Annotated in this window: 104 protein-coding genes (1 of these 104 running past the window's edge); 51 read left to right on the top strand and 53 right to left on the bottom strand. The window is 58.7% G+C overall.

Going from position 1 to position 115343, the window contains the following annotated elements; all coding sequences use genetic code 11:
- On the bottom strand, window positions 1-567 hold the 5' end (the start) of the coding sequence (locus tag K5R89_RS04090) for a glycoside-pentoside-hexuronide (GPH):cation symporter (RefSeq protein ID WP_017901173.1). The gene continues 840 nt to the left of window position 1, outside the view; the window shows 567 of its 1407 coding nt (coding positions 1-567); its start codon is at window positions 565-567; the stop codon falls past the left edge of the window.
- A gap of 183 nt (window positions 568-750) precedes the next feature.
- Window positions 751-2121, bottom strand: a complete 1371-nt coding sequence (gene aroP, locus K5R89_RS04085; RefSeq protein ID WP_023291995.1) for an aromatic amino acid transporter AroP — start codon at window positions 2119-2121, stop codon at window positions 751-753.
- 644 nt (window positions 2122-2765) lie between these two features.
- Here aroP and pdhR point away from each other — a divergent pair.
- The 5 genes from pdhR to K5R89_RS04060 all read left to right on the top strand — a co-directional run bounded on the left by pdhR (window position 2766) and on the right by K5R89_RS04060 (window position 10339).
- Window positions 2766-3545 carry a pyruvate dehydrogenase complex transcriptional repressor PdhR gene (gene pdhR / locus K5R89_RS04080; protein WP_002888699.1) on the top strand — a complete coding sequence of 260 codons (780 nt, stop codon included), beginning with the start codon at window positions 2766-2768 and terminating at the stop codon, window positions 3543-3545.
- A 137-nt stretch (window positions 3546-3682) separates the two neighbouring features.
- Window positions 3683-6346, top strand: coding sequence for a pyruvate dehydrogenase (acetyl-transferring), homodimeric type (aceE, locus tag K5R89_RS04075; RefSeq protein ID WP_023291996.1), 2664 nt, complete (start codon window positions 3683-3685; stop codon window positions 6344-6346).
- A 14-nt stretch (window positions 6347-6360) separates the two neighbouring features.
- Window positions 6361-8259 carry a pyruvate dehydrogenase complex dihydrolipoyllysine-residue acetyltransferase gene (gene aceF / locus K5R89_RS04070; protein WP_087827529.1) on the top strand — a complete coding sequence of 633 codons (1899 nt, stop codon included), beginning with the start codon at window positions 6361-6363 and terminating at the stop codon, window positions 8257-8259.
- A 206-nt stretch (window positions 8260-8465) separates the two neighbouring features.
- The gene (gene lpdA, locus K5R89_RS04065) at window positions 8466-9890 is read left to right on the top strand and encodes a dihydrolipoyl dehydrogenase (RefSeq protein ID WP_002888731.1); all 1425 of its coding nucleotides are present in this window, start codon (window positions 8466-8468) and stop codon (window positions 9888-9890) included.
- A 164-nt stretch (window positions 9891-10054) separates the two neighbouring features.
- The gene (locus K5R89_RS04060; protein ID WP_023291998.1) at window positions 10055-10339 is read left to right on the top strand and encodes a hypothetical protein; all 285 of its coding nucleotides are present in this window, start codon (window positions 10055-10057) and stop codon (window positions 10337-10339) included.
- A 44-nt stretch (window positions 10340-10383) separates the two neighbouring features.
- On the opposite strand, the gene K5R89_RS04055 is transcribed toward K5R89_RS04060, so the two are convergent.
- Complete coding sequence (locus tag K5R89_RS04055) at window positions 10384-11190, bottom strand: DUF2950 family protein (RefSeq protein WP_072414040.1); 807 nt, start codon at window positions 11188-11190, stop codon at window positions 10384-10386.
- 11 nt (window positions 11191-11201) lie between these two features.
- A complete protein-coding gene (locus K5R89_RS04050) occupies window positions 11202-12836 on the bottom strand; it encodes a DUF3300 domain-containing protein (RefSeq protein WP_087827527.1) in 1635 nt (544 codons plus the stop codon).
- Window positions 12837-13267: 431 nt separating this feature from the next.
- Between K5R89_RS04050 and acnB the strand changes: the two genes are divergently transcribed.
- Window positions 13268-15865: a bifunctional aconitate hydratase 2/2-methylisocitrate dehydratase gene (gene acnB, locus K5R89_RS04045; RefSeq protein ID WP_004204372.1), complete on the top strand. Its 2598-nt coding sequence runs from the start codon at window positions 13268-13270 to the stop codon at window positions 15863-15865.
- Between the two features lie 187 nt (window positions 15866-16052).
- Window positions 16053-16415, top strand: a complete 363-nt coding sequence (gene yacL / locus K5R89_RS04040; RefSeq protein ID WP_004204373.1) for a protein YacL — start codon at window positions 16053-16055, stop codon at window positions 16413-16415.
- A gap of 155 nt (window positions 16416-16570) precedes the next feature.
- On the opposite strand, the gene speD is transcribed toward yacL, so the two are convergent.
- The 5 genes from speD to K5R89_RS04015 form a co-directional block, all read right to left on the bottom strand.
- Window positions 16571-17365, bottom strand: coding sequence for an adenosylmethionine decarboxylase (gene speD / locus K5R89_RS04035; RefSeq protein ID WP_004204375.1), 795 nt, complete (start codon window positions 17363-17365; stop codon window positions 16571-16573).
- Between the two features lie 24 nt (window positions 17366-17389).
- Window positions 17390-18250, bottom strand: a complete 861-nt coding sequence (speE, locus tag K5R89_RS04030; RefSeq protein ID WP_004204376.1) for a polyamine aminopropyltransferase — start codon at window positions 18248-18250, stop codon at window positions 17390-17392.
- A gap of 147 nt (window positions 18251-18397) precedes the next feature.
- Window positions 18398-19588, bottom strand: a complete 1191-nt coding sequence (locus tag K5R89_RS04025; RefSeq protein ID WP_217259211.1) for an FKBP-type peptidyl-prolyl cis-trans isomerase N-terminal domain-containing protein — start codon at window positions 19586-19588, stop codon at window positions 18398-18400.
- Window positions 19589-20241: 653 nt separating this feature from the next.
- On the bottom strand, window positions 20242-20652 hold the full coding sequence (locus K5R89_RS04020) for a hypothetical protein (protein WP_023292003.1): 411 nt from the start codon (window positions 20650-20652) through the stop codon (window positions 20242-20244).
- Between the two features lie 245 nt (window positions 20653-20897).
- The gene (locus K5R89_RS04015) at window positions 20898-21245 is read right to left on the bottom strand and encodes a YacC family pilotin-like protein (protein ID WP_004204381.1); all 348 of its coding nucleotides are present in this window, start codon (window positions 21243-21245) and stop codon (window positions 20898-20900) included.
- Window positions 21246-21390: 145 nt separating this feature from the next.
- Here K5R89_RS04015 and cueO point away from each other — a divergent pair, with 145 nt between their 5' ends.
- Complete coding sequence (gene cueO / locus K5R89_RS04010) at window positions 21391-22992, top strand: multicopper oxidase CueO (RefSeq protein WP_065813034.1); 1602 nt, start codon at window positions 21391-21393, stop codon at window positions 22990-22992.
- Window positions 22993-23067: 75 nt separating this feature from the next.
- Here the strand turns inward: cueO and K5R89_RS04005 are convergent, their stop codons facing one another.
- Window positions 23068-25458 carry a glucose/quinate/shikimate family membrane-bound PQQ-dependent dehydrogenase gene (locus K5R89_RS04005; RefSeq protein ID WP_032455031.1) on the bottom strand — a complete coding sequence of 797 codons (2391 nt, stop codon included), beginning with the start codon at window positions 25456-25458 and terminating at the stop codon, window positions 23068-23070.
- 79 nt (window positions 25459-25537) lie between these two features.
- On the opposite strand from K5R89_RS04005, the gene K5R89_RS04000 reads away from it, so the two are divergent.
- Together K5R89_RS04000 and hpt are read left to right on the top strand one after the other, a co-directional pair.
- Window positions 25538-25657: a hypothetical protein gene (locus K5R89_RS04000; RefSeq protein ID WP_032426021.1), complete on the top strand. Its 120-nt coding sequence runs from the start codon at window positions 25538-25540 to the stop codon at window positions 25655-25657.
- A gap of 4 nt (window positions 25658-25661) precedes the next feature.
- Window positions 25662-26198, top strand: a complete 537-nt coding sequence (hpt, locus tag K5R89_RS03995) for a hypoxanthine phosphoribosyltransferase (RefSeq protein WP_004204384.1) — start codon at window positions 25662-25664, stop codon at window positions 26196-26198.
- A 48-nt stretch (window positions 26199-26246) separates the two neighbouring features.
- On the opposite strand, the gene can is transcribed toward hpt, so the two are convergent.
- Window positions 26247-26909: a carbonate dehydratase gene (can, locus tag K5R89_RS03990; protein ID WP_004204385.1), complete on the bottom strand. Its 663-nt coding sequence runs from the start codon at window positions 26907-26909 to the stop codon at window positions 26247-26249.
- Between the two features lie 178 nt (window positions 26910-27087).
- Between can and K5R89_RS03985 the strand changes: the two genes are divergently transcribed.
- From K5R89_RS03985 to K5R89_RS03970, 4 genes are all read left to right on the top strand, one after another.
- Window positions 27088-28014, top strand: a complete 927-nt coding sequence (locus K5R89_RS03985; protein WP_004204387.1) for an ABC transporter ATP-binding protein — start codon at window positions 27088-27090, stop codon at window positions 28012-28014.
- A complete protein-coding gene (locus K5R89_RS03980) occupies window positions 28011-28781 on the top strand; it encodes an ABC transporter permease (RefSeq protein WP_004204389.1) in 771 nt (256 codons plus the stop codon). Before K5R89_RS03985 ends, K5R89_RS03980 begins: the two co-directional genes overlap by 4 nt.
- Window positions 28782-28903: 122 nt before the next feature.
- Window positions 28904-29344, top strand: coding sequence for a PTS sugar transporter subunit IIA (locus tag K5R89_RS03975; RefSeq protein WP_023292007.1), 441 nt, complete (start codon window positions 28904-28906; stop codon window positions 29342-29344).
- A gap of 58 nt (window positions 29345-29402) precedes the next feature.
- Window positions 29403-30656: a polysaccharide deacetylase family protein gene (locus K5R89_RS03970; RefSeq protein WP_065804799.1), complete on the top strand. Its 1254-nt coding sequence runs from the start codon at window positions 29403-29405 to the stop codon at window positions 30654-30656.
- 36 nt (window positions 30657-30692) lie between these two features.
- Here the strand turns inward: K5R89_RS03970 and panD are convergent, their stop codons facing one another.
- The 9 genes from panD to thpR all read right to left on the bottom strand — a co-directional run bounded on the left by panD (window position 30693) and on the right by thpR (window position 37688).
- Window positions 30693-31073 (bottom strand): aspartate 1-decarboxylase, encoded by a 381-nt coding sequence (gene panD, locus K5R89_RS03965; RefSeq protein ID WP_004204397.1) that lies wholly within the window; start codon window positions 31071-31073, stop codon window positions 30693-30695.
- 93 nt (window positions 31074-31166) lie between these two features.
- Window positions 31167-32021, bottom strand: coding sequence for a pantoate--beta-alanine ligase (panC, locus tag K5R89_RS03960; protein WP_087827525.1), 855 nt, complete (start codon window positions 32019-32021; stop codon window positions 31167-31169).
- Between the two features lie 11 nt (window positions 32022-32032).
- A complete protein-coding gene (panB, locus tag K5R89_RS03955) occupies window positions 32033-32824 on the bottom strand; it encodes a 3-methyl-2-oxobutanoate hydroxymethyltransferase (protein WP_023292010.1) in 792 nt (263 codons plus the stop codon).
- A 119-nt stretch (window positions 32825-32943) separates the two neighbouring features.
- Window positions 32944-33423: a 2-amino-4-hydroxy-6-hydroxymethyldihydropteridine diphosphokinase gene (folK, locus tag K5R89_RS03950; RefSeq protein WP_048296707.1), complete on the bottom strand. Its 480-nt coding sequence runs from the start codon at window positions 33421-33423 to the stop codon at window positions 32944-32946.
- Window positions 33420-34814 carry a polynucleotide adenylyltransferase PcnB gene (gene pcnB, locus K5R89_RS03945; protein WP_071787251.1) on the bottom strand — a complete coding sequence of 465 codons (1395 nt, stop codon included), beginning with the start codon at window positions 34812-34814 and terminating at the stop codon, window positions 33420-33422. The genes folK and pcnB overlap by 4 nt, the downstream gene beginning before the upstream one ends.
- Window positions 34815-34876: 62 nt before the next feature.
- Entirely contained in the window at window positions 34877-35758 is an 882-nt protein-coding gene (gene gluQRS, locus K5R89_RS03940; RefSeq protein ID WP_023292013.1) for a tRNA glutamyl-Q(34) synthetase GluQRS, read from the bottom strand.
- 59 nt (window positions 35759-35817) lie between these two features.
- A complete protein-coding gene (gene dksA, locus K5R89_RS03935; RefSeq protein ID WP_002888845.1) occupies window positions 35818-36273 on the bottom strand; it encodes an RNA polymerase-binding protein DksA in 456 nt (151 codons plus the stop codon).
- 162 nt (window positions 36274-36435) lie between these two features.
- The gene (gene sfsA, locus K5R89_RS03930) at window positions 36436-37152 is read right to left on the bottom strand and encodes a DNA/RNA nuclease SfsA (RefSeq protein WP_023292014.1); all 717 of its coding nucleotides are present in this window, start codon (window positions 37150-37152) and stop codon (window positions 36436-36438) included.
- Complete coding sequence (gene thpR / locus K5R89_RS03925) at window positions 37152-37688, bottom strand: RNA 2',3'-cyclic phosphodiesterase (protein ID WP_023292015.1); 537 nt, start codon at window positions 37686-37688, stop codon at window positions 37152-37154. Before thpR ends, sfsA begins: the two co-directional genes overlap by 1 nt.
- 72 nt (window positions 37689-37760) lie before the next feature.
- Between thpR and hrpB the strand changes: the two genes are divergently transcribed.
- A complete protein-coding gene (gene hrpB, locus K5R89_RS03920; RefSeq protein ID WP_217259204.1) occupies window positions 37761-40190 on the top strand; it encodes an ATP-dependent helicase HrpB in 2430 nt (809 codons plus the stop codon).
- Between the two features lie 47 nt (window positions 40191-40237).
- Here the strand turns inward: hrpB and K5R89_RS03915 are convergent, their stop codons facing one another.
- Genes K5R89_RS03915 through K5R89_RS03850 form a run of 14 tightly spaced genes read right to left on the bottom strand, consistent with a single transcriptional unit; the run spans window position 40238 to window position 51981 of the window.
- A complete protein-coding gene (locus K5R89_RS03915) occupies window positions 40238-41038 on the bottom strand; it encodes an A24 family peptidase (protein WP_023292017.1) in 801 nt (266 codons plus the stop codon).
- 14 nt (window positions 41039-41052) lie between these two features.
- A complete protein-coding gene (locus K5R89_RS03910) occupies window positions 41053-41781 on the bottom strand; it encodes a type II secretion system protein N (protein ID WP_023292018.1) in 729 nt (242 codons plus the stop codon).
- Entirely contained in the window at window positions 41771-42256 is a 486-nt protein-coding gene (locus K5R89_RS03905; RefSeq protein WP_080901681.1) for a type II secretion system protein M, read from the bottom strand. Before K5R89_RS03905 ends, K5R89_RS03910 begins: the two co-directional genes overlap by 11 nt.
- Window positions 42249-43445, bottom strand: a complete 1197-nt coding sequence (gene gspL / locus K5R89_RS03900) for a type II secretion system protein GspL (RefSeq protein WP_023292020.1) — start codon at window positions 43443-43445, stop codon at window positions 42249-42251. Before gspL ends, K5R89_RS03905 begins: the two co-directional genes overlap by 8 nt.
- Complete coding sequence (gene gspK, locus K5R89_RS03895) at window positions 43438-44418, bottom strand: type II secretion system minor pseudopilin GspK (protein WP_077259115.1); 981 nt, start codon at window positions 44416-44418, stop codon at window positions 43438-43440. The genes gspL and gspK overlap by 8 nt, the downstream gene beginning before the upstream one ends.
- On the bottom strand, window positions 44415-45011 hold the full coding sequence (gspJ, locus tag K5R89_RS03890; protein WP_217259205.1) for a type II secretion system minor pseudopilin GspJ: 597 nt from the start codon (window positions 45009-45011) through the stop codon (window positions 44415-44417). The genes gspK and gspJ overlap by 4 nt, the downstream gene beginning before the upstream one ends.
- A complete protein-coding gene (gene gspI / locus K5R89_RS03885) occupies window positions 45008-45373 on the bottom strand; it encodes a type II secretion system minor pseudopilin GspI (RefSeq protein WP_032452553.1) in 366 nt (121 codons plus the stop codon). Before gspI ends, gspJ begins: the two co-directional genes overlap by 4 nt.
- Window positions 45370-45885 (bottom strand): type II secretion system minor pseudopilin GspH, encoded by a 516-nt coding sequence (gene gspH, locus K5R89_RS03880; RefSeq protein ID WP_217219893.1) that lies wholly within the window; start codon window positions 45883-45885, stop codon window positions 45370-45372. The genes gspI and gspH overlap by 4 nt, the downstream gene beginning before the upstream one ends.
- Window positions 45885-46307: a type II secretion system major pseudopilin GspG gene (gene gspG, locus K5R89_RS03875; RefSeq protein ID WP_002889054.1), complete on the bottom strand. Its 423-nt coding sequence runs from the start codon at window positions 46305-46307 to the stop codon at window positions 45885-45887. The genes gspH and gspG overlap by 1 nt, the downstream gene beginning before the upstream one ends.
- A gap of 20 nt (window positions 46308-46327) precedes the next feature.
- Window positions 46328-47542, bottom strand: coding sequence for a type II secretion system inner membrane protein GspF (gene gspF, locus K5R89_RS03870; protein WP_023292025.1), 1215 nt, complete (start codon window positions 47540-47542; stop codon window positions 46328-46330).
- A 1-nt stretch (window position 47543) separates the two neighbouring features.
- Window positions 47544-49037 carry a type II secretion system ATPase GspE gene (gspE, locus tag K5R89_RS03865; protein ID WP_217259206.1) on the bottom strand — a complete coding sequence of 498 codons (1494 nt, stop codon included), beginning with the start codon at window positions 49035-49037 and terminating at the stop codon, window positions 47544-47546.
- A complete protein-coding gene (gene pulD / locus K5R89_RS03860) occupies window positions 49034-51007 on the bottom strand; it encodes a GspD family T2SS secretin variant PulD (RefSeq protein WP_023292027.1) in 1974 nt (657 codons plus the stop codon). Before pulD ends, gspE begins: the two co-directional genes overlap by 4 nt.
- 9 nt (window positions 51008-51016) lie before the next feature.
- Window positions 51017-51859: a type II secretion system protein GspC gene (gene gspC, locus K5R89_RS03855; protein ID WP_048296720.1), complete on the bottom strand. Its 843-nt coding sequence runs from the start codon at window positions 51857-51859 to the stop codon at window positions 51017-51019.
- Window positions 51844-51981 (bottom strand): hypothetical protein, encoded by a 138-nt coding sequence (locus K5R89_RS03850; protein ID WP_032429281.1) that lies wholly within the window; start codon window positions 51979-51981, stop codon window positions 51844-51846. The genes gspC and K5R89_RS03850 overlap by 16 nt, the downstream gene beginning before the upstream one ends.
- Before the next feature lie 184 nt (window positions 51982-52165).
- On the opposite strand from K5R89_RS03850, the gene pulA reads away from it, so the two are divergent.
- Together pulA and gspB are read left to right on the top strand one after the other, a co-directional pair.
- Complete coding sequence (gene pulA / locus K5R89_RS03845; protein WP_217259207.1) at window positions 52166-55456, top strand: pullulanase-type alpha-1,6-glucosidase; 3291 nt, start codon at window positions 52166-52168, stop codon at window positions 55454-55456.
- Window positions 55457-55711: 255 nt separating this feature from the next.
- Window positions 55712-56266: a type II secretion system assembly factor GspB gene (gene gspB, locus K5R89_RS03840; RefSeq protein ID WP_217219890.1), complete on the top strand. Its 555-nt coding sequence runs from the start codon at window positions 55712-55714 to the stop codon at window positions 56264-56266.
- A 42-nt stretch (window positions 56267-56308) separates the two neighbouring features.
- On the opposite strand, the gene gspS is transcribed toward gspB, so the two are convergent.
- Both gspS and K5R89_RS03830 read right to left on the bottom strand, forming a co-directional pair.
- On the bottom strand, window positions 56309-56683 hold the full coding sequence (gene gspS / locus K5R89_RS03835) for a type II secretion system pilot lipoprotein GspS (RefSeq protein WP_023292031.1): 375 nt from the start codon (window positions 56681-56683) through the stop codon (window positions 56309-56311).
- Between the two features lie 62 nt (window positions 56684-56745).
- Complete coding sequence (locus tag K5R89_RS03830; RefSeq protein ID WP_072096638.1) at window positions 56746-56907, bottom strand: hypothetical protein; 162 nt, start codon at window positions 56905-56907, stop codon at window positions 56746-56748.
- A 363-nt stretch (window positions 56908-57270) separates the two neighbouring features.
- Here K5R89_RS03830 and mrcB point away from each other — a divergent pair, with 363 nt between their 5' ends.
- The 5 genes from mrcB to fhuB all read left to right on the top strand — a co-directional run bounded on the left by mrcB (window position 57271) and on the right by fhuB (window position 65983).
- Window positions 57271-59829, top strand: coding sequence for a bifunctional glycosyl transferase/transpeptidase (gene mrcB / locus K5R89_RS03825; RefSeq protein ID WP_023292032.1), 2559 nt, complete (start codon window positions 57271-57273; stop codon window positions 59827-59829).
- A gap of 234 nt (window positions 59830-60063) precedes the next feature.
- The gene (fhuA, locus tag K5R89_RS03820) at window positions 60064-62271 is read left to right on the top strand and encodes a ferrichrome porin FhuA (RefSeq protein ID WP_048296727.1); all 2208 of its coding nucleotides are present in this window, start codon (window positions 60064-60066) and stop codon (window positions 62269-62271) included.
- A 45-nt stretch (window positions 62272-62316) separates the two neighbouring features.
- Window positions 62317-63114: a Fe3+-hydroxamate ABC transporter ATP-binding protein FhuC gene (fhuC, locus tag K5R89_RS03815; protein WP_004204431.1), complete on the top strand. Its 798-nt coding sequence runs from the start codon at window positions 62317-62319 to the stop codon at window positions 63112-63114.
- Window positions 63114-64004 carry a Fe(3+)-hydroxamate ABC transporter substrate-binding protein FhuD gene (fhuD, locus tag K5R89_RS03810; protein ID WP_023292035.1) on the top strand — a complete coding sequence of 297 codons (891 nt, stop codon included), beginning with the start codon at window positions 63114-63116 and terminating at the stop codon, window positions 64002-64004. Before fhuC ends, fhuD begins: the two co-directional genes overlap by 1 nt.
- Window positions 64001-65983 (top strand): Fe(3+)-hydroxamate ABC transporter permease FhuB, encoded by a 1983-nt coding sequence (gene fhuB / locus K5R89_RS03805; RefSeq protein WP_180263709.1) that lies wholly within the window; start codon window positions 64001-64003, stop codon window positions 65981-65983. The genes fhuD and fhuB overlap by 4 nt, the downstream gene beginning before the upstream one ends.
- A gap of 222 nt (window positions 65984-66205) precedes the next feature.
- Here the strand turns inward: fhuB and hemL are convergent, their stop codons facing one another.
- Window positions 66206-67486 carry a glutamate-1-semialdehyde 2,1-aminomutase gene (hemL, locus tag K5R89_RS03800; protein WP_217259208.1) on the bottom strand — a complete coding sequence of 427 codons (1281 nt, stop codon included), beginning with the start codon at window positions 67484-67486 and terminating at the stop codon, window positions 66206-66208.
- A gap of 180 nt (window positions 67487-67666) precedes the next feature.
- Here hemL and clcA point away from each other — a divergent pair, with 180 nt between their 5' ends.
- Complete coding sequence (clcA, locus tag K5R89_RS03795; RefSeq protein WP_217219888.1) at window positions 67667-69085, top strand: H(+)/Cl(-) exchange transporter ClcA; 1419 nt, start codon at window positions 67667-67669, stop codon at window positions 69083-69085.
- 81 nt (window positions 69086-69166) lie between these two features.
- On the top strand, window positions 69167-69511 hold the full coding sequence (gene erpA / locus K5R89_RS03790; protein WP_002889275.1) for an iron-sulfur cluster insertion protein ErpA: 345 nt from the start codon (window positions 69167-69169) through the stop codon (window positions 69509-69511).
- An 82-nt stretch (window positions 69512-69593) separates the two neighbouring features.
- On the opposite strand, the gene K5R89_RS03785 is transcribed toward erpA, so the two are convergent.
- The 3 genes from K5R89_RS03785 to mtnN are packed head-to-tail and all read right to left on the bottom strand — an operon-like array spanning window position 69594 to window position 71748.
- Window positions 69594-70220, bottom strand: a complete 627-nt coding sequence (locus K5R89_RS03785; protein ID WP_023292038.1) for a TRIC cation channel family protein — start codon at window positions 70218-70220, stop codon at window positions 69594-69596.
- A 36-nt stretch (window positions 70221-70256) separates the two neighbouring features.
- Window positions 70257-71057, bottom strand: a complete 801-nt coding sequence (gene btuF, locus K5R89_RS03780; protein ID WP_217219886.1) for a vitamin B12 ABC transporter substrate-binding protein BtuF — start codon at window positions 71055-71057, stop codon at window positions 70257-70259.
- A complete protein-coding gene (gene mtnN, locus K5R89_RS03775) occupies window positions 71050-71748 on the bottom strand; it encodes a 5'-methylthioadenosine/S-adenosylhomocysteine nucleosidase (protein ID WP_023292040.1) in 699 nt (232 codons plus the stop codon). Before mtnN ends, btuF begins: the two co-directional genes overlap by 8 nt.
- An 83-nt stretch (window positions 71749-71831) precedes the next feature.
- Here mtnN and dgt point away from each other — a divergent pair, with 83 nt between their 5' ends.
- From dgt to cdaR, 3 genes are all read left to right on the top strand, one after another.
- The gene (dgt, locus tag K5R89_RS03770; protein WP_023292041.1) at window positions 71832-73346 is read left to right on the top strand and encodes a dGTPase; all 1515 of its coding nucleotides are present in this window, start codon (window positions 71832-71834) and stop codon (window positions 73344-73346) included.
- Between the two features lie 134 nt (window positions 73347-73480).
- On the top strand, window positions 73481-74914 hold the full coding sequence (degP, locus tag K5R89_RS03765; protein WP_023292042.1) for a serine endoprotease DegP: 1434 nt from the start codon (window positions 73481-73483) through the stop codon (window positions 74912-74914).
- A 166-nt stretch (window positions 74915-75080) separates the two neighbouring features.
- The gene (cdaR, locus tag K5R89_RS03760; protein ID WP_023292043.1) at window positions 75081-76238 is read left to right on the top strand and encodes a DNA-binding transcriptional regulator CdaR; all 1158 of its coding nucleotides are present in this window, start codon (window positions 75081-75083) and stop codon (window positions 76236-76238) included.
- A 119-nt stretch (window positions 76239-76357) separates the two neighbouring features.
- On the opposite strand, the gene K5R89_RS03755 is transcribed toward cdaR, so the two are convergent.
- The 4 genes from K5R89_RS03755 to map all read right to left on the bottom strand — a co-directional run bounded on the left by K5R89_RS03755 (window position 76358) and on the right by map (window position 81222).
- Window positions 76358-76744 carry a DUF3461 family protein gene (locus K5R89_RS03755; protein WP_002889292.1) on the bottom strand — a complete coding sequence of 129 codons (387 nt, stop codon included), beginning with the start codon at window positions 76742-76744 and terminating at the stop codon, window positions 76358-76360.
- A gap of 107 nt (window positions 76745-76851) precedes the next feature.
- Window positions 76852-77676 (bottom strand): 2,3,4,5-tetrahydropyridine-2,6-dicarboxylate N-succinyltransferase, encoded by an 825-nt coding sequence (gene dapD, locus K5R89_RS03750; RefSeq protein ID WP_002889295.1) that lies wholly within the window; start codon window positions 77674-77676, stop codon window positions 76852-76854.
- Between the two features lie 30 nt (window positions 77677-77706).
- Window positions 77707-80370, bottom strand: a complete 2664-nt coding sequence (glnD, locus tag K5R89_RS03745; protein ID WP_023292044.1) for a bifunctional uridylyltransferase/uridylyl-removing protein GlnD — start codon at window positions 80368-80370, stop codon at window positions 77707-77709.
- A gap of 57 nt (window positions 80371-80427) precedes the next feature.
- On the bottom strand, window positions 80428-81222 hold the full coding sequence (map, locus tag K5R89_RS03740) for a type I methionyl aminopeptidase (protein WP_004204446.1): 795 nt from the start codon (window positions 81220-81222) through the stop codon (window positions 80428-80430).
- A gap of 323 nt (window positions 81223-81545) precedes the next feature.
- Here map and rpsB point away from each other — a divergent pair, with 323 nt between their 5' ends.
- From rpsB to tilS, 20 genes are all read left to right on the top strand, one after another.
- On the top strand, window positions 81546-82271 hold the full coding sequence (rpsB, locus tag K5R89_RS03735) for a 30S ribosomal protein S2 (protein WP_004204447.1): 726 nt from the start codon (window positions 81546-81548) through the stop codon (window positions 82269-82271).
- Window positions 82272-82390: 119 nt separating this feature from the next.
- Window positions 82391-83242 (top strand): translation elongation factor Ts, encoded by an 852-nt coding sequence (gene tsf / locus K5R89_RS03730; RefSeq protein ID WP_004151930.1) that lies wholly within the window; start codon window positions 82391-82393, stop codon window positions 83240-83242.
- Between the two features lie 147 nt (window positions 83243-83389).
- Window positions 83390-84115, top strand: a complete 726-nt coding sequence (gene pyrH / locus K5R89_RS03725) for a UMP kinase (protein ID WP_002889306.1) — start codon at window positions 83390-83392, stop codon at window positions 84113-84115.
- A 150-nt stretch (window positions 84116-84265) separates the two neighbouring features.
- The gene (gene frr / locus K5R89_RS03720; RefSeq protein ID WP_002889308.1) at window positions 84266-84823 is read left to right on the top strand and encodes a ribosome recycling factor; all 558 of its coding nucleotides are present in this window, start codon (window positions 84266-84268) and stop codon (window positions 84821-84823) included.
- A gap of 228 nt (window positions 84824-85051) precedes the next feature.
- Window positions 85052-86254 (top strand): 1-deoxy-D-xylulose-5-phosphate reductoisomerase, encoded by a 1203-nt coding sequence (ispC, locus tag K5R89_RS03715; RefSeq protein ID WP_044521082.1) that lies wholly within the window; start codon window positions 85052-85054, stop codon window positions 86252-86254.
- A gap of 237 nt (window positions 86255-86491) precedes the next feature.
- Window positions 86492-87250 carry a (2E,6E)-farnesyl-diphosphate-specific ditrans,polycis-undecaprenyl-diphosphate synthase gene (gene ispU, locus K5R89_RS03710; RefSeq protein ID WP_032429282.1) on the top strand — a complete coding sequence of 253 codons (759 nt, stop codon included), beginning with the start codon at window positions 86492-86494 and terminating at the stop codon, window positions 87248-87250.
- Between the two features lie 12 nt (window positions 87251-87262).
- A complete protein-coding gene (gene cdsA, locus K5R89_RS03705) occupies window positions 87263-88120 on the top strand; it encodes a phosphatidate cytidylyltransferase (RefSeq protein ID WP_023292047.1) in 858 nt (285 codons plus the stop codon).
- A gap of 11 nt (window positions 88121-88131) precedes the next feature.
- Complete coding sequence (gene rseP, locus K5R89_RS03700; protein WP_004204451.1) at window positions 88132-89484, top strand: sigma E protease regulator RseP; 1353 nt, start codon at window positions 88132-88134, stop codon at window positions 89482-89484.
- 31 nt (window positions 89485-89515) lie between these two features.
- A complete protein-coding gene (gene bamA / locus K5R89_RS03695) occupies window positions 89516-91945 on the top strand; it encodes an outer membrane protein assembly factor BamA (RefSeq protein ID WP_023292048.1) in 2430 nt (809 codons plus the stop codon).
- 121 nt (window positions 91946-92066) lie between these two features.
- The gene (gene skp / locus K5R89_RS03690; protein ID WP_002889325.1) at window positions 92067-92552 is read left to right on the top strand and encodes a molecular chaperone Skp; all 486 of its coding nucleotides are present in this window, start codon (window positions 92067-92069) and stop codon (window positions 92550-92552) included.
- Window positions 92553-92555: 3 nt separating this feature from the next.
- Window positions 92556-93581 (top strand): UDP-3-O-(3-hydroxymyristoyl)glucosamine N-acyltransferase, encoded by a 1026-nt coding sequence (gene lpxD / locus K5R89_RS03685; protein WP_032452898.1) that lies wholly within the window; start codon window positions 92556-92558, stop codon window positions 93579-93581.
- A 105-nt stretch (window positions 93582-93686) separates the two neighbouring features.
- Window positions 93687-94142, top strand: coding sequence for a 3-hydroxyacyl-ACP dehydratase FabZ (gene fabZ / locus K5R89_RS03680; protein ID WP_004145858.1), 456 nt, complete (start codon window positions 93687-93689; stop codon window positions 94140-94142).
- Window positions 94143-94145: 3 nt separating this feature from the next.
- Entirely contained in the window at window positions 94146-94934 is a 789-nt protein-coding gene (gene lpxA, locus K5R89_RS03675; RefSeq protein ID WP_004204455.1) for an acyl-ACP--UDP-N-acetylglucosamine O-acyltransferase, read from the top strand.
- Window positions 94934-96085 carry a lipid-A-disaccharide synthase gene (lpxB, locus tag K5R89_RS03670; RefSeq protein WP_023292050.1) on the top strand — a complete coding sequence of 384 codons (1152 nt, stop codon included), beginning with the start codon at window positions 94934-94936 and terminating at the stop codon, window positions 96083-96085. The genes lpxA and lpxB overlap by 1 nt, the downstream gene beginning before the upstream one ends.
- Window positions 96082-96681, top strand: a complete 600-nt coding sequence (gene rnhB, locus K5R89_RS03665) for a ribonuclease HII (RefSeq protein WP_004204458.1) — start codon at window positions 96082-96084, stop codon at window positions 96679-96681. Before lpxB ends, rnhB begins: the two co-directional genes overlap by 4 nt.
- 17 nt (window positions 96682-96698) lie before the next feature.
- Window positions 96699-100181, top strand: a complete 3483-nt coding sequence (dnaE, locus tag K5R89_RS03660; RefSeq protein WP_023292051.1) for a DNA polymerase III subunit alpha — start codon at window positions 96699-96701, stop codon at window positions 100179-100181.
- 12 nt (window positions 100182-100193) lie between these two features.
- A complete protein-coding gene (gene accA, locus K5R89_RS03655; protein ID WP_004145855.1) occupies window positions 100194-101153 on the top strand; it encodes an acetyl-CoA carboxylase carboxyl transferase subunit alpha in 960 nt (319 codons plus the stop codon).
- Window positions 101154-101266: 113 nt separating this feature from the next.
- Window positions 101267-103420: a lysine decarboxylase LdcC gene (locus K5R89_RS03650; RefSeq protein WP_087827580.1), complete on the top strand. Its 2154-nt coding sequence runs from the start codon at window positions 101267-101269 to the stop codon at window positions 103418-103420.
- A gap of 46 nt (window positions 103421-103466) precedes the next feature.
- Window positions 103467-103856 (top strand): VOC family protein, encoded by a 390-nt coding sequence (locus K5R89_RS03645; RefSeq protein WP_002889387.1) that lies wholly within the window; start codon window positions 103467-103469, stop codon window positions 103854-103856.
- Window positions 103857-103909: 53 nt separating this feature from the next.
- A complete protein-coding gene (gene tilS / locus K5R89_RS03640) occupies window positions 103910-105223 on the top strand; it encodes a tRNA lysidine(34) synthetase TilS (RefSeq protein ID WP_087827511.1) in 1314 nt (437 codons plus the stop codon).
- Between the two features lie 12 nt (window positions 105224-105235).
- Here tilS and rof read toward each other — a convergent pair whose 3' ends face one another.
- Both rof and K5R89_RS03630 read right to left on the bottom strand, forming a co-directional pair.
- Window positions 105236-105496: a Rho-binding antiterminator gene (gene rof / locus K5R89_RS03635; RefSeq protein ID WP_002889424.1), complete on the bottom strand. Its 261-nt coding sequence runs from the start codon at window positions 105494-105496 to the stop codon at window positions 105236-105238.
- Complete coding sequence (locus tag K5R89_RS03630) at window positions 105483-105683, bottom strand: YaeP family protein (protein ID WP_002889429.1); 201 nt, start codon at window positions 105681-105683, stop codon at window positions 105483-105485. Before K5R89_RS03630 ends, rof begins: the two co-directional genes overlap by 14 nt.
- Before the next feature lie 196 nt (window positions 105684-105879).
- Here K5R89_RS03630 and K5R89_RS03625 point away from each other — a divergent pair, with 196 nt between their 5' ends.
- Genes K5R89_RS03625 through nlpE form a run of 3 tightly spaced genes read left to right on the top strand, consistent with a single transcriptional unit; the run spans window position 105880 to window position 107576 of the window.
- On the top strand, window positions 105880-106425 hold the full coding sequence (locus tag K5R89_RS03625; protein ID WP_023292054.1) for a YaeQ family protein: 546 nt from the start codon (window positions 105880-105882) through the stop codon (window positions 106423-106425).
- Window positions 106422-106835, top strand: a complete 414-nt coding sequence (gene arfB / locus K5R89_RS03620) for an alternative ribosome rescue aminoacyl-tRNA hydrolase ArfB (protein WP_004204468.1) — start codon at window positions 106422-106424, stop codon at window positions 106833-106835. Before K5R89_RS03625 ends, arfB begins: the two co-directional genes overlap by 4 nt.
- Before the next feature lie 42 nt (window positions 106836-106877).
- Entirely contained in the window at window positions 106878-107576 is a 699-nt protein-coding gene (gene nlpE / locus K5R89_RS03615; protein ID WP_087827510.1) for an envelope stress response activation lipoprotein NlpE, read from the top strand.
- 157 nt (window positions 107577-107733) lie between these two features.
- On the opposite strand, the gene K5R89_RS03610 is transcribed toward nlpE, so the two are convergent.
- The 7 genes from K5R89_RS03610 to metN form a co-directional block, all read right to left on the bottom strand.
- Window positions 107734-108576, bottom strand: coding sequence for a YaeF family permuted papain-like enzyme (locus tag K5R89_RS03610; protein ID WP_217259209.1), 843 nt, complete (start codon window positions 108574-108576; stop codon window positions 107734-107736).
- 59 nt (window positions 108577-108635) lie between these two features.
- The gene (gene proS, locus K5R89_RS03605) at window positions 108636-110354 is read right to left on the bottom strand and encodes a proline--tRNA ligase (RefSeq protein ID WP_032452990.1); all 1719 of its coding nucleotides are present in this window, start codon (window positions 110352-110354) and stop codon (window positions 108636-108638) included.
- Window positions 110355-110466: 112 nt separating this feature from the next.
- A complete protein-coding gene (tsaA, locus tag K5R89_RS03600; protein ID WP_032452991.1) occupies window positions 110467-111174 on the bottom strand; it encodes a tRNA (N6-threonylcarbamoyladenosine(37)-N6)-methyltransferase TrmO in 708 nt (235 codons plus the stop codon).
- Window positions 111171-111578, bottom strand: coding sequence for an Rcs stress response system protein RcsF (gene rcsF / locus K5R89_RS03595; RefSeq protein ID WP_023292059.1), 408 nt, complete (start codon window positions 111576-111578; stop codon window positions 111171-111173). Before rcsF ends, tsaA begins: the two co-directional genes overlap by 4 nt.
- A gap of 107 nt (window positions 111579-111685) precedes the next feature.
- Window positions 111686-112501 (bottom strand): methionine ABC transporter substrate-binding lipoprotein MetQ, encoded by an 816-nt coding sequence (metQ, locus tag K5R89_RS03590; RefSeq protein WP_002889445.1) that lies wholly within the window; start codon window positions 112499-112501, stop codon window positions 111686-111688.
- Window positions 112502-112544: 43 nt separating this feature from the next.
- Window positions 112545-113198: a methionine ABC transporter permease MetI gene (locus K5R89_RS03585; protein ID WP_004204478.1), complete on the bottom strand. Its 654-nt coding sequence runs from the start codon at window positions 113196-113198 to the stop codon at window positions 112545-112547.
- Window positions 113191-114222 carry a methionine ABC transporter ATP-binding protein MetN gene (gene metN / locus K5R89_RS03580; RefSeq protein ID WP_002889450.1) on the bottom strand — a complete coding sequence of 344 codons (1032 nt, stop codon included), beginning with the start codon at window positions 114220-114222 and terminating at the stop codon, window positions 113191-113193. Before metN ends, K5R89_RS03585 begins: the two co-directional genes overlap by 8 nt.
- A gap of 188 nt (window positions 114223-114410) precedes the next feature.
- Here metN and gmhB point away from each other — a divergent pair, with 188 nt between their 5' ends.
- A complete protein-coding gene (gmhB, locus tag K5R89_RS03575) occupies window positions 114411-114977 on the top strand; it encodes a D-glycero-beta-D-manno-heptose 1,7-bisphosphate 7-phosphatase (RefSeq protein WP_023292060.1) in 567 nt (188 codons plus the stop codon).
- The last annotated feature ends 366 nt before the right edge of the window (window positions 114978-115343 follow it).

Genomic DNA, 115343 nt, shown 5'->3' with positions numbered 1-115343 from the left:
CAGCACGGTCATCGCCATCTGATAGCCTTTTGCTTTATCGGCGCCGCCGAACCAGTCGGCCATGGGCAGCAGCGTCAATGACAGCAGCAGCGTGGCGATACCCACCATCACGAAACGATAGGACTGGCAGGCAACACGCTCTTTCGGGTCGGCGGTCATCACCGTTCCCAGCGAGCAGTAGGGTATATTAATCGCGGTATAGGTAATCGACAGCAGAAAGTAGGTGACAAACGCATAGATGACTTTGCTGTTATAGGTCCACTCAGGAGTGGTGAACATCAGCACGCTGAACAGGGCGTAGGGGAAGGCAATCCACAGCAGCCATGGACGAAAGCGGCCATATTTACTGCGGGTGCGGTCGGCGAGGGCGCCCATGATCGGGTCGGTCACCGCATCGATGACGCGCACCGACAGCAGCAGTACGCCCACCAGCGCCGGCGCCAGGCCGAAGATATCGGTATAAAAATAGTTAACAAACAGCATGATGGCGCCAAAGATGATATTGCATCCGGCATCCCCCATCCCATAACCAATCTTTTCTTTTATTGAAAGTCTATTGTCTGCCATGTGCGGTCTCTCCGTTGCAGTATGGAGAGAATTATTGGCTGCTATCGAGAGAATTACGTTGCAGGAACGCGTTGACGATATGGATAAATAAGCTATGGAAGGGAAAGTGTGAAGCAGATAACAATGCTCTGCGCCCGTTATTAAGGGAGGGCGCAGAGCAAAGAGAATTATTGATGAGATGTATTATTGTGCCTTTACGGTGGCGGCGGCTTTCTGTTTAAACAGATAACCCACGCCCAGCACTGCGATCCATACCGGGATCAGCCAAACGGAAATCGCCATCCCCGGGGTCATCAGCATAATGATCAGCACCGCGGCCATAAACAGCAGGCACACCCAGTTACCCAGCGGGTAGAAGAGGGCGGGGAAGCGGGTGGTGACGCCCTGCTGCTGTTTGGCGCGACGGAATTTGATATGCGCGAGGCTGATCATCGCCCAGTTGATCACCAGGGCGGAGACCACCAGCGCCATCAGCAGGCCAAATGCGGATTCCGGCGCCAGGTAGTTGATCAGCACACACAGGGCGGTGACCACGGCGGAGACGAGAATGGTATTGACCGGCACGCCGCGTTTGTCGACGCTGAGCAGCGCTTTCGGCGCGTTCCCCTGCTGGGCAAGGCCGAACAGCATACGGCTGTTGCAGTAGACGCAGCTGTTATACACCGACAGGGCCGCCGTCAGCACCACCACGTTGAGGGCGTTTGCCACCAGCGTATCGCCAAGCTCATGGAAAATCAGGACGAACGGACTGGTGTCCGCGGTCACGCGCGTCCACGGCAGCAGCGAGAGCAGGACCGCCAGCGAACCAACATAGAAGATCAGGATACGGTAGATAACCTGGTTGGTGGCTTTCGGAATGCTTTGCTCCGGGTTATCCGCTTCCGCCGCGGTGATACCCACCAGCTCGAGACCGCCGAAGGAGAACATAATGATCGCCATCATCATCACCAGCCCGGTAAAGCCGTGCGGCAGGAACCCGCCTTGATCCCATAGGTTACGTACCGTCGCCTGCGGGCCGCCGTTGCCGCTGAACAGCAGCCAGCCGCCGAACAAAATCATCGCCACGACGGCGACCACTTTGATAATGGCAAACCAGAACTCCATTTCACCGAACACTTTCACGTTGGTCAGGTTAATGGCGTTGATGGCGATGAAGAAAACCGCCGCTGAGGCCCAGGTCGGGATTTCCGGCCACCAGAACTGGATATATTTGCCGACGGCGGTCAGTTCCGCCATGGCTACCAGGACATACAGCACCCAGTAGTTCCAGCCGGAGGCGAAGCCGGCAAAGCCGCCCCAGTATTTATAAGCAAAGTGGCTAAACGAACCGGCTACCGGCTCTTCCACCACCATTTCGCCCAGCTGACGCATGATCAGAAAGGCGATAAAACCGGCAATCGCATAACCAAGAATGATACCCGGGCCGGCGGACTGAATGACGGACGCGCTCCCCAGAAACAGGCCGGTGCCGATAGCCCCGCCCAGCGCGATGAGCTGGATATGGCGGTTTTTGAGGCCGCGCTTCAGCCGATCGCCGTGCTGTTGACCTTCCATATGAAACCTCGTGTGTGGTTATTTTTTGTGTACGTCATCCGTCAGGTTGCTGCTTCACTGCTGTCCCTGCCAGAAAGCATAGCCAGCGAAAATTTGGGCGAAGTGGCCCACTTTTTACCTGAGTGATGGCGCGCACATATTGTTGTGTTTGTGTATTTTTGGACTTCCGTTTCTGTATTGTTTTGTTTACGGAAGGCGGTGCAGTAATTCAGAAAAAGGCCTTTCGTCTCAGGGAGAATAGTGGTAAGCGCGCTTGAATGCACCTGCTTTATGAAGGGATGATGACCATGTGTTTAAAAAGACATCAATAGACACATTCAGTATTATTCCGACGCATTGTTCTCATTTGGTTATTTATTCGTATTTACTGCCTTGATATTCACTTATCAGGTCGTTGAATCGGTTCAGATAGCGTAATTTTTCGTTTCCATTAAGTTAATGCTACCTCTTTATGAGTAAACGTAACATTTGTGCAAGGTTACATTTCTGAAATGTTATTTCTGTAAGGTTGTTAAAATGTCCGTGGTTTACTGATTTCAATCAAAACCTGTATGGACAGAAGGTGAATACTTTGTTACTTTAGCGCTACGAACTTTAAATTGGTAAGACCAATTGACTCCGGGCTAATGGCAGAGACAGGGAATATGGCCTACAGCAAAATCCGCCAACCAAAATTATCCGATGTGATAGAGCAGCAGCTGGAGTTTCTGATCCTTGAGGGGACTTTGCGCCCCGGTGAAAAACTCCCGCCTGAACGCGAACTGGCCAAACAGTTCGACGTTTCCCGCCCCTCGCTGCGTGAGGCGATTCAACGCCTCGAAGCCAAGGGCCTGTTGCTTCGTCGTCAGGGAGGTGGAACGTTTGTACAGAGCCGCCTGTGGCAGAGCTTCAGCGATCCGCTGGTCGAGCTGCTGTCCGATCACCCTGAATCCCAATTCGATCTGCTTGAGACCCGTCACGCGCTGGAAGGCATTGCGGCTTATTACGCGGCGCTGCGCAGCAATGATGAAGATCGCGACCGTATCCGCGAGCTGCATCAGGCTATTGAGCGGGCTCAGCAGTCGGGCGATCTGGACGCCGAGTCCGGCGCCGTCGTCCAGTACCAAATCGCCGTCACCGAGGCGGCACACAATGTGGTTTTGCTCCATCTGCTAAGGTGTATGGAGCCGATGCTGGCGCAAAACGTGCGTCAGAACTTTGAATTGCTGTATGCCCGCCGGGAAATGCTCCCGTTGGTCAGCAACCATCGCACTCGCATTTTCGAGGCGATAATGGCCGGGGAGCCGGAGCAGGCGCGTGAGGCGTCGCACCGTCACCTGGCGTTCATTGAGGAAATTTTGCTGGACCGTAGCCGTGAGCAGAGTCGTAGAGAACGCTCGCTGCGTCGTTTACAGCAACGAAAGGACGAGAACTCCGGTTCTTAAGCGCCATTTTTAGAGCGCGGCAACTAAACGCAGAACCTGTCTTATTGAATTTTTGGTTGTTCAAAGGTGAAGAACGAAGAGTTCAATGGGACAGGTTCCAGATTAATCAACGATTAGATAGATAAGGAATACCCCCCATGTCAGAACGTTTACCAAATGACGTGGATCCGATCGAAACTCGCGACTGGCTACAGGCGATCGAATCGGTCATCCGTGAAGAAGGTGTTGAGCGCGCTCAGTATCTTATTGACCAACTCCTTTCTGAAGCCCGCAAAGGCGGGGTGAAAGTGGCTGCTGGCGCATCGACCGGCGGTTACGTAAACACTATTGCCGTTGAAGATGAACCGGAATATCCGGGTAATCTGGATCTGGAACGTCGTATCCGTTCTGCGATCCGCTGGAACGCCATCATGACCGTTCTGCGCGCATCGAAAAAAGATCTCGAACTGGGCGGCCACATGGCTTCTTTCCAGTCTTCCGCAACCTTCTACGAAGTGTGCTTCAACCACTTCTTCCGCGCACGCAATGAGCAGGATGGCGGCGACCTGGTGTACTTCCAGGGTCACATCTCTCCGGGCGTTTATGCGCGTGCTTTCCTGGAAGGTCGTCTGACTGAAGAGCAGATGAACAACTTCCGTCAGGAAGTTCACGGTAAAGGTCTGTCCTCTTATCCGCACCCGAAACTGATGCCGGAATTCTGGCAGTTCCCGACCGTTTCTATGGGCCTGGGCCCAATCGGGGCGATTTATCAGGCTAAATTCCTGAAATATCTGGAACACCGTGGTCTGAAAGACACCTCCAAACAAACCGTTTACGCGTTCCTGGGCGACGGTGAGATGGACGAGCCGGAATCTAAAGGCGCGATCACCATCGCGACCCGTGAGAAGCTGGACAACCTGGTCTTCGTTATCAACTGTAACCTGCAGCGTCTTGATGGTCCGGTCACCGGTAACGGCAAAATCATTAACGAACTGGAAGGCATCTTCGCGGGCGCTGGCTGGAACGTTATCAAGGTTATCTGGGGCGGTCGTTGGGATGAGCTGCTGCGTAAAGACACCAGCGGTAAGCTGATTCAGCTGATGGAAGAAACCGTTGACGGTGACTACCAGACCTTCAAATCCAAAGACGGCGCTTATGTGCGCGAGCACTTCTTCGGTAAATATCCGGAGACCGCCGCGCTGGTTGCCGACTGGACTGACGAGCAGATTTGGGCTCTGAACCGCGGCGGCCACGATCCGAAGAAAGTTTACGCTGCACTGAAGAAAGCGCAGGAAACCAAAGGCAAAGCGACCGTCATCCTCGCCCATACCATCAAAGGTTACGGCATGGGTGATACTGCTGAAGGTAAGAACATCGCTCACCAGGTTAAGAAAATGAACATGGACGGCGTTCGCTACGTCCGCGATCGTTTCAACGTGCCGGTTGCCGATGCCGATCTGGAAAAACTGCCGTACGTAACCTTCCCGGAAGGTTCCGAAGAGCACACCTATCTGCACGCTCAGCGTCAGAAACTGCACGGCTATCTGCCGAGCCGTCAGCCGAACTTCACTGAGAAGCTGGAGCTGCCGACGCTGGAAGATTTCCGCCCGCTGCTGGAAGAGCAGAATAAAGAGATCTCTACCACTATCGCGTTCGTTCGTGCCCTGAACGTGATGCTGAAGAACAAATCCATCAAAGACCGCCTCGTGCCGATCATCGCCGACGAAGCGCGTACTTTCGGTATGGAAGGTCTGTTCCGTCAGATCGGTATCTACAGCCCGAACGGTCAGCAGTACACCCCGCAGGACCGTGAGCAGGTTGCTTACTACAAAGAAGACGAAAAAGGCCAGATCCTGCAGGAAGGGATCAACGAGCTGGGCGCAGGCGCATCCTGGCTGGCTGCGGCGACCTCTTACAGCACCAACAACCTGCCGATGATCCCGTTCTACATCTACTACTCGATGTTCGGGTTCCAGCGTATCGGCGACCTGTGCTGGCAGGCAGGCGACCAGCAGGCTCGCGGCTTCCTGATCGGTGGTACTTCCGGTCGTACGACGCTGAACGGCGAAGGTCTGCAGCACGAAGATGGCCACAGCCATATTCAGTCTCTGACTATCCCGAACTGTATCTCTTACGATCCGTCCTACGCCTACGAAGTGGCGGTCATCATGCATGACGGCCTGGAGCGTATGTACGGTGAGAAACAAGAGAACGTTTACTACTACATCACGACCCTGAACGAAAACTACCACATGCCGGCGATGCCGGAAGGCGCCGAGGAAGGTATCCGTAAAGGTATCTACAAACTCGAAACCATCGAAGGTAGCAAAGGTAAAGTTCAGCTGCTGGGCTCCGGTTCTATCCTGCGTCACGTCCGTGAAGCAGCGCAGATCCTGGCGAAAGACTACGGCGTGGGCTCTGACGTGTACAGCGTCACCTCCTTCACCGAGCTGGCGCGTGATGGCCAGGATTGCGAACGCTGGAACATGCTGCACCCGCTGGAAACCCCGCGCGTGCCGTACATCGCTCAGGTGATGAACGACGCTCCGGCTGTGGCATCCACTGACTATATGAAACTGTTCGCCGAGCAGGTTCGTACCTACGTACCGGCTGACGATTACCGCGTACTGGGTACCGATGGCTTCGGTCGTTCCGACAGCCGTGAAAACCTGCGTCACCACTTCGAAGTTGATGCTTCCTATGTGGTCGTTGCAGCGCTGGGCGAACTGGCTAAACGTGGTGAAATCGATAAGAAAGTGGTCGCTGACGCGATCGCGAAATTCGACATCGATGCAGAAAAAGTTAACCCGCGTCTGGCGTAAGAGGTAAAAGAATAATGGCTATCGAAATCAAAGTACCGGACATCGGGGCTGATGAAGTTGAAATCACCGAGATCTTGGTCAAAGTTGGCGACAAAGTAGAAGCTGAACAGTCGCTGATCACCGTAGAAGGCGATAAAGCCTCTATGGAAGTCCCGTCTCCGCAGGCTGGCGTCGTGAAAGAGATTAAAGTCTCCGTCGGCGACAAAACCGAGACTGGCAAACTGATTATGATTTTCGATTCCGCCGAGGGTGCAGCAGCCGCTGCACCTGCGCAGGAAGAGAAGAAAGAAGCCGCTCCGGCCGCTGCTGCGCCAGCCGCCGCCGCGGCAGCGAAAGAAGTTCACGTCCCGGATATCGGCGGCGATGAAGTTGAAGTCACCGAGATCATGGTTAAAGTGGGCGACACCATCGCCGCTGAGCAATCCCTGATCACCGTAGAAGGCGATAAGGCTTCTATGGAAGTGCCGGCGCCGTTCGCGGGTACCGTGAAAGAGATCAAAATCAACACCGGCGATAAAGTGTCCACCGGCTCCCTGATCATGATCTTCGAAGTCGCGGGCGCTGCGCCTGCGGCCGCTCCGGCACAGGCTGCCGCTCCGGTTGCCGCGGCACCGGCTGCTGCTGCCGGCGCGAAAGACGTTAACGTCCCGGACATCGGCGGCGACGAAGTTGAAGTCACCGAAGTGATGGTGAAAGTCGGCGATAAAGTGGCTGCTGAGCAGTCCCTGATCACCGTCGAAGGCGACAAAGCGTCTATGGAAGTGCCGGCGCCGTTCGCGGGCACCGTCAAAGAGATCAAAATCAGCACCGGCGATAAAGTCAAAACCGGCTCCCTGATCATGGTCTTCGAAGTGGAAGGCGCTGCGCCTGCCGCCGCTCCGGCTCAGGCTGCTGCACCGGCACCGGCTGCTGCACCGGCTCAGGCTGCTAAGCCTGCCGCGGCGCCGGCTGCGAAAGCAGAAGGCAAAACCGAATTCGCTGAAAACGATGCTTACGTTCACGCGACTCCGCTGATTCGCCGCCTGGCGCGCGAGTTCGGCGTTAACCTGGCGAAAGTGAAAGGCACCGGCCGTAAAGGTCGTATCCTGCGCGAAGACGTTCAGGCCTACGTGAAAGAAGCCGTTAAACGCGCTGAATCCGCACCGGCGGCTGCCGCTGGCGGCGGTATCCCGGGCATGCTGCCATGGCCGAAGGTTGACTTCAGCAAGTTCGGCGAAATCGAAGAAGTGGAACTGGGCCGTATCCAGAAAATCTCTGGTGCTAACCTGAGCCGTAACTGGGTCATGATCCCCCACGTTACCCACTTCGATAAAACCGATATCACCGATCTGGAAGCGTTCCGTAAGCAGCAGAACGCCGAAGCTGAGAAGCGTAAACTGGACGTGAAATTCACCCCGGTTGTCTTCATCATGAAAGCCGTGGCCGCTGCGCTTGAGCAGATGCCGCGCTTCAACAGCTCGCTCTCCGAAGATGGTCAGCGCCTGACGCTGAAGAAATACATCAACATCGGTGTGGCGGTTGATACCCCGAACGGTCTGGTGGTTCCGGTCTTTAAAGACGTGAACAAGAAGAGCATCACCGAGCTGTCTCGCGAACTGACCACCATCTCGAAGAAAGCGCGCGATGGCAAACTGACGGCGGGCGAAATGCAGGGCGGTTGCTTCACCATCTCCAGCATCGGCGGCCTGGGTACGACCCACTTCGCGCCGATTGTTAACGCGCCGGAAGTGGCCATCCTCGGCGTGTCTAAGTCCGCGATGGAGCCGGTATGGAATGGTAAAGAGTTCGTGCCGCGTCTGATGCTGCCGATCTCTCTGTCCTTCGACCACCGCGTGATCGACGGTGCTGATGGTGCCCGCTTCATTACCATCATCAACAACACCCTGAGCGACATTCGCCGCCTGGTGATGTAATCGAAAAAGCCGGCCTGACGGCCGGCTTTTTTCTGATAACCTCAGGCTGTTTGGGATTATCAGCAACAAAGGACAAAATCGTTTGCCGTTTGTTGTTTAAAAATTGTTAACAATTTTGTAAAATACACGCGGATAGAACGTCCCGGTGGACTTGGGCGTAAGAATAATAGCGTCAGACCCGCCGGATATAAATTACAGAGGTCATGATGAGTACTGAAATCAAAACTCAGGTCGTGGTACTTGGGGCAGGTCCTGCAGGCTACTCTGCAGCTTTCCGTTGCGCTGATTTAGGTCTGGAAACCGTCATCGTAGAACGTTACAGCACCCTCGGTGGGGTGTGCCTGAACGTGGGTTGTATCCCTTCTAAAGCGCTGCTGCACGTGGCAAAAGTTATCGAAGAAGCGAAAGCGCTGGCCGAACACGGCATCGTTTTCGGCGAACCGAAAACTGATATTGACAAGATCCGCACCTGGAAAGAAAAAGTCATCACTCAGCTGACCGGTGGTCTGGCTGGCATGGCCAAAGGGCGTAAAGTGAAGGTGGTTAACGGTCTGGGTAAATTCACCGGCGCTAACACCCTGGAAGTGGAAGGCGAAAACGGCAAAACCGTGATCAACTTCGACAACGCCATCATCGCGGCGGGTTCCCGTCCGATTCAACTGCCATTTATCCCGCATGAAGATCCGCGCGTATGGGACTCCACCGACGCCCTGGAGCTGAAATCCGTACCGAAACGCATGCTGGTCATGGGCGGCGGTATCATCGGTCTGGAAATGGGTACCGTATACCATGCGCTGGGTTCAGAGATTGACGTGGTTGAAATGTTCGACCAGGTTATCCCGGCGGCCGATAAAGACGTGGTGAAAGTCTTCACTAAACGCATCAGCAAGAAATTCAACCTGATGCTGGAAACCAAAGTGACTGCCGTTGAAGCGAAAGAAGACGGTATTTACGTTTCCATGGAAGGCAAAAAAGCGCCAGCGGAAGCACAGCGTTACGACGCCGTACTGGTGGCTATCGGTCGCGTACCGAACGGCAAAAACCTCGACGCAGGCAAAGCGGGCGTGGAAGTGGACGATCGTGGCTTCATCCGCGTTGACAAACAAATGCGCACCAACGTGCCGCACATCTTTGCTATCGGCGATATCGTCGGTCAGCCGATGCTGGCGCACAAAGGCGTCCACGAAGGTCACGTTGCCGCTGAAGTTATCTCCGGCCTGAAACACTACTTCGATCCGAAAGTGATCCCGTCCATCGCCTACACCGAGCCAGAAGTGGCATGGGTCGGCCTGACGGAGAAAGAAGCGAAAGAGAAAGGCATCAGCTACGAAACCGCCACCTTCCCGTGGGCGGCTTCCGGCCGCGCTATCGCTTCCGACTGCGCAGACGGTATGACCAAACTGATCTTCGACAAAGAGACCCACCGGGTTATCGGCGGCGCGATTGTCGGCACCAACGGCGGCGAGCTGCTGGGTGAGATCGGCCTGGCTATCGAGATGGGCTGTGACGCTGAAGACATCGCGCTGACTATCCACGCTCACCCGACTCTGCACGAGTCTGTTGGCCTGGCGGCAGAAGTCTTCGAAGGCAGCATCACCGACCTGCCGAACGCCAAAGCGAAGAAAAAGTAACTTTTTCTTTCAGGCAAAAAGCATAAGCGGCTCCCGGAGCCGCTTTTTTTATGCCTGATGTTTAGAACTATGTCGCTATTCATAAACCGCTACACCTCATACATACTTTGTAAATAGTCACTCAGTAAACTTATAGTCAGTTAACGATATCGATGAGGTGTGTGATGAAACGCTTTTTAACCACTGCGCTGGTCGCAGCAACGTGCTTATCCGGTGTAGCCTGCGCGGCTGACGCCACGATTCCGTGGGCGGATAACAGCGGCGGCACGGAAACGACCCATATCGCGGCGATGGGCCAGGATCTGAATGCCCAGCATCAGCAGGTGACGAAGACCAGTGAAGGGGTATGGGCGGCGAATTCCGGCAGCATCAGCGCTGACGAAGCGGCATTGTCCAGTACGAAACCAGCCTTTGCCGGCGATCCGTCACTGATGCCCCACCAGGGCTAAGTGAATGAAAACGCCCGGTTGCGTATTCGTAACCGGGCGTTTTTTTATGGATTGACCACCTGCCAGCCGGCGTCAGCGTCGGGGGCAAAGCGCGTTATCGCCTGGGCCTTTGCCGCGCTCTCTTCACCGAGATTGGCCTGATAAACCGTATCGTGCTGATCGATCATAAAGCTCATCACGCCGGTTTCCCCCCACGCCACCGGCCACGCCAGCAAGGCGACGCTCTGCTCATCTCTACCGGTGATAATGCGGAAGCGGTAGCCATGGTAGCCGCTGCCGGGTACCGTCGGGCTAAAGGCGGGCCCAAGCGGGCTTGGCGCTTCGCCCGGCGAGGTGGGCCAGTACAGACCATCTTTTTTGCCTTCGCTACTGATGATTTTCTGCGCCCAGTGGTGGTTCAGTTGATAGTAATCCTGCTGGGCGTCAACGTAGGCGTGCATGGCGGCTATTGCCGACAGTTCATTACGGCCAATAGCGCGGGTAAGGATCTCCTCTTCGCCAGCGGCCATATCAAAGCGCCAGCCCTGGGATGATTTGACGATGGGGACGGGCAGGCGCCATGCTTCGCTACCAACGTCGAGCCAGGCGTTATCACCCTGCTGCACAATCACATGTTTCACCTGCCAGTCGCGCTGGAAGCGGTCGACGGCAGTGGGGTCGATCCCGTCGGGGGGTAAAAAATGCTGCCAGTTATCGCCAAGCACCTCGCTCAGCGCCGCGTCATTTTGCTGGCCGATCGCCTCGGCCAGCGCGCTCGCGGCCTGCTCGGGGGTGGCATATTGCTGCTGGGCGAAGGCGGCAAGCGGTGACAGCATTAACGTGAACAGGGCAATAGGTAATGGGTTTCTCATTCTGCTCATCCTCAGCGGCGGCGTAGTTCATGGTGTTCAGAAAGACGCTCTCTGGCGCCGTCGCGCTGCTCGCGGTTTACGCTGGAAAACTGACGACTCTGTCGTCCCCGTTCCTGCTGAGCTTGCCAGGAGGGGGAGCGGCTTTCGTTGCCGCTAAGGGCGCTGGCGCGCAGATGATTGACCGTCTGCTGGCGCTGGGCGGGCGTGGCGGAATGGAGCTGCTGCCGGCGCTGTTGCTGCTGCGGTGTAGCATTCTGCTCGTGGTTCTTAATGGTTTCCCTACGCTGCTGTTGCTGCGGCGTCGGGTTTTTCAACTGCGCTTTCGCCGCGTCTCGACGCTGCTGGGTTGATGTCGGCGCGCTGTCGTAACCGCGGTAGTTGCTGCGCTGGGTGGCTTGTTTCAACTGCGCCGAGGCCGCCTGACGCTGGGCATCGCGCGAGGGGGTGTTTGCCGCCAGGTTGCCTGCCGTGGCGGTCGACGCGCTGCGCTGCTGAAGCTGGGTCATTGCCGCCTGGCGCTGCGCCTCACGATCGACCGGCGCATGCTGGGTCGCGCTCAGTCCGCCGGATACGTTGGTCTGATGAAAGCGCTGGGCGACGGTATTATCGGGGTATGGCACGTGACCGCGATAGGCGGGATTGTGCTGCCAGTTTACGTGGTCGCCCGGCAGGTTTTGTCCGGTAATGCGGTTAAAATTATTCACATTGATATTGATGTTATCGCCATTATGCGAGTAATCCCCGCGGTGGTAGTCGTCATCGTGATGGTGGTAGTCATCATCATCATCCCAGTCGATGCTGCTGAACAGCGCCCAGGTGGTCGCCACGCCCAGGCTGTAACCGAAGCCTTTGACGAAGCTATCGGTAAACTGCTCCCCGGGAGGGGGCGGCAGATAGACCGGAGGATAGGCGCTGTTCGGCCAGGTACCATAGACGGTGGAGGGGTTGTAGTTGGGAACATAGACCACCTGCGGGTCGGTCGGTTCTATTTTTATGACCTGCGTCGGCGCAGGCGCCGCCGCGGTAGTGCTTGACGTTGATACGGTGCTGCTTTTCGAAGTGGTGGCCGGCACAGGCGCCGCTGCGGCGACAATCACTTTTTGCTGCGGCGTGGATTTCAGCGTCCCTGTCTCCTGGGCGATGGCACGCAGGCGCTGCACCGAGTCCATCACATCATGCGGCTGGGCCAAAAACGCATTACCCAGATTTTCCACCCAGGGCGGATTCTCGCCCATCATCGCCAGCAGGGCAGGGAAAGCGACAAGCGATTTGACGCTGGGATCCCACGGCTGGTTGGCAACAGCCTGAACGGCGGGATCCCCTTTCATGGTGGGGTTATCCTGGGACCACTGCACCGCCTGCATGACGTTGTCCGGGTAGGTGGAAGCCATCAGCACCTGCGACAGCAGACTGTCCGGGTAGAGCGCGATGGGGGCAACCCACTGGTCAATCTGCGCCTGGGTGTAGGTGGCGGCCACCGGCTGCGCGGCGGCGGGTGCGGCTGGCGTTGGCGCTGGCGCAGGCTGCGCCGTCGGCTGAGTGACCGTCTCTGGAGTACGGCTTTGCACATAGAGTGTTCCCGCCGCCGCGAGTAAGCCAGCGCTACAGAGCAGGGTGATAATATGGGGTTTGAACGGCAGTGACATAGAAGCTCCTGACCCAAAAAGTAACCCATCTCGCTAAAGTATCGGCGAAAACGGCGCGTTTGCTGAGTATAAGTAAGCGGTATGGCTTTTTATTGATGATTGTTGGGATCGGCCCATGGCGTTGTACGCGGAAAGGAATTTTTGTCGCGGGATTTGAACAGAAAGCCTGCAATATCCTGCCCTTAACGATTCAGCTAAATTTTAATGTTGCTTTTTTGTAAACAGATTAACACCTTTCAAAAATCCTGCTATGCTGCCGACGCGGTATCGGGCATTTACCCTACAAACTGCTGTCTCACAGGAGCGTGAAGAAAATCGCCCAGCCACTAAATCCTTCAAGATGCGTCAAGGCGGCAAACTGCCAATACCGAAGCAGATTGATTGAAGAGGTGTAGGCCGCATTATGACAATGAGAAGCGAGGAGAACCGTCGTGCTAGAAGAATACCGTAAGCACGTAGCTGAGCGTGCCGCCATGGGGATTGTTGCCAAACCCTTAGATGCAACCCAAATGGCCGCGCTGGTAGAACTGCTGAAAAACCCGCCTGCGGGCGAAGAAGAATTCCTGTTAGACCTGCTGATTAACCGTGTACCGCCGGGCGTCGACGAAGCCGCCTATGTTAAAGCTGGATTCCTTGCCGCGATCGCCAAAGGCGAAACGACCTCCCCCCTGGTTACCCCTGAAAAAGCCGTTGAACTGCTGGGCACCATGCAGGGCGGTTATAATATCCACCCGCTGATCGATGCCCTGGACGACGCGAAACTGGCGCCGATTGCCGCGAAAGCGCTGTCCCATACTCTGCTGATGTTCGATAACTTCTACGACGTGGAAGAGAAAGCGAAAGCGGGTAACGAGCACGCTAAACAGGTTATGCAATCCTGGGCCGACGCTGAGTGGTTCCTGAACCGCCCGCAGCTGGCAGAGAAAATCACCGTTACCGTTTTCAAGGTCACTGGCGAAACGAACACCGATGACCTGTCTCCGGCGCCGGATGCCTGGTCGCGTCCGGATATCCCGCTGCACGCCCTGGCGATGCTGAAAAACGCCCGCGAAGGCATTGAACCGGATCAGCCGGGCGTGGTTGGCCCGATCAAACAGATCGAAGCCCTGCAGCAGAAAGGCTACCCGCTGGCCTACGTCGGCGATGTGGTCGGGACCGGCTCTTCACGTAAATCGGCCACCAACTCGGTGCTGTGGTTTATGGGCGACGATATCCCGAACGTGCCGAACAAGCGCGGCGGCGGCCTGTGCCTGGGCGGCAAAATCGCGCCAATCTTCTTCAACACCATGGAAGATGCGGGCGCGCTGCCTATCGAAGTGGATGTGTCAAACCTGAACATGGGCGACGTCATCGACGTTTACCCGTTCAAAGGCGAAGTGCGTAATCACGAGACCAACGAACTGCTGGCCAGCTTCGAGCTGAAAACCGATGTGCTGATCGACGAAGTCCGTGCCGGCGGCCGTATCCCGCTGATCATCGGTCGCGGCCTGACCACCAAAGCCCGTGAAGCGCTGGGTCTGCCGCACAGCGATGTCTTCCGTCAGGCGAAAGACGTGGCGGAAAGCACCCGCGGCTTCTCTCTGGCGCAGAAAATGGTTGGCCGCGCCTGCGGCGTTGCCGGTATCCGCCCGGGCGCCTACTGCGAGCCGAAAATGACCTCCGTCGGTTCTCAGGACACCACCGGTCCAATGACCCGTGATGAACTGAAAGACCTGGCGTGCCTGGGCTTCTCCGCTGACCTGGTGATGCAGTCCTTCTGCCACACTGCGGCCTATCCGAAGCCGGTTGACGTCACCACGCATCATACTCTGCCGGACTTCATTATGAACCGCGGCGGCGTCTCGCTGCGTCCGGGCGATGGCGTGATCCACTCCTGGCTGAACCGCATGCTGCTGCCGGATACCGTGGGCACCGGCGGCGACTCCCACACCCGTTTCCCCATCGGTATCTCCTTCCCGGCGGGCTCTGGTCTGGTGGCCTTCGCCGCCGCGACCGGCGTGATGCCGCTGGATATGCCGGAATCGGTGCTGGTGCGTTTCAAAGGTAAAATGCAGCCGGGCATTACGCTGCGCGACCTGGTCCACGCGATCCCGCTGTACGCCATCAAGCAGGGCCTGCTGACCGTTGAGAAGAAAGGTAAGAAAAACATCTTCTCTGGCCGCATCCTTGAGATTGAAGGTCTGCCGGATCTGAAAGTGGAGCAGGCGTTCGAGCTGACCGATGCCTCCGCTGAACGTTCTGCTGCAGGTTGCACCATCAAGCTGAACAAAGAGCCGATCGTTGAGTATCTGAACTCCAACATCGTCCTGCTGAAGTGGATGATCGCCGAAGGCTACGGCGACCGCCGTACCCTGGAGCGTCGTATCCAGGGCATGGAGAAATGGCTGGCGGATCCGCAGCTGCTGGAAGCCGATGCTGACGCGGAATACGCGGCAGTGATCGACATCGATCTGGCGGATATCAAAGAGCCGATTCTGTGCGCGCCGAACGATCCGGACGATGCCCGCCTGCTGTCTGACGTACAGGGCGAGAAAATCGACGAAGTGTTCATCGGCTCCTGCATGACCAACATCGGCCACTTCCGTGCCGCCGGTAAGCTGCTGGACAGCCACAAAGGCCAGTTGCCGACTCGCCTGTGGGTGGCGCCGCCAACCCGTATGGACGCCGCGCAGCTGACCGAAGAAGGTTACTACAGCGTATTTGGTAAGAGCGGGGCGCGTATCGAAATCCCTGGCTGTTCCCTGTGTATGGGTAACCAGGCGCGCGTCGCCGACGGTGCGACGGTGGTTTCCACCTCTACCCGTAACTTCCCGAACCGTTTAGGTACCGGCGCTAACGTCTATCTGGCCTCTGCCGAGCTGGCAGCGGTGGCTTCTCTGCTCGGTAAACTGCCGACGCCGGAAGAGTACCAGACCTTCGTGGCGCAGGTGGATAAGACAGCGGAAGATACCTATCGCTATCTGAACTTCAACCAGCTGGATCAGTACACTGAAAAAGCTGACGGCGTGATCTTCCAGACCGCGGTGTAAAACTATCCGGTCAGCCCGGCTGACCATTTGGCTACAAACTCCCCAATGCCCGGTGAACATTGCATCACCGGGCATTTTTATTTCCAAACCTCCTGCCTGTTACGCTTTTTTTCTTTCGGTCTGCTGCGATAATTACTCCATGGGTACAGTGCAGCGGTGACGCATTGCCCTTGCAGAGGAAAAGACGATGGACTACGAATTTCTGCGCGATATTACCGGAGTGGTAAAGGTGCGAATGTCGATGGATCACGAGGCGATTGGCCACTGGTTCAACGAGGAGGTGAAAGACAATCTTGCTCTGCTTGACGAAGTGGAGCAGGCTGCGCGCACCGTGAAAGGCAGTGAACGTTCCTGGCAGCGTGCCGGACATGAATATACGCTGTGGCTGGATGGCGAAGAGGTGATGATCCGCGCCAATCAGCTGGAATTTTCCGGCGACGAAATCGAGGAGGGGATGAGCTACTACGACGAAGAAAGCCTCTCTCTGTGCGGTGTTGAGGATTTCCTGCAGGTGGTTGCCGCCTATCGTGAGTTTATGCAGCAGCGTTGATGACTCGTTGTGCGCCGGGCTGCGGAAAACCGTAGCCCGGCTAAGCGTCGCGTGCGCAGGGCACATCTCCGGGTCGCGACGAGTACCTTTCCCCGCTTCCCGCCGGCGCAGAACCCTGGCCCGGCAAGCAAAAGCGCCGCCGGGCATTTGAGGCATTACACGGCAGGAATATTGCGGCCGTAGTAAATCTCGCGCATCTCTTTCCACAGCAGGTCGGTAATGACCTTGCGCTCTTCAGCGGTCAACTCTTCCGGTCGGGTATGGAACATGTAATGCTTAAGGTCGAACTCCTTAAGCAACATTTTGGTATGGAAGATATTTTCCTGATAAACGTTGACGTCGACCATATCATACAGCGACTTCATATCGTCAGACATAAAGTTCTGAATTGAGTTGATTTCATGATCGATAAAATGCTTCATCCCATTGATGTCGCGGGTAAAGCCGCGCACGCGGTAGTCAATGGTCACAATATCCGATTCCAGCTGGTGGATCAGATAGTTCAGCGCTTTGAGCGGTGAAATAACCCCGCAGGTAGAGACTTCGATATCGGCGCGGAAGGTGCACAGGCCGCCTTCCGGGTGGCTCTCCGGATAGGTATGCACGCAGATATGGCTTTTATCGAGATGGGCGACCACGGTTTCAGGCAGCGGGCCGGGGTGTTCGGTCTGGTCGATAAGCCGCGGGTCGACGGGCTCTTCGCTTACCAGAATGGTCACGCTGGCGCCCTGGGGTTCATAATCCTGGCGGGCGATATTCAGGATATTAGCGCCAATAATAGAGCAGGTTTCGCTCAGGATCTCTGTCAGGCGATTGGCATTATAAAGTTCGTCGATATAGGCGATGTAGCCGTCGCGCTCTTCTGCCGTTTTGGCGTAACAGATATCGTAGATACAAAAACTCAGGCTTTTGGTCAGGTTGTTAAAGCCGTGCAGCTTCAATTTTTTCAATTTAGTTCACCCCCTTATTTCGCTTCACGGTGCGGACAGAGCATCATGCAGATATTGTGGTAAGGCGAAGGCCGCCGTATGGATTGCCGGATTGTAGTAGCGGCAGGTCAGGTTGGCTTTGTGAAAGCGCGCCTGAATGATTTCGCTGGAAAGATGGCGCAGCGCCTCGTTGTCGCTCGCCCAGGCAAAGGTCATTATCCCGCCGTAATAGGTCGGAATCGCCGCCTGGTAGAAGCTGACGTCGCGAAAATAGTGGCTCAGTTTGCGATGGCTACCGACCGCTTCATCCTGCTGCAGGAAGCAGACGCCGTTCTGCGCAACGAAAATCCCTCCCGGATTCAGGCAGCGTTTGCAGCCTTCATAAAAAGCCGAGGTGAAGAGGCTTTCCCCCGGGCCAATAGGGTCGGTACAGTCCGAAATGATCACATCAAACGTTTGCGTCGTCTGGTTAACAAAATTGACGCCATCATCAATCACCAGCGTAAAGCGCGGATCGTCATAGGCGCCGGCGCTATGGTTGGGCAGGTACTGGCGGCAGAATGAGACCACCCCGGCGTCGATTTCCACCATGGTGATGCTTTCGATGCTGCGATGACGAGAGACTTCGCGCAGCATCGCGCCATCGCCGCCGCCGATGATCAGGACATGCTTGGCATTGCCGTGAGCCAGCAGCGGCACGTGGGTCATCATTTCGTGATAGATAAACTCATCGCGTTCGGTGGTTTGCACGACGCCATCCAGCGCCATCACCCGGCCAAAGGCGCGGTTGTCAAAGATGATCAGATCCTGATGATCGGTTTTTTCGTGGTACAGCACGTTATCAACGCTAAAGTACTGACCAAAATGGTCATGCAGCGTTTCATGCCACAGTGGATTATCGGCCACGGTGAGGCTCCTCCTTCGTTAACATCTGTTACACCCGTAAAACGAGTGCAACATCATAGACAACTATAGATGAGGATGCACGGCGGTTATTGCAGCAATGCGGCAGGAATAACAGCACCGCCCGGAGAGGGCGGTGGGGAGACAGGGCTATTTTGCCGGCGCGGGTTGGCTATCCACTATCCGCACGGAATAGACCATGGTGGCGCCTGGGGGGATCTTCGGTGGCAACCCTTTACTGCCATAGGCTTTGTCGGGCGGGACGACTAGCGTCACGGAGCCGTGGTTCTGCAGGCGCTTCAGCGGCCCGCGAAATACCGGGGGATAGGCATCCAGTTTCTGGGTAAGCGCCTGATCTTTCGTCTCCATATCATTGATCACCGTTCCGTCCGTCAGCATCTCTTTGATCACCACGGTCACCAGATCGTTGCCGCTAATTTTTCCTTTACCCGGGTAATCGATACGGCTGTAGACGCCCTCTTTGAAGACCACACCTTTTTTGCGCGCAAACGCCTGCTGGTATTTCTGACCGGCGCTGATGTTTTTCTGCTCGATTTTATTCAGGTTCTGGAAAACCTGCTGTGAAATGTCAAACAGCGCTTTATTACGCGCCTGTTCGCCGAGGCGAAGCTGGCCGCTGAAAGCATCTTCGATGCCCTGCAGCACCAGGCCAGCGTCGACGTTAACTCCCTGAGTGCGACGAGTCGTGAGGACATTAAGCGCCTCTGTACCCATCGAGGCGCCGATGGCGTAAGCCTGCTGTTCACCTGGCGCGCTGAGTTTGGCGGCGGTTTTGCCGGTGGTATTTCTCGGCGGGACCGTCAGCTGCGTCCGCAGCAGCTGGATTTCATCCTCTTTCATCCGCAGCTGGGCGTTATCTTTGTCCGCCTGCAGGCGATAGGCCGCCACTATGGCTGCCATCTCGGGGGGCTCATCTTTTGCCGCCACGGCGGCATCGGCGCGGCTCGATGGCGCTTTCTCCGCCGCGGCGAGCCGGTTAGCCAGCGACTGCTTATCGGCGTTAAGGGCTTTGATCTGGTCGAGGGCGGTCTGCTTCTCTTTTTCCGCCGCCGCCAGCCGGTTGACCAACGGCTGTTTGTCGGCGTTAAGGGCTTTGATCTGGTCGAGGGCGGCCTGTTTCTCTTTTTCCGCCGCTGCCAGCCGGTTAACCAGCGGCTGTTTATCAGCGTTAAGGGTTTTGACCTGGTCGAGAGCAGCCTGCTTCTCTTTTTCCGCCGCCGCCAGCCGGTTAGCCAGAGACTGCTTATCGGCGTTAAGGTTTTTGACCTGGTCGAGGGCGGTCTGCTTCTCTTTTTCCGCCGCCGCCAGCCGGTTGACCAACGGCTGTTTGTCGGCGTTAAGGGTTTTGACCTGGTCGAGGGTGGTCTGCTGCGCCTTCTCTGCCGCGGCGAGCCGGTTAGCCAGCGTCTGCTTATCTGTATTCAGAGCAGTGAGGCTGGCGCTGAGCCGTTTATTTTCAGCTGCGGCTTGCTGAAGCTGTGACGTTAATTGTTGAATCTGCTTCAGCGCGGCGGCCTGACTTTGCTGCAGAGTCGTATTCTGGACTGCGCCTTCTTTTTTAATTAACGCCTCATTTTTCGCGGTGGCGGCGGTTAAGGCGATCTGTAATTCTTTTATTTTGTTATTTAAGGCCGCATGCTCATTCGCGATGGAGGTTTCTGTGGCCGGAGTGTTAGCAAGCTGTTTTTTTAATTGCTGAATAGTTTTATTTTTTTGCTCAATCGTCGCCTGCTGGCTGACGATTCTTTTTTGCAATTGTGCGGTATTGGGCGTCTTTTTTTTATTATCCGCAGGTTGACGATCGCCTGACGTTTGCTTTGCGGTTGCAGCATCGCTTTTTTCATGCGCCTGGGTTTGCTGCTGGGCGTAGTCAAGAAACGCCGGCGCGGCGCCGGCGAAGAAAGGTGTTGAAAGCGCCAGCGCCGCGACGAGCATCAGCAGGGGCGCGTTGAGGGTCAGCGTGGCGGCTCTGTTCATGGCTGCTTGCTTTCACCCCGCTGTACCAGGCTATCGATTAGCGTTTTCTGAATATCGGCGCACAATTTGATGGATTTAAACTGATACATGGAGTCAATGCCAAGCCGGGTGGGATCCGCCACTTTCTCGCGCACGCTGTTGTATTGTGACGCCGCACGCACTAAGGCATTGAAGTCATTGCTGAGTTTGGTTGCCTGCTGTGGGTTAACCTCTTTTAGCGAGTCCAGCGCCTGTCGGCAGGATTCAATGCGCGCTTGTTCGCTGGCCGCTCGCTCCTGCTCTGCCTGCTGCTGCGACGTTAGCGGGGTGGTGAGCGGTTTTACCTGCTGGCGAGGGGCGGTATTGCTACAGCCGGCTAATAACATAGCGGCAAGTGGAATAATACGAAGAGTCAGCGAGATATTCACAATTTCAGTCCATGAAGTAGATATATTTTCAACGGATTCTAAAAGGCTGCTTTTTATTTTGCAATATATCGTTAGGGATATTTTATTGTTTTTATCTGCCAGGGCTGTTAGTACGGGTTTAATTTATTTATTGGCTTGATGTATTGCGAGGTAGATAAAATTTATTTTGTATAAAATAATAATGGTAAATATTAAAGGCGGGTGAGTCGGGGAAAAGCGCGGCGCGTTGCCGCCCGCGCGTGTAATTATTTGACGTAAGCCAGCAGGCTAAGTGAATCGCGGGCCAGCGCTTTACATTTTTTCGCCGTCGGAAGGTTAATGCCGCTGAGATCGCGATAGCTGTCTTCGCCAAGCGCTTTCATGTTGTAGCTGTCGTAGTTGCTCAGGTCCCATTGGTTCTGCTGAGCAAAGAACACCAGGGCGCGACGGATCTGCGTGTTGGGCAGGTTCTGGTAGCCACAGTCGTTTTTCAGAAACACAAAAACCGCGGTTAAATCAGCCATGTCTTCCGCTTCTGATTCGCTGAGCGCGTAGCTGTTGGCGGAGAGAGTAAGCAGGCTGCCGAGTACCATTGTTCTGAAAAGCGTCTTCATTTTTTCTACCGTTAGATCACCGACGCTTCAAATTAGCATACTTCTTTACACAGCGCCGATCTTTATTCTTACTCTTCTGCTTGACCTTCCCGTTACGGTAGGGTTTAAGCTCAAATATTCGCCCGCAGAATAAAAGGATGTGAATATGCAACGTCGAGACTTCCTCAAACTGACCGCCGCGGTCAGCATGGCCAGCGCGTTACCGCTTTGGAGCCGTGCGGTCTTTGCGGCCAGTCGCCCGGCCCTGCCGGTACCGCCGCTGTTGACGGCTGATGCGCGCAACCGTATCGCGCTGACCATCCAGGCGGGCAAAACGCAGTTTGGCGCTTTGAACGCCACCACCTGGGGGTATAACGGCTCGCTACTGGGTCCCGCGCTGCAGCTGACGCAGGGGAAGGCTATCACGGTGGACATTACCAACCAGCTGGCAGAGGAGACGACGCTGCACTGGCATGGTCTGGAGGTACCCGGCGAGGTCGACGGAGGACCGCAGGGGGTCATCGCCCCGGGCGCCACTCGGACGGTGAGCTTCACCCCAACGCAGCGGGCGGCCACCTGCTGGTTTCACCCGCATCAGCACGGGACCACCGGTCGGCAGGTGGCGATGGGGCTGGCGGGGCTGGTGCTGATCGAGGATGAAGAGAGCGGACGCCTGCTGTTGCCGAAGCAGTGGGGAATCGATGATGTACCGGTGATTGTGCAGGACAAGAAGTTTACCGCCGCTGGCGAAATTGATTATCAGCTGGATGTGATGAGCGCTGCCGTCGGCTGGTTTGGCGATACGCTGCTGACCAATGGCGCTCTCTATCCTGAACATGCCGCCCCGCGCGGCTGGCTACGTCTGCGCTTGCTGAACGGCTGTAATGCCCGTTCCCTCAATTTTGCGACCAGCGATAAGCGCCCGCTGTACGTGGTGGCCAGCGACGGCGGTCTGCTGGCAGAGCCGGTGAAGGTCAATGAGTTGCCGGTCTTGATGGGGGAGCGTTTTGAGGTGCTGGTGGACACCAGCGACGGCAAACCTTTTGATCTGGTGACCCTGCCGGTGAGCCAGATGGGCATGGCCATTGCGCCTTTTGATAAACCACAGCCGGTACTGCGCGTCCAGCCGCTGGTCATTCCTGCCTCCGGCAAGCTGCTGGATACCCTGGCCGCTATGCCGGCGCTACCTTCTCTGACGGGGCTGACGCAGCGTCAGCTCCAGCTGTCGATGGATCCGATGCTCGACAGGATGGGCATGCAGGCGCTGATGGAGAAATATGGCGATCAGGCGATGGCCGGAATGGATCACAGCATGATGGGGCACGGCGGGATGGGCGACATGGGGAATATGCACCAAGGCGACATGAGCAACATGAACCACGGGTCCGGCATGGATCATGGCATGTCGTCGGGCAAGGGATTTGATTTCCATAACGCCAACCGCATCAACGGCAAAGCCTTCGACATGAATGTGCCGATGTTTGCCGCCGCCAGAGGCCAGTATGAGCGCTGGGTGATTTCGGGTAAGGGCGACATGATGCTGCATCCGTTCCATATCCACGGCACCCAGTTCCGCATCCTGAGCGAAAACGGCAAGCCGCCAGCGGCGCATCGTCGCGGCTGGAAAGACACCGTGCGTGTGGAAGGGGACGTGAGTGAAGTATTAGTGAAGTTTGATCATCCGGCGCCGAAGGAGTTTGCCTATATGGCCCACTGCCACCTGCTGGAACATGAAGACACCGGGATGATGTTGGGGTTCACGGTTTAGGGCGGTATAGCCATGGCGCGTGGGAGAGGGGATAAAGACAAAAAAAAACGGCAACTTTCGTTGCCGTTTTGCGTTTTATTTCGCCTCATCCGGGAGCGCATAGGCGACGATATAATCGCCCATTTTGGTCCCGAACGAGCCGTGACCGCCGGCAGAGATGACAACATACTGTTTGCCATTCACTTCGTAGGTCATCGGGGTGGCCTGACCGCCGGCTGGCAGACGGGCTTCCCACAGCTTCTCACCGTTGCTCATATTGTACGCGCGCAGGTAGTTATCCGCGGTCGCGCCGATGAACAGGACGTTGCCCGCCGTGGAGATCGGACCGCCCAGCATCGGCATACCCATGGTGAATGGGAGTTTAACTGGCATCGGGAACGGCAGGCTGTCCTGCGGGGTACCGATACGTTTTTTCCATACCACTTCGTTAGTTTTCAGATCCAGCGCGGAGATATAGCCCCAGGCCGGCTGTTTGCACGGCAGACCGAACGGCGACAGGAACGGGTTCAGGGTGACGCCGTACGGGACGCCGTACTGCGGCTGCACGCCGGACTCGGTGCCTGAGCCTTTCGCATCTTTCGGCGGCTCCATTGGGTTGCCCGGGCCGCGTGGGATCAGTTTAGAGACGAACGGCAGCGCCATCGGGTTGGCGATAGCCACCTGACGGTTCGGATCGACGGAGATACCGCCCCATTCAAACATCCCCAGGTTACCCGGGAAGACGAGGGTGCCCTGCTCAGATGGCGGGGTGAAGATACCCTCATAGCGCATCTGATGGAAAATCACGCGGCACACCAGCTGGTCGAACATGGTGGCGCCCCACATGTCCGCCCCGGTCAGATCTTTCTTCGGACGGAAGCTCAGATCGGAGAACGGCTGGGTTTTGGCGACGTAATCGCCTTTGGCGGCGCCCTGCGGAACCGGTTTTTCCGGGGCCGGGACCACCAGCTCGCCATTACGGCGATCCAGCACGAAGATGTTGCCGGTTTTCGCCGGAGCATAGACGACCGGCACGGTTTTGCCGTTGACTTCAATGTCAGCCAGCGTCGGCTGGGAAGGCATGTCCATATCCCACAGATCGTGATGGACGGTCTGGTAGCTCCAGGCCAGCTTACCGGTGGTGGCGTTCAGCGCGACAATCGAGCTGGCATAGCGCTCTTGCTCCGGCGTGCGGTTACCGCCCCAGATATCCGGAGTGGTCACGCCCATCGGCAGATAGACCAGATCCAGTTTGGCGTCGTAGGCGGCAGGCGCCCAGGAGTTGGGTGAGTTGAGCGTGAAGTGATGCTCATCGCTTGGGATGGCGTTCGGATCTTTCGCGCCTGGATCGAAGGCCCACAGCAGTTTCCCGGTATTCACATCAAAGCCGCGGATTACGCCTGACGGCTCGCGGGTAGAGAAGTTATCGGTAACTGCGCCGGCAATCACGATGGTCTTATCGGTGATAATCGGCGGGGAAGTGGGTTCATACATGCCCGGCGTGGTCACCGGCATGTTGGTCTGCAGGTTGAGAATACCTTTGTTGGCAAAGGTTTCGCACAGCTTACCGTTGTCGGCGTTCACTGCGAACAGGCGACCATCGTTCACCGGCAGGATAATGCGGCGCGGACAGTCGGCGACGACGTCGGCAGGGGCGTTATCCGCTTTCGCTTCGTGATACGAGACACCGCGGCAGGTGACGTGCTGGAACGACGGGTCGGCGTTCAGCTGCGGGTCAAAATGCCACTTCTCTTTACCGGAGGCGGCGTCAAGCGCGAACAGACGCTGGTGGGCGGTACACAGGAAGAGCGTGTCGCCGACTTTAATCGGCGTCACTTCGTTAGTGATTTCACCCGGATCGTTCGGCTGTTTCAGGTCGCCGGTGCGGAACACCCAGGCTTCCTTCAGGTTCTTCACGTTGTCGGCGTTAATCTGCTTCAGCGGGGAGAAGCGCTGGCCTTCCTGGTTGCGGCCATAGGCCGGCCAGTCGCCGTCAGCAACGTTGGAGATCGGCGCCGCCGGGGTGGCGTCGGCGCTCAGAGTGCCGTTGATCTCCTGCGGGTCGTTAAAACCGGCCCAGGTCAGCATGCCGCCGCTGATCAGCAAGGCGACGACCAGCGCGCCTACGGCGCCAGCGGAAGGCACCGGCAGACGACGCCAGACAAAGGGCAGGATCAGCCAGATACCAAAGAAGACGAGGATATCGCTACGCGGCGTCAGCGCCCAGAAGTCGAAGCCGACTTCCCAGACGCCCCAGATCATGGTCGCCAGCAGCAGCGCGGCGTACAGCCACAGCGCAGCGCGCTTGCCGCGGAACAGCATCACGGTCACGCCCAGCATCACCAGACCGGCGACGGGGTAGTACCAGGAGCCGCCAAGCACGACCAGCCATGCTCCGCCGATTAAAAGATAGAGGCCGCAGAACGCTGCAAATAGCGCAGTCAGCGTCACCAGGAGCCTTGATTGTTGAGACTTTGTTTCAGCCATAGAAAGTTACTCATGTGTTTGTTAATTTTTTAACTGCAATTAATTATAGGATTTAACAAGTGTGATCGGAATCACAAATATGGCTTTATTAATCCCTGCACCGCAGATTTCTTTTTGCTGGTATACTGGATGGCTTGCCGGTCATCGTCGGGGCGAAAGCAGCGGCTTTGATGATTTATATTTAGAATCAAATGGTTAGTCTTATGAAACATACTGTAGAAGTGATGATCCCGGAATCCGAGATCAAAGCGCGCATCGCGGAACTGGGTCGTCAAATCAACGAACATTATCAGGACAGCGGCAGCGAAATGGTGCTGGTGGGGCTGCTGCGCGGCTCGTTTATGTTCATGGCCGACCTGTGCCGTGAAGTGCAGGTGCCGCATGAAGTCGATTTTATGACCGCCTCGAGCTACGGCAGCGGCATGTCCACTACCCGTGATGTGAAAATCCTCAAAGATCTGGACGAAGACATCCGTGGTAAAGACGTTCTGATCGTGGAAGATATCATCGACTCCGGCAATACCCTGTCTAAAGTGCGTGAGATCCTCAGCTTGCGCGAGCCGAAGTCGCTGGCCATTTGTACGCTGCTGGATAAACCAAGCCGCCGTGAAGTGAATGTTCCGGTTGAGTTCGTCGGTTTCGCCATTCCGGACGAGTTCGTGGTGGGCTACGGTATCGACTACGCTCAGCGCTACCGCCATCTGCCGTATATCGGCAAAGTCACCCTGCTGGACGAGTAAGGGGATATCCCACTCTGGCGCGCGCGCCAGAGTGGCTAAGTCTGAAGGCTATTTGTGGTTGATGTGCTTGATCTTGAGGTTGGAGATCCCGTGGCGATAGCGCTGTTCAAGGGTTTCCCGGCTCACGGCGGTCACATCCAGATCGCGCAGCAGTCCGTCGTGAATGCCATATGCCCAGCCGTGGATGGTCACCTTCTGTCCGCGCTTCCACGCCGATTGCATAATCGTCGAATGTCCCAGGTTGTACACCTGCTCCATTACGTTCAGTTCACAAAGGGTATCCAGACGGCGCTCCTCCGGCATTTCCCCCAGCAGCGAGCTGTGTTTAAACCAGATATCGCGGATATGCAGCAGCCAGTTGTCGATGAGCCCCAGCTCCGGGTTCTCCACCGCCGCCTGTACGCCGCCGCAGCCGTAGTGGCCGCAGATAATAATGTGCTCGACTTCGAGAACATCGACGGCATACTGCACCACCGACAGGCAGTTGAGGTCGGTGTGGATCACCAGATTCGCCACGTTACGATGCACAAACAGTTCGCCTGGCTCCAGGCCGGTGAGTCGCTCAGCGGGTACGCGGCTGTCAGAACAGCCAATCCACAGGAAGCGCGGTTTCTGCGTTTGCGACAGTTTCTCAAAAAAGCCGGGGTCCTCTTCCACCAGCATTTTTGACCATAGTGCATTGTTGCTGATGAGTGTATCTATATCATTCATGGACGTTATCGGCCTGTAACCAAGTAAGTGCGTTGCGCTAATATAGGGTAAGCTCACCTTTTTTAAAACCATCTTAACCCGTGATACTTCCGGCTGCAGATGCGCTGGCCGCGCGAGTACAGCGCAAACGTCAGTCAGGCGGGTTAATGACGTGTCATGACACGAGAAGAGATATTTAATGACCATTGCTCTGGAATTAAAACAGCTCAAAAAAACCTACCCCGGCGGGGTTCAGGCGCTGCGGGGAATTGACCTGCAGGTTGAAGCGGGGGATTTCTATGCTCTGCTGGGCCCGAACGGGGCGGGAAAATCCACGACGATCGGCATCATCAGCTCGCTGGTGAACAAAACCTCCGGTCAGGTCAATGTCTTTGGCTACGATCTGGAGAAAGACGTCGTCAACGCCAAGCGCCAGCTTGGCCTGGTGCCGCAGGAGTTTAACTTTAACCCGTTCGAGACCGTGCAGCAGATCGTCGTTAACCAGGCGGGCTACTACGGCGTTGAGCGTAAAGAAGCCATCGCCCGCAGCGAAAAGTACTTAAAACAGCTCGATCTGTGGGAAAAACGCAGCGAACGCGCGCGGATGCTTTCCGGCGGGATGAAGCGCCGCCTGATGATCGCTCGCGCGTTGATGCATGAGCCGAAGCTGCTGATCCTCGACGAGCCGACCGCCGGCGTCGATATCGAACTACGCCGCTCGATGTGGGGCTTCCTCAAGGATCTCAACGATCGCGGAACCACCATTATTCTGACCACCCACTATCTGGAAGAGGCCGAAATGCTGTGCCGCAACATCGGCATCATCCAGCACGGTACGCTGGTGGAAAACACCTCGATGAAAGCGCTGCTGTCGAAGCTGAAATCAGAGACCTTTATTCTCGACCTCGCGCCAAAAAGCCCGGTGCCGAAGCTCGAGGGCTACCAGTATCAGCTGGTCGATACCTCGACGCTGGAAGTGGAGGTCCTGCGCGAGCAGGGGATTAACAGCGTCTTTGCGCAGCTGAGCGCCCAGGGGGTGCAGGTATTGAGTATGCGTAACAAAGCCAACCGTCTGGAAGAGCTGTTTGTCACCCTGGTGCATGAGCGAAAAGGAGAGTCAGCATGATGCAGCTTTATTGGGTCGCGCTGAAAAGCATCTGGACCAAAGAGATCCACCGTTTTATGCGCATCTGGGTGCAGACGCTAGTGCCGCCGGTGATCACCATGACCCTGTACTTCGTGATTTTCGGCAATCTGATCGGGTCGCGCATCGGCGAGATGCATGGCTTTACCTACATGCAGTTTATCGTGCCGGGCCTGATCATGATGGCGGTGATCACCAACGCTTACGCCAACGTCGCCTCGTCGTTCTTCAGCGCCAAGTTTCAGCGCAACATTGAGGAGCTGCTGGTGGCGCCGGTGCCGACGCACGTGATTATCGCCGGCTACGTGGGCGGCGGGGTGGCGCGCGGGCTGTGCGTGGGTATCCTGGTGACCGCGGTGTCGCTGTTCTTTGTGCCGTTCCAGGTTCACTCCTGGCTGTTTGTCGCCCTGACGCTGCTCCTCACCGCAGTGCTGTTCTCGCTGGCCGGACTGCTGAACGCGGTGTTTGCCAAGACCTTCGATGACATCAGCCTGATCCCGACCTTTGTGTTGACGCCGCTGACCTATCTCGGCGGGGTGTTCTACTCGCTGACCCTGCTGCCGCCGTTCTGGCAGGGGCTGTCGCATCTGAACCCCATCGTCTACATGATCAGCGGCTTCCGCTTCGGCTTCCTCGGTATCAACGATGTGCCGCTGGTGACCACCTTTGCGGTGCTGGTGGTCTTCATCGTCGCCTTCTATCTCCTCTGCTGGTCGTTAATCCAGCGCGGTCGCGGCCTGCGTAGCTGATACTCATCACGGTTAGCGCTTCCGGACGCCAATACGCGAAGCGCTAACCGCTTATCTTTGACCCCCATCACCGATACGCCATCTTTCCCTTGCTACATTGTTGGCTGGCTAAGGAGGGAAGCATGCTTGGTTGGGTCATTACCTGCCACGATGAGCTGGCGCAGGAGATGCTGGATCGTCTTGAACAAAAATTTGGTCCGCTGGCCCAGTGCCGGGCGGTCAATTACTGGCGCAATCTCAGCAGCAATATGTTGAGCCGGATGATGTGCGATGCGCTGCATGCCACCGACTCCGGGGACGGGGTCATTTTCCTAACCGACAGAACCGGCGCGGCGCCTTATCGGGCCGCGGCGTTGATGAGCCACAAACATACCCACTGCGAAGTGATCTCCGGCGTCAGCTATTCATTACTTGAGCGAATGTATCTGCTGCGGGACACGTTAAGCAGCGAGGCGTTTCGCCAGGCTATCGTCAGCGCGGGGGGGCCGATGGTGAGCAGCCTGTGGCATCAGCAGCAGAAGAACCCCCCGTTCCGGTTGCGTCATGATACCTTTGGAAATTAAGCAGCGGGACAGATGCCGCTTTTGTTACAATAACCGCCGTTGATGGTTTACCGGTTCGATGCGCATGCTTGCCCGATTTTTTACTCTGCTTCTTTTACTGACCTCACTCAGCGCCTCCGCCAGTCTGCTTAGCCAGCAGGGCAAGCCTGTGCGCTATATGCAAACCACCGAAGACGCGGTGATCTGGGCGCAGGTGGGGAACCATGTGGTCAGCGTGGGCAATGTGCGTGCCGGGCAGATCCTCGCGGTTGTCCCGACGGCGGCTGATTACTATGAGTTTCGCTTCGGCTTCGGCACCGGGTTTATTGACAAGGGCCATCTGGAGCCAGTGCAGGGTAAGCAGCGGGTGGAGGACCGTCTGGGGGATCTCAATAAGCCGCTGAGTAACCAGAATTTACTCACCTGGAAAGATACACCGCTCTATGACGCTCCCTCAGTGAGCAGCGCGCCGTTCGGCACGCTGGCCAATAATCTGCGCTATCCGATCCTCAGCAAGCTGAAAGACCGCCTCAATCAGACCTGGTTTCAGATCCGCATTGGCGATCGGCTGGCGTGGGTCAGCAGTCTGGATGCGCAGGAGGATAACGGGATCCCCGTGCTGACCTATCACCATATTCTGCGTGACGAAGAGAACACCCGTTTCCGCCATACCTCGACCACCACCTCGGTACGCGCCTTCAATAACCAGATGACCTGGCTGCGGGATCAGGGGTATACCACGCTGACCCTGTATCAGCTGGAAGGCTACGTGCGCAATAAAATTAACCTTCCGGCGCGGGCAGTCGCCATTACCTTCGATGACGGTTTGAAATCGGTAAACCGCTACGCCTATCCGGTGTTGAAACAGTATGGCTTCCACGCCACCGCCTTTATTATCTCTTCGCGCATCAAGCGTCATCCGCAGCAATGGGATCCGAAATCGCTGCAGTTCATGAGCATTTCTGAGCTCCGGCAGATCCAGGACGTCTTTGACATTCAGTCGCATACCCACTTCCTGCACCGGGTAGACGCCGGCCGGCGGCCGATCTTATTCAGCCGCAATTACCATAATATTCTGTTTGATTTTGCCCGTTCGCGCCGGGCGCTGAGCCAGTTTAATCCACATGTGCTCTACCTTTCCTATCCCTTCGGCGGCTATAACGCCACGGCGGTGCAGGCGGCGAATGACGCCGGGTTTCATATGGCGGTGACGACAGTGCGTGGGAAGGTGAAGCCGGGGGACAATCCGTTTCTGCTAAAGCGGTTATATATCTTACGCACGGATTCGCTGGAGACGATGTCGCGGCTGATCAGTAACCAGCCGCAGGGGTAAACTTCGGCGCTGCGCCTGAGCGCAGCGCCGTGGTCATCAGGCGACCTGCACCGGAATCGCTTTCGCCTGGCGCTTCATTTCGTTGTCGCCTTCGAAGTAGGCGATGTTGGGCTGCCAGCGGCGCGCCTCTTCGTCAGACATGGTGACGAAGCTGGCGATGATCAGGATATCGCCGACGCTGGCGCAGTGCGCGGCGGCGCCGTTAACGGAGATGATTCTGGAACCCCGCTCGGCGGCAATGGCGTAGGTGGAGAAACGGTTACCGTTGGTGACGTTCCAGAGGTGAATGGTCTCATTCTCCAGAATACCGGCCGCATCCAGGAAATCCTGGTCAATGGCGCAGGAACCTTCATAGTGCAGGTCAGCCTGCGTCACTTTTACGCGGTGGAGCTTGCCCTGCAGCATATTACGCATCATAACTTCTACCCTTCAACCTTAATGTAGCAGAGCGGACACGACGTCCGCCCTGAGAAAAGCCCGGGCAAGTATTGCCCGATTTTTACCCGCTGTCTACTGACCGAGCGTGACGATCTGGTTGTCGATCAGGCGGGCCTGACCGAGCCAGGCGGCCATCAGGATCACCGCGCGCTGGCTGGCGTCGGTCAGCTCAAGCAGGGTGTCGGCATCGCGGATCTGAATGTCGTCGGCACGGAAACCTTTCTCGTTCAGTTCCTGCTCGGCGATAGCGATGATCTCGTCGAGCTGACGGTCGCCGGCGGCCAGTTTTTCCGCCACCGCGCTCAGCACTTTATACAGACCGGGGGCGATTTTGCGCTGGTCGGCGGTCAGATAGCCGTTACGCGAGCTCAGCGCCAGGCCATCCTTCGCGCGGACGATCGGCACGCCGATAATATCGATATCGTAGCCCATGTCGGCAACCATCTTGCGGATCAGCGCCAGCTGCTGGAAGTCTTTCTCGCCAAAGCAGGCGACGTCTGGCTGAACCAGGTTGAACAGCTTACTGACGATGGTCGACACGCCGCGAAAATGGCCCGGACGGCTGGCGCCTTCCAGCATAGTGGACAGGCCGGGGACGTCGACGTAGGTCTGGCCTTCGGTGCCGTGCGGGTAGACTTCCGCCGGCGTCGGCGCGAAGACAAAGTCGACATGACGCTTGTTCAGCTTTTCGCAATCATCCTGCAGGGTGCGCGGGTAGCGCGCCAGGTCATCGGCGCGGTCAAACTGCATCGGATTGACGAAAATACTGACCACCACCACGTCCGCGCTGGCTTTGGCTTCATCAACCAGCTTCATATGACCATCATGCAGGTTGCCCATCGTCGGGACCAGCGCGATACGCTTGCCTTCCTGACGCAGACGGCGGATATGCTGACGCAGCAGCAGCACGGATTCTATAATCAGCACAACAAGACTCCTTAATGGAAACTGTGTTCTTCGCCCGGATAGACCCCGGATTCGACTTCGGCAATATACTGCCGCACCGCGGCGCGGATGTCGCCCGCCTCGGCAAGGAAATTCTTGGCAAATTTCGGAATGTGGCCGCCGGTAATGCCGAAAGCGTCATGCATCACCAGGATCTGCCCATCGGTGACGTTGCCCGCGCCGATGCCGATCACCGGAATGGTCAGGGCTTCGGTGATGCGTTTCGCCAGGGCGACCGGGACGCACTCCAGCACCAGCAGCTGCGCGCCTGCCGCTTCCAGCGCTAACGCGTCTTCAAACAGGGTTTGCGCCGCATCGCCGCGGCCCTGCACTTTATAGCCACCGAATACGTTCACCGACTGCGGCGTCAGGCCGAGGTGGCCGCAAACCGGCACCGCGCGTTCCGCCAGCATCCTCACGGTCTCGGCCAGCCAGGCGCCGCCTTCGAGTTTGACCATATTGGCGCCGGCGCGCATCACGATGGCGGCATTTTCGAAGGTCTGCTCCGGCGTGGCGTAGGCCATAAACGGCAGGTCGGCGAGCAGCAGGCTGTTCGGCGCGCCGCGGCGGACGGCGCGGGTGTGATAGGCGATATCTTCCACGGTGACCGGCAGGGTGGAGTCGTGACCCTGCACCGTCATTCCCAGCGAGTCGCCCACCAGCAGCACATTAATGCCTTCATCGGCGAACAGCTTCGCGAAGCTATGGTCGTAGGCGGTAATGGTGGCAAAGCGCTTCTTTTCCTGTTTGCATTTCTGCAGCAGGGCAATGGTGGTCGGTTTCATAACATTTCCTGATGATGAAAGTCATATTAACCGGCATTCTAACAGCAGCATTTAGAGGGGCAATGATTTTGGGCAACCGATTACGACGATCGCCGTAAATGCTAAAAAAGGAGAGGGAATTACCAGATAGCGGGTTTTGTCGCGCCGAGATCATCCAGTACGGTACGCAGCGCAGGGCCGTCAGGAAAGCGGAGGTCCGGGGCGATCTCGAACAGCGGCCAGAGCATAAAGCCACGGTTTTTCATATCGTAGTGCGGAACGGTCAGACGCTCGCTGTTAATGACCGCATCGCCAAACAGCATGATATCGAGATCGAGGGTGCGCGGCCCCCAGCGTTCGGCTTTGCGCACCCGACCCTGCTGCAGCTCAATGCGCTGGGTGTGATCGAGCAGCGCCTCGGGGGCCAGCGTGGTTTCCAGCGCGACGGCGGCGTTGAGATAGTCCGGCTGATCCTGCGGGCCCAGCGGCGGCGTACGGTAGAACGAAGAGACGTTCACCACGCGGCTGTAAGGTATTTCGCCCAGGGCGCGGATAGCCGCCTGCACCTGCGCCAGTGGCGAAGCGAGGTTACTGCCGAGGGCGATATAGACCAGGGTCATGCGTTACCCTGGCGCGGCGCGCGCTTGCGCGGACGGCGGTGGCGACGGCGCGGCGCCGGATCGTCCCCGAGGTCGTTGAGCATATCTTTTTGCGCCGGCGGCGCGGCGACCTGGAATTCGCCCCACCATTTGGTCAGACGCTGCAGTTCGCCGTTGTTTTCAGCGCCGGCGCGTAGCTCCAGCAGATCGTAGGCGGCGCGGAATTTCGGATGCTCCATCAGCTTCCAGGCGCGTTTGCCCTGGCGACGGGACATGCGCAGCTGCAGCTGCCAGATATCGCGGATCAGGGTGGTGATGCGCTTAGGGATCGCCAGCGTACGGCAGGCTTCGTCCAGTACGTCGTTCATCGCCAGCGCGAAGGCGTCATAGTACGCCAGGCCGCTCTCCTGAGCGATTTTTTGCGCCGTTTCCAGCAGTGGATACCAGAACATCACCGAGAAGAGGAAGGCCGGATTGACGCGCATGTCGTTATGAATGCGGGTGTCGGTGTTCTTCAGCACCTGGTTGATGATCCGCTCCATCGGGCTATCGCCGCGCTCGGTAAAGTAGCGGGTGATGGTCGGGAACAGCGGCTGGAACAGGTTGTATTCCCGCAGCAGCAGGTAGGTCTGATAGCCATGCCCGGCCTGCAGCAGCTTGAGCACTTCTTCGAACAGGCGCGCCGGCGGCACGTCGTGGAGCAGGGCGGCCAGCCGCGGCAGCGGTTCGGCCGTTTCCGGGCTGATGGTCATATCCAGCTTGGCGGCGAAGCGCACCGCGCGCAGCATGCGTACCGGATCCTCGCGATAGCGGGTTTCCGGATTGCCGATCAGGCGGATCACGCCGTCCTGCAGATCCTTCATGCCGCCGACGTAGTCGCGCACGGTAAAGTCCGCCACGCTGTAATAGAGGCTGTTTATGGTGAAGTCGCGACGCTGGGCGTCCTCTTCGATCGAGCCGAAGATGTTATCGCGCAGCAGCATGCCGTTCTGGCCCCGCTGGGAGGTGACGCGATCGGTAGTGTGTCCTTCGTGATGGCCACGGAAGGTAGCGACCTCAATGATTTCCGGCCCGAACATCACGTGCGCGAGGCGGAAACGGCGCCCGACCAGACGGCAGTTGCGGAACAGCTTACGCACCTGATCCGGCGTGGCGTTGGTCGTGACGTCAAAATCTTTTGGCTTTTTGCCAAGCAGCAGGTCGCGGACGCCGCCGCCAACCAGCCAGGACTCGTAGCCCGCCTTGTTGAGGCGGTACATGACCTTGAGGGCGTTTTCACTGATATCTTTGCGGGAAATAGCATGCTGCTCACGCGGGATCACCGTCATAGGCGTTGGTTCGACGGCGGCTTCTGCCTCGCGCTCCTCACGGCTTAGCACCTTACGGCAAAAATTAGCGACTCGGGTAAAAATGGTGCACCTCGTAGTGTCAGACGGACTTCAGATCAACTGTACAGTGTAAAAATAGCGGCTAATCATAGCTCAGCGGGAGCCATTTGAGAATGCTCGATTTTCGCGGGCTGCCAGTTGGCGACGGCCTGGGCGAGTAAATCATCGACGCTCAGGGCCTGCCACTCCCCGGCGATCTCCTGATTCAGAAAGCGGAGCGCGCGGACGATTTCGGGGCGCGGATCGCCTTCCGGCAGCGCCGGCGCGTGGTTTTGTTTAGAGAGCTTATTGCCGTCGGCATTGAGGGCCAGCGGCAGATGGAGGTAGTCCGGCGCCTGCCAGCCAAAATGCTGATACAGCGAAATCTGCCGCACCGTCGGCTCAATCAGATCGGCGCCGCGGACGATCTCGGTGATCCCCTGAAAGTGATCATCCACCACCACCGCCAGGTTGTAGGCAAACAGCCCGTCGCGACGGTGGATAATAAAATCTTCACGCGCCAGCGGCTCGTTGGCGACCAGCGTGCCGCGCAGGCGGTCGGTGAACTGCAGAACCGGACGGGTCTGGCGCAGACGCAGCGCGGCGTTTTCCGCCCCCAGCCCAAGGTCGCGGCAGTGACCATCGTAGATCCCGCCTACGGCGTGGATCCGCGCGCGGGTGCAGGTGCAGTAATAGCTCAGCCCTTGCTCACCCAGCCAGGCCAGCGCCTCGCGGTAGGCTTCGTGCCGTTGCGACTGCCAGAGCACCTCGCCGTCCCAGTGCAGACCGTAGTGGTCGAGCTGGCGCAGGATGGTGTCGGCGGCCCCGGGGACTTCGCGCGGCGGGTCGATATCTTCAATACGAACGCGCCAGATACCCTGGTTCGCGCGGGCTTGCAGGTAGCTGCCGAGCGCGGCGATCAGAGAGCCGAAGTGGAGTTCGCCGGAGGGGGAGGGAGCAAAGCGCCCTATATAGCGTGAGTCAGTCATGATACGGACAACAGAACCAGGCGGGAGAGACTCCCGCCAGAGAGTGAGGCAGCAGGGGATTAGCCCGCCATCTGTTTTTCGCGAATTTCCGCCAGGGTTTTGCAGTCAATGCACAGATCCGCTGTCGGACGCGCTTCCAGACGGCGAATGCCGATCTCCACGCCGCAGGATTCGCAGTAGCCGAAGTCTTCATCTTCAACTTTTTTCAGCGTTTTCTCGATCTTTTTGATCAGTTTACGTTCGCGGTCGCGGTTACGCAGCTCCAGGCTGAACTCTTCTTCCTGGGCGGCACGGTCTACCGGGTCCGGGAAGTTAGCAGCTTCATCCTGCATGTGCGATACGGTGCGATCCACTTCATCCCTGAGTTGATTACGCCATGCTTCAAGAATACGCTTGAAGTGCGCCAGCTGGGCTTCGTTCATATACTCTTCGCCCGGTTTCTCTTGGTACGGCTCCACCCCAGCGATGGCGAGAATACTCAGGGACGATGTTTTACGGTTTTGCCCTTCTTGCATGTTGCTTCTCCTTAACACGCACTATCGATCCCCATGTGGGGGAAAATCAGGCCGCTATAAATAGCAGATGCTTTTCCGGATAGCAATTATCTAAACGTTACACTTGACAACCCTGTGAAGAAAAGCGTATTCGCGCTTGCGACCCGAACACTATTTAGCCACTTATTTACCGGGGTTTAACACCACGGCGATCGGCTTATTCAGAGTCATCCTCGTCGTAGAAAGTTCCGCTTTCCAGGCGAGAATTTCCACCCCCTTGTCGCGGGCTTCTGTTAACAGCTGTGCGTATCTGGCATCAATATGATGCGCGGGAGAGAAACGGTCAATTGCCGAATGCAGGACGGCAAATAAAATCACCGCGCGGTCGCCATTTGCCGCGACGGCCATCAGCTCCCGCAGGTGCTTCTGACCGCGCGTGGTCACCGCATCGGGAAAATAACCGTATTCTTTCTCCGCCAACGTAACCGATTTCACTTCAATATAGCAGTTTTGGCGATCATCTGCCTGTAACATAATATCGATACGGCTATTCTCTGCGCCATATTTCACTTCGCTTTTCAGCTGGTTATAGCCTGAAAGTTCAGGGATTATTCCGGCGGAAATCGCCTCTTTCGCCAGCGTATTCGCGCGCAGCGTATTGACGCAAATAACGGCGCCCTGCTGCGTTTCAGTTAATTCCCAGGTGTGGGCATATTTGCGCTTCACATTGTCAGAGGTGGAATACCAGACGGTGTCGCCCGGGGCGGCGCAGCCGGTCATCGCCCCGGTATTCGGGCAGTGGAGCGTCAGCTCGCGGCCATCGGGGGTCACCACGTCGGCAAGAAATCGTTTGTAACGTTTAAGCAAAATGGCGGGCTGCAACGGCGGATCAAACTGCATCAACTTTCCTTATCAAACGGATAATGTTCCAGCGCCGTGTAGCGCGTACGCCCCCGGCTAAAGCTGGATTCATAGAGCACGAACTCGTTCACCGGAAACGTCCAGCGAAAGCCGGGCGGCGGGATCGGCACCGCCTGGCGGGCGTCGCGCCACAGGGTAATATGCGGATGAAACGGCTGCGGACTCTGATAGCAGCCGCTGCGCGCCGCCTGAGCGCGCAGCATGCTGGCGAGCTGCAGCAGGCCGCGCGGCGGCTGACGGGTCCCGAGCCAGACCACCCGCGAGCGCAGCCACTGTCCGGCATCGTCCAGCGTCAGGGTAAAGCCCGGCGGCTGGAGGCGGCCGGCGAGGGCGGTCAGCGCCCGCTGTTTTTCCGCGCTCACCTCGCCGAGAAACGCCAGCGTGAGGTGAAGGTTATCCGCTGCGACGGGCCTGCCGGCATCCTCCGGGAAGTGCGTTGCCCGCCACTGGACAATCTGTTTGCGGATGGCAGGCGGCAGTTCAATCGCAAAAAACAGCCTTTTCGGCTCAGACATGATAGAGACTCGGTAATGAATTAGGGGGATGCTACAATGCGAGCCCCTGAATGTTAACCCCCGGAGCCTTTTGTGTCCTCATTGCCGGTTGCCGCCGTCCTCCCAGAACTGTTATCTGCCCTGCAGCATGCGCCGCAGGTTTTGCTCAATGCGCCGACCGGCGCCGGGAAGTCGACCTGGCTGCCGCTGCAGATCCTTGCCGAGGGCAACATCACGGGACGCATTATCCTGCTGGAGCCGAGGCGTCTGGCGGCGCGCAATGTCGCGCAGCGGCTGGCTGAACTGCTCGGCGAAAAGCCGGGGGAGACCGTGGGTTACCGCATGCGCGCCGAAACCTGCGTCGGACCGCAGACCCGCCTGGAGGTGGTCACGGAGGGGATCCTGACGCGCATGATCCAGCGCGATCCCGAGCTGACGGGCGTGGGGCTGGTGATCCTCGATGAGTTTCACGAGCGCAGCCTGCAGGCGGATCTGGCGCTGGCCCTGCTGCTTGATGTCCAGCAGGGGTTACGTGACGATCTCAAACTGCTGATTATGTCGGCGACCCTCGATAACGAGCGCCTGCAGCGTCTGCTGCCGGAGGCGCCGGTGGTGGTCTCGGAGGGGCGCGCTTATCCGGTGGAGCGTCGCTTCAGCCCGCTCTCCGCGCACCAGCGTTTTGATGAGGCGGTGGCGGTAGCGGCGGCGGAGCTCCTGCGGCATGAACAAGGGTCGATGCTGCTGTTTCTGCCCGGCGTCGGCGAGATCCAGCGCGTTCTCGACCAGCTGACGGAGCGCGTGGCGGAGGATGTCATCCTCTGTCCGCTGTATGGCGCGCTGCCCCTGAGCGAGCAGCGCAAAGCGATCCTCCCGGCGCCGGCCGGGAAGCGCAAAGTGGTGCTGGCCACCAACATTGCCGAGACCAGTTTGACCATCGAGGGCATCCGCCTGGTGGTCGACAGCGCCCAGGAGCGGGTTGCCCGCTTTGACCCGCGCACCGGCCTGACCCGGCTGGTGACGCAGCGCATCAGCCAGGCATCGATGACGCAGCGCGCCGGACGCGCCGGTCGTCTCTCCCCAGGGATCTGCCTGCATTTGCTTGGCAAAGAACAGGCCGAACGAGCGGCGGCGCAGAGCGAACCGGAGATCCTGCACAGCGATCTGTCGGCGCTGTTGCTGGAGCTGCTGCAGTGGGGGTGCCACGATCCGGCTGCGCTGGCCTGGCTGGATCAGCCGCCGGCGGTGAACCTGGCCGCCGCGCGCCGCCTGCTGGAGGCGCTCTCGGCGCTGGACGGCGAGCGGCTGTCGGCGTTTGGCCGCAAAATGGCGACTCTCGGCAACGAGCCCCGGCTGGCGGCGATGCTGGCCGCTGCGCAGACCGATGACGAGGTGGCGACGGCGGCCAGGCTGGCGGCGATCCTCGAGGAGCCGCCGCGCGGCGGGCTGGTGGATTTGGCCGCCGTCTTTTCCCGTCAGCAGGCCAACTGGCAGCAGCGGGCGCAGCAGCTGATGAAGCGTCTGGCCTGCCGCAGCGGCCAGCCCGACGCCGGACGAATGGCCGCGCTACTGGCGTCGGCCTTCGCCGACCGCATCGCCCGTCGCCGCGGTCAGGAGGGGCGCTATCAGCTGGCGAACGGCATGGGCGCGATGCTTGACGCCGACGACGCGCTGGGCCGCCATGAGTGGCTGATCGCTCCGCTGCTGCTGCAGGGCAGCGCCTCGCCGGATGCCCGCATGCTGCTGGCTCTGCCGGTGGATATCGGCGAGCTGATCGCCGCCCGTCCCGAGCTGGCGCAGCGTTCCGACACGGTGGAGTGGGATGAAGCGCAGGGGACGCTGAAAGCCTGGCGGCGGACCGTGACGGGCCAATTGGTGATCAAGACCCAGCCGCTGGCGAAGCCATCTGAGGCGGAGCTGCATCAGGCGATGCTCAACGGTATTCGTGAGAAAGGCCTTGCGGTGCTCAACTGGACGCCAGAGGCCGAGCAGCTGCGACTGCGGCTGCAGTGTGCGGCGCAGTGGCTGCCGGAAGAGGCATGGCCCGCGGTGGATGACGCTTCGCTACTGGCCTCGCTGGAGGCATGGCTGCTGCCGCAGATGAACGGCGTTCACTCGCTGCGGGCGCTGAAGGCGTTGGATCTGCGTCAGGGGCTACAGGACTGGCTGCCGTGGCCGCTGCGCCAGAAGCTGGATCGCGAGCTGCCGACGCACTATACCGTGCCGACCGGCAGCCGTCTGGCGATCCGATACCATGCGGAGAACCCGCCGGCGCTGGCGGTGCGTATGCAGGAGATGTTCGGCGAGGCCACGACGCCGGTTATCGCCGAGGGGCGGGTGCCGCTGGTGCTTGAGCTGCTGTCGCCCGCCCAGCGTCCGCTGCAGATCACTCGCGATCTCAGCGCCTTCTGGCAGGGAAGCTACCGCGAGGTGCAAAAAGAGATGAAGGGACGTTATCCGAAACACGTCTGGCCGGACGATCCGGCCAACGCCGCCCCGACCCGGCGCAGCAAAAAATATTCGTAGCCCCAGGCGCCGGGCGGCATTCTGCCCGGCCAGGCGAACCACTCACGCTAGACCATCTGCTGCCAGAGAAAAACGCCCCCTCCCGCCAGCGCCAGCCAGGGGCCGAAGGCCAGCGGCTGCTGCAGTGACTGCCGGGTCCACAGGCGCTGCAGCAGGGTCCACGCCAGCCCGCTGGCCGAGGCGAGCAACAGCACCTGCGGCAGAGCCTGCCAGCCGCACCAGGCGCCCAGCGCCGCCAGCAGCTTAAAATCGCCATAGCCCAGGGCCTCTTTGCCGGTCAGCAGGCGGAACAGCCAGTAGACCGACCACAGCGCCAGATAACCGGCCATCGCCCCGGCGACCGCGTCCGGCAGCGCAATGTACACCTCGTTAAGATTAAACAGCAGTCCGGCCCACAGCAGGGGCAGGGTCAGGCGATCGGGCAGCAGCTGGGTCCGGGCGTCAATCCGCGCCAGTATCAGCAGGAAGGAGAGCAGCACCAGGCCGCCCGCCAGCGCCAGGCCCGGCGCGAGCAGCGCCCCGGCGAGGATAAACAGCAGGCCGGTGGCCAGCTCGGTCAGCGGATAGCTCCACGAGATGCGCGCCTGACAGCAGCGGGCGCGACGGCCTAGCCAGAGGAAGCTGAGCAGCGGGATATTGTCCCGCCAGGCTATCGGCTGGCGACACTGCGGGCAGGATGAGCCCGGCGTGCTGAGGGTTATCGGCTCGTCGTCCGCGGTTTGGGTCAGCATGCGCGGCAGACGGTAGATCACCACGTTGTAAAAGCTGCCCAGCGCCAGGCCGAACAGCAGCAGGAAACCATACCAGACAAGGGGAAAATGCAGCGATAAAGCGGCTAATGTCGTCATTTTTGCTCCTTTAATCACCATTTTCCCTGCAGCTGCCACGGCGTCGGGCCCGGGGCGTTTTTCGCCATCGGGCGGGTGACCAGCAGCGCCAGCAGGGGCGGCATCCCCTGACGGGGCTGTAGCGTACCGCGAAACAGATAGCGGCCATCGGGCGACAGGGTTCCCTGGCCGCTGAGGCTCAACTGATGAGAATCCTGGCGGATGGCCAGCGCCACGGCGCCGTTCGCCGTACAGCTTAAGGCGCCACTGACCTGGGCCAGCTCCAGGCTACCGACCGGAGAGTGCAGCCGGGCCTGACGCCACTGCGCGCGTCCGGCGGTGATTTGCCGGCAGCGCCCCTCGCTGAAGTGCGCTTCGGCCAGGCTGAACGTGACCTCTCCCTCGGCGCTGACGGGCATAGTCGGCGTTAGCCAGCGTCCAAGCAGGCTGGCGGGGGCGGTGAGTCGCCCCTCCTGCAGACGCAGATCGCGGATGCCCCACAGCCGGGCCTGACCCTCCACGCCGCGGGGATCGCTGAGCGCGATCTGCCAGCCAGCCAGGGTGAGCGACCACGTCAGCCGCTCAAGCCGCACGCCGCGCCAGGAGACCGACTGCGCCGCGCCGCGCCAGATGCTGCCGCTGAGGTTGGCCACCTGTACCTCGGGCGGTAGCATCGGGACTAACAGACGCGCCGGGGCGGTGGCGGTCAACCACAGCAGATAGAGCGCCAGCAGTAGCCCACCCGCGAGCCCGTTAGCTTTCATCGTCGCGCTCCAGCAGCAGATGGTTGACCGTGACCCAGCCCGGCCGCGACGGCTGCCCGGTTACGGACAGCGAGATCGCGTTGACGCCGCGCATCGCCGGGGCGTCCAGCCAGTCCATTAGCGCCTGGAAGGCGCAGGGCTGAAGGGTGACCTGCAGACGTTTCCCCTGCGGCTGCAGACGAACGACTTCCAGCCCGTGGCTCGCCGCCTCGCGCATCACCAGCGCGGTGAGCGCCTCTTTTGCCGCCGGCGCGGGCTGCTGGCTGAGCTGCTGCAGGCGCGGACCCTGCTGCGTCATCCAGCGCAGGCTGGCCTGCTCTTTCACCAGGGTTTGCCGCCACTGCGCCTCGCGGGCCCGCCAGGGCTGCCACAGCCCGTACCAGAGGGCGCAGGCTGTCAGCAATCCCGCCAGGCCGAGCAGCAGGCGCTGCTCGGACAGCGTGCGCTGTCGCCACCAGATGAGCAGATTAGCCATCGTTTTCCTCCAGCGTCAGCTGTCCTTCAATGCCATCCGGCCTGGTGGTCATGTCGCCTGGCCGGACGCGAAACCGCGGCTGCGCTCGCTGGGTAAACTGCTCCAGCGCCCGGGAAGAGGCCGCGGCGATATCCAGCTGCAGACGGTTGCCTGTTGCATCCCAGCTCAGCGCCCGCAGGCGGATCCCCGGCGTTTCGCTGATGATGTTTTGCAACGCGCTGAGGCGGTCGACGAGGGGGGCATGCTGCGCCTGACGGGCAAGGGTTTGCAGATGCTGCTGCATCTGCAGTCGCGGGTTAATCACCTTTTTCTCCGTTGGAAACCAGCGATGATAGTAGGCCCGGCTGGCCTGCCGGGCGGCCTCGGTCTGACGCGCCAGATCGCGATGATCCAGCACGCTGTTCACCGCCAGCAGCAGCGCCAGGGCCAGCGCGGCATACCGCGCCGGACGCCAGCTCGTCTGATCAGGCCGCCGACGGCGGACGGCGAACTCCCCCTGCAGCAGACTGAGCTTCTGCGCCGCCGGATGACTTGCGGCGAGGGAGAGCAACGTCTGCGCAGGCTGCGCGCGCCACTCTCCCGGCGCCGCGGGCGGCGGCGAATAGCTGTCGATGACGTGCGCTTCCGCCTCGCCCTGCAGCAGCTCCGCCAGCCAGGGGGGTTCCGCCGCCATGCCGGCCCATGGCTGGTGGCGGATCAGCCACTGGTCGTCCGCCTGCACCGCGCTCCACGCCGGCGGTTGCCAGGGCAGGGCCAGCACATCGGGCGTCAACGCCAGGGGCCGTAGCGAGAGCGACTCGCAGCGCGCCAGCCAGTCGCGCATTTTTTGCCGCTGCACGGCAACGATCTCGCACTGGGCCTGCTGGCGGTGGAGCAGGGCAAAATGGGTGGCTTCCACCTCGTCGGCCAGCTGCTCTTCCAGCAGGAAGGGGGCCACCTGCAGCGGCGGTTTACGCAGGCCCGCCGGCAGGGTGAGGGTGTGAAACGCGCAGTCGCTGGCCGGGATCAGCACCCAGGCCGGGTAATGCGCCGCCAGCGTCGGGAAAGGGCTGGCGTCGTCAGCCGGCCACCGGCCGCTGGCTTCGTGGTGCGGCTCGCCGGGGGCGAAGAGTTGCCAGTGCAGCGGCGCCTGCCCGGGGGCGAAGCGCACGATCAGCATGGCCTGGGGGGAAGCGTTAAACTTATTCATCAACCACCATAGAAAGTCCGTATCGCCGCTGGACGACGGTAAAGGCGCGCCCCTCCTGTTGCAGGACGCTGTGCAGCTGAAAGCGAAGGTTGCCGGTCACCACGGTGAAGGCGGCGATAAAGCGTGTGCTGTGCACCGTCAGCCAGGGACGGGCGAGCGTGGTATCGGTTTTCTGCAGCGTCGGCTGTGCGAGAAAGGCGGCGACGCTGCTCCACCCGGTTCGCGGGCGGTTGTGCAGCAGCTGTTGCGCCTCCTGCAGCGTCAGATCGCCGGGAAAGAGGGCCGCCAGCAGGGCGGCCTGGGAGGGGCGCAGGGTGTTGACATTGACCTGCAGCGCATCATCCGGCTGGACGCAGACGAAGGGGAGCAGGCGCTGATAGAGCGCGGCGTCCATTCCGGCCAGCAGGCGCAGCTCGCTGACATCCTGCATCGGCTGGTTGGCGGCGAGATAGCCCGGGGTTTGCGCCATATAGACCTCGTCTTCCGCGCCGTTCAGCCGCGGCTGGCCGTCGCTGTCCGTCCAGTCGCCGAGGGCGGCGGCGATCTGGCTGGCGCGCAGCGGCGACTCGCCGAGCAGCGCCAGCAGCCGGGCGAAGACGTCGGTCGGGTAGGGCGTACCGCCGCTGGTCTCATCCGCGCGATGGTTGATGGCATTGAGATTAAAGCAGGCGTGCCCGTCGCGGATCGTGGCGAGGATTTCGCCATCGTCGAGGGTAAAGCGGCGTCCCTCCTGCGCCCAGGTTTGCGCCAGGTTTGTTTGACTGGGCGAGTCCAGCGCGTCGCGTTGCAGTAGCGCGGCGGCCATGTTTTCCGCCGCCAGGGCGTACCATCTGGCCTGCAGATTATCGAGGGTCACGGCGGTGTGTTGATACATGACCGAGGTGCGTTCGGTCATGGCGCTGGCGAGGATCATCATCAGGGCGAGGATGAACAGCACCATCAGGAGCGCGACGCCGCGTTGCCGATTTTTCACTGGCCGCCTCCCGGGGTGAGTAAAAACAGGCGGGTTATCTCCCCGCTGTTCGCCAGCGTCAGGGTGATCTCCAGCCCCTGCGGCAGCGACTGCGAGCGGTCCCAGGTCTCCTGCCAGCGCCCGTCGGCATAAAACCGCAGGCGAAACGCCGTCACCTCGCGCAGCAGCACCCGGGCCGTCGGCTGGCTGCCGGTCAGCGGATCCTGTTGATCGAAGCTGAGCCGTTCAAGCTGCTGCTGGCGCAGGCGGTAGCTGACGTTCTGGATCTCCGAGCGCGGGAGGATCCCCAGCGGATTCGGCCAGCCGCTGCGGCTGAAGGCCAGCCCCCAGTCGTCGCTCTGCAACTGGAAACGTCCGGCGAAGAAAAGCGTGTCGCTGTTTCTGGCGCGACGGGGAATGATGTGCGTGACATCATCGGCGATCTGGCGAAAGGCGCGCTGGAGGGCGGCGATCTGCTTGCTCTTCTCGCGGGTCAGGCCATCGGCGCGGATGACATTCTGCAGCACCATCACGGCGGCGGCGCTGAGGACGGCGAGGATAGCCAGCGCCAGCAGCGTTTCAATCAGGGTGAAACCGCGCATTTTCGTTATCATGGCGACGTCACCCAGGTGCGCAGCGTCGCCAGCGGCGCGGGATCGCTTTTTTGCCGCCGGACCTCCACGTCCAGCGCCCGCAGCTGCGGCAGCGCGGTTTCCACCCCCTGCCAACGGACGAACCAGCGCGTCCCGGCGGCCTCCACGGTGGTTTCGGACCAGCTGAGGGCGGGCCAGCGTTTCTCCAGCCGCAGCTGCACCAGCTGATTATCCGCCAGCCAGCTGGCGAGGATTTTCTCTTCCATACGCCCAAGCTGGCGCGTCTGCTGCAGGGTGGACTGCATCACCGCCAGGCCGGCGAGGGCGAAAATCACCAGCGCGACCATCACTTCGATAAGCGTCATTCCGCTCTCGCGTTTCATGGCTGCTCCCGCGCCGCCAGCGGCTGACTGTCGCCCTGGGCGTCGATGTTGATGCCCGTCGCGGCGTCAATCCGCAGCTGAAACGGCGTGACTTCGCCGCCGGGGAAGATGATCACGTCGGGCTGCTCGCCCGGCGTCCACGCCTGGCCGTCGGGAAAGCGCAGCGTCAGCCTGGCCTGCGGGAGGGTTTCCGCCGTGGTGGCGCGCCCGGTCTGCAGCGGCAGCCACTGCGCGTTGCCCCAGCGGTCGTCAGCCGCCGCCGGGGCGCCTTCGTCTGCAGGCTGCAGGCGCATAAACTGCCAGCGGTCAGGGTGGATGACGATCCCGAAGAGCTGGCCGGTTTGCTGCCCGCGCTCGCGGACAAAGTCCAGCTGCGCCTGAAAGCGCGCCAGGATCTGCGTGGCCTCCTGGGTGCGGGCGGAGGGAAACGCCAGCAGCACCATGCTGGCGCTGATGCCGATCAGCAGCAGGACCAGCATCATTTCCAGGAGGGTGAAACCGCGCTGAGACACTATTTCTTCCCGAGGGTCCAGTTGCCGATGTCGTCATTGGTGTCGGGCATTCCGTCCGGGCCGACGCTGAAGACGTCGATGGCGCCATGCTGACCGGGGCTTAACAGCTGATACTCATTTCCCCACGGGTCCTGCGGCAGGCGGCGGATATAGCCCCCTTCCGGGTAGTTGCGGGCATGCGGCTCGGCGGCCGGGGCGGTCACCAGCGCCTGCAGTCCCTGTTCGGTATTCGGGTAGCGGCTGTTGTCCAGCTTATACATGTCCAGCGCCCCCTCGAGCGCCACCAGATCGCTGACCACCTTCTGGCGGTCCGCTTTCTCCTTGTTGCCCATCAGGTTAGGTACCACCAGGCTGGCGAGGATGCCGAGAATGACGATCACCACCATAATTTCCAGTAACGTGAAGCCGCGTTGCCGTTGCATAGTTTTCTCCATTAATACAGTCACATACTCATAAGGGTATTCAGTTGCAGGATCGGCTGCAGGATGGCCAGCACGATAAACAGCACCATGCCGGCCATGGTGACCACCAGCAGGGGTTCAAACAGGCTGAGGGACATCTGGATCTGCGCGCTCAGCTCCCGGTCCTGGTTCTCCGCCGCGCGCTCCAGCATGGCGGTCAGCTCACCGCTTTGCTCGCCGCTGGCGATCATGTAGCGCATCATCGGCGGAAACAGCGCTGTCGCCTCCAGCGCGCGATGCAGGCTGACGCCCTCGCGCACCGATTCGCTGGCGGTCTCCAGCTGGCTGCGCGCCCAGGCATTGCTGAGGACGCCGGCGCTGATGCGCATCGACAGCAGCAGCGGTACCGCGCTGGCGTTAAGAATGCTTAAGGTGCGGGCGTAGCGCGCGCTGTTGACGCTGCGCGTCACGCGGCCGATGACCGGCAGACGCAGCAGCGCCCGGTCCCAGGCGAGCCGCCGGGCGGGCTGGCGCAGCAGATAGCGCAGCCCCAGCAGCGCCAGGAATGACAGCAGCACCAGCCAGGGGCCCGCGCTGCGCACAATGTCGCTCAGGCTCATCAGCAGCCGGGTAGAGAAGGGCAGGGCCTGTTTTAGGTGGACAAACTGCTCGACGACTTTCGGCACCACGGTGGAGAGCAGAATGGCGATCACGCTGATGGCGACCAGCGTCAGCACGATGGGGTAGATCATCGCCTGTAGCAGGCGGGCGCGAAGCTGCTGGCGCTGCTCGGTATAGTCCGCCAGCCGGTTCAGCACGCCGTCGAGATGGCCGGAGGTTTCGCCGGCCGCCACCATGGCGCAGAACAGGCCATCGAAACAGGCGGGATAGGCGCGCATCGCCTCCGCCAGCGAATGGCCTTCAAGCACTTTGCTGCGCACCCCAGCCATTAACGTTCTCAGCGACGCCTTTTCGCACTGCTGGGCGACGGCATCGAGCGCTTTTTCCAGCGGAATGCCGGCGGCGACCAGGGTGGCCAGCTGGCGAGTGAGCAGGGCTAAATCACCGGCGCTGGTGCGCCGGGCGATCAGCCCGCCGCGCCACAGCCGGCTCGCCGGGTCGGCGGCGGCCACTTCCAGCGCCAGCCAACCCTTGTCCCGCAGCAGTTGGCGGGCGTGGCGGGCGGAGTCGGCTTGTTGAACGCCGCGGCGGGTTTTGCCCTGCGCGTCCAGCGCCTGATAGCGAAAGAGGGCCATCTCAGACGCTGTCCGCCGTTTGCTGTTCGGTGACCCGCATCACCTCCTCCCAGCTGGTGATCCCCGCCAGCGCTTTATCGCGCCCGGCATGGCGCAGGGTCTGCCAGGCTGGCCCCAGCTGCTGGATCAGGGTGATCTCATTTTCGCCGCGATGAATGGCGGCGCGGACGCGGTCGTCAATGAGCAGCAGCTCGTGAATGCCGGTGCGTCCGCGATAGCCGGTGAAATTACACCGGGCGCAGCCTTTTGGCTGCCACAGCGGCGTACCGGCCGGGACCGCCATCTGCCGGGCGGCGTCAGCATCCGCCTGCCAGGGCTGACGACAGTGCGGGCACAGCCGACGCACCAGCCGCTGCGACATCACCGCCAGTAGCGAAGTAGAGAGTAAAAAGGGCTCCACTCCCATATCCTGCAGGCGGGAAACGGCCCCCAGCGCGCTGTTGGTGTGCAGCGTCGACAGCACCAGGTGGCCGGTCAGCGAGGCCTGGACGGCGATCTGGGCGGTTTCGCCATCGCGGATTTCGCCCACCAGCACCACGTCCGGATCCTGGCGCAGTATGGCGCGCAGGCCGCGGGCGAAGGTCATCTCGACTTTGGCGTTGACCTGGGTCTGGCCGATGCCTTCCAGCTCATACTCCACCGGATCTTCAATGGTCATGATGTTGCGCTCCCGGGCGTCGAGGCGGCTGAGGGCGGCGTAGAGCGTCGTGCTTTTCCCGGATCCGGTCGGCCCGGTGACCAGAATGATGCCGTGTGGCCGGGCGATCAGCGCGTCGACCTGGTCAAGCAGGGCGGGGGGCATGCCCAGCGTCTGCAGATCCAGGTTGACGCTGTTTTTGTCCAGCAGGCGCAGCACCACGCGTTCGCCGTGGCTGGAGGGCAGGGTGGAGACGCGCACGTCTATCGCCCGCCCGCCGATACGCAGCGCCATGCGGCCATCCTGGGGCACCCGTTTTTCGGCAATGTCCAGGCTCGCCATCACCTTGATGCGCGAAATGAGCAGCGCGGCCAGCCGCCGCTGCGGGCGCAGAATTTCCCGCAGCACGCCGTCGACGCGAAAGCGAATTTGCAAATGGCGCTCATAGGTTTCGATATGGATATCGGAGGCTTTCTCTTTGATGGCCTCGGTGAGCATGGCGTTGATCAGACGGATAATCGGCGCATCGTCTTCGCCGTCGAGCAGATCGTCGGTATCCGGCAGCTCTTCGGCGAGGGTATAGAGGTCAAGCTCATTGCCGATGTCGGCCATCATCCGGTGCGCTTCCGCCGAGTCACGCTGATAGCTGAGCACCAGCACTTTCTCGAACGCTTCCGGCGCCAGACGGCTGACGCTCATCGGCCCGTCCGCCAGGCGGCGCGCTTCCAGCAGCGCCCGGGCGGCGGTATCAGCGCGGCACAGCGCTTCGCAGCGTTCGCCGTCGCTGAGCAGCACCAGATGGTGCGCGCGGGCCCACGCGAAGGGCAACAGCGGACGGCGTTCGGCGGCTGGCGTCATGGGCGGCCTCCGAGGTTAAAGGCGTCAATGGCGGCGCTAACCTGGCGGAAGGCCTGGGTCTCCTGCTGCGGATAGATGTGCAGCAGATCGTTGCTGAGCGATGCTTCGCTGCTCTCTTTGCCCCGCTGTTTGGTTTGCGCATCGTTGAAGGCGGTGTACTGGCCGGAGGAGGCCCGGCGGTACTCATCGCGGTCGCGAATAATGGTCGGGCGGATAAACAGCATGAGGTTGCGTTTCGACACTTTCTTGCTGTCGGAGCGGAACAGCGCGCCGATCACCGGGATGTCGCCGAGCAGCGGCACTTTGTCGGCGCTATCGGTGACGCTTTTATCCAGCAGCCCGCCAACCACCACCGTTTCGCCGCTGCCCACCAGCACGGCGTTATTCACCGTCCGGGTATTAAAGGTCGCCCCGAGATCGCTGCTGGTGCTGGAGGCCGAATCGGCGACGCTTGATACCTCCTGCTCAATCTCCAGCAGCACGGCATCGCCTTCGTTAATCTGCGGCTTCACCTTCAGTTTAATGCCCACGGTTTTGCGCTCGACGGTATTGAAGATGTTGTCGCCGGAGGTGGTTTGCGAGCCGGTTAACACCGGGACTTCCTGGCCGACGTTGAAGGTGGCTTGCATATTGTCGAGGGTGACGATGCTGGGGGTGGCCAGAATATCGTTCTTGGTACTGCTGGAGAGGGCGGTGAGCAGCATCGCCCAGTTCCCCTGGTAGAAGCCGGCGGCGATACCGTTAAACGAGCCGAGGGCGCTGGCCAGCGAGCTGCTGATGGTGCCGTCTTTGTTGTACTGGTTGGCGCCGGCGATCGCGGTGGAGATCGGCAATCCGCTGTTGGTAAACTGGGTCATGCCGGCGTTTTTATTGGCCCACTGGATACCGAGGTTGAGTCCGTCCGCATCCTGCACTTCGGCGATAATCGCCTCCACCAGCACCTGCGGGCGGCGGATATCCAGCTGGGCGATCACCCGCTCCAGATCGTTCATCACGTCCGGCGCCGCGGTGACGATCAGGGCGTTGGTCTGGCCGTGGGCTTTGATAATAATATTTTTATCGATCGCGGCCACCGGCTTGGCGCTTTGCTTATCGTTCTGCAGCGAGCTGCTGATCCCGGTCAGGACCTCCACCAGATCGGCGGCTTTGGCGTACTTCAGGTAGATCACTTTGGTGTTGCCCTGCACCGCCTGCTGGCGGTCGAGCTGTTTGATCATGGCGATAATGCGCTGGCGCGAGTTTGGCTCGCCGCTCACCAGCACCGAGTTGGTGCGCTCATCGGCCACCACGTTCGCCACCATCGATCCCGGCAGCGCCGACTTGCTGGTGTCTTTATTGAGTTCGGTAACCAGTTTGACCACCTCCGCGGCGGAGGCCCAGGAGAGAGGCACGGTCACCACGCTGCGATCCCCGGCGTTGTCGACGCGTTCGACAATGGTCAGCAGGCGTTTGATCACCGCCGCGCGGCCGGTCATCAGCAGGACGTTGGAAGGTTCATAATGGACCACGCTGCCGGCGCCAGCGTTATCGTTCAGCTGGCGGAGCAGCGGTGCGAGATCGCGAGCGGCGACGTTGGTCAGGGGCACCACCCGGGTGACGACCTCATCGCCTTCGCCCGGCGCGGCCTCGCTGGCGACCGGAACGGCCGAGGTCTTGGCATCTTTGGCGCGGACCACCTTCAGCACGCCGTTATTCATATTAATCACGGCGAAGCCATATACATCCAGTACGCTGAGGAAGAATTGATAATATTGCTCTTCATTGAGCATATCGTAACTGCGCACGGTGATAGTGCCGCGTACGCTGGGATCGATAATCACCGTTTTATTCAGGTTTTTGCTGACGGTATTGATAAATTCCTGGATATCGGTGCCTTTAAAACTGGCGGAAAATTCCTCCGCGGCGGCCGGAGAAAATAGCAGCGGGGTTAATATCAGCAGCGCAGGAAGCATTTTTCGCAGGCGTTTCATGGTTGGCAATTATTCATCCCCCAGGGAGAAAGCAATATCGTGTCGTTGGCCTTCCCGCTCAACGGTTAGCGTTATTTCGGTCATATCGGCCAGATTCTGCAGCGCCTGTTGCGCTTGTTCCTGATCGCGTAAATCGATGCCATTTAAGGCGATCGCCAAATCATTTGCCTGCAGGCCGGCCTGGCGAAACAGCGAGGCGTCTTTGCCAGGGTTAAGTCGGTAGCCCTGCAGTTTGTCGCCGCTGAGTACTGGCGAAATCGTTAAATAAGTGAGGATATTTTGCGGCTGCTCGCGGAGTCGCTTCATAAGGGGCGGACGGGGCGCGGCGGCGGGCGATGACGACGACGCGCGGGTATCGTTAAATAATAAAATGGCCTCCTGGCGCCCCTGATAGTTGACGATGATCCGGTCTGGCAGGATGGCAGCGATCTGTGCATCGTATCCCGGGGTGGTATCGCCGACGCTAAGGCTAACCTGCTGATTTCCTTTTTCAATAATCGCGATGGAACGCGCCGGGTTGCTGCTGGCGAGCAGCCCGGCCAGGCGTAGCTTCAGGCTGGAAACCGGCACCTGATCGAGGCTGGTGGCCTCCGCTGGCGCGGGGGGATTTTTCGTCGCCAGGCCAAACAGGGTAAACGCGGGCCGCACGTTTTTTAATTCCGGTTCCGCTGCCGGAGGCGCAGTTAACGGCAGGGCGGAAATATCCTCAGAACTGACAGGGAATACCACTCGCCAGGTTAATTTCGCCAGCTGCGGAATGGCGGTTATTAATATGATGAGCGTCACAATTCGGGGTAATAATTTAATTATCCCTTTATTTATATTTGTTAACCCCATCACAGAAACTGGCATTTTAATCCCTTTGCTAATTTATTTTTCTGCACGCTGGCGTAATACCCTACCGAAACAGGTAGGTGATTATTGGCTTTTGAATGAATTATTGCCGGAGAGTGGCGATAAGCGTGGCGAATCATAATCAGTTTGCGGTTTGCGGTCGTCATTCCCTTTATTCATTTACTCCCCCGGCTTCCTACGCCCCCCTCTCATTTGTGGGGGATGATTGCGCCTGAGAAAGCAAAAATATCTAATTAGCGCGCTGTAAAGATATTCATCCTTTCTTACCTTTTATAATTTAATAAGCATATTAGGGACTATCGAATGCTCAGATATACCTGTCATGCCCTATTTCTTGGATCGTTAGTATTATTGAGTGGCTGTGATAACAGCTCTTCCTCCTCTTCCTCTGGCTCACCTGGCGAACCCGGTAATCCTGGCACGCCCGACCCGCAGGATGTCGTCGTCCGTTTACCGGACGTTGCCGTCCCTGGCGAAGCGGTACAGGCCTCTGCCAACCAGGCTGTCATTCACCTCGTCGATATCGCCGGCATCACCAGCAGCGCGCCGGCCGACTATGCCAGCAAAAACCTCTATCTGTGGAATAACGAAACCTGTGATGCGCTGAGCGCGCCGGTGGCGGACTGGAATGATGTCAGCACCACGCCGACCGGCAGCGACAAATATGGCCCTTACTGGGTGATCCCGCTGACTAAAGAGAGCGGGTGTATCAACGTGATCGTCCGCGATGGCACCAATAAGCTTATCGACAGCGACCTGCGCGTCTCTTTCAGTGATTTCACCGATTGGACGGTATCGGTCATCGCCGGCAACAGCGCGGTCTATGACTCCCGCGCCGACGCCTTCCGCGCCGCCTTTGGCGTGGCGCTGGCCGATGCGCACTGGGTCGATAAGACCACTCTGCTGTGGCCGGGCGGGGAAAATAAACCCATTGTGCGTCTCTATTACAGCCACAGCAGTAAGGTGGCCGCCGACAGTAACGGCGAATTTACCGATAAGTATGTCAAGCTGACCCCGACCACCGTCAGCCAGCAGGTGAGCATGCGCTTCCCGCATCTCGCCAGCTATCCTGCCTTTAAGCTGCCGGATGACGTCAACGTCGAGGAATTGCTGCAGGGCGAGACGGTGGCGATATCCGCCGAAAGCGACGGGATACTGAGCTCCGCCACCCAGGTGCAGACCGCCGGCGTGCTGGATGATACCTATGCCGCCGCCGCCGAGGCGCTGAGCTATGGCGCCCAGCTAACCGATAGCGGCGTGACCTTCCGCGTCTGGGCGCCCACGGCGCAGCAGGTCGAGCTGGTGCTCTACAGTGCGGACAAGAAAGTGGTTGCCAGTCACCCGATGACCCGCGACAGCGCCTCCGGCGCCTGGTCCTGGCAGGGAGGGAGCGACCTGAAAGGCGCGTTCTACCGCTACGCGATGACGGTCTACCACCCGCAGTCGCGCAAAGTCGAGCAGTACGAAGTGACCGATCCCTACGCCCACAGTTTGTCGACCAACTCGGAGTACAGCCAGGTGGTCGATCTGAACGACAGCGCGCTGAAGCCGGAAGGCTGGGACGGGCTGACGATGCCGCACGCGCAGAAAACCAAAGCTGACCTGGCGAAGATGACGATCCACGAATCGCATATTCGCGATCTCTCCGCCTGGGATCAAACCGTTCCTGCGGAGCTGCGCGGTAAGTATCTGGCGCTCACCGCCCAGGAGAGCAATATGGTCCAGCATCTGAAGCAGCTGTCGGCCTCGGGCGTGACCCATATTGAGCTGCTGCCGGTCTTCGATCTGGCGACGGTCAATGAGTTCAGCGACAAAGTCGCCGATATTCAGCAGCCGTTCAGTCGCCTGTGCGAGGTCAACAGCGCGGTGAAGAGCAGCGAGTTCGCGGGCTATTGCGACAGCGGTTCGACGGTTGAAGAGGTGCTGACTCAGCTGAAGCAGAACGACAGTAAGGATAACCCGCAGGTGCAGGCGTTGAATACGCTGGTGGCGCAGACCGACTCCTATAACTGGGGCTACGATCCGTTCCACTACACAGTACCGGAAGGATCCTACGCCACCGACCCGGAAGGCACGGCGCGCATTAAAGAGTTCCGCACCATGATTCAGGCGATCAAGCAGGATCTGGGAATGAACGTCATTATGGACGTGGTGTACAACCACACCAACGCCGCCGGCCCGACCGACCGCACCTCGGTGCTGGATAAGATCGTCCCCTGGTACTATCAGCGTCTGAACGAAACCACCGGCAGCGTGGAATCGGCCACCTGTTGCTCCGACTCGGCGCCAGAGCACCGGATGTTCGCCAAGCTTATCGCCGATTCACTGGCGGTATGGACCACCGATTATAAGATCGATGGCTTCCGCTTCGACCTGATGGGCTACCACCCGAAAGCGCAGATCCTCTCGGCCTGGGAACGCATTAAAGCGCTGAACCCGGATATCTACTTCTTTGGCGAAGGCTGGGATTCCAACCAGAGCGATCGCTTTGAAATTGCCTCGCAAATCAATCTCAAAGGCACCGGGATCGGCACGTTCTCCGATCGTCTGCGCGACGCCGTGCGCGGCGGCGGACCGTTCGACTCCGGCGATGCATTGCGCCAGAACCAGGGCGTGGGCAGCGGGGCCGGCGTTCTGCCGAATGAGCTGACCACCCTGACCGACGATCAGGCGCGCCATCTCGCCGATCTGACCCGTCTCGGCATGGCCGGTAACCTTGCGGACTTCGTGCTGATCGACAAAGACGGCGCGGTGAAGAGAGGCAGCGAGATTGATTATAACGGCGCGCCTGGCGGCTACGCGGCTGATCCGACGGAAGTCGTGAACTATGTGTCAAAACACGACAACCAGACGCTGTGGGACATGATCAGCTACAAAGCCGCTCAGGAGGCGGATCTCGACACCCGCGTCCGGATGCAGGCGGTGTCGCTGGCCACGGTCATGCTCGGCCAGGGGATCGCCTTTGACCAGCAGGGCTCGGAGCTGCTGCGCTCCAAATCCTTTACCCGCGACTCGTATGATTCCGGCGACTGGTTTAACCGCGTGGATTACTCCCTGCAGGACAACAACTACAACGTCGGTATGCCGCGCAGCAGCGATGATGGCAGCAACTATGACATCATCGCCCGCGTGAAGGACTGGGTGGCCACCCCGGGTGAAGCCGAGCTCAAGCAGATGACCGCGTTTTATCAGGAGCTGACCGCGCTGCGTAAGTCATCTCCGCTGTTTACCCTCGGCGACGGCGCGACGGTGATGCAGCGTGTGGACTTCCGCAATACCGGCGCCGATCAGCAGACCGGTCTGCTGGTGATGACCATCGATGACGGGATGCAGGCTGGCGCCAGTCTGGACAGCCGCGTCGACGGCATCGTGGTGGCGATTAACGCCGCTCCGGAAAGCCGGACGCTGCAGGATTTCGCCGGCGCATCGCTCCAGCTGAGCGCCATCCAGCAGGCGGCGGGCGACCGTTCGCTGGCCAGCGGCGTGCAGATTGCCGCTGACGGCTCGGTCACGCTGCCGGCCTGGTCGGTTGCCGTTCTCGAATTGCCGCAGGGCGAATCGCAGGGCGCCGGCCTGCCGGTGAGCAGTAAATAACGTGACGTGGGGCGCCCGTAAGGGCGCCTCTGGCTGATGACAAACCTGGTTTGATATTGTGCCGCCTTTCTGCCGGGTGGCGGCTTTCGCCTTACCCGGCCTGTGAAGGACTGCAATATCAAACCGTTATGCAGTTAGCTGTAGGCCCGCGCAAGCGCAGCGCCGCCGGGCAATCCCTGAAGATTGCGCTTTGTCAGCCGTTTGGGGCGCCCGTAAGGGCGCCTTCTCGTTATCGTGAGGGAACAGGAGATCGTGGTGATTGTTCGTGATGACAGTGAAAGAGGGATCCCCCCGTTGGTGGCGCATCAGCCGCCTTCCGCGCAGGCGGACGCGCCGGTGATCCGCGGCCGGATGGTGCAGATCCCAGGCTGGATTATCCCGCTGTACGCCGGATTATTATTCGCGCTCGGCTGGTTTGGCGGCGAGCAGTGGCGTCATCCGGCACCGCCGCAACCGCTGCCCTTGCCGGTGGCGCATGCGGCGCTTCTGCCGTTAACCGCTGCCGGAGAGGCCGCGCCAAAGACGCCGCCGCCGGCGACAAAACCCAGCGCGCCCGCCGCGCCGGTGGTGGACAGCGATACGCTGCCGCCTCTGCGCTATAGCGCGCATGTCTACGCCTCGTTAGCGGAAAAGCGCAGCATTGTGTTAAATGGCAAAGCGTGGACGGAGGGCGACTCCCCGCTGCCCAATCTGGTGGTGGAGCAGATCCAGCAGGATGTGACGATCTTTAGCTTCAACGGCACGACCTTTACCCTCGCGGCGCTGGAGGACTGGCCCGGGGGGAAAATTGACGAGGAGCCGAAAGGCTAATAAGGGGCACGCGCAATAAAATGCGCGTTGAAGATATTTTGCTTAGTCGCCGCGCAGGCTGGCAATAAAGGGAGCAAGCTGGCGATTAAATTGACTGCACTGCGCGGCTTCCGGGGTGCTGTCCTGTAAAAGCTGTTGGTAAAGCCGGTCGCTATTTTGGCTTAACGTTGCCGGGTCAATATTTCCCCAGCCGCGCGCTTTGCCGACATTCACCGCCGCGCGATAAATAGCTTCATCGGCGGGCAGATCGCTACGATTACATTTATTCTTGAGATAGCGCGTTCCTGCCGCCACGGACGAGAGCTGCTCGAGCTGCGCCTGGCTACTGATGGCCGGACTGAGCGTTGAGGCGGGTTTCTGTTGGCAGCCAGAGAGCACGGCCACCACGCAAAGCGGAAATATAAGCGGAATGCGCATAGTAGAGTAATCAAAATAATGAATCACTGGCCGCTAGTTTAACAAATATTTCCCTGGTGTCATCATAAAATATGATTCTGCATAAATGTTAACAGGCTCTCATTTTTATTGGCAGAAACTCGATTAATCCCCTTTACTTCTTTCAGTAATAAATATTGGCGGCCGGAAAATATATTTTCTGCGGCAGATGATGTCGCCGCATTTGGCGTCAGGGCGAGCGTCATTTTTTATGTTATTAAAAAACATACTCTTTCCCATCTTGTTACGTGAGTACGAGGTAAAATGCTGGTTAAGAATGTCGCATTTTAGTGCTATCCTGTATGCCCTGAACATTACGTGCTATGTTCTGACTCATTCTGCCAGTGATGCGTTTAACACAATGATTTTATGGTGAATTTTTATTGTTAGTATCATGTGAAACGAAGCAAACCAACCCTTTGAAAGGTGGGCGGCGCGTTCTGCCCGCCAGCAGGTTGTCGTCCCGAGGGTAAGCAGCCAGGACGTTAATTTGAGAGATTTCTTCTTCCTCTGAACAGGGGAAGTATTGAGAATCAGGCCTTTGCGCCTGAACGTTGCGGAGAAAAAGCATGGCGGGAGATGACCGCGAGCCTATCGGACGTAAGGGAAGACCCTCACGTCCGACAAAACAGAAAGTCACCCGTCGCCGGGTCCGGGAAGAGGACTACGACGACGAGTATGATGACGATGATTATGAGGATGAGAAACCGGTGCCGAGAAAAGGCAAAGGCAAAGGTGGTAAGCCTCGTCGTAAGCGCAGCTGGCTGTGGCTGCTGGTCAAGCTGGGGATTGTCTTCGCGGTGCTGATTGCCGCCTATGGCGTCTACCTCGACCAGAAAATCCGCAGCCGCATTGACGGTAAAGTCTGGGAGCTGCCGGCCGCGGTCTATGGCCGAATGGTGAACCTTGAGCCGGACATGCAGATCAGCAAAAACGAGATGGTGCGTCTGCTGAACGCCACCCAGTATCGTCAGGTCAGCGCGATGACGCGTCCCGGCGAATATACGGTGCAGGCCAACAGCATCGAGATGATCCGCCGTCCGTTCGATTTCCCGGACAGTAAAGAAGGGCAGGTGCGCGCGCGTCTGACCTTCGACGGCGACCATCTGGAAACCATCGAGAATATGGATAACAACCGCCAGTTCGGTTTCTTCCGCCTCGATCCGCGACTTATCACCATGCTGCAGTCGCCGAACGGCGAGCAGCGTCTGTTCGTGAAGCGCAGCGGCTTCCCCGACCTGCTGGTGGATACGCTGCTGGCGACCGAAGACCGCCACTTCTACGAGCACGATGGTATCAGCCTCTATTCCATCGGCCGTGCGGTGCTGGCGAACCTGACGGCAGGCCGGACGGTGCAGGGGGCAAGTACCCTGACCCAGCAGCTGGTGAAAAACCTGTTCCTCTCCAGCGAACGCTCCTACTGGCGTAAAGCCAACGAAGCGTACATGGCGCTGATCGTCGACGCCCGCTACAGCAAGGATCGCATCCTTGAGCTGTATATGAACGAGGTGTACCTCGGTCAGAGCGGCGATAACGAAATTCGCGGCTTCCCGCTGGCCAGCCTGTACTACTTTGGCCGTCCGGTGGAAGAGCTGAGCCTCGACCAGCAGGCGCTGCTGGTGGGGATGGTGAAAGGGGCCTCGGTCTATAACCCGTGGCGCAACCCGAAACTGGCCCTTGAGCGACGCAATCTGGTGCTGCGTCTGCTGCAGCAGCAGCAGGTCATCGACCAGGAGCTGTACGACATGCTGAGCGCGCGTCCGCTGGGCGTGCAGCCGCGCGGCGGGGTGATTTCACCACAGCCGGCGTTTATGCAGATGGTGCGTCAGGAGCTGCAGGCGAAGCTGGGCGATAAAGTGAAAGATCTCTCCGGCGTGAAGATCTTCACGACCTTCGACTCGGTGGCGCAGGATGCCGCGGAAAAAGCGGCCACCGAAGGGATCCCGGTACTGAAGAAACAGCGCAAGCTGGCAGATCTGGAAACCGCCATGGTGGTGGTGGACCGCTTTACCGGTGAAGTGCGGGCGATGGTCGGCGGCGCGGAGCCGCAGTTCGCCGGCTACAACCGTGCGATGCAGGCCCGCCGTTCGATTGGTTCTCTGGCCAAGCCGGCGACCTATCTGACCGCGCTGAGCCAGCCGAACCAGTATCGCCTGAATACGTGGATCGCCGATGCGCCAGTGACTATTCGCCTGTCCAACGGCCAGACCTGGTCGCCGCAGAACGACGATCGTCGCTTCAGCGGCCAGGTGATGCTGGTGGATGCCCTGACCCGTTCGATGAACGTGCCGACGGTTAACCTCGGGATGGCGCTGGGCTTGCCGGCGGTGGTCGATACCTGGACCAAACTGGGGGCGCCGAAGAATCAGCTCAACGCCGTGCCGGCGATGCTGCTTGGCGCGCTGAACCTGACGCCAATTGAAGTGGCCCAGGCCTTCCAGACCATCGCCAGCGGCGGCAACCGTGCGCCACTCTCCGCCCTGCGGTCAGTGATTGCGGAAGATGGCACGGTGCTGTATCAGAGCTATCCGCAGGCGGAGCGCGCGGTGCCTGCCCAGGCGGCCTACATGACGCTGTGGACCATGCAGCAGGTGGTGCAGCGCGGGACGGGGCGTCAGCTGGGCGCGAAGTATCCGGGCCTCCATCTGGCGGGGAAAACCGGGACCACCAACAATAACGTCGATACCTGGTTTGCCGGGATCGACGGTAGCCAGGTGACCATCACCTGGGTGGGTCGCGATAATAACCAGCCAACCAAACTGTACGGCGCCAGCGGTGCGATGTCGATTTACCAGCGTTATCTGGCGAACCAGACGCCAACGCCGCTGGTGCTGACGGCGCCTGAAGACGTGGTCGACATGGGCGTGGACAGCAACGGCAACTTCGTCTGCAGCGGCGGTATGCGTTCGCTGCCGGTGTGGACGACGCAGCCGGATGCGCTGTGCCGCCAGGGCGAGATGATGCAGCAGCAGCAGTTGCAGCAGCAGGAAGCGAACAACCCGTTCAATCAGTCCGGGCAGCAGCAGCCTCAGCAGCAACAGCAGCAACAGCAGCAGCAGCCGCCGAAGCAGCAGGAGAAGAGCGACGGCGTCGCGGGCTGGATCAAGGATATGTTCGGCAGTAACTGATTTAAGCCCTAAGACCAGACCCCTTAAGACGAAAGTATTAAGGGGTTTTTTTATGCCTGTAAAAAAGTTAACGGCTCTTTAACTCCATAATAACTATCTGGTTATTAATTCAGCCTTCAACCCGCAGCGACAGGCATATCGCTTGCCTTGCCTTCAACGTTTCGCCTATTATATCGCCCGTCATAATAATAATTCTCGTTTACGTTATCATTCACTTTCATCAGAGATATACCCATGGCGCGTCCAAAAACTGCTCAGCCAAACCACTCGCTGCGTAAAGTCGCAGCTGTAGTAGCCACGGCGGTTAGCGGCATGTCTGTCTACGCACAGGCAGCAGAACAACCGAAGCAAGAAGAAACCATTACCGTCGTTGCCGCCCCGGCCGCCCAGGAAAGCGCCTGGGGACCGGCGCCGACCATCGCGGCGAAACGCTCCGCCACGGCGACGAAAACCGATACCCCGATAGAAAAAACGCCGCAGTCTGTGTCGGTGGTGACGCGCCAGGAGATGGAGATGCGTCAGCCGACGACGGTAAAAGAGGCGCTTTCCTATACGCCAAGCGTCTTCTCCACCCGCGGCAGTTCGACCACCTATGACGTGGTCACCATTCGCGGCTTCACCACCTCGACGACCGTCAACACCAACCAGTATCTGGACGGCATGAAGCTGCAGGGGAATAACTACTCTGAAGTCTCCATGGATCCTTACTTCCTGGAGCGCGTGGAAGTGATGCGCGGGCCAACCTCGGTGCTGTACGGCAACAGCAACCCGGGCGGTATCGTCAGCATGGTCAGCAAACGCCCGACCACCGAGCCGCTGAAAGAAGTGCAGTTTAAGATGGGCACCGACAATCTGTGGCAGACCGGGTTTGACTTCAGCGACGCCATTGATGATGCCGGCGTCTGGTCCTACCGCCTGACCGGTCTGGGCCGCAGCCAGGATGCCCAGCAGCAGATGGCGAAATCGACCCGCTACGCGGTGGCGCCCTCCTTTAGCTGGCGTCCGGACGATAAAACCGACTTCACCTTCCTGAGCAACTTCCAGAATGATCCGGATGCGGGCTACTACGGCTGGCTGCCGCGCGAAGGCACCGTGGTGCCGTATTACGACGCCAACGGTAAGGCGCATAAGCTGCCGACCGATTTCAACGAAGGCGAGGCGGATAATAAAATCTCCCGCCGCCAGAAGATGGTGGGCTACAGCTTCTCCCATCAGTTCGATGACACCTTTACCGTGCGGCAGAACCTGCGCTATGCCGATGTGCATACGCTCTATCGTTCGGTGTACGGCAACGGCTATGTCGCGCCGGGCTACATGAATCGCGCCTATGTGCGCTCCGACGAGCACCTGAACACCTTCACCGTTGATACTCAGCTGCAGTCTGATTTCGCCACCGGCGCGGTTAACCATACCCTGCTGACCGGCGTGGACTACTCGCGGATGCGTAACGATGTGGATGCCGACTACGGGACGGCGGATCCCATCAGCATGAACAATCCGCAGTACGGCAATCCGAATATTCAGGTCACCTTCCCGTACGCGGTGCTCAACCGGATGGAGCAGACTGGCCTGTACGCGCAGGATCAGATGGAGTGGGATAAATGGGTGATGACCCTGGGCGGCCGTTACGATTACGCCACGACCTCAACGTTAACCCGCGCCACCAACAGCCTGGCGGAGAACCACGACCAGCAGTTCAGCTGGCGCGGCGGCATCAACTACCTGTTCGATAACGGTATCTCTCCGTACTTCAGCTACAGCGAATCGTTTGAACCGGTATCGGGATCCAGCAGCAGCGGTAAGCCGTTCGATCCGTCGCGCGGTAAGCAGTATGAAGCCGGCGTGAAATATGTGCCGAAAGATATGCCGGTGGTGGTCACCGCGGCGGTCTATCAGCTGACCAAAGACAAGAACCTGACGGCGGATCCGGCTAACCAGGCGTTCAGCATCCAGACCGGCGAAATCCGCTCCCGCGGCCTTGAGCTGGAGGCGAAGGCGGCGGTGAACGCCAATATTAACGTCACCGCAGCCTACAGCTACACCGATGCGGAGTACACTCACGATACGGTGTTCAACGGTAAACGTCCGGCGGAAGTGCCGCGTAACATGGCCTCCCTGTGGGCGGATTATACCTTCCACGAAACCGCGCTGAGCGGTCTGACGATTGGGGCCGGGGCGCGCTATATCGGTTCAACGGTCAGCTACTACAAAAATGACACCAGCACCGGTAAGAAAAATGATGCCTTTAGTGTGGCCGGTTATGCGCTGATGGATGCGACGGTGAAATACGATCTGGCGCGCTTTGGCCTGCCGGGCTCGTCGGTCGGCGTCAACGTCAACAACCTGTTCGACCGCGAATATGTCTCCAGTTGCTACAGCGAATACGCCTGCTACTGGGGGGCCGGACGTCAGGTCGTCGCCACCGCCACCTTCCGTTTCTAACCACCTACGGGCGCGGTTCGCCGCGCCCTTTATCAGGTTATCGCTATGCAGGAACAGACTCCGCACGCAGAAACCACCTTCGCGCTGGATCGCGTCACTTTCCGTGTGCCTGGCCGCACGTTGCTCCATCCGCTCTCGCTCACCTTCCCGGCCGGAAAAGTCACAGGCCTGATCGGCCATAATGGCTCCGGCAAGTCGACGTTACTGAAAATGCTTGGCCGCCATCAGCCGCCTTCCGCAGGCGATGTGCTGCTGGACGGCCAGCCGCTGGAGAGCTGGGGCAGCAAAGCCTTTGCCCGCAAAGTGGCCTATCTGCCGCAGCAGCTGCCGCCGGCCGAAGGTATGACGGTGCGCGAGCTGGTGGCGATCGGCCGCTATCCGTGGCACGGCGCGCTGGGTCGCTTTGGCGCGGCGGACCGCGAGAAAGTGGAAGAGGCGATTGCGCTGGTAGGGCTGAAGCCGCTCGCCCATCGTCTGGTGGACAGCCTCTCCGGCGGCGAACGCCAGCGGGCGTGGATCGCCATGCTGGTGGCGCAGGATAGCCGCTGCCTGCTGCTCGATGAACCCACCTCGGCGCTGGATATCGCCCATCAGGTTGATGTCCTCGCGCTGGTGCATCGTCTCAGCCAGCAGCGCGGGCTGACGGTGATCGCCGTCCTGCACGACATTAATATGGCGGCCCGCTACTGCGACTATCTGGTGGCCCTGCGCGGCGGGGAAATGATCGCCCAGGGGACGCCGGCGGAACTGATGCGCAGCGACACCCTGGAACAAATCTACGGCATCCCGATGGGGATCCTGCCGCACCCGGCCGGCGCGGCGCCGGTAAGCTTTGTCTATTGATGATGGCCCCGACTCAGATAACCCGACGTCGCCTGCTGACCGCGATGGCGCTCTCGCCGCTGCTGTGGCAGATGCGCGGCGCGCAGGCGGCGAACGTTGACCCGCAGCGTGTGGTCGCCCTGGAGTGGCTGCCGGCGGAGCTCCTGCTGGCGCTGGGCGTCACGCCTTACGGCGTGGCCGATATCCCTAACTATCGCCTGTGGGTGAACGAGCCCGCGCTGCCCGACTCGGTGATCGATGTCGGTTTGCGCACTGAACCCAATCTTGAGCTGCTGACGCAGATGAAACCGTCGTTTATCGTCTGGTCAGCAGGCTACGGCCCGTCGCCGGAGAAGCTGGCGCGTATCGCCCCCGGTCGCGGATTCACCTTTAGCGACGGCAAACGCCCGCTGGCGATGGCTCAGCGCTCGCTGCTGGAGATGGCTGACCTGCTGGGCAAACCGCAGCAGGCTCAGCGCCACCTGGCGGAGTTTGAGGCGCTGATGGCGAGCCTGAAGCCGCGCTTTGCCGGACGCGGCGACCGTCCGCTGCTGATGATCTCCCTGCTCGATCCGCGCCACGTTCTGGTGTTTGGCGAAAACTGCCTGTTCCAGGAGGTGCTTGACCGCTTTGGTATTAAAAACGCCTGGCGCGGCGAAGCGGCGTTCTGGGGCAGCGTTAGCGTTGGCATCGACCGGCTGGCGGCGTTTAACGAGGCCGATGTGATCTGTTTTGATCATGGTAACGAGCGGGAGATGACCCAGCTGCTGGCGACCCCGCTGTGGCAGGCGATGCCGTTCGTGCGCGCGGGGCGCTTCCAGCGCGTTCCGGCGGTGTGGTTCTATGGCGCGACGCTGTCGGCGATGCATTTTGCCCGCGTGCTGGCCGAGGCCCAGGGGAGTCCGGCATGAATACGCGTATTTCACCGTTAGCCAGTATCCTGCTGGCCGCGCTGCTGGTTGCCGCCTTCGCGTTGAGTATCGTCAATCTCAATGTCGCCTTGCCCTATGCGCAATGGCGGCAGGCGCTGCGGCAGCCGGATAGCGATCAGATTGCCCAGATGCTGTTTCATTACAGCCTGCTGCCGCGGGTGGCCGTTTCACTGCTGGTGGGGGCCGGGCTGGGACTGGTCGGCGTACTGTTCCAGCAGGTGCTGCGCAATCCGCTGGCGGAGCCGACCACCCTTGGCGTCGCCACCGGCGCGCAGCTGGGGATAACGGTCACCACGCTGTGGGCCATCCCCGGCGTGCTGGCGTCGCAGTTTGCCGCGCTGGCCGGGGCCTGTCTGGTGGGGGCGCTGGTGTTTGGCGTCTCCTGGGGCAAGCGTCTGTCGCCGGTAACGCTGATCCTGGCGGGCCTGGTGGTCAGCCTCTACTGCGGGGCGCTTAACCAGCTGATGGTGATTTTCCATCACGACCAGCTGCAGAGCATGTTCCTGTGGAGCACCGGGACGCTGACGCAAACCGACTGGAGCGTGGCGCAGCGCCTGTGGCCGCAGCTGCTGGGCGGGGCGATACTCACCCTGCTGCTGCTGCGTCCGCTGACTCTGATGGGGCTCGATGACGGGGTGGCGCGCAACCTGGGGCTGGCGCTGTCTCTGGCGCGCCTCGGCGCCCTGACGCTGGCGATCGTGATGAGCGCGCTGCTGGTCAACGCGGTCGGGATTATCGGCTTTATCGGCCTGTTCGCGCCGCTGCTGGCGAAAATGCTCGGCGCCCGTCGACTGCTGGCCCGGCTGCTGCTGGCGGCGCTGATCGGCGCGCTGCTCCTGTGGCTTTCCGATCAGGTGATCCTCTGGCTGAGCCGGGTATGGCGGGAAGTCTCCACCGGCTCGGTCACCGCCCTGATCGGCGCGCCGCTGCTGCTGTGGCTGCTGCCGCGGCTGCGCAGCATCAGCGCCCCGGTGATGAACGGCGGCGATAATGTGCAGCCTGAGCGCTATCACGTGCAATGGTTTGTTCTCGGGGGCGTCGCGTTGCTGCTGCTGGCGATGAGCGTGGCGATGGCCTTTGGTCGCGATGCCCACGGCTGGCTGTGGGCTCACGGCGATCTGCTGGAGCAACTGCTGCCCTGGCGCTGGCCGCGGGTGCTGTCGGCGCTGTTCGCCGGGGTGATGCTGGCGGTCGCCGGCTGTATTATCCAGCGCCTGACCGGCAACCCGATGGCCAGCCCGGAAGTGCTGGGCATCAGCTCCGGCGCCGCCTTTGGCGTGGTGCTGATGCTGTTCTTCGTGCCTGGCGACGCCTTTGGCTGGCTGCTGCCGGCCGGGAGCCTTGGCGCGGCGGCCACTTTGCTGATCATTATGCTGGCCGCCGGACGGGGCGGTTTCTCGCCGCATCGGATGCTGCTGGCGGGGATGGCGCTCAGTACCGCCTTCACCATGCTGCTGATGATGCTGCAGGCCAGCGGCGATCCGCGCATGGCGCAGATCCTGACGTGGATCTCGGGGTCGACCTACAGCGCGACGCCGGAGAGGGTGGTACGCAGCGGCGCGGTGATGCTGGTCCTGCTGGCGCTGGCGCCGCTCTGTCGCCGCTGGTTAACCATCCTGCCGCTGGGCGGGGAGGCGGCGCGGGCGGTGGGCATGGCGCTGACGTCATCGCGGATTGTTCTGCTGCTGCTGGCGGCCTGCCTGACGGCGGCGGCGACGCTGACCATCGGCCCGCTGAGCTTCGTCGGGCTGATGGCGCCGCATATTGCGCGCATGATGGGCTTCCGGCGAACGCTGCCGCATATGGTGATCTCCGGACTGACTGGCGGGCTGCTGCTGGTCTTCGCCGACTGGTGCGGACGGATGATCATGTTCCCGTACCAGATCCCGGCGGGGCTGTTGTCGACCTTTATCGGCGCGCCGTACTTTATCTATTTGCTGAGGAAGCAGAGCCGCTAACGATCCCGATGGCCTCAACATCCCCGGTGGCGCTAGTGCTTACCGGGGCTACAGTGCTGTGCGATTTGGTAGCCCGGATAAGGCGCAATGCGCCGCATCCGGGAAAATCCCCGGTGGCGCTAGTGCTTACCGGGGCTACAGTGCTGTGCGATTTGGTAACCCGGATAAGGCGCAATGCGCCGCATCCGGGAAACTCCCTGCGTCACCAGGCATTCAAGCACCTTACAGTTTGGCAAATACCCGACGCGCGGCGTCGATGGTATTGTCGATATCTTCTTCGCTGTGGGCGACGGACATAAAGCCAGCCTCAAACGCTGACGGCGCCAGGTACACGCCTTCCTCCAGTATCAGATGGAAGAAGCGCTTGAAGCGTTCGACATCGCACTTCACCACGTCCTGATAGCAGGTGACGGTTTCGGCATCGGTAAAGAAGATGCCGAACATGCCGCCGACGTTATTGACCACCAGCGGGATCCCGGCGTCACGCGCCGCATCCAGCAGGCCTTGCGCCAGCTGGTTGGTCAGCTCGGTGAGGGTTTCATGCACGCCCGGCTGCGCCACTTCGCTTAAGCAGGCGAAGCCGGCGGCCATGGCGATCGGGTTACCGGAGAGGGTTCCGGCCTGGTAGACCGGACCGGTGGGCGCCAGCGCGTCCATCACCTCGCGACGGCCGCCGAAGGCGCCTACCGGCATCCCGCCGCCGATGATTTTCCCGAGACAGGTCAGATCCGGCTCCACGCCGTAATAAGCCTGCGCGCCCGCCAGCGCCACGCGGAAGCCGGTCATCACTTCGTCGATGATCAGCAGGGCGCCAAATTCGTCGCACAGCGCGCGCAGGCCCGGCAGGAACTCCGGCTGCGGCGGTATGCAGTTCATATTCCCGGCGACCGGCTCGACGATGATGCAGGCGATATCCTGCGGATACTGCTCGAACGCCGCGCGCACGGAGGCGAGGTCGTTATACGTGCAGGTCAGGGTATGTTTGGCGAAATCAGCCGGCACGCCCGGCGAGTTCGGCTGGCCGAGGGTCAGCGCGCCGGAACCGGCTTTCACCAGCAGGCAGTCGGCATGGCCGTGGTAGCAGCCTTCGAACTTGATGATCTTGTCGCGGCCGGTGAAGCCGCGCGCCAGGCGAATCGCGCTCATGGTGGCTTCGGTACCGGAGTTCACCATGCGCACCATATCCATGGTCGGCACCAGCTCGGTCACCAGCGCCGCCATTTTTACTTCCATTTCGGTCGGCGCGCCAAAGCTCAGGCCGCGGGACGCCGCCTCGATCACCGCGTTGCGGATCGCCGGATGGTTGTGGCCCAGCACCATCGGACCCCAGGAGCCGACATAATCGATATAGGCTTTCCCATCCACGTCATAGAGGTAAGCGCCATCCGCGCGTTCGATAAACAGCGGGGTGCCGCCGACGCCGGTGAAGGCGCGGACCGGCGAGTTAACGCCGCCGGGGATCAGTTCACGCGCGGCGTGGTACAGATTTTCAGATTTGCTCATGGCCAGGGTCCTGGTTCGTGAAAAATGTTTTATCGGCTATTCTAAGTTATTCCAGGATGGTTATGAAAGTTTTGCCCAATTGAAACAATGTGCCGCAAGGGCATTTTTTTGACGACGCAGCGCGCCGGGGCGGCTAAAATGCCTCTCTCTTCATTTGTATTACCAATAATTGATAATGGCATGAAAGCAGAAACTCCCTCTTTTGAAGCACATCAGTTCGTGCGGGTGCGTCGCGGCGATGCGGTGCGCCGGTTGATTCAGCGCGATAAAACGCCGCTGGCGGTGCTGTTTATGGCGGCGGTGGTCGGCACGCTGGCCGGGCTGGTGGGCGTGGCGTTTGAAAAGAGCGTGAACTGGGTGCAGAACCAGCGGATCGGCGCGCTGGCGCAGGTGGCGGATCACTGGTATCTGGTCTGGCCGCTGGCGTTTATCTTGTCGGCGCTGCTGGCGATGGTCGGCTATTTCCTCGTGCGCCGTTTTGCGCCGGAGGCTGGCGGATCGGGGATCCCGGAAATCGAAGGGGCGTTGGAGGAGCTGCGGCCGGTTCGCTGGTGGCGCGTGCTGCCGGTGAAATTCATCGGCGGCATGGGGACCCTGGGCGCCGGAATGGTGCTGGGACGCGAGGGGCCGATGGTGCAGCTTGGCGGCAACATTGGACGTATGGTGCTGGATATTTTCCGCATGCGCAGTCCGGAAGCGCGGCACACGCTGCTGGCGACCGGTGCGGCGTCGGGGCTCTCAGCGGCCTTTAACGCGCCGCTGGCCGGTATCCTGTTTATCATCGAAGAGATGCGCCCGCAGTTCCGCTACAACCTGATCTCCATTAAAGCGGTATTTACCGGCGTGATCATGTCGAGCATTGTGTTTCGCATTTTCAACGGCGAGGCGGCAATTATAGAGGTGGGCAAGCTGAGCAATGCCCCGGTGAATACCCTGTGGCTGTACCTGGTGCTGGGGATGCTGTTTGGCTGCTTTGGTCCGCTGTTTAATTTTCTGGTGCTACGCACCCAGGATCTGTTCCAGCGCATTCACGGCGGCCACATCAAAAAATGGGTGTTAATAGGCGGGGGCATCGGCGGGCTTTGCGGCCTGCTGGGGCTGATGCAGCCCTCCGCGGTGGGCGGTGGCTTTAACCTGATCCCCATCGCCGCCGCCGGTAACTTCTCAGTCGGTTTGCTGCTGTTCATCTTTATTGCCCGCGTGGTGACCACGCTGATCTGCTTCTCTTCCGGCGCGCCGGGCGGCATTTTCGCCCCGATGCTGGCGCTCGGCACGCTGCTGGGCACGGCGTTCGGCATGGCGGCTATTCCGCTGTTTCCGTCCTACCATCTCGATGCCGGCACCTTCGCCATCGCCGGCATGGGGGCGCTGCTCGCCGCCTCGGTGCGCGCGCCGCTGACCGGGATTGTGCTGGTGCTGGAGATGACCGATAACTATCAGCTCATTTTGCCAATGATTATTACCTGCCTTGGCGCAACACTACTGGCGCAATTCCTCGGCGGTAAGCCTTTGTATTCGACCATTCTGCAACGTACTCTGGCGAAGCAGGAGGCCGAGCAGGCGGCAAAAGCGCAGCAGGCACCCCGGGAGAATACTTGAACGATTTACCAGGGTATTAGATAATGGCTCAAAAGGTCCGGTTATTCTTTAACCGGCCGGAAGTATCAATGGGAGCAAAAAATGAGTGATGACGTAGCGTTGCCGCTGGAGTTTACCGAAGCCGCAGCCAATAAAGTAAAACACCTGATTGCGGATGAAGATAATCCGAACCTGAAACTGCGCGTGTATATCACCGGCGGCGGTTGCAGCGGTTTCCAGTATGGCTTCACCTTCGACGATCAGGTGAACGAAGGGGATATGACCATTGAGAAACAGGGTGTCGGCCTGGTGGTTGACCCGATGAGCCTGCAGTACCTGGTCGGCGGCTCTGTCGACTATACCGAAGGGCTGGAAGGTTCGCGCTTTATCGTGACCAACCCGAACGCGAAAAGCACCTGCGGCTGCGGGTCCTCGTTCAGCGTTTAAAGCGAGCGCGGCAGGGGGCTTTTTCTCGCAGCGAGAGGGCGCCAACGCTAAAAACGGTAACCTCAGGGTTACCGTTTTGCTTTTATGACCGTCCGTTATCGTCCAGGGCAAATGTCGGCAGCTTCAGGTGCCAGCGGATCGCCGCCAGCCGGATCGCCAGGGTCACCACCATCCCCATCATCGCCGAATTCTCCAGCGGGAGATGGAAGGTGTCGTGCGCGGTGGCGTGGACAATGCCGCCGACAATACAGGCGGTGGCGTAGATCTCGGTGCGCAGAATCATAGGAATTTCGCGCGCCAGCACGTCGCGGATTATCCCGCCGCCAACGCCGGTCACCACCCCCATGCATACCGCTACCAGCGGGCCGCTGCCGGCGAGAAAGGCTTTATTCACGCCGATGCCGACAAACACCGCTAAACCGACGGCGTCGAGCACCGGCAGGATCCATTTCGGCAGCCGGCGCGGCTGGCGGACCAGCAGGATGGTCAGCATGCTGGTGACCATTGCCACCACCAGATCGGTGGGATCTTTGACCCAGAATACCGGGCCATTCGCCAGCGCCATGTCGCGGATGGTTCCGCCGCCCACCGCCGTCACCACGCCTAACACCAGCACGCCAAACGGGTCCATGCGTAATTTTCCGGCCAGCAGAACGCCGGAGATCGCGAAAACGGCCGTGCCAATAATATCCAGCCAATAGACAAGCATCGTTGATTCCCACTGAACATCCGCTTTACCGGATGGTTATTTTACCTGGTCGAGCGCCGCACAAAGTTGTTTGGCGGCGAGGATAATACGTGGGCTTGCGCGTTCAAACCAGTCGCTGTGTAACGCAATCAACGAAATGGTGAGCTGATGTTGCCAAAAGCGCTGCGCCTCGGCGATGCGGCTGGCGTCGCCGGTCAACACAATCGCCTGCGGCTGACGGGCCAGCACCTGTTCGCGGCTCACCTGCGGCCAGGGAACGCGGCTGGCGGCAAAGATATTCTCGCCGCCGCACAGCCTCAGCACCTGATCCTGAATCGAGCCGGGGCCGCTGGTGAACAGCGGGGCGGAACCGAACTGCAGGAAGACGCGTTTCTTCGGCGCGCTGGCATAGCGCGCTTTCAGCGCATCGTATTCCTGCTGCATCGCCTGCGCCGCCTGCTGCGCTTTTTCCGGCTGCGGGCTCCACTTCGCCAGTTGACGCAGGGTGGCGATGATCTCTTCGATGGTCGAAGTCTGCACCCAGAGGACGTGGATACCCAGCGACTGCAGCTGGTTAACCTGACGTTCGGCATTACCGCCGCGCCAGGCCAGCACCAGGTCTGGCTTTAACGCTACGATGCGCTCCAGGTTCATCCCCTGCCAGCTGGCAACCTGCTCAATCGTTTTGGCCTGCGGCGGATAATCGGAATAGCTACTGACGCCGACCGGCGTGATCCCGGCGGCAAAGGCCAGTTCGGTATTGGCGGGAGAGAGGGTGATCACCCGCGGCGCGGCCAGCAGCCACGCCGGGGCGAGTAACAGCAGCGCGGCAAGCGCGAAGGAGAGCGACTTAGCCACGTGCCAGGTTCTGGACCAGATTCTCCACCATCAGGGTGGACTGTCGGGCGGCGACCGCAAGGAACTCCTCAAAGCTGAGGTGAGACTGCTGGTCGGCCACATCGGAGATGGCGCGAACCACCACGAAGGGAACCTTAAAGTTATGGCAAACGTGAGCGATAGCGGTCGCTTCCATTTCCACAGCGATCGCCTGCGGGAAATTATGGCGGATCTTCGCCAGACCGACAGAGCCGTTAATGAAGGCATCGCCGCTGACGATCAGGCCGCGAACGGCATTGAGATCTAACGCGTTAATGCAGCTCTCCGCGGCGGCCACCAGTTTTTCGTCCGCTTTAAAGCCCGCCGGGCAGCCAGGCAGCTGGCCGTACTCATAACCGAAGGCGGTGACGTCGGCGTCGTGGTAGCGCGCTTCATCGGAGACGACGATATCGCCGACCTTCAGCGTCGACGCCAGGCCGCCGGCTGAGCCGGTATTAATGATCACGTCAGGCTGGCAACGCTCCAGCAGCAGGGTCGCGCCCATCGCCGCCGCCACTTTCCCGATACCAGACTTCAGCAGCGCGACGTCAACGCCGTGAAGTTGGCCGGTATAGATTTCGCTCCCGCCAATAGTGATAGTCTGGCGGTTTTCGATTTTGTCGCGCAGAAGGGTAACTTCCTCTTCCATAGCGCCAATAATGCCAATTTTCATAGATTTACTCGCGATGTGTCAGGTTTAGTTGCATAGTCTATCATGCGCTTAAGGGGAAGCGTATTGCTCGCGCGGGAGAGGCTATGGCAAAGATTGATTTTCGCAACAAGATAAACTGGCGTCGACGCTTCCGTTCGCCGCCGCGTGTCGAGACGGAGCGCGACATCCTGCGGATCTTCGAAAGCGATCGGGGACGGATCGTCAACTCGCCGGCCATCCGTCGCTTACAGCAAAAAACTCAGGTCTTCCCGCTGGAGCGCAACGCAGCGGTGCGTACCCGTCTGACCCACTCGCTGGAGGTGCAGCAGGTGGGGCGTTATATCGCCAAAGAGGTACTGAGCCGGCTGAAAGAGCAGAGGCTGCTGGAAGAGTATGGCCTGGAAGAGCTGACCGGGCCATTCGAGAGCGTCGTGGAGATGGCCTGCCTGATGCACGATATCGGCAACCCGCCGTTTGGCCATTTTGGCGAGGCGGCGATTAACGACTGGTTCCGCCAGCGTCTGGCGCCCGGCGATGCGCTCGGGCAGCCGCTGACCGACGATCGCTGTGAAGTGCAGGCATTACGCCTGCAGGAGGGGGAAACGTCGCTTAACGCGCTGCGCCGCAAAGTGCGCCAGGATCTCTGCTGCTTTGAGGGCAACGCCCAGGGCATTCGTCTGGTCCATACGCTGATGCGCATGAATCTGACCTGGGCGCAGGTCGGCTGTATTCTGAAATATACTCGTCCGGCGTGGTGGTCCGAGGCGACGCCAGCCAGCCACAGTTATTTAATGAAGAAGCCTGGCTACTATTTAGCCGAAGAGGAGTATGTGGCGCGCCTGCGTAAAGAACTGGATCTGGCGCCTTACAATCGGTTCCCATTAACCTGGATTATGGAAGCCGCGGATGACATCTCATATTGCGTCGCGGATCTCGAGGACGCGGTGGAAAAACGTATTTTCAGCGCTGAGCAGCTTTATCAGCATCTTTACGACGCCTGGGGCAGCCATGAAAAAGGATCGTTATTCTCGCAGGTGGTGGAAAATGCCTGGGAGAAATCACGAGCCAATTCCCTGAAGCAGAGCGCGGAAGATCAGTTTTTTATGTATTTGCGGGTGAACACGCTGAATAAGCTGGTGCCCTACGCGGCGCGCCGATTTATTGACAACCTGCCGGCCATCTTTACGGGCGACTTTAATCATGCGCTGCTCGAGGACGATAGCGATTGCAGTCAGCTGCTGGAGCTTTATAAAAATGTAGCGATTAAACAGGTGTTTAGCCATCCGGATGTCGAGCAGCTGGAATTGCAGGGCTACCGGGTGATCAGCGGCCTGCTGGATATCTATCAGCCGCTGCTGAAATTATCACTGGAGGATTTCAGCGAATTAGTAGCGCAGGAGCGGGTACGGCGTTTACCCATTGCCTCCCGGCTGTATCAGAAACTTTCAACCCGCCACCGGCTGGCCTATGTGGAAGCGGTAAATAAGCTCGCGCGCACAGCGCCTGAATTTGCGCTGATGGAATACTATTATCGCTGCCGTCTGATTCAGGATTATATCAGCGGGATGACGGATTTATATGCGTGGGATGAATATCGACGACTGATGGCGGTGGAATAGGCTGGAGTTTTGTAAAGATGGACAATAAATTTTTACTTTTTCCAGAAACTTAATTCCGGAACTTAGCGCTATAAAATGACTCTGATAGTCACGTACACAGCAACTTTCGTTTTCTGATATTGAGATTGAAACTGATGAAAAAAACCACGTTAGCAATGAGTGCACTGGCTCTGAGTTTAGGTCTGGCATTGTCCCCGCTCTCTGCGAGCGCGGCGGAAACGGCATCTTCGGCCACTAACGCGCAGCAGATGCCAAGCCTGGCCCCGATGCTGGAGAAAGTGATGCCGTCGGTGGTGAGCATTAACGTTGAAGGTAGCACCACCGTTAATACCCCACGGATGCCGCGTAACTTCCAGCAGTTCTTTGGCGATAACTCGCCGTTCTGCCAGGATGGTTCTCCATTCCAGAGTTCGCCGTTTTGCCAGGGCGGCGGACAGGGCGGTCAGCCTGACGGCGGCCAGCAGCAGAAATTCATGGCGCTGGGCTCCGGCGTGATTATTGATGCGGCCAAAGGGTATGTGGTGACCAACAACCACGTCGTGGACAACGCCACCACGATTAAGGTCCAGCTGAGCGATGGTCGTAAGTTTGATGCCAAAGTCGTGGGTAAAGACCCGCGCTCTGATATCGCGCTGATTCAGATTCAGGATCCGAAAAACCTGACGGCAATTAAGCTTGCCGACTCTGACGCGCTGCGCGTCGGCGACTACACCGTGGCTATCGGTAACCCGTTCGGTCTGGGCGAAACCGTGACCTCCGGGATTGTTTCCGCGCTGGGTCGTAGCGGCCTGAACGTGGAAAACTACGAAAACTTTATCCAGACCGATGCGGCGATTAACCGCGGGAACTCCGGCGGCGCGCTGGTGAATCTCAACGGCGAGCTGATCGGCATCAACACCGCCATTCTGGCGCCGGACGGCGGCAACATCGGTATCGGTTTTGCTATCCCGAGCAACATGGTGAAAAACCTGACCGAACAGATGGTGAAATATGGCCAGGTGAAACGCGGCGAGCTCGGCATCATGGGCACCGAACTGAACTCTGAGCTGGCGAAAGCGATGAAAGTCGACGCCCAGCGCGGCGCCTTCGTCAGCCAGGTGATGCCGGGGTCGGCGGCCGCGAAAGCGGGCATTAAAGCCGGCGACGTGATCACCTCCCTCAACGGGAAGGCGATCAGCAGCTTCGCCGCGCTGCGTGCTCAGGTCGGCACCATGCCTATCGGCAGCAAGGTTGAGCTTGGCCTGCTGCGCGATGGCAAACCGGTGACCGTCACCGTCGAACTGCAGCAGAGCAACCAGACCCAGGTTGACTCCAGCACCATCTTCAACGGGATTGAAGGGGCGGAAATGAGCAACAAGGGTCAGGACAAAGGCGTGGTGGTCAATAATGTGAAAGCCGGCACCCCGGCGGCGCAGATTGGCCTCAAGAAAGGCGACATCATTGTCGGGGCCAACCAGCAGCCGGTGAAAAACATCGCCGATCTGCGGAAAATCTTCGACGCCAAACCGTCCGTGCTGGCGCTGAACATTCAGCGCGGCGACGCCTCTATCTACCTGCTGCTGCAGTAATCGTCAGCGCTTGATCCCAGCCCCTTCCCTCGCCGAGGGCAGGGGCTTTTTTTCGTTCTGTGACCGCTTCCACAACTCCACATATCTCATCCGGGCTTCGGGCATATGCACAATGCAGCAGGGCGACGACTCTTTTATGCTGGTGCCCTGCAAAGGGGAGGATTACATGGCTGGCTGGCATCTCGATACCAAAATGGCGCAGGATATTGTGGCGCGGACGATGCGCATCATCGATACCAACATCAACGTGATGGATGCCCGCGGGCGGATTATCGGCAGCGGCGATCGGGAAAGGATTGGTGAATTGCACGAAGGCGCGCTGCTGGTGCTTTCCCAGGGGCGGGTGGTGGATATCGACGACGCGGTGGCTCGCCATCTGCACGGGGTGCGCCAGGGCATTAACCTGCCGCTGCGCCTGGAGGGGGAGATCGTCGGGGTGATCGGCCTGACCGGCGAGCCGGAGTCGCTGCGAAAATATGGCGAGCTGGTGTGCATGACGGCAGAGATGATGCTGGAGCAGTCGCGACTGATGCATCTCCTGGCGCAGGACAGCCGTCTGCGCGAAGAGCTGGTGATGAACCTGATTCAGGCGGAAGAGCATACCCCGGCGCTGAACGAATGGGCTCAGCGATTAGGCATCGACCTGAATCAGCCGCGCGTGGTGGCGATGATTGAGGTGGACAGCGGCCAGCTCGGCGTAGACAGCGCGATGGCGGAATTACAGCAACTGCAGAACGCGCTGACCACGCCCGATCGCCATAATCTCGTGGCCATTGTCTCGCTCACGGAAATGGTGGTGCTGAAACCGGCGCTGAACAGCTTTGGCCGCTGGGACGCCGACGATCACGTCCGGCGCGTCGAGCAGCTTATCGCCAGGATGAAAGAGAATGGCCAGCTCCGTTTCCGCGTGGCGTTGGGCAACTTCTTCACCGGCCCCGGGAGTATCGCCCGCTCTTACCGTACCGCTCGCACGACGATGATGGTGGGCAAGCAGCGGATGCCGGAGAGCCGCTGCTATTTCTATCAGGATCTGATGCTGCCGGTGCTGCTTGACAGCCTGCGCGGCGGCTGGCAGGCCAATGAGCTGGCTCGTCCGCTGGCGCGTCTCAAGGCGATGGATAACAACGGACTGCTGCGGCGAACGCTGCAGGCGTGGTTTCGCCATAACGTGCAGCCGCTGGCGACGTCGAAGGCGCTGTTTATTCATCGTAATACGCTGGAGTACCGGTTGAATCGTATCTCGGAGCTGACGGGGCTGGATCTTGGCAGCTTTGACGACCGGCTGCTGCTGTATATCGCGCTGCAGCTGGATGAACAACGCTAAGGCGTGGAGGTAAAAAAATGCCGGGTAGCGACTCGCCATACCCGGCCTGGACGATGCATGCTGTCGGTAGCGGTTTGATACCGCCAGCCCGGTCAGGCGACGCGCCGCCGGGGATGCGCTTACTTACGGGTGAGCTTTTCCAGATCGGCTTCGATTTCGCTGATCTTATTGGTGACCACGCTTTCCAGATGGCGTAAATCGTCGAGGATTTTACGCTTGAGATCGATTTCAGTGCGATCGCGCTGGCAGATCTGATCCAGCTCATCGATGACGTAGCGCAGATTGGGGCTGATCTCCTGGACCTCTTTGTAGCCCTGGCCGACGCCGTCGGCGACGACGGTTTTGCGCTGACGCGGATATTTGAACTTCACGCTCTTGGCGAAGAATTCGCCTTTGTCTTTCTGAAAATAGATTTTCAGAATGTCGTTGTTAGCTTCCTGCCGCAGGCTATAGCGATCGATCTCATCAGGGTTGGTAATGCCAAGACTTTTCAGATTATCGTACATAACGGTACCTTTGATAGCATCATAACCATTGAATAATTAACGAAAAAATCCATTCTCGCCAGCATCAAATATCAAAAAAGCGGGATATCTCCCGCTTTTTATTTGCTTTAGTCGATGGTGCGCAGCAGTTCGTTAATGCCGACCTTGCCGCGAGTTTTAGCATCGACTTTCTTCACGATCACTGCGCAGTACAGACTGTATTTACCATCTTTCGACGGCAGGTTGCCTGACACCACTACCGAGCCAGCCGGCACGCGACCGTAGAAGACTTCGCCGGTTTCGCGATCGTAGATTTTGGTGCTCTGACCCAGGTAAACGCCCATGGAGATCACGGAGCCTTCTTCGACAATCACCCCTTCAACTACTTCAGAGCGCGCGCCGATGAAGCAGTTATCTTCGATGATGGTCGGGTTCGCCTGCAGCGGCTCCAGTACGCCACCGATGCCGACGCCGCCGGACAGGTGAACGTTTTTACCGATCTGCGCGCAGGAGCCGACGGTGGCCCAGGTGTCAACCATGGTGCCTTCGTCAACGTAGGCGCCGATGTTAACGTAGGACGGCATCAGCACGGTGTTACGGGCGATGAACGCGCCCTGGCGCACCGCTGCCGGCGGCACCACGCGGAAACCTTCTTTCTGGAAACGCGCTTCGTCATAGTCAGCGAATTTCATCGGTACTTTATCGAAGTAGCGGCTTTCCGCACCATCGATAACCTGGTTATCGTTAATACGGAAAGAGAGCAGTACCGCCTTCTTCAGCCACTGATGCGTCACCCACTGACCGTCGATCTTCTCAGCGACGCGCAGCGCGCCGGAATCCAGAAGGGCAATAACCTGGTTAACCGCTTCGCGGGTCACGGTATCCACATTGGCCGGCGTGATGTCGGCGCGACGCTCGAAGGCGGACTCAATAACGTTCTGTAACTGCTGCATTGTTTCTTTCCATTCACTAAAAAAAATACGTCACCCTTTATCGTTTGGATTGAGGGCCGCTGTCAACCGTTGTTGCACTTCTTGTTGCAGCTCATTATTAAGGGCACGCCGGTCGGCGGTAGCGATTATAAATAAATCTTCTACTCGCTCACCAATTGTCGTAATTCGCGCCCCGTGAAGCGAAATTCCGAGGTCGGCGAACACCTGACCGACGCGGGCGAGCAGCCCGGGCTGGTCAAGGGCAATCAGCTCGAGAAACGATTTGCGATCGGTATGGGTCGGCAGGAAATTCACCTCGGTGTCCACCGAAAAATGACGCAGCTTTGCCGCCTGACGACGGGGCGCCGGGGGCTCCCAACTGCGCTGGGTGATGGTCTGTTCCAGACCCTGGCGGATCGCCTCGTGGCGGTCGGCGGACAGCGGACTGCCGTCAGGCTCAAGGACGATAAAGGTATCCATCGCCATGCCGTCGCGGGTGGTGAAGATCTGCGCGTCGTGGACGCTGAGGTTGCGACGGTCCAGTTCGCCACACACCGCGGCGAACAGGTAAGGGCGATCCGGGCTCCAGATAAAAATCTCCGTTCCGCCGCGAGTGGCCTGCGAGCTCAGGAGGATCATCGGCTTATTCAGATCGTGGCGCAGCAGGTTGCGGGCGTGCCAGGCGAGCTGCGTCGGCGTATGTCGCACGAAATAGTTGGCGCGGCAGCGGTTCCAGATTTGATGCAGCGCCTCTTCATTAATATTGTCCATCCGCAGCAGGGCCAGCGCCTGCAGCTGATGGTGACGCACCCGTTCGCGCATGTCCGGGGTGCTTTGCATGCCGCGACGCAGCTGTTTTTCAGTGGCGAAATAGAGTTCGCGCAGCAGGCTCTGCTTCCAGCTGTTCCACAGGGTTTCGTTGGTGGCGCAGATATCGGCGACGGTCAGGCACACCAGATAGCGCAGGCGATTTTCCGTTTGCACCTCCTCGGCGAACTGCTTAATCACCTCTGGATCCTGAATATCGCGCCGCTGGGCGGTGACCGACATCAGCAGGTGGTGACGCACCAGCCAGGCGACCAGCTGCGTTTCACGGGAGTTCAGCCCGTGCAGTTCGGCAAATTTCAGCACATCCTGTGCGCCGAGGATCGAGTGGTCGCCGCCGCGCCCTTTGGCGATGTCGTGGAACAGGGCGGCGATTAAAATCAGCTCCGGGTGCGTTAAGCGCGGCCACAGTTCCACGCACAGCGGGTGGCGGCTACGGGTCTCTTCTTTAGCAAAGCTCTCCAGCTTGAGCATCACGCGGATGGTGTGTTCATCGACGGTGTAGGCGTGAAACAGGTCGAACTGCATCTGGCCGACGATATGGGACCACTGCGGCATATAGGCCCACAGCACGCTGTGACGATGCATCGGCAGCAGTCCGCGACTCACTGCCCCCTGATGGCGCAGCATGCTGAGAAAGAGCGTGCGCGCCTCCGGGATATAGCACAGCGGCTGGGTCAGATGGCGGCGGGCGTGGCGCAGATGGCGCAACGTCGTGGAATAGATGCCGGTGATGGTGCTGTTGCGCACCATGATATAAAACATGCGCAGAATGGCCTGCGGCTCGCGAATAAACAGCGTATCGTCACGCAGATCGATCAGCGTGCCGCGCAGCTGGAAGTCATCATCGATCGGGCGCGGTTTTTCATCCTCGGTCAGGGCGAGGATGGCCTCTTCAAACAGCTGCAGCAGCATCTGGTTCAGCTCGCTCACCCGGCGGGTGACGCGGAAGAAGTCCTTCATCATATGCTCAATCGGCTGGTTGCCGTCGCCTTCATAGCCGAGCCGGCGGGCGACGCTGAGCTGGCGGTCGAAAAGCAGGCGGTTGTCATAGCGAGTGAGTTCGAGATGCAGCGCGAAGCGGATACGCCACAGCTGGTGCAGACACTCGTTGAGCTCATTGCGCTCGGCCTCGGTCAGAAAGCCGAAGCCGACCATCTCATCCATCGAGGTTGCGCCGAAATGGCGGCGAGCCACCCACTGTAGCGTATGGATATCGCGCAGGCCGCCGGGGCTGCTTTTCACGTCCGGCTCGAGGTTATAGCTGGTGCCGTGATAGCGCTGATGACGAACGTTCTGCTCTTCGACTTTCGCGGCGAAGAACTTTTCTGATGGCCAGAAGCCGTCGCTAAAAATATGTTTTTGCAGTTCAAGGAACAGCGCGACGTCGCCGATCAGCAGGCGCGATTCGATTAAGTTGGTGGCGACGGTGAGATCCGAAAGCCCTTCCAGCAGACACTCTTCGAGAGTGCGCACGCTGTGGCCTACCTCCAGTTTGACGTCCCACAGCAGCGTCAGCAGTTCGCCGACCTTTTGCGCCTGGTCGTCCGGCAGCTTTTTGCGGCTGAGGATCAGCAGATCGACGTCAGAGAGCGGATGCAGCTCGCCGCGGCCATAGCCGCCGACGGCCACCAGCGCCAGGTCGCAGACGGATTCAAAGCCGCAGGCGATCCACAACCGCTGCAGCAGCTGGTCGATAAATTCGGTGCGCGCCGCAATGAGCTGCTCCGCGGCGATACCGGCGTCAAACGCCTCGCCCAGCCAGTGCTGAAAGGTATCGATGTGCGCCTTAATTGCAGCACAGTTCAGATCGCCCTGCGGCCAGCTCACCGGATGTTCCGGCGGGATGGGCAGAAGGGGGGAGGCTGTGTCAGGTAATGAGTTGCTCATCGCGTCACCATAAGAAAAAACTATCTAATAAAAAAGCCGGCGGGCGCCGGCTTTTCATCATTCATCGTGCGAGATTATCGCCGGGATGGTGTCATCCTTACGTAGCGTCAGAATTTCGCAGCCGTTGTCTGTCACCACAATAGTATGCTCGTACTGCGCAGACAAGCTCCGGTCTTTGGTTTTCACCGTCCAGCCGTCTTTCATGCTGCGGATCTCTTTTTTACCGGCGTTGACCATCGGCTCGATGGTGAAGGTCATGCCTGGTTTGAGCACGACGTTGGTTTCCGGCGAGTCGTAGTGCAGCACCTGCGGCTCTTCATGGAAGCCGCGGCCGATGCCGTGACCACAGTATTCGCGAACCACGGAGAACCCTTCCGCTTCCACATATTTCTGGATCGCCGCGCCGATGGTGCGCAGGTTGATGCCCGGCTTCACCATCTTCAGCGCCAGGTACAGGCTTTCCTGAGTGATGCGGCACAGGCGCTCGCCGAGAATCGTCGGTTTGCCGACGATAAACATTTTGGAGGTATCGCCATGGAAATCATCTTTAATGACGGTCACGTCGATATTCACGATATCGCCATCTTTCAGCAGCTTGCCGTCGTCAGGGATACCGTGACAGACCACTTCGTTGACCGAAATGCAGACGGATTTCGGATAGCCGTGATAGCCGAGACAGGCGGAAATGGCCTTCTGCTCGTTAACGATATAGTCGTTACAGATACGGTCCAGTTCGCCAGTGCTGACGCCCGGCTTAACCCAGGGTTCGATCATTTCCAGCACTTCAGCGGCCAGGCGACCGGCAACGCGCATTTTTTCAATATCTTCAGATGTCTTAATAGAGATAGCCATGGAGTATGTCCAGCAGTGTCGATATTTTCGACAATAATAGAGTAAGTCCTGTCAATGGTAACAGTCCGGGTAGGCTGGTGCCAAACTGAGAATCATTAACAGCACGTGACGTCAACAAGAGTTGGTGTCTGGATGGATTTTGTGATATAAAGCGCGCCGGACTTCCGTTCCATCTCAGATACACAAGGATGGGACGTAAGCGACATCGCTCACTTTGTGTAATAACACACACGTATCGGCACATATTCCGGGGTGCCCTTCGGGGTCGGTAATATGGGATACGTGGAGGCATAACCCCAATTTAATCTATAGAGGTTTTAAACATGGCAACTGTTTCCATGCGCGACATGCTCAAGGCTGGTGTTCACTTCGGTCACCAGACCCGTTACTGGAACCCGAAAATGAAGCCGTTCATCTTCGGTGCGCGTAACAAAGTTCACATCATCAACCTTGAGAAAACCGTACCGATGTTCAACGACGCTCTGGCTGAACTGAACAAGATCGCTGCTCGTAAAGGTAAAATCCTTTTCGTTGGTACTAAGCGCGCTGCAAGCGAAGCGGTAAAAGACGCTGCTCTGAGCTGCGACCAGTTCTTCGTGAACCATCGCTGGCTGGGCGGTATGCTGACTAACTGGAAAACCGTTCGTCAGTCCATCAAACGTCTGAAAGACCTGGAAACTCAGTCCCAGGACGGTACTTTCGACAAGCTGACCAAAAAAGAAGCGCTGATGCGTACTCGTGAGCTGGACAAGCTGGAAAACAGCCTGGGCGGTATCAAAGACATGGGCGGCCTGCCGGACGCACTGTTCGTTATCGACGCTGACCACGAGCACATCGCTATCAAAGAAGCAAACAACCTGGGCATCCCGGTATTTGCTATCGTTGATACCAACTCTGATCCGGACGGCGTAGACTTCGTTATCCCGGGTAACGACGATGCAATCCGCGCAGTAAGCCTGTACCTGGGCGCTGTTGCTGCTACCGTTCGTGAAGGTCGCTCTCAGGACCTGGCTTCTCAGGCGGAAGAAAGCTTCGTAGAAGCTGAATAATAAGGTTTAAGCCCTTATTAGTACCGTGTATGAATAGGGGCCCATTATCGGCCCCTTTTTTCAATTTACGCTGTTTGGCCGTTGGCCGGGCAGTATCCACATCTCCCGAGGATTTTAGAATGGCTGAAATTACCGCTTCCCTGGTAAAAGAGCTGCGCGAACGTACTGGCGCAGGCATGATGGATTGCAAAAAAGCGCTGACTGAAGCGAATGGCGACATCGAGCTGGCAATCGAAAACATGCGTAAATCCGGCGCGATCAAAGCGGCGAAGAAAGCAGGCAACGTGGCTGCTGACGGCGTGATCAAAACCAAAATCGAAGGCAACTACGGTTACATTCTGGAAGTTAACTGCCAGACTGACTTCGTTGCTAAAGATGGTGGTTTCCAGGCATTTGCTGACAAAGTACTGGACGCCGCTGTTGCGGGTAAAATCTCCGACGTTGAAGTTCTGAAAGCGCAGTTCGAAGAAGAACGTGTTGCCCTGGTTGCTAAAATCGGTGAGAACATCAACATCCGTCGTATCGCTGTTCTGGAAGGCGACGTTCTGGGCAGCTACCAGCACGGTGCGCGCATCGGCGTTCTGGTTGCCGCTAAAGGCGCTGACGAAGAGCTGGTTAAGCAGCTGGCAATGCACGTTGCCGCAAGCAAGCCGGAATTCGTTAAGCCGGAAGACGTGTCTGCTGAAGTGGTAGAGAAAGAGTACCAGGTTCAGCTGGACATCGCGATGCAGTCCGGTAAGCCGAAAGAAATCGCAGAGAAAATGGTTGAAGGCCGCATGAAGAAATTCACCGGCGAAGTTTCTCTGACTGGTCAGCCTTTCGTCATGGAGCCGAGCAAATCTGTTGGTCAGCTGCTGAAAGAGCACAACGCTGACGTGACTGGCTTCATCCGCTTTGAAGTGGGCGAAGGCATCGAGAAAGTTGAGACTGACTTTGCAGCAGAAGTTGCTGCGATGTCCAAGCAGTCTTAATTTTTGCAAGGAGCCGCCTGAGGGCGGCTTCTTTTTGCGCCCATTTTGTAAATTCAGCCAACTGCTTATAGTGACCGCGCTGAAATGCGACATACAATGTCGCCGGAATTCTCACATCTCATTCGTTGACAGTCTCAGGAAAGAAACATGGCTACCAATGCAAAACCCGTCTACAAACGTATTCTGCTGAAATTAAGTGGCGAAGCGCTGCAGGGCTCAGAAGGCTTCGGTATTGATGCAAGCATACTTGACCGCATGGCTCAAGAGATCAAAGAGCTGGTTGAGCTGGGTATTCAGGTTGGCGTAGTAATTGGTGGCGGTAACCTGTTCCGTGGTGCTGGTCTGGCGAAAGCGGGTATGAACCGCGTTGTGGGCGACCACATGGGTATGCTGGCTACGGTTATGAATGGCCTCGCGATGCGCGATGCGCTCCACCGCGCCTATGTGAACGCTCGTTTGATGTCCGCCATTCCGCTGAACGGCGTGTGCGACAACTACAGCTGGGCAGAGGCGATCAGCCTGCTGCGCAACAACCGCGTGGTGATCCTTTCCGCGGGTACCGGCAACCCGTTCTTTACCACCGATTCCGCAGCCTGCCTGCGCGGGATTGAAATTGAAGCCGATGTGGTGCTGAAAGCCACCAAGGTTGACGGCGTATTCACCGCCGATCCGGCCAAAGATCCTTCCGCCACGATGTACGATCAGCTGACCTACAGCGAAGTGCTGGAAAAAGAGCTGAAAGTGATGGATCTGGCGGCCTTCACCCTGGCGCGTGACCATAAATTGCCGATTCGCGTCTTCAACATGAACAAACCTGGCGCGCTGCGTCGCGTGGTGATGGGCGAAAAAGAAGGCACATTGATCACGGAATAATTCCCGTCAGCGCCAAATCCGGGTAAGATTCCGCTTTACTTTCGCGGGGATATTACCCGGTGATTTTCATTAAATCTGACTATACTTAGCTCATTTTCCGACGGGTGCCCCGTCTGGTCTGACTGAGACAAGCTTTCAAGGATTCGTAACGTGATTAGCGATATCAGAAAAGATGCTGAAATCCGCATGGAAAAATGCGTCGAAGCATTCAAAAACCAAATCAGCAAAATTCGCACGGGTCGTGCTTCTCCGAGCCTGCTGGACGGGATTGTTGTTGAATACTACGGTACGCCGACCCCGCTGCGCCAGCTGGCCAGCGTCACCGTCGAAGACTCCCGTACCCTGAAAATCAACGTCTTTGACCGTTCTATGTCCGCGGCTGTTGAAAAAGCGATCATGGCGTCCGACCTCGGTCTGAACCCAAGCTCTGCCGGTAGCGATATTCGGGTTCCGCTGCCGCCGCTGACCGAAGAGCGTCGTAAAGATCTGACCAAGATCGTGCGTGGTGAAGCTGAACAGGCGCGCGTTGCCGTACGTAACGTTCGCCGCGACGCCAACGACAAAGTCAAAGCGCTGCTGAAAGAGAAAGAGATCAGCGAGGATGACGATCGCCGTTCTCAGGACGACGTGCAGAAAATGACTGACGCCGCCATCAAGAAAGTTGACGCGGCGCTGGCAGACAAAGAAGCGGAACTGATGCAGTTCTGATGCTCTGCCCTTACTCGGGCCTGACAGCGTCTGGCCTGAGTAAAATCCGAAACGCCGTACAGAAGACTGTACGCTCAATTCTCGGGATTGCGTTGCGACCGCTGGCCTTGTAGCCTTTAGCGCTAAGTTGAAGGCCTGATGCCGCCGTCTTATCCCTGATAATTGCTGCGTAGGGGCTTGCTGGCGGCGTTTTGCTTTTTATTCTGTTTCCACTCTTCTGGACGTCTCATGAAGCAATTAACCGTTCTCGGTTCGACCGGCTCCATTGGCTGTAGCACGCTGGACGTGGTACGCCATAATCCCGGTCGCTTTTCCGTCGCCGCGCTGGTCGCGGGGAAAAACGTTGACCGTATGGTTGAACAATGCCTTGAATTTACCCCCCGTTACGCCGTGATGGACGATGCGCAAAGCGCTGAGCGGTTGCGCACCCGTCTGCAGGAACATGGCTGCCGTACCGAGGTGCTGAGCGGCCAGCAGGCGGCGGCAGAGGTCGCGGCGCTGGAGGAGGTCGATCAGGTGATGGCGGCTATCGTCGGCGCGGCGGGTCTGGTGCCGACGCTGGCGGCGATCCGCGCCGGAAAAACGGTGTTGTTAGCAAATAAAGAGTCGCTGGTGACCTGCGGTCGCTTGTTCATGGAGGCGGTTCAACGGTCGGGGGCGCGATTGCTGCCGGTCGACAGCGAACATAACGCGATTTTTCAGAGTATGCCGGAGACAATTCAGCAGCATCTGGGATACGCTGACCTGGCGCAGAACGGCGTTTCGTCCATTCTGCTGACCGGCTCGGGCGGGCCTTTCCGCGAGACAGCGGTAGCTGAACTTGCGGCGATGACGCCGGATCAGGCCTGCCGTCATCCCAACTGGTCGATGGGACGCAAGATCTCCGTCGACTCCGCCACGATGATGAACAAAGGTCTGGAATATATTGAAGCGCGCTGGCTGTTTAACGCCTCGGCCCGGCAGATGGAGGTCCTTATCCATCCGCAGTCGGTGATCCACTCGATGGTTCGCTATCAGGACGGCAGCGTGCTGGCGCAGCTTGGGGAACCGGATATGCGCACGCCGATCGCTCATACCATGGGCTGGCCGCAGCGGCTGAACTCCGGGGCTAAGCCGCTGGACTTCTGTCAGCTGAGCAATCTGAGCTTCTCCGCGCCAGACTATACGCGGTATCCGTGCCTGAAGCTGGCGATGGAGGCGTTTGACGTCGGCCAGGCGGCGACCACCACGCTGAATGCGGCCAATGAAGAGTCGGTCGCCGCGTTTCTGCAGGGCGATATCCGCTTTACCGATATTGCGGCGGTTAACCTGGCGGTGCTGGATAAGATGAACCTGCTGGAGCCGCAAAGCATTGATGACGTTCTGGTTATCGACGCTGAGGCCCGCGCGGTTGCTCATCAACAGCTGAAGCGGTTGGTCACCCAGGCGTAACGCGGTGATATTTGTGGGCGCAAAGCTTCAGTGATATAGTCTGCGCCACCCGATCGTTGCATTTTGTTGTTGAAGATTACGGTGGCCGTGGCAAAACACGGCTTTTTTGCGTAAAGCTTTTGGTTGTTCTCTGCGATTGGCTGCAGCCCCGGCACCGGATAAAAATGCGTATCCAGCGCGGCCCGGTGGCCTCTGTTTGGTGGCTAGTTAATCCTTATTATGGACTTAAAACGCGTGATGTTGTCTGCTAATCAAACTGTCAGCGAAATATCGCCTACACATGGCTGCCGTCATGTCGCCATTATTATGGATGGCAACGGCCGTTGGGCGAAACGGCAAGGTAAAATTCGCGCTTTCGGGCACAAGGCCGGTGCGAAATCCGTGCGTCGCGCGGTCTCTTTCGCGGCGAATAATGGAATTGAGGCGTTAACGTTATACGCGTTCAGCAGCGAAAACTGGAACCGTCCGGCTCAGGAAGTCAGTGCGCTGATGGAGCTGTTCGTCTGGGCGCTGGATAGCGAAGTCAAAAGCCTGCACCGACACAATGTGCGTTTGCGGATTATTGGCGACACCACGCGCTTCAATGCGCGCCTGCAGGAGCGTATCCGCAAAGCGGAAGCGCTGACCGCGAACAATACCGGCTTAACGCTGAATATTGCGGCCAATTACGGCGGTCGCTGGGATATTACCCAGGGCGTTCGTTTTCTGGCGAAACAGGTACAGGACGGGACGCTGCTGCCTGAGCAGATCACGGAAGACATGCTGAGTCAGCAGGTCTGCATGCATGAACTGGCTCCCGTAGATTTAGTTATTAGGACCGGGGGAGAGCACCGAATAAGTAATTTTCTGATTTGGCAAATTGCCTATGCCGAACTTTACTTTACGGATGTTCTTTGGCCCGATTTTGCTGAACAGGACTTTGAAGGTGCACTCCATGCCTTTGTTAATCGAGAGCGTCGTTTCGGCGGCACTGAGCCGGGTGGCAGTCATGCCTGATGGGGGTCACTTTTGCTGAAGTATCGCCTGATATCTGCTTTCGTCTTAATCCCCGTCGTTATTGCGGCGCTGTTTTTATTGCCGCCGATGGGGTTTGCTATCGTGACCCTGGTGGTCTGCATGCTCGCCGCGTGGGAGTGGGGGCAACTGAGCGGTTTCACCTCGACGTCGCAGCGGGTCTGGCTGGCGGTGTTGTGCGGCCTTCTGCTGGCGGCGATGCTGTTTTTGCTGCCGGAATACCATTATGACGTTCATCAACCGATGGTTGAAGGCTCGCTGTGGGCCTCTTTCGCCTGGTGGATCGTCGCGCTGCTGCTGGTGCTCTCTTATCCGGCGTCGGCGGCATTCTGGCGGCACTCGAAAGTGCTGCGCCTTATCTTCGGTATCCTGACCATCGTCCCGTTTTTCTGGGGCATGCTGGCGCTGCGCGCCTGGCACTATACCGATAACCATTACAGCGGCGCGCTGTGGCTCCTGTATGTGATGATTCTGGTCTGGGGCGCGGACTCCGGCGCCTATATGTTTGGCAAAATGTTTGGCAAGCACAAGCTGGCGCCGAAGGTCTCGCCGGGGAAAACCTGGCAGGGCTTTTTTGGCGGTTTGCTGACCGCGGCGGTGATCTCCTGGGCCTACGGGGTGTGGGCCCATCTTGACGTTACGCCAACGGTGCTGCTGGTCTGTTCGGTGGTGGCAGCCCTGGCTTCGGTGCTGGGCGATCTGACGGAAAGTATGTTTAAGCGCGAGGCCGGCATTAAGGATAGCGGGCACTTGATTCCCGGACATGGCGGTATTCTCGATCGTATCGACAGCCTGACGGCGGCGGTGCCGGTCTTCGCCTGTCTGCTACTGTTGGTCTTCAGGACGATTTGACGGAAGGTTATATGCTGAGCGTGCTCTGGAATCTGGCAGCTTTTATCATTGCGCTTGGCGTACTGATTACGGTGCATGAGTTTGGCCATTTTTGGGTAGCGCGCCGCTGCGGTATCCGGGTTGAGCGTTTTTCTATCGGCTTCGGCAAAGCGCTGTGGCGGCGGATGGATAAGCAGGGTACGGAGTTCGTCATTGCCCTGATCCCGCTGGGCGGCTATGTCAAGATGCTGGATGAGCGTGTTGAAGCGGTGGCGCCGGAGATGCGCCACTACGCTTTCAATAATAAAACCGTCGGCCAGCGTGCGGCGGTGATTGCCGCCGGTCCCATCGCTAACTTCCTTTTCGCTATCTTTGCCTACTGGTTGGTCTTCATCATCGGCGTTCCTGGAGTTCGCCCGGTAGTGGGTGAAATAACCCCCAATTCGGTTGCCGCGCAAGCACAAATTGCAAAAGGCACGGAACTTAAAGCGATAGATGGTATCGAAACGCCTGATTGGGATGCGGTGCGTCTGCAGCTGGTGGCCAAAATCGGCAACCCGCAAACAATACTTACCGTCGCCCCTTTCGGGACCAATCAGCGCCAGGATAAAATCGTCGATCTGCGGCACTGGGCGTTTGAGCCAGACAAGCAAGATCCCGTGACGTCGCTAGGGATCCAGCCGCGCAGCGCGCAGATTGATACGGTGCTGGCGGAAGTCCAGGCGGGCTCGGCAGCTCAGAAAGCAGGTTTGCAAGCGGGCGACCGGATCGTTAAAGTCGATGGACAACCGTTAACGCAGTGGATGACGTTTGTTAATCTGGTGCGCGATAATCCGGGCAAAGCGCTGGCGCTGGAGATTGAACGGCAGGGGAGTGCGCTGCCGTTAACCCTGACGCCGGATGCAAAAACGGTGAAAGGTAAGGCAGAAGGGTTCGCAGGGGTGGTGCCAAAGGTCATCCCGCTGCCTGAAGAATACAAGACAGTACGTCAGTACGGACCGTTTGCCGCCATCGCTGAAGCCACGGATAAAACCTGGCAGCTGATGTCGCTGACGGTCAGGATGCTGGGTAAATTGATAACCGGTGATGTCAAACTGAACAACCTCAGTGGGCCGATCTCTATCGCTCAGGGGGCTGGAATGTCAGCGGAGTTTGGGTTGATTTATTATCTGATGTTCCTTGCGCTGATTAGCGTGAACCTCGGAATCATCAACCTGTTCCCACTACCCGTACTGGATGGGGGACATCTGCTGTTTTTGGCGATTGAAAAGCTGAAGGGCGGGCCGGTATCCGAGCGAGTTCAAGACTTTAGTTATCGCATTGGCTCAATACTGCTGGTGCTGTTAATGGGGCTTGCACTTTTCAATGATTTCTCTCGGTTATAAGAGAGTTTGTTAGGAAGAACGCATAATAACGATGGCGATGAAAAAGTTGCTCATAGCGTCGCTGCTGTTTAGCAGCGCGACTGTATACGGTGCTGAAGGGTTCGTGGTGAAGGACATTCATTTCGAAGGCTTGCAGCGTGTCGCTGTTGGTGCGGCCCTCCTCAGTATGCCAGTGCGTCCTGGCGATACGGTGACCGACGATGATATCAGTAACACTATTCGCGCGCTGTTTGCCACTGGCAACTTCGAGGACGTCCGCGTCCTGCGCGATGGTGATACCCTGCTGGTGCAGGTGAAAGAGCGTCCGACGATCGCCAGCATCACTTTCTCCGGCAACAAGTCGGTGAAAGATGACATGCTCAAGCAGAACCTTGAGGCCTCTGGTGTTCGGGTGGGTGAGTCGCTTGACCGCACGACCATCGCGGACATCGAGAAGGGTCTCGAGGATTTCTACTACAGCGTCGGTAAATACAGCGCCAGCGTCAAAGCGGTGGTTACTCCGCTGCCGCGAAACCGTGTCGACCTGAAACTGGTCTTCCAGGAAGGCGTCTCCGCTAAAATTCAGCAGATCAACATCGTCGGCAACCATGCGTTTTCGACTGATGAGCTGATCTCTCACTTCCAGCTGCGCGATGAAGTACCGTGGTGGAACGTGGTCGGCGACCGTAAATACCAGAAGCAGAAGCTGGCGGGCGACCTTGAAACCCTGCGCAGCTACTACCTGGATCGCGGCTATGCCCGTTTCAACATCGATTCTACCCAGGTCAGCCTGACGCCGGATAAGAAAGGGATCTACATCACCGTCAACATCACTGAAGGCGATCAGTACAAGTTTTCCGGGGTGCAGGTGACGGGCAACCTCGCCGGCCATTCCGCGGAAATCGAAGCGCTGACCAAAGTCGAGCCGGGTGAACTGTATAACGGCGCGAAAGTGACCAAGATGGAAAACGACATCAAGAAACTGTTGGGTCGTTATGGTTACGCCTACCCGCGCGTGCAGTCGCAGCCGGAGATCAACGACAGCGATAAAACCGTTAAGCTGCACGTCAACGTCGATGCGGGCAACCGCTATTACGTGCGTAAAATTCGCTTCGAAGGCAACGACACCTCCAAAGATGCCGTTCTGCGCCGCGAAATGCGCCAGATGGAAGGCGCGTGGCTGGGCAGCGACCTCGTCGATCAGGGTAAAGACCGTCTCAACCGTTTAGGCTTCTTCGAAACGGTCGATACCGATACCCAGCGCGTCCCGGGCAGCCCGGACCAGGTCGATGTAGTCTACAAGGTGAAAGAGCGTAACACCGGTAGCTTCAACTTCGGTATCGGTTACGGTACCGAGAGCGGCGTCAGCTTCCAGGCGGGCGTTCAGCAGGATAACTGGTTAGGTACTGGCTATGCTGTCGGGATCAACGGCACCAAAAACGACTACCAAACCTATACCGAGCTGTCGGTGACCAACCCGTACTTCACCGTAGACGGTGTGAGCCTCGGCGGCCGTGTCTTCTATAATGACTTTGATGCGAACGATGCGGATCTGTCTGACTATACCAACAAAAGCTATGGTACAGACATCACGCTGGGCTTCCCGGTCAACGAATACAACACGCTGCGCGCCGGCGTCGGGTATGTGCATAACTCCCTGTCCAATATGCAGCCGCAGGTGGCGATGTGGCGTTACCTGAACTCGATGGGCCAGTATCCGGACAACACTAACGACCGGAACTCGTTCAGTGCGAATGACTTCACCTTCAACTACGGTTGGACCTATAACAAGCTTGACCGCGGCTTCTTCCCAACGGAAGGTTCGCGCGTCAACCTGAACGGTAAAGTGACCATTCCGGGTTCGGACAACGAATACTACAAAGCGACGTTGGATACCGCCACCTATGTGCCGATCGACAACGATCATGAATGGGTGGTGCTGGGTCGTACCCGCTTTGGCTATGGCGATGGTATCGGCGGCAAAGAGATGCCGTTCTATGAGAACTTCTATGCCGGTGGCTCCAGCACCGTGCGTGGCTTCCAGTCGAACACCATTGGTCCGAAGGCAGTGTATTTCCCGGCAAGCAGCCGTCATGACGATGATGACAGCTACGATAATGAATGTAAGAGCACCGAATCCGCACCGTGTAAATCCGATGATGCGGTGGGCGGTAACGCGATGGCGGTGGCCAGCCTGGAGCTGATTACCCCGACGCCGTTCATTAGTGACAAATATGCGAACTCGGTCCGGACTTCCTTCTTCTGGGATATGGGTACCGTATGGGATACTCACTGGGATTCGAGCGCGTATGGCGGTTATCCGGATTACAGCGATCCGAGCAACATCCGTATGTCTGCGGGTATTGCCGTGCAGTGGATGTCGCCGTTGGGGCCGTTGGTCTTCTCCTACGCCCAACCGTTCAAAAAGTACGATGGAGACAAAGCCGAACAGTTCCAGTTTAACATTGGTAAAACCTGGTAATTGTTGGCGGCAATGGAATGCAAGTGCAGTATAGCGCTGACCGTAGGCGATAACGCGTTTATCGCCTCGCCACGCAAATAACGGTACCCCTGGGTACTCATGGGATGGTAAGGAGTTTATTGTGAAAAAGTGGTTATTAGCTGCAGGTCTGGGTTTGGCAATGGTAACTTCCGCTCAGGCGGCAGATAAAATTGCCCTGGTGAACATGAACAGCCTGTTCCAACAGGTTGCCCAGAAAACTGGCGTTTCCAACACGCTGGAAAACGAGTTCAAAGGCCGCGCTAGCGAACTGCAGCGTATGGAAGGCGACCTGCAGTCTAAAATGCAGCGTCTGCAGTCCATGAAGCCGGGCGCCGATCGTACCAAACTGGAAAAAGACGTGATGGCTCAGCGCCAGACCTTCTCCCAGAAAGCGCAGGCGTTTGAACAGGATCGCGCTCGTCGTTCCAACGAAGAGCGTGGCAAACTGGTGACCCGTATCCAGACTGCCGTACAGAGCGTAGCGAAAGATCAGAGCATCGATCTGGTGGTTGACGCGAATGCCGTTGCATACAACAGCAGCGATGTAAAAGACATCACCGCTGATGTGCTGAAACAGGTTAAATAAGTAATGCCTTCAATTCGACTGGCTGATCTTGCGCAGCAGTTGGATGCAGAATTACACGGTGATGGCGATATCGTCATCACCGGCGTTGCGTCCATGCAGAGCGCGAAAACGGGCCAAATCACTTTCATGGTCAACCCTAAGTACCGTGAACACCTGGCCGCTTGCCAGGCTTCTGCCGTTGTGATGACGCAGGATGATTTGCCTTTTGCCCATAGCGCCGCGCTGGTAGTGCGTAATCCCTACCTGACCTACGCGCGCATGGCTCAAATTCTGGATACCACGCCGCAGCCGGCACAGGATATCGCGCCGAGCGCGGTTATCGATCCGACGGCGAAGCTGGGTAGCAACGTTGCCATCGGCGCCAACGCCGTTATCGAATCCGGGGTAGAGCTGGGCGATAACGTGGTCATCGGCGCAGGCTGCTTCGTTGGGAAAAATACGAAAATAGGCGCCGGCTCGCGTTTGTGGGCCAATGTGACCGTTTACCATGAGATTGAGATCGGCGAGAATTGCCTGATCCAGTCCAGCACGGTGATCGGCGCGGATGGCTTCGGCTACGCCAACGATCGCGGCAACTGGGTGAAGATCCCGCAGCTGGGTCGCGTCATTATTGGCGATCGCGTGGAGATCGGCGCCTGCACCACAATTGACCGCGGCGCGCTGGACGATACCGTGATTGGCAACGGGGTTATCATTGATAACCAGTGCCAGATTGCGCATAACGTGGTGATTGGCGACAATACCGCGGTTGCCGGCGGTGTCATCATGGCAGGCAGCCTGAAAATCGGCCGCTACTGCATGATTGGCGGCGCCAGCGTGATTAACGGCCATATGGAAATCTGCGATAAGGTCACCGTCACGGGGATGGGGATGGTGATGCGTCCTATCAGCGAACCTGGCGTATACTCCTCCGGTATTCCGCTGCAGCCGAACAAGGCGTGGCGTAAAACCGCTGCGCTGGTGATGAATATTGACGAGATGAGCAAGCGCCTGAAAGCGATTGAGCGCAAGGTTAATCAACAAGACTAATTCATCATTTGGTCACATGACATTTCCGGCCTGTTGCATTCGCTAAAAGATTGCCGCAGGCCGTGTTATTATTGCCTTTTAGTACATTTAGACAGGAAGAGTATTTTGACTACTGACACTCATACTCTGCACATTGAAGAGATTCTGGAACTTCTGCCTCACCGTTACCCGTTCCTGCTGGTAGACCGCGTGCTGGATTTTGAAGAAGGTCGTTTTCTGCGCGCAGTAAAAAATGTTTCTGTAAACGAGCCGTTTTTCCAGGGGCATTTCCCTGGTAAGCCGATTTTGCCGGGCGTCCTGATTCTGGAAGCAATGGCGCAGGCCACCGGGATTCTGGCATTCAAAAGCGTTGGAAAACTGGAACCAGGCGAGCTGTATTACTTCGCGGGTATCGATGAAGCACGTTTCAAACGCCCGGTAGTACCAGGCGATCAGATGATTATGGAAGTCACTTTCGAGAAAACCCGCCGCGGCCTGACCCGTTTTAAAGGCGTTGCGCTGGTTGACGGTAAAGTGGTTTGCGAAGCGACGATGATGTGTGCGCGTAGCCGGGAGGCCTGATACGTGATTGATAAAACCGCTTTTGTTCATCCTACCGCCATTGTTGAAGAAGGCGCCGTGATTGGCGCTAACGTCCACATTGGTCCGTTTTGTATTGTTGGCGCCAACGTCGAAATCGGCGAAGGCACCGTACTGAAGTCTCACGTTGTCGTTAACGGCCACACCAAAATCGGCCGTGACAACGAGATCTATCAGTTCGCTTCCATCGGCGAAGTTAACCAGGATCTGAAATATGCTGGCGAACCAACCCGGGTGGAAATTGGCGATCGCAACCGCATTCGCGAAAGCGTCACCATTCATCGCGGCACAGTACAGGGCGGTGGATTAACAAAGGTGGGCAACGATAACCTGCTGATGATCAACGCCCACGTGGCGCACGATTGTACGCTTGGCGATCGCTGCATCCTGGCCAATAACGCGACGCTCGCGGGCCATGTTTCGCTGGATGATTATGTCATTATCGGCGGCATGACTGCGGTGCACCAGTTCTGCGTCATTGGCTCACACGTTATGGTTGGCGGCTGCTCCGGCGTAGCGCAGGACGTTCCGCCGTTCGTGATTGCCCAGGGCAACCATGCGACGCCGTTCGGCGTCAACATCGAAGGCCTGAAACGCCGCGGCTTCAGCCGGGAAGCGATTACCGCGATCCGCAACGCGTATAAACTGCTGTACCGCAGCGGCAAGACGCTGGAAGAAGCCAAGCCGGAGATCGCCGAACTGGCGACTCAGCATCCTGAAGTTCAGCCGTTTGTCGATTTCTTCGCCCGCTCTACCCGCGGCTTGATTCGTTAATGGCTGAACAGCGTCCCCTGACGATTGCCCTGGTCGCCGGAGAAACCTCCGGCGATATTCTTGGCGCTGGCCTCATCCGCGCCCTCAAAGCACGCATCCCGAATGCGCGCTTTGTCGGCGTGGCGGGACCGCTGATGCAGGCGGAAGGGTGTGAAGCCTGGTACGAAATGGAAGAGCTGGCGGTGATGGGTATTGTTGAAGTGCTCGGTCGCCTGCGTCGCTTACTCCATATTCGCGCCGATTTGACCCGCCGCTTCGGCGAGCTGCGTCCCGATGTTTTCGTCGGTATCGACGCCCCTGACTTCAATATTACCCTCGAAGGGAATCTGAAAAAGCAGGGCATCAAAACCATTCACTACGTCAGCCCATCGGTTTGGGCCTGGCGACAAAAACGCGTTTTCAAAATCGGCAGATCAACCGATCTGGTGCTGGCCTTTCTGCCTTTCGAAAAAGCGTTTTATGACAAATTTAACGTTCCCTGCCGCTTTATCGGCCATACCATGGCGGATGCGATGCCGCTGGATCCTGACAAAGGCGCCGCGCGCGACCGGTTAGGGATCCCGCACGACGTGCGTTGCCTGGCGCTGTTGCCCGGTAGCCGCGGCGCGGAAGTCGAAATGCTCAGTGCGGACTTTCTGAAAACCGCGCAGCTTCTGCGGGCTACCTATCCCGATCTGCAGGTGGTGGTGCCGCTGGTTAATGCTAAACGGCGGGAGCAGTTTGAGCGAATTAAAGCTGAGACGGCGCCGGATATGATCGTGCATATGCTGGACGGCCAGGCGCGCGATGCGATGATCGCCAGCGACGCCGCGCTGCTGGCCTCCGGGACGGCGGCGCTGGAGTGTATGCTGGCGAAATGCCCGATGGTGGTTGGCTATCGCATGAAGCCGTTCACCTTCTGGCTGGCGAAGCGGTTGGTTAAAACCGACTACGTCTCGTTGCCGAACCTGCTGGCCGGGCGCGAGCTGGTTAAAGAGCTGCTGCAGGATGAGTGCGAGCCGCAGGCGCTGGCTGCCGCCCTGCAGCCGCTGCTGGCCGATGGCAAAACCAGCCATGAGATGCATGAGACATTCCGCGCGCTGCATCAGCAGATCCGCTGCAACGCCGATGAGCAGGCGGCGGACGCCGTACTGGAGTTAGCAAAACAATGATGGAGTTCGTCTATCCGCATACCCATCTGGTTGCCGGCGTCGATGAGGTCGGGCGTGGCCCCCTGGTTGGCGCGGTGGTGACCGCGGCGGTGATCCTCGATCCGGCGAAGCCGATTGTGGGTCTGAATGATTCCAAAAAGCTCAGCGAGAAGCGTCGACTGGCGCTCTTCGATGAGATTAAAGAGAAAGCGCTGTGCTGGAGCCTTGGGCGCGCCGAGCCCCATGAAATCGATGAGCTGAATATCCTGCATGCCACTATGCTGGCGATGCAGCGCGCCGTCGCCGGCCTGAGCATTGTGCCCGAGTTTGTTCTGATCGATGGCAACCGCTGTCCGTCGCTACCGATGCCCTCCCTGGCGGTGGTGAAAGGCGACAGCCGGGTGGCAGAAATCAGCGCAGCGTCTATTCTGGCAAAAGTCACTCGTGACGCCGAAATGGCCACGCTGGACCTCGCATTTCCCCACTACGGATTTGCCCAGCATAAAGGCTATCCCACCGCTGTACACCTGCAGAAGCTGCAGGAACACGGCGCAACAGAGCATCACCGGCGCAGTTTCGGCCCGGTGAAGCGTGCCCTGGGCCTGGCGTCCAACTAAGTCACCGGGATCTAAAGATGGCTGAACCACGTTTCGTACACCTGCGGGTGCACAGCGACTATTCCATGATCGATGGGCTGGCAAAGACCGGGCCGCTGGTCAAGAAGGCGGCCTCGCTTGGCATGCCAGCGCTGGCGATCACCGATTTCACCAACCTCTGCGGGCTGGTGAAGTTCTACGGGACGGGACACGGCGCGGGGATTAAGCCGATTGTCGGCGCCGATTTCCACGTGCAGTGCGACCTGCTCGGCGACGAATTTACCGAGCTGACCGTGCTGGCGGCGAACAACACCGGCTACCAGAACCTGACTCTGCTGATTTCCCGCGCCTATCAGCGCGGCTACGGCGCCCTGGGGCCGTGGATCGATCGCGACTGGCTGGTGGAACATCAGGAAGGGCTGATTCTGCTCTCCGGCGGCCGTAAAGGCGACGTCGGCGTCAGCCTGATCCGCGGCAACATGCCGCTGGTTGAGCAGTGCGTCTCCTTCTATGAAGAGCATTTCCCGGATCGCTATTTTCTGGAGCTGATCCGCACCGGTCGTCAGGATGAAGAGAGTTATCTCCATGCCGCCGTGGCGCTGGCGGAAGCGCGTGGTCTGCCGGTGGTGGCGACTAACGATGTCCGCTTCCTCGACACTGGCGACTTTGACGCCCATGAAATCCGCGTCGCAATTCACGACGGCTTCACCCTCGACGACCCGAAACGGCCGCGCAACTACTCGCCACAGCAATATATGCGCAGCGAGGAGGAGATGTGCGAGCTGTTCGCCGATATTCCGGAAGCGCTGGCAAACAGCGTCGAGATCGCCAAACGCTGCAACGTCACCGTGCGGCTTGGCGAATATTTCCTGCCGCAGTTCCCGACCGGCGATATGACCACGGAAGATTTCCTGGTGATGAAATCGAAAGAGGGTCTGGAAGAGCGGCTGGAATTCCTCTTCCCGGATCCGGAAGTGCGCGCGAAGCGCCGGCCGGAATACGACGAGCGTCTGGATATCGAGCTGCAGGTGATCAACCAGATGGGCTTCCCCGGCTACTTCCTGATCGTGATGGAGTTTATCCAGTGGTCGAAGGATAACGGCGTGCCGGTCGGCCCGGGCCGCGGTTCCGGCGCCGGCTCGCTGGTGGCCTACGCGCTGAAGATCACCGATCTTGACCCGCTGGAATTCGACCTGCTGTTCGAACGTTTCCTCAACCCGGAACGTGTTTCGATGCCCGACTTCGACGTCGACTTCTGCATGGAGAAACGCGACCAGGTTATCGAGCACGTGGCGGATATGTATGGCCGCGACGCGGTATCGCAGATCATCACCTTCGGTACCATGGCGGCGAAGGCGGTCATCCGCGACGTGGGCCGCGTGCTGGGTCACCCGTACGGCTTTGTCGACCGCATCTCCAAGCTGGTGCCGCCCGATCCGGGCATGACGCTGGCGAAAGCCTTTGAGGCCGAGCCGCAGCTGCCGGAGATCTACGAGGCGGACGAAGAAGTGAAAGCGCTGATCGACATGGCGCGTAAGCTGGAAGGGGTGACGCGAAACGCCGGTAAGCATGCGGGCGGCGTGGTTATCGCGCCGACCAAAATCACCGACTTCGCCCCGCTGTACTGCGATGAGCAGGGGCTGCATCCGGTTACCCAGTTTGACAAGAACGACGTGGAATACGCCGGGCTGGTGAAATTCGACTTCCTCGGTCTGCGTACGCTCACTATCATTAACTGGGCGCTGGAGATGATTAACAAGCGCCGTGAGAAGAACGGCGAAGGGCCGCTGGATATCGCCGCCATCCCGCTGGATGACAAGAAAAGCTTCGACATGCTGCAGCGCTCGGAAACCACCGCGGTCTTCCAGCTTGAATCGCGCGGCATGAAAGATCTGATTAAACGCCTGCAGCCGGACTGCTTCGAAGATATGATCGCGCTGGTGGCCCTGTTCCGCCCGGGCCCGCTGCAGTCGGGGATGGTAGATAACTTTATCGACCGTAAGCACGGCCGCGAAGAGATCTCGTATCCGGACGTACAGTGGCAGCATGAAAGCCTGAAACCGGTGCTGGAGCCGACCTACGGCATCATCCTGTACCAGGAACAGGTCATGCAGATTGCCCAGGTGCTGTCCGGATATACCCTCGGCGGCGCGGATATGCTGCGTCGTGCGATGGGTAAGAAAAAGCCGGAGGAGATGGCCAAGCAGCGTTCTATCTTTGAGGATGGGGCGAAGAAAAACGGCGTTGATGGCGAGCTGGCGATGAAAATCTTCGACCTGGTGGAGAAATTCGCCGGTTACGGGTTTAACAAATCGCACTCCGCCGCATACGCGCTGGTTTCTTACCAGACGCTGTGGCTTAAGGCGCACTATCCGGCTGAGTTTATGGCGGCGGTAATGACCGCCGATATGGACAACACCGAAAAGGTCGTTGGCCTGGTGGACGAATGCTGGCGTATGGGGCTGAAAATTTTGCCCCCGGATATTAACTCCGGCCTGTACCATTTCCACGTCAACGACGACGGCGAGATCGTCTACGGTATCGGCGCCATCAAGGGCGTCGGCGAAGGGCCGATCGAAGCGATCATTGAGGCGCGCAACAACGGCGGTTATTTCCGCGAGCTGTTCGACCTCTGCGCGCGGACCGATATTAAAAAGCTCAACCGTCGGGTGCTGGAAAAACTGATTATGTCCGGGGCGTTCGATCGTCTCGGTCCGCATCGCGCAGCGCTGATGAATTCACTGGGCGATGCGCTGAAAGCCGCCGATCAGCACGCCAAAGCCGAGGCCATCGGCCAGGCCGATATGTTCGGCGTGCTGGCGGAAGAGCCTGAGCAGATTGAACAGTCCTACGCCAGCTGCCAGCCGTGGCCTGAGCAGGTGGTGCTGGATGGTGAAAGGGAGACCCTGGGGCTGTACCTGACCGGGCACCCGATTAACCAGTATCTGAAAGAGATTGAGCGCTACGTCGGCGGCGTGAGGCTCAAAGACATGCATCCGACCGATCGTGGAAAAGTGACCACGGCGGCGGGGCTGGTGATTGCGGCGCGGGTAATGGTCACCAAGCGCGGCAATCGTATCGGCATCTGTACCCTGGATGACCGTTCCGGGCGGCTGGAAGTGATGTTATTCACCGACGCGCTGGATAAATATCAGCAGTTGCTGGAAAAAGACCGCATACTTATCGTCAGCGGACAGGTCAGCTTTGATGACTTTAGCGGGGGGCTTAAAATGACCGCCCGTGAAGTCATGGACATTGACGAAGCCCGGGAAAAATATGCTCGCGGGCTTGCTATCTCGCTGACGGACAGGCAAATTGATGACCAGCTTTTAAACCGACTCCGTCAGTCTCTGGAACCCCACCGTTCGGGAACCATTCCAGTGCACCTCTACTATCAGAGGGCGGATGCACGCGCGCGGTTGCGTTTCGGCGCAACATGGCGCGTCTCTCCGAGCGATCGTTTACTCAACGATCTGCGTGGCCTTATCGGCTCGGAGCAGGTGGAACTGGAGTTTGACTAATACAGGAATACTATGAGTCTGAATTTCCTAGATTTTGAACAGCCGATTGCAGAGCTGGAAGCGAAAATCGATTCCCTGACTGCGGTAAGCCGTCAGGATGAGAAACTGGATATTAACATCGACGAAGAGGTGCATCGTCTACGCGAGAAAAGCGTAGAGCTGACGCGCAAAATCTTCGCCGATCTCGGTGCATGGCAGGTTGCGCAACTGGCGCGCCACCCGCGCCGTCCTTACACCCTGGATTATGTCCGCCTGGCGTTCGACGAATTTGACGAACTGGCCGGTGACCGCGCCTTCGCTGACGATAAAGCGATTGTCGGCGGTATCGCGCGTCTTGACGGTCGTCCGGTGATGATCATCGGCCACCAGAAAGGTCGCGAGACCAAAGAAAAAATTCGTCGCAACTTTGGTATGCCGGCCCCGGAAGGCTACCGCAAAGCGTTGCGCCTGATGGAGATGGCTGAGCGGTTTAAAATGCCGATCATCACCTTTATCGACACCCCGGGCGCCTACCCGGGCGTCGGCGCGGAAGAGCGCGGCCAGTCGGAAGCGATTGCCCGCAACCTGCGTGAGATGTCGCGTCTGAGCGTGCCGGTTATCTGCACCGTGATCGGCGAAGGCGGCTCCGGCGGCGCGCTGGCGATTGGCGTGGGCGACAAGGTCAATATGCTGCAGTACAGCACCTATTCGGTGATTTCGCCGGAAGGCTGCGCCTCCATTCTGTGGAAGAGCGCGGATAAAGCGCCGCTGGCTGCGGAAGCGATGGGCATTATCGCCCCGCGTCTGAAAGAGCTGAAGCTGATCGATTCTATCGTTCCGGAACCGCTGGGCGGCGCCCACCGCAACCCGGAAGCGATGGCGGCAAGCCTGAAAGCGCAGCTGCTGGCGGACCTGGCCGATCTCGATCTTCTCAGCGAAGAAGAGCTGCTGAACCGCCGCTATCAACGTCTGATGAGCTACGGTTACGCCTAAGTTTTCCGCTAGCGCAAAACACTAAGGGCCGGATTTTCCGGCCCTTTTTTTATGTGCGATGCGCCCAGGGGATTGCTATGATGCTGGACTTAGGTGAATACCAGGAGGAAAGCGTGAATATCATCGCCATCATGGGGCCTCACGGCGTCTACCACAAAGACGAGCCGATCAAAGAACTGGAGGCGGCGCTGCAGCGCCAGGGCTTTCAGACCATCTGGCCGCAAAATAGCGCCGACCTGCTGCAGTTTATCGAGCACAACCCGCGCATCTGCGGCGTGATCTTCGACTGGGATGAGTACAGCGTCGATCTGTGCAGCGATATTAACCAGCTCAATGAATATCTGCCTCTGTACGCCTTTATTAACGCCCACTCGACGATGGACGTCAGCAGTCAGGATCTGCGCATGACGCTGTGGTTCTTCGAATATGCGCTGGGACTCTCCGAAGAGATCGCCACCCGCATCGGGCAGTATACCCGCGAGTACCTGGACAATATCACCCCGCCATTTACCCGCGCGCTGTTTAACTATGTGCAGGAGGGGAAATATACCTTCTGTACGCCGGGTCATATGGGCGGTAGCGCCTATCAGAAAAGCCCGGTGGGCTGCCTGTTCTATGATTTCTTTGGCGGGAATACGCTGAAGGCGGATGTCTCGATTTCGGTCACCGAGCTGGGCTCCCTGCTGGATCATACCGGCCCGCATCTGGAGGCGGAGGAGTATATCGCTCGCACCTTTGGCGCCGAGCAAAGCTATATGGTGACCAACGGTACCTCGACGTCCAATAAAATTGTCGGTATGTACTCGGCGCCCGCCGGCAGTACCCTGCTGATTGACCGTAACTGTCACAAATCGCTGGCCCACCTGCTGATGATGAGCGATGTGGTTCCCCTGTGGCTGAAGCCGACCCGCAATGCGTTAGGGATCCTCGGCGGTATCCCCCGGCGCGAGTTTACCCGCGACAGTATTCAGCAGAAAGTGCGCGACACGGGCGGGGCGCAGTGGCCCGTGCATGCGGTGATCACCAACTCCACCTACGATGGGCTGCTCTACAACACCACCTGGCTTAAAGAGACGCTCGACGTCCCGTCGATCCATTTCGATTCCGCCTGGGTGCCGTATACCCATTTCCATCCGATATATCAGGGGAAAAGCGGCATGAGCGGTGAGCGGATCCCCGGAAAAGTCATCTTCGAGACGCAGTCGACGCATAAGATGCTGGCCGCGCTGTCGCAGGCCTCGCTGATCCACATTAAGGGCAACTATGATGAAGAGACCTTTAATGAAGCCTTTATGATGCATACCTCTACGTCGCCGAGCTATCCCATCGTCGCGTCGATTGAGACCGCGGCGGCGATGCTGCGCGGTAACTCCGGTAAGCGCCTGATCCAGCGCTCCATTGAGCGGGCGCTGGATTTCCGCAAAGAGGTGCAGCGACTGCGCGAGGAGTCGGACGGCTGGTTCTTTGATATCTGGCAGCCGGAAGCGGTGGATAAAGCCGAGTGCTGGCCGGTGGCGCCGGGCGATGACTGGCACGGTTTCAAAGATGCCGATGCGGATCATATGTACCTCGATCCGGTGAAAGTCACCATTCTGACGCCGGGTATGGACGAGCAGGGGAATATGGATGAAGAGGGGATCCCGGCGGCGCTGGTGGCGAAGTTCCTCGACGAGCGGGGCGTGGTGGTGGAGAAAACGGGCCCCTACAACCTGCTGTTCCTCTTTAGCATCGGTATCGATAAAACCCGGGCGATGGGTCTGCTGCGCGGCCTGACCGAATTTAAGCGCGCCTACGATCTCAATCTGCGGGTGAAAAATATGTTGCCGGATCTGTACGCGGAAGATCCCGACTTCTACCGCAACATGCGGATCCAGGATCTGGCACAGGGGATCCACCGCTTGATCCGCCAGCACCAGCTGCCGCAGCTGATGCTCAGCGCCTTTGACGTCCTGCCGGAAATGAAAATGACGCCGCATCATGCCTGGCAGCGCCAGATCAAGGGTGAGGTGGAAACCATTGAACTGGAGAACCTGGTGGGCCGGATTTCGGCCAACATGATCCTCCCTTATCCGCCGGGCGTACCGCTGCTGATGCCGGGAGAGATGATCACGGAGGAGAGCCGGGCGGTGCTCGACTTCCTGCTGATGCTCTGCTCAATAGGACGTCATTACCCTGGGTTTGAGACCGATATTCACGGCGCGAAGCGCGATGAGGACGGCGTGTATCGGGTACGAGTCTTAAAAAATGACGAAAGGCTTGCGCGTTAACGGCGCGCACGAGTAACGTGGCTGGCTTAACAGAAGGAGTTTGACCATGCTGGGTTTGAAACGGGTTCACCATATTGCCATCATTGCGACTGACTACGCCCGCAGTAAAGCGTTCTATTGCGATATTCTGGGGTTTACGCTGCAAAGCGAGTTTTATCGCGCCGAACGTGACTCCTGGAAGGGCGATCTGGCGCTCAACGGCGAGTATGTGATTGAGCTGTTCTCGTTCCCGTTTCCGCCGGCCCGACCCAGTCGTCCGGAAGCCTGCGGGCTGCGTCATCTGGCCTTTAGCGTGGATGATATCGACGCTGCGGTGGCGCACCTGACGGCGCATGGCGTGGAGTGCGAAGCGATTCGCGTCGATCCCTTTACCGGTAAACGCTTTACCTTCTTTAGCGATCCGGACGACCTGCCGCTGGAAATATATCAGCAGTAAACCTTGCCAGCGCGACCCTGGCCCGGTAACGTGCCGGGCCATCACTTCTCGGTATGTTTGTGGTTATGACGGCTAACATTGCGCATACGCTTCATCCCCATCGCCAGCTGCTGGTGGCCTTCAGCGGCGGTCTGGACTCGACGGTTCTTCTGCATCAGCTGGTGCTGCTGCGGGAACAGGATCCCTCTCTGACGCTGCGGGCGGTGCATGTTCACCACGGCCTTAGCGCCCACGCAGACGACTGGGTGGCGCATTGTCGGCAAATTTGCCAGCAGTGGCGGGTGCCGCTGGTGGTGCATCACGTGACGTTAGCCCGGGGTGGGCTGGGCGTCGAGGCCCATGCCCGCGCGGTGCGCTATCAGGCCTTTCAGGAGACGCTCCGCGCCGGTGAAGTGTTAGTGACCGCTCAGCACCAGGACGATCAGTGTGAAACGCTGCTGCTGGCGTTAAAACGCGGCAGCGGTCCGACCGGCCTGTCGGCGATGGCGCCATCGTCTCCCTTTGCCGGCAGTCGACTGCTGCGTCCTCTCCTCAATGAAACCCGGGAATCGCTGCGCCAGTGGGCGCTCGCCCACCAGCTGTCGTGGATTGAAGATGAGAGTAATCAGGACGATACCTATGACCGCAACTTCCTGCGCCTGCGGGTGATCCCGGTGCTGCGCGAGCGCTGGCCGCACTTTAGCGAGGCCGTCGCCCGCAGCGCCAGCCTGTGCGCCGAGCAGGAGCAGCTGCTGGACGAGATGCTGGCGGCGGAGCTGGCGTCGCTGGTGGCCGAAGACGGGTCGCTGGCTATCGCGCCGCTGACGTCGATGAGTTCTCCCCGCCGCGCGGCGTTGCTGCGTCGCTGGCTCGCCGGGCAGCAGGCGCCGATGCCGGCCCGCGAGGTGCCTGAGCGCCTCTGGCACGAGGTGGCGCTGGCGCGGGAAGATGCCAGCCCCTGCCTGCGGTTGGGGGAATTTACCGTCCGCCGTTTTCAGCAGCGCTTGTACTGGGTGAGATATGTACCCGGGCAGACGGACAGCGTCCAGCGCTGGACAGACTGGCGCCAACCGCTGCGGCTGGCGGACGGTCTTGGTGAGCTGGTGCTGCAGCCGGGCGGCAGGCTGCGCCCGCCCCCGGCGGATGAGCCAGTCACCGTCCGCTTTCGCGCCAGCGGCCATCTGCATATCGTCGGGCGTCATGGCGGCCGTAAGCTGAAGAAGATCTGGCAGGAGCTGGGCGTTGCTCCGTGGCGACGAGACACCACGCCGCTGCTGTTTTACGGCGAAACGCCGATTGCCGCAGCGGACGATCTGTTTGTGACCAACGAAGGTGAAGTCAAAGACGGGGAAGGGGTCAGTCTGGCGTGGAGGAAAACGGGCGGTTAAGCCCGTTTTGATTCAGGATTCGCTCACCACCACGGTGCCGATTTCCGGGTGACTGAAGCTGGCGATTTTATCCAGGCGCAGCTCGCGGACGTTGCCGGCGAGTTCGACCACAAGATACTCGATATTTTTACGCGAGATTAGATCGCTGGCCTTCGCCTGCAGCTGTTCGCCATCCTTCAGCGCCAGCGTCAGCACCAGGTGATGCTGGCAGGCCAGCTCCAGGTTGTCGTAATCATCGCAGTTAATGGGTTGATAAGTATCATTCATTGACATAATCGCTCACCAGTAAGTTTGCTGCCGCATAAGCGGCCTTTTCCCTGACTGACTCCGAAAGGGCCTCATCCGCCGCAATCTCATTCAATACTTTCAACACGCAACCCAGCGCATCCGGGATATACCCTAAGTCTCCGCTGGCTATTTCCGCATACCGCTTGCGTATTAACTCACAATAGTGGTCCACATGCCCTCCTGTCAGCGTTCTGACTCAACCGTGGGATGCAAGTTTAAGCCTACGAAGATAAACTCTGTTTAGCAAGGGAACTATATCATAGTCATTTAAGCAATTTCAGCAGGATGAAACAGGTTGCTGCGATTGCTGACAGCCTTTTGTCGCCAGTTTCGCTACAATGTACGCCATTTTTTTCAGGAGTTTGTTCATGGCGCTGAAAGCGACGATATATAAAGCCGCGGTGAATGTAGCCGATCTGGATCGCAACCAGTTTCTGGATGCTAACCTGACGCTGGCGCAGCACCCGTCGGAAACCCAGGAGCGCATGATGCTGCGCCTGCTGGCGTGGATCAAATATGCCGATGAGCGGCTGCAGTTTACGCGCGGCCTCTCGTCAGACGACGAGCCGGAGCTGTGGCTGCTTAACGATCATCTCGGGGTTGATCTGTGGATCGAGCTGGGGCTGCCGGACGAGAAACGTCTCAAGAAAGCCTGCTCGCGGGCGCAGGCGGTGGCGTTGTTTGCCTATAACAGCCGGGCGGCTGAAATCTGGTGGCAGCAGAATCAGAACAAGCTTGCGGCATACCCGAAGCTGACTATCTGGTATCTTGATGATGCCCAGCTGGCGCAGCTTAGCGCTTTTGCCGACCGCACGATGACGCTGCAGGCCACTTTGCAGGAGGGGAGCATCTGGTTGTCCGACGCTCAGAATAATCTGGAAATTCAGCTTACCGCCTGGCAAGGGCCGGCATGATTACTATCAGCCGCAGCGTGGCCATTGCCGATAACGAGATCACGCTGGAAGGTATTCGCGCCCAGGGGGCCGGGGGCCAGCACGTGAACAAAGCGTCGACCGCGATCCATCTGCGCTTCGATATTAAAGCCTCAAGCCTGCCGGCGTTTTACAAAGAGCGCCTGCTCGCCGCCAGCCACCACTTAATTTCTGCTGACGGTGTGGTTATCATTAAGGCTCAGGAATATCGCAGTCAGGAGATGAACCGCGAAGCGGCGATCGCCCGGCTGGTGGCCCTTATCAAAGAATTGACCGCAGTGCAAAAAAGTCGCCGGGAGACGCGACCGACTCGGGCATCCAAAGAGCGACGCCTTGCTTCCAAGGCGCAAAAGTCCTCAGTCAAGGCGCTGCGTGGGAAAGTTCGCCAGTGAAGGCGTCGGCGAACGGGTGGAATGGATCATAAGGAAAGTAGAGTGAAGAAAATCATATTCTCCGTGATAGCGGCCTGTTCGCTGTTCGCACTGTTTGGTTGTAACCATCGCGCCGAAACTGACACGGTCCAGCCGGCGGCGATGGAAGAGCTCAAGCCGATGCAGCAAAGCTGGCGCGGGGTACTGCCTTGCGCGGATTGCGAAGGCATCGACACCTCGCTGTTCCTGGAAAAAGACGGCACCTGGGTGATGAATGAGCACTACCAGGGCGCGCGTCGTGAACCATCCTCCTTTGCCTCTTACGGCACCTGGGCGCGTACGGCGGATAAGCTGGTACTGACCAACAGCAAGGGCGAAAAATCGTACTTTCGCGCGAAGGGCGACAAGCTGGAGATGCTCGACCGCAACGGGAGTCCCATTCCGTCTCCCCTCAACTATACCCTGGAGCCGGTGAAGGCCAGCCTGCCGACCACCCCGATGGCGATGCGTGGTATGTACTTCTATATGGCCGATGCGGCAACCTTTACTGATTGCGCGACCGGTAAACGCATCGCGGTGGCGAATAATGCCCAGCTTGAGCAGGATTATGCCGCTGCCCGCGGCAATGATTCACGTCCGGTGCTGCTGGTGGTGGAGGGGCACTTTACCCTCGAGGCGAACCCGGATACCGGCGAAATGATGAAAACGCTGATGACGGATCAGGCTGGCAAATTTATTCCTGGGAAGGACTGCGGACACTGATTGTCCGGCTCCTGCCCGGGAAACGGGCAGGGGATACGCCTCAGCGGTAGCCGGCCAGCGGAATTGGGTCATTGTGGTTTTACCGTCCCCCCTTTTCCACCAACCATAGCGCACGAAGCATGAGCCTCATGACGGGGGTAAAGGGCAAATCGTTCTTTTACTCCGCACCGGCCTTCGGTTTGCTCAACCCCACCAGTTTATCGGCCTGAAGATAAACTCCCAGTTTCAGATGCCCGACATACTGCAGCTGCGTCTCGGGTTTAAAGGTGGCGACATCTCCTTCCCGCATGTGCAGCAGATCGGAAGGGCTGATCCACGCCGCCTGCGCCAGGGTCAGCGGATGCCCGGCTCTGACAAAGGCTTCGCTGACAAACTCCGAGCAAAACCACGCTTTCTTGTCGGGGCTGGCCCCATCGTCCAGTTGCGCTTTGGCCAGGCCGCTTACGCACTGCTGGCGAAAGTTACGCGAGAAAGGGTTGAGCGAGCAGAGCGGTTTGGTGACCATATAAGGGATAAACTGAATAATGCCGCGATAGTTATACCCGCTGTCTTTGACCTGCCAGGCAAAACTTCTCATCGCCATCGCCTGGTCCGGCGTCAGATCGGGCACCCTGAGGGCAAAGAGTTTATCGCTGTGCGCCATCGCTTGCTGTAGCGATATCACCTGCACGCCGGCGCCGGTAGCTTCCGCAATTTGACCCTCGCCGAGATACAGCGCGACGTGGCTCACGGAAGAGGCGCTGAAGGCGCGGATCCCAAGCGAAGTGACGCCAAGGCTGGAGGAGAAGAGCAGGTCGCCGGAACGAAGGTCGCTTTCGGCGATTTCGCGCAGTCCGCTGCCGGCAATCGAGCTTTGACGCTGGAGGGTGACAGCCCATGGCGGTGAGCGGCCATCGGTAGCGGATGCGGAAGGGACGCTGCGGCCGACGTCTACAGTGCAGGCGGTAAGCAGGAGCAGGGCGGAGGTAAGCAGCCCGCTGCTGAGGAGAGGTGCAGTCATGGGTACAGTCCTTGTAAAAAAAAGGCCCTGACATCCGTTCAGGGCCCTGAGCTGTGTAATTAGCCTTTTATCGCTTTAACCAGATATTCCACAATATCCCCGGTCTTGATCAGCTGCTTCTCACCGTTGCGACGATACTTGTATTCGATATCGTCGTTGTCGAGGTTACGATCGCCCAGCACGATGGTGTGCGGGATACCGATCAGCTCCATATCGGCGAACATCACGCCCGGACGCTCTTTACGATCGTCCATCAGCACTTCAATACCCTGGGCGCTCAGCTCGGCGTACAGTTTCTCCGCCAGCTCCTGCACACGGTAAGATTTATGCATGTTCATCGGCAGGATCGCCACCTGGAACGGCGCAATCGCATCTGGCCAGACAATACCGCGATCGTCAAAGTTCTGCTCAATCGCCGCCGCCACCACGCGAGTGACCCCGATACCATAGCAACCCATGGTCAGGATCTGGTTGCGGCCATCTTCGCCCTGAACCGCGGCTTTCATCGCCTCGGAGTACTTCGTCCCCAGCTGGAAGATATGACCCACTTCGATACCGCGCTTGATAAGCAGGGTACCTTTGCCGTCCGGGCTCGGATCGCCGGCAACGACGTTACGGATGTCAGCGACTTCCGGCGTGGCGACATCGCGGTCCCAGTTGATGCCGAAGTAGTGTTTGCCGTCGATGTTGGCGCCGGCGGCGAAATCGCTCATCACCGCCACAGTACGGTCAATAATAACCGGCACCGGCAGGTTCACCGGACCCAGGGAGCCCGGACCGGCTTTCACCAGGGCGCGGATCTCTTCTTCGGTGGCGAAGGTCAGCGGGCTGGCGACCTGCGGCAGTTTTTCCGCTTTCACTTCGTTCAGCTCGTGATCGCCGCGCACCAGCAGGGCAACCAGTGGGGAAGCGCTATCTTCAACCGCTTTCACCAGCAGGGTTTTCACGGTTTTTTCGATCGGCAGGTTGAACTGCTCAACCAGCTCGGCGATGGTTTTGGCGTTCGGCGTGTCGACCAGGGTCAACTCCTGGGTGGCGTCCGCGCGCGGCGTTTTCGGCGCAACGGCTTCCGCAAACTCGATGTTTGCCGCGTAGTCGGAGCTGTCGGAGAAGATCACATCGTCTTCGCCGCTCTGCGCCAGCACCTGGAATTCATGAGAGGCGCTGCCGCCGATGGAGCCGGTATCAGCCTGTACCGCACGGAAATCCAGCCCCATACGGCTGAAGATTTTGCTGTAAGCGGCGTACATCGCATCGTAGGTTTCCTGCAGCGATTCCTGCGAAGTATGGAAAGAGTACGCATCTTTCATCAGGAATTCGCGGGAGCGCATCACGCCGAAACGCGGGCGCACTTCGTCGCGGAATTTGGTCTGGATCTGATAGAAGTTCAGCGGCAGCTGCTTATAGGAGTTCAGCTCGTTGCGGATCAGATCGGTGATGACCTCTTCGTGGGTTGGACCGAGGACGAACGGACGATCGCCACGATCGGCAATGCGCAGCAGTTCCGGGCCGTACTGCTCCCAGCGACCGCTCTCCTGCCACAGTTCAGATGGCTGAACGACCGGCATTAACACCTCGATCGCACCGGCGTTGTTCATCTCTTCACGCACGATGTTTTCGACTTTTTTCAGGACGCGCACGCCGGTCGGCAGCCAGGTGTATAACCCGGAGGCCAGCTTGCGGATCATCCCGGCGCGCAGCATCAGCTGGTGGCTGATTACCTCGGCGTCGGCAGGTGTCTCCTTCAGAGTGGAGAGCAGATATTGGCTAGTACGCATGTTGTAACGGTTCCAGTTAAACGAGCGGAACAGGCTGGTTGCCCAGCCTGAAACAAAAAAAGTGGTTTAGTTTACCAGTGTGGCAAAGATGCCAAAAGAGAGGAAAATAAAATTAGCGCGCTTCGAGGGCAAAGACTTCAAAACCGGAGGCAGTCACCCGCCAGCGGACGTTGAAATCCAGCAGCCAGACGGCGTAATTTTTGCCTGCCTCTTCCTCCTTACGGTAGGCCGGACGCGGATCCTGCGCCAGCACCTCTCGGATAAACGCCTTCAGGTGCGGATAACGCTTCTCCAGATGCAAAAGCTGCGTTTCGACGTCGGCGGTAAAACTGACGACCTGATCCGCCTGAGGCGCCTGTTGCGCGTAGCTGGCGTGCGCGTTGGGTAGCGCTTCGGCAAACGGCAGATAGGGTTTGATGTCGACCACCGGCGTACCGTCGACGAGATCGAGGCTGCCGAGTTCCAGTATCACCTGCTCTTTCTGACAGCGGACGCCCTTCAGCTCAACCAGAGACATGCCAATGGGATTGGGGCGAAAGGTGGAGCGGGTGGCGAAGACGCCCATACGCGCGTTGCCCCCGAGACGGGGAGGGCGCACCGTCGGACGCCAGCCGCCTTCCATGGTCTGATGAAACACAAACAGGATCCACAGATGGCTGAAGCTTTCCAGACCACGCACGGCGTCGGCCTGGTTGTAGGGCGCGATCAGATGGAGTTCTCCGCCGCCGTGCTTGACCAGACCCGGCTGGCGAGGTACGGCAAACTTCTCTTTATACGGCGAGCGGATCACGCCTATCTGCGCGAACTGAAATGCACTCATTGCGCCGAGACGTTAAGCGCCGAGCCCAGACAAACCGCCTGACGGTAGCAGCCTGGGGTGCCGCTGGTCACTTCGCAGCGGTGCAGCAGGACAGCATTGGCTTTCATACGTGCGGCATTAATCTGCAGGCGCTTGCGGGCGGTAGGGATATTCGGCGGAGAATCCTGATTCGAGGCCTGGCAGGACTCGCCAGACACTTCCCCCAGATCGCGGAATGGTTTACCTACCAGCTCTGACGCATCGGTATAAATACGTACCGGCGCCGGACGGGTTGCGCGTGGTTTGCTCGGCTCCGATTTAACCGGGGGAGTTGCAGTGCTTTGAACAGGTTCAACGGGAGATCTGCTTAGCATGGAACAACCGCTTAACATGAGTGCTAACAAACAGACCGGTAAAGCACGCATAGTATTTCCTCAATGAATAAAAAACAGGGCGTTATTGAATCAGGTGCTTGCATAAATGACAAGACGGGCGTGAAGCCCGTCCTGAATGATATTACGGTGAGAAAAGATTACCAGCCTTTCACTGCACCGCCGTTAAAGATCTTGTTTGCTGCTTCGTAAACTTCATCGCTCTGGTAAGCCTGAACGAATTTTTTCACATTCTCAGCATCTTTATTGTCTTCACGCGCCACGATCAGGTTCACGTACGGCGACTCTTTCCCTTCAACAAAGATGCCGTCTTTCGCCGGGGTCAGGCCAATCTGGCTGGCGTAAGTGGTGTTGATAACGGCCAGCGCAATCTGCGCGTCGTCAAGAGAACGCGGCAGCTGCGGCGCTTCCAGTTCAACAATCTTCAGGTTTTTCGGGTTCTCGACGATATCCAGCGAGGTCGGCAGCAGGCCTACGCCGTCCTTCAGTTTGATCAGGCCCACCTGCTGCAGCAGCAGCAGAGAACGACCGAGGTTGGTCGGATCGTTAGGGACGGCGATCTGCGAGCCCGGCTGCAGTTCGTCCAGCGATTTGATTTTCTTCGAGTAACCCGCGATCGGGTAGACGAAGGTGTTGCCGACAGCCACCAGCTTGTAGCCGCGGTCTTTAATCTGCTGGTCGAGATACGGTTTATGCTGGAAGGCGTTGACGTCGATATCGCCTTTGCTCAGCGCTTCGTTCGGCAGAACGTAATCGTTGAAGGTCACCAGCTCAACGTCAAGGCCATACTTCTCTTTTGCCACTTTCTGCGCGACTTCAGCGACCTGCTGCTCCGCCCCGACGATAACGCCGACTTTAATATGATTCGGATCTTTTTCATCCTGACCGCAACCCACCAGCGCCAGAGAACCGATTAACGCACCAACTGCCGCAAAGGTTTTGAAATTAAAGGCCATGTTATTTCCTTCCTGTAAGAATGAGTGTTGTCTGCCAATAACGTTATTTATGAGTCACAGCCCGGACGATGCGATCGCCAGAGAATTGAATTAAATAAACCAGAATAACCAGCAATACCAGTACGGTATTCATTACGGTGGCGTTGTAACCGATATAGCCATACTGATAACCAATCTGCCCCAGACCGCCAGCGCCCACCGCGCCGCCCATGGCGGAATAGCCCACCAGGGTGATCAGGGTGATGGTGGCGGCGTTGACCAGACCCGGCAGCGCTTCAGGCAGCAGAACCTTACGCACGATCTGCAGCGGCGTGGCGCCCATCGCCCGGGAGGCTTCGATAAGGCCGGTCGGGATCTCCAGCAGGGCGTTCTCCACCATGCGAGCGATAAACGGCGCGGCGCCCACCGTCAACGGCACGATCGCCGCCTGCAGGCCGATTGAGGTGCCGACGATCACGCGGGTAAACGGGATCATCCAGACCAGCAGGATAATGAACGGGATGGAGCGGAAAATGTTCACCAGCGCCGACAGCGTCCGGTACAGTTTAGCATTGGCGACGATTTGCCCCGGACGGGTCACGTACAGCAGCACGCCCACCGGCAGACCAAGGACAAAACCGAAGAAGCCGGAGACAAAGGTCATTGCCAGCGTTTCCCATACGCCGCGCAACAGCAGCCACATCATTGCCTCAGACATAACCCAATACCTCTACTTTTACATGATGTTCCTGCAGCCAGGCGATAGCCGCCTGAGTGTCTTCCTGTGTACCGTGCATTTCGGTCAGCATGATGCCGAACTTCACCCCGCCGGCATAATCCATCTGCGCGCTAATAATGTTGTTATTCACGTTGAAGCGACGCGCGGTTTCAGAAAGCAGCGGCGCATCGACGGAGTGGCCGGTAAATTCCATGCGCAGCATCGGTACGCTATCCGCTGTGGCGGTAGGTTTCAGGCGCGCCTGGTAGTCATCCGGAATATCCAGGTGCAACGTCGACTGAATAAACTGCTGGGCCAGCGGCGTCTTCGGATGGGAGAAGACTTCGCTCACCGTGTCCTGTTCAATCAACTGGCCGTTGCTAATCACCGCCACGCAGTCGCAGATGCGTTTCACCACATCCATTTCGTGGGTGATCAGCAGGATGGTCAGCCCCAGGCGACGGTTAATGTCTTTCAGCAATTCGAGAATGGAACGGGTGGTGGCCGGATCCAGGGCGCTGGTGGCTTCATCGCACAGCAGCACCTTGGGGTTACTGGCCAGCGCGCGGGCAATGGCGACACGCTGTTTCTGGCCGCCGGAGAGATTAGCCGGATAGCTGTCGTGCTTATCGCCCAGGCCGACAAGATCCAGCAGCTCCGTCACACGGCGTTTGATTTCTGCCTGTGGCGTGTTATCCAGCTCCAGGGGTAACGCCACGTTGCCGAAAACGGTGCGGGATGCCAGCAGGTTAAAATGCTGGAAAATCATGCCAATCTGACGGCGAGCGCGGGTTAGCTCTTTTTCCGACAGCGCAGTCAGTTCCTGACCGTCAACCTGTACGCTGCCCTCGGTCGGGCGCTCCAGCAGGTTAACGCAGCGAATCAGCGTACTTTTACCGGCGCCTGAGGCACCGATGACGCCGTAAATTTGTCCGGCAGGGACATGCAGGCTGACATTGTTCAGCGCCTGAATGCTGCGATTCCCCTGCTGGAACACTTTGGTGATATTGGAAAGTTTAATCATCAGTTATTTATTATCGTTTAGCCGTTTGCCGTGGCATTTTCTTCTGCCGTATCCAGGCGATGCCTGGCAATGAAATGGATGTTAAGGCATCCAGACGTCTAAATCAATCTGACTCTTTATAATGAGCACTTTCTTGCATGCGGAAACATGCGATACTAACGGCACTAGCCTTTTTCAGGAGCAAACCGGTGGCAAAGTCAGTACCCGCAATTTTTCTCGACCGTGACGGCACCATTAATGTCGATCATGGCTACGTCCACGAAATCGACAATTTTGAATTTATCGATGGCGTCATTGACGCAATGCGCGAGCTCAAAGAGATGGGCTACGCGCTGGTGCTGGTCACTAACCAGTCCGGTATTGCTCGCGGTAAATTTACCGAAGCCCAGTTTGAAACGCTGACCGAATGGATGGACTGGTCTCTGGCAGACCGTGGCGTCGATCTGGACGGTATATATTATTGCCCGCATCACCCGCAGGGTGCGGTTGAGGAGTACCGTCAGACCTGTGATTGCCGTAAACCGCATCCGGGGATGCTGATCTCCGCCCGCGATTATCTGCATATCGATATGGCCGCTTCCTATATGGTAGGGGACAAACTGGAAGATATGCAGGCTGCAGCGGCCGCTGATGTCGGTACTAAAGTGCTGGTGCGTACCGGTAAGCCTGTTACTGAAGAAGCGGAAAAAGCCGCGGATTGGGTGCTAAATAGCCTGGCCGAGCTGCCGGCGGCGATTAAAAAGCAGCAAAAATAAGCGTTGCGTATAAAAGATGAGCGGTTGAAATAAAATTGTATTTTTCCGCTTGTCATTCCCGGCGGGCTCCCTATAATGCGCCTCCATCGACACGGCGGATGTGAATCACTTCACACAAACAGCCGGTTCGGTTGAAGAGAAAAATCCTGAAAAACGGGTTGACTCTGAAAGAGGAAAGCGTAATATACGCCACCTCGCGACAGAGCGCTAAAGCGCGTCGCAACTGCTCTTTAACAATTTATCAGACAATCTGTGTGGGCACTCAAAGTGACATGGATTCTTAACGTCCTCGGACGAAAAATGAATACCAAGTCTCAAGAGTGAACACGTAATTCATTACGAAGTTTAATTCTTTGAGCATCAAAC

Origin of the sequence: Klebsiella sp. TF21-TM, assembly GCF_019753495.1 — a bacterium.
Taxonomy (GTDB): domain Bacteria; phylum Pseudomonadota; class Gammaproteobacteria; order Enterobacterales; family Enterobacteriaceae; genus Klebsiella; species Klebsiella quasipneumoniae.
Note: the sequence above shows the minus strand (reverse complement) of the source record. Positions and strands in the feature narration are given on the sequence as shown.

Excerpts from the sequence above, each read along its gene's own strand:
- aroP (WP_023291995.1), bottom strand. The coding sequence starts at position 2,121 with ATGGAAGGTCAACAGCACGGCGATCGGCTGAAGCGCGGCCTCAAAAAC.
- pdhR (WP_002888699.1), top strand. The coding sequence starts at position 2,766 with ATGGCCTACAGCAAAATCCGCCAACCAAAATTATCCGATGTGATAGAG.
- aceE (WP_023291996.1), top strand. The coding sequence starts at position 3,683 with ATGTCAGAACGTTTACCAAATGACGTGGATCCGATCGAAACTCGCGAC.
- aceF (WP_087827529.1), top strand. The coding sequence starts at position 6,361 with ATGGCTATCGAAATCAAAGTACCGGACATCGGGGCTGATGAAGTTGAA.
- lpdA (WP_002888731.1), top strand. The coding sequence starts at position 8,466 with ATGAGTACTGAAATCAAAACTCAGGTCGTGGTACTTGGGGCAGGTCCT.
- K5R89_RS04060 (WP_023291998.1), top strand. The coding sequence starts at position 10,055 with ATGAAACGCTTTTTAACCACTGCGCTGGTCGCAGCAACGTGCTTATCC.
- K5R89_RS04055 (WP_072414040.1), bottom strand. The coding sequence starts at position 11,190 with ATGAGAAACCCATTACCTATTGCCCTGTTCACGTTAATGCTGTCACCG.
- K5R89_RS04050 (WP_087827527.1), bottom strand. The coding sequence starts at position 12,836 with ATGTCACTGCCGTTCAAACCCCATATTATCACCCTGCTCTGTAGCGCT.
- yacL (WP_004204373.1), top strand. The coding sequence starts at position 16,053 with ATGGACTACGAATTTCTGCGCGATATTACCGGAGTGGTAAAGGTGCGA.
- K5R89_RS04015 (WP_004204381.1), bottom strand. The coding sequence starts at position 21,245 with ATGAAGACGCTTTTCAGAACAATGGTACTCGGCAGCCTGCTTACTCTC.
- cueO (WP_065813034.1), top strand. The coding sequence starts at position 21,391 with ATGCAACGTCGAGACTTCCTCAAACTGACCGCCGCGGTCAGCATGGCC.
- K5R89_RS04005 (WP_032455031.1), bottom strand. The coding sequence starts at position 25,458 with ATGGCTGAAACAAAGTCTCAACAATCAAGGCTCCTGGTGACGCTGACT.
- K5R89_RS04000 (WP_032426021.1), top strand. The coding sequence starts at position 25,538 with ATGGCTTTATTAATCCCTGCACCGCAGATTTCTTTTTGCTGGTATACT.
- hpt (WP_004204384.1), top strand. The coding sequence starts at position 25,662 with ATGAAACATACTGTAGAAGTGATGATCCCGGAATCCGAGATCAAAGCG.
- can (WP_004204385.1), bottom strand. The coding sequence starts at position 26,909 with ATGAATGATATAGATACACTCATCAGCAACAATGCACTATGGTCAAAA.
- K5R89_RS03985 (WP_004204387.1), top strand. The coding sequence starts at position 27,088 with ATGACCATTGCTCTGGAATTAAAACAGCTCAAAAAAACCTACCCCGGC.
- K5R89_RS03980 (WP_004204389.1), top strand. The coding sequence starts at position 28,011 with ATGATGCAGCTTTATTGGGTCGCGCTGAAAAGCATCTGGACCAAAGAG.
- K5R89_RS03975 (WP_023292007.1), top strand. The coding sequence starts at position 28,904 with ATGCTTGGTTGGGTCATTACCTGCCACGATGAGCTGGCGCAGGAGATG.
- K5R89_RS03970 (WP_065804799.1), top strand. The coding sequence starts at position 29,403 with ATGCGCATGCTTGCCCGATTTTTTACTCTGCTTCTTTTACTGACCTCA.
- panD (WP_004204397.1), bottom strand. The coding sequence starts at position 31,073 with ATGATGCGTAATATGCTGCAGGGCAAGCTCCACCGCGTAAAAGTGACG.
- panB (WP_023292010.1), bottom strand. The coding sequence starts at position 32,824 with ATGAAACCGACCACCATTGCCCTGCTGCAGAAATGCAAACAGGAAAAG.
- folK (WP_048296707.1), bottom strand. The coding sequence starts at position 33,423 with ATGACCCTGGTCTATATCGCCCTCGGCAGTAACCTCGCTTCGCCACTG.
- gluQRS (WP_023292013.1), bottom strand. The coding sequence starts at position 35,758 with ATGACTGACTCACGCTATATAGGGCGCTTTGCTCCCTCCCCCTCCGGC.
- dksA (WP_002888845.1), bottom strand. The coding sequence starts at position 36,273 with ATGCAAGAAGGGCAAAACCGTAAAACATCGTCCCTGAGTATTCTCGCC.
- sfsA (WP_023292014.1), bottom strand. The coding sequence starts at position 37,152 with ATGCAGTTTGATCCGCCGTTGCAGCCCGCCATTTTGCTTAAACGTTAC.
- thpR (WP_023292015.1), bottom strand. The coding sequence starts at position 37,688 with ATGTCTGAGCCGAAAAGGCTGTTTTTTGCGATTGAACTGCCGCCTGCC.
- K5R89_RS03915 (WP_023292017.1), bottom strand. The coding sequence starts at position 41,038 with ATGACGACATTAGCCGCTTTATCGCTGCATTTTCCCCTTGTCTGGTAT.
- K5R89_RS03910 (WP_023292018.1), bottom strand. The coding sequence starts at position 41,781 with ATGAAAGCTAACGGGCTCGCGGGTGGGCTACTGCTGGCGCTCTATCTG.
- K5R89_RS03905 (WP_080901681.1), bottom strand. The coding sequence starts at position 42,256 with ATGGCTAATCTGCTCATCTGGTGGCGACAGCGCACGCTGTCCGAGCAG.
- gspL (WP_023292020.1), bottom strand. The coding sequence starts at position 43,445 with ATGAATAAGTTTAACGCTTCCCCCCAGGCCATGCTGATCGTGCGCTTC.
- gspJ (WP_217259205.1), bottom strand. The coding sequence starts at position 45,011 with ATGATAACGAAAATGCGCGGTTTCACCCTGATTGAAACGCTGCTGGCG.
- gspI (WP_032452553.1), bottom strand. The coding sequence starts at position 45,373 with ATGAAACGCGAGAGCGGAATGACGCTTATCGAAGTGATGGTCGCGCTG.
- gspG (WP_002889054.1), bottom strand. The coding sequence starts at position 46,307 with ATGCAACGGCAACGCGGCTTCACGTTACTGGAAATTATGGTGGTGATC.
- gspF (WP_023292025.1), bottom strand. The coding sequence starts at position 47,542 with ATGGCCCTCTTTCGCTATCAGGCGCTGGACGCGCAGGGCAAAACCCGC.
- gspE (WP_217259206.1), bottom strand. The coding sequence starts at position 49,037 with ATGACGCCAGCCGCCGAACGCCGTCCGCTGTTGCCCTTCGCGTGGGCC.
- pulD (WP_023292027.1), bottom strand. The coding sequence starts at position 51,007 with ATGAAACGCCTGCGAAAAATGCTTCCTGCGCTGCTGATATTAACCCCG.
- gspC (WP_048296720.1), bottom strand. The coding sequence starts at position 51,859 with ATGCCAGTTTCTGTGATGGGGTTAACAAATATAAATAAAGGGATAATT.
- K5R89_RS03850 (WP_032429281.1), bottom strand. The coding sequence starts at position 51,981 with ATGATTCGCCACGCTTATCGCCACTCTCCGGCAATAATTCATTCAAAA.
- pulA (WP_217259207.1), top strand. The coding sequence starts at position 52,166 with ATGCTCAGATATACCTGTCATGCCCTATTTCTTGGATCGTTAGTATTA.
- gspS (WP_023292031.1), bottom strand. The coding sequence starts at position 56,683 with ATGCGCATTCCGCTTATATTTCCGCTTTGCGTGGTGGCCGTGCTCTCT.
- K5R89_RS03830 (WP_072096638.1), bottom strand. The coding sequence starts at position 56,907 with ATGACGCTCGCCCTGACGCCAAATGCGGCGACATCATCTGCCGCAGAA.
- mrcB (WP_023292032.1), top strand. The coding sequence starts at position 57,271 with ATGGCGGGAGATGACCGCGAGCCTATCGGACGTAAGGGAAGACCCTCA.
- fhuA (WP_048296727.1), top strand. The coding sequence starts at position 60,064 with ATGGCGCGTCCAAAAACTGCTCAGCCAAACCACTCGCTGCGTAAAGTC.
- fhuC (WP_004204431.1), top strand. The coding sequence starts at position 62,317 with ATGCAGGAACAGACTCCGCACGCAGAAACCACCTTCGCGCTGGATCGC.
- fhuD (WP_023292035.1), top strand. The coding sequence starts at position 63,114 with ATGATGGCCCCGACTCAGATAACCCGACGTCGCCTGCTGACCGCGATG.
- fhuB (WP_180263709.1), top strand. The coding sequence starts at position 64,001 with ATGAATACGCGTATTTCACCGTTAGCCAGTATCCTGCTGGCCGCGCTG.
- hemL (WP_217259208.1), bottom strand. The coding sequence starts at position 67,486 with ATGAGCAAATCTGAAAATCTGTACCACGCCGCGCGTGAACTGATCCCC.
- clcA (WP_217219888.1), top strand. The coding sequence starts at position 67,667 with ATGAAAGCAGAAACTCCCTCTTTTGAAGCACATCAGTTCGTGCGGGTG.
- erpA (WP_002889275.1), top strand. The coding sequence starts at position 69,167 with ATGAGTGATGACGTAGCGTTGCCGCTGGAGTTTACCGAAGCCGCAGCC.
- K5R89_RS03785 (WP_023292038.1), bottom strand. The coding sequence starts at position 70,220 with ATGCTTGTCTATTGGCTGGATATTATTGGCACGGCCGTTTTCGCGATC.
- mtnN (WP_023292040.1), bottom strand. The coding sequence starts at position 71,748 with ATGAAAATTGGCATTATTGGCGCTATGGAAGAGGAAGTTACCCTTCTG.
- dgt (WP_023292041.1), top strand. The coding sequence starts at position 71,832 with ATGGCAAAGATTGATTTTCGCAACAAGATAAACTGGCGTCGACGCTTC.
- degP (WP_023292042.1), top strand. The coding sequence starts at position 73,481 with ATGAAAAAAACCACGTTAGCAATGAGTGCACTGGCTCTGAGTTTAGGT.
- cdaR (WP_023292043.1), top strand. The coding sequence starts at position 75,081 with ATGGCTGGCTGGCATCTCGATACCAAAATGGCGCAGGATATTGTGGCG.
- K5R89_RS03755 (WP_002889292.1), bottom strand. The coding sequence starts at position 76,744 with ATGTACGATAATCTGAAAAGTCTTGGCATTACCAACCCTGATGAGATC.
- dapD (WP_002889295.1), bottom strand. The coding sequence starts at position 77,676 with ATGCAGCAGTTACAGAACGTTATTGAGTCCGCCTTCGAGCGTCGCGCC.
- glnD (WP_023292044.1), bottom strand. The coding sequence starts at position 80,370 with ATGAGCAACTCATTACCTGACACAGCCTCCCCCCTTCTGCCCATCCCG.
- map (WP_004204446.1), bottom strand. The coding sequence starts at position 81,222 with ATGGCTATCTCTATTAAGACATCTGAAGATATTGAAAAAATGCGCGTT.
- rpsB (WP_004204447.1), top strand. The coding sequence starts at position 81,546 with ATGGCAACTGTTTCCATGCGCGACATGCTCAAGGCTGGTGTTCACTTC.
- tsf (WP_004151930.1), top strand. The coding sequence starts at position 82,391 with ATGGCTGAAATTACCGCTTCCCTGGTAAAAGAGCTGCGCGAACGTACT.
- pyrH (WP_002889306.1), top strand. The coding sequence starts at position 83,390 with ATGGCTACCAATGCAAAACCCGTCTACAAACGTATTCTGCTGAAATTA.
- ispC (WP_044521082.1), top strand. The coding sequence starts at position 85,052 with ATGAAGCAATTAACCGTTCTCGGTTCGACCGGCTCCATTGGCTGTAGC.
- ispU (WP_032429282.1), top strand. The coding sequence starts at position 86,492 with ATGTTGTCTGCTAATCAAACTGTCAGCGAAATATCGCCTACACATGGC.
- rseP (WP_004204451.1), top strand. The coding sequence starts at position 88,132 with ATGCTGAGCGTGCTCTGGAATCTGGCAGCTTTTATCATTGCGCTTGGC.
- bamA (WP_023292048.1), top strand. The coding sequence starts at position 89,516 with ATGGCGATGAAAAAGTTGCTCATAGCGTCGCTGCTGTTTAGCAGCGCG.
- lpxD (WP_032452898.1), top strand. The coding sequence starts at position 92,556 with ATGCCTTCAATTCGACTGGCTGATCTTGCGCAGCAGTTGGATGCAGAA.
- lpxB (WP_023292050.1), top strand. The coding sequence starts at position 94,934 with ATGGCTGAACAGCGTCCCCTGACGATTGCCCTGGTCGCCGGAGAAACC.
- rnhB (WP_004204458.1), top strand. The coding sequence starts at position 96,082 with ATGATGGAGTTCGTCTATCCGCATACCCATCTGGTTGCCGGCGTCGAT.
- dnaE (WP_023292051.1), top strand. The coding sequence starts at position 96,699 with ATGGCTGAACCACGTTTCGTACACCTGCGGGTGCACAGCGACTATTCC.
- accA (WP_004145855.1), top strand. The coding sequence starts at position 100,194 with ATGAGTCTGAATTTCCTAGATTTTGAACAGCCGATTGCAGAGCTGGAA.
- K5R89_RS03645 (WP_002889387.1), top strand. The coding sequence starts at position 103,467 with ATGCTGGGTTTGAAACGGGTTCACCATATTGCCATCATTGCGACTGAC.
- tilS (WP_087827511.1), top strand. The coding sequence starts at position 103,910 with ATGTTTGTGGTTATGACGGCTAACATTGCGCATACGCTTCATCCCCAT.
- rof (WP_002889424.1), bottom strand. The coding sequence starts at position 105,496 with ATGTCAATGAATGATACTTATCAACCCATTAACTGCGATGATTACGAC.
- K5R89_RS03625 (WP_023292054.1), top strand. The coding sequence starts at position 105,880 with ATGGCGCTGAAAGCGACGATATATAAAGCCGCGGTGAATGTAGCCGAT.
- arfB (WP_004204468.1), top strand. The coding sequence starts at position 106,422 with ATGATTACTATCAGCCGCAGCGTGGCCATTGCCGATAACGAGATCACG.
- K5R89_RS03610 (WP_217259209.1), bottom strand. The coding sequence starts at position 108,576 with ATGACTGCACCTCTCCTCAGCAGCGGGCTGCTTACCTCCGCCCTGCTC.
- proS (WP_032452990.1), bottom strand. The coding sequence starts at position 110,354 with ATGCGTACTAGCCAATATCTGCTCTCCACTCTGAAGGAGACACCTGCC.
- tsaA (WP_032452991.1), bottom strand. The coding sequence starts at position 111,174 with ATGAGTGCATTTCAGTTCGCGCAGATAGGCGTGATCCGCTCGCCGTAT.
- rcsF (WP_023292059.1), bottom strand. The coding sequence starts at position 111,578 with ATGCGTGCTTTACCGGTCTGTTTGTTAGCACTCATGTTAAGCGGTTGT.
- metQ (WP_002889445.1), bottom strand. The coding sequence starts at position 112,501 with ATGGCCTTTAATTTCAAAACCTTTGCGGCAGTTGGTGCGTTAATCGGT.
- K5R89_RS03585 (WP_004204478.1), bottom strand. The coding sequence starts at position 113,198 with ATGTCTGAGGCAATGATGTGGCTGCTGTTGCGCGGCGTATGGGAAACG.
- metN (WP_002889450.1), bottom strand. The coding sequence starts at position 114,222 with ATGATTAAACTTTCCAATATCACCAAAGTGTTCCAGCAGGGGAATCGC.